General features: G+C 56.5%; 108 protein-coding genes and 3 tRNA genes (1 of these 111 running past the window's edge). 64 read left to right on the top strand and 47 right to left on the bottom strand.

Features of this window, described 5'->3' with window-relative positions:
• Window positions 1–1,771 carry the 3' portion of an ATP-binding protein gene (locus FHS21_RS20165; RefSeq protein ID WP_183663787.1) on the top strand. The gene continues 911 nt to the left of window position 1, outside the view, so 1,771 of the gene's 2,682 nt are visible here — the last part of the coding sequence; the start codon falls outside the window, past its left edge; its stop codon occupies window positions 1,769–1,771.
• Window positions 1,768–2,454, top strand: coding sequence for a response regulator (locus tag FHS21_RS20160; RefSeq protein WP_112529670.1), 687 nt, complete (start codon window positions 1,768–1,770; stop codon window positions 2,452–2,454). Before FHS21_RS20165 ends, FHS21_RS20160 begins: the two co-directional genes overlap by 4 nt.
• Window positions 2,455–2,465: 11 nt before the next feature.
• On the opposite strand, the gene FHS21_RS20155 is transcribed toward FHS21_RS20160, so the two are convergent.
• On the bottom strand, window positions 2,466–3,248 hold the full coding sequence (locus FHS21_RS20155) for an SDR family oxidoreductase (protein WP_112529759.1): 783 nt from the start codon (window positions 3,246–3,248) through the stop codon (window positions 2,466–2,468).
• A gap of 103 nt (window positions 3,249–3,351) precedes the next feature.
• Between FHS21_RS20155 and FHS21_RS20150 the strand changes: the two genes are divergently transcribed.
• The 4 genes from FHS21_RS20150 to FHS21_RS20135 are packed head-to-tail and all read left to right on the top strand — an operon-like array spanning window position 3,352 to window position 4,887.
• On the top strand, window positions 3,352–3,813 hold the full coding sequence (locus FHS21_RS20150) for an OsmC family protein (protein ID WP_112529668.1): 462 nt from the start codon (window positions 3,352–3,354) through the stop codon (window positions 3,811–3,813).
• Between the two features lie 19 nt (window positions 3,814–3,832).
• Window positions 3,833–4,027, top strand: a complete 195-nt coding sequence (locus tag FHS21_RS20145; RefSeq protein ID WP_112529666.1) for an eL24 family ribosomal protein — start codon at window positions 3,833–3,835, stop codon at window positions 4,025–4,027.
• Between the two features lie 49 nt (window positions 4,028–4,076).
• The gene (locus FHS21_RS20140) at window positions 4,077–4,409 is read left to right on the top strand and encodes an ArsR/SmtB family transcription factor (protein WP_112529664.1); all 333 of its coding nucleotides are present in this window, start codon (window positions 4,077–4,079) and stop codon (window positions 4,407–4,409) included.
• Between the two features lie 4 nt (window positions 4,410–4,413).
• The gene (locus FHS21_RS20135; RefSeq protein WP_112529662.1) at window positions 4,414–4,887 is read left to right on the top strand and encodes an SRPBCC family protein; all 474 of its coding nucleotides are present in this window, start codon (window positions 4,414–4,416) and stop codon (window positions 4,885–4,887) included.
• 9 nt (window positions 4,888–4,896) lie between these two features.
• Here FHS21_RS20135 and FHS21_RS20130 read toward each other — a convergent pair whose 3' ends face one another.
• Together FHS21_RS20130 and FHS21_RS20125 are read right to left on the bottom strand one after the other, a co-directional pair.
• The gene (locus FHS21_RS20130; RefSeq protein WP_183663785.1) at window positions 4,897–5,847 is read right to left on the bottom strand and encodes a DMT family transporter; all 951 of its coding nucleotides are present in this window, start codon (window positions 5,845–5,847) and stop codon (window positions 4,897–4,899) included.
• A 90-nt stretch (window positions 5,848–5,937) separates the two neighbouring features.
• Window positions 5,938–6,546 carry a TetR/AcrR family transcriptional regulator gene (locus tag FHS21_RS20125; RefSeq protein ID WP_112529658.1) on the bottom strand — a complete coding sequence of 203 codons (609 nt, stop codon included), beginning with the start codon at window positions 6,544–6,546 and terminating at the stop codon, window positions 5,938–5,940.
• Between the two features lie 96 nt (window positions 6,547–6,642).
• On the opposite strand from FHS21_RS20125, the gene FHS21_RS20120 reads away from it, so the two are divergent.
• The 3 genes from FHS21_RS20120 (at window position 6,643) to FHS21_RS20110 (ending at window position 9,182) form a co-directional block, all read left to right on the top strand.
• On the top strand, window positions 6,643–7,398 hold the full coding sequence (locus FHS21_RS20120; protein WP_183663783.1) for an NIPSNAP family protein: 756 nt from the start codon (window positions 6,643–6,645) through the stop codon (window positions 7,396–7,398).
• Between the two features lie 98 nt (window positions 7,399–7,496).
• Window positions 7,497–7,570 (top strand) — tRNA-Gln (locus tag FHS21_RS20115).
• 190 nt (window positions 7,571–7,760) lie between these two features.
• Window positions 7,761–9,182 (top strand): phosphomannomutase, encoded by a 1,422-nt coding sequence (locus FHS21_RS20110; protein ID WP_312879905.1) that lies wholly within the window; start codon window positions 7,761–7,763, stop codon window positions 9,180–9,182.
• A 2-nt stretch (window positions 9,183–9,184) separates the two neighbouring features.
• Here FHS21_RS20110 and FHS21_RS20105 read toward each other — a convergent pair whose 3' ends face one another.
• Window positions 9,185–9,994 (bottom strand): glycosyltransferase, encoded by an 810-nt coding sequence (locus FHS21_RS20105; protein WP_112529652.1) that lies wholly within the window; start codon window positions 9,992–9,994, stop codon window positions 9,185–9,187.
• On the bottom strand, window positions 9,987–10,904 hold the full coding sequence (locus FHS21_RS20100) for a glycosyltransferase family 2 protein (protein ID WP_112529755.1): 918 nt from the start codon (window positions 10,902–10,904) through the stop codon (window positions 9,987–9,989). The genes FHS21_RS20105 and FHS21_RS20100 overlap by 8 nt, the downstream gene beginning before the upstream one ends.
• Before the next feature lie 229 nt (window positions 10,905–11,133).
• Between FHS21_RS20100 and rfbA the strand changes: the two genes are divergently transcribed.
• The 5 genes from rfbA to FHS21_RS20075 all read left to right on the top strand — a co-directional run bounded on the left by rfbA (window position 11,134) and on the right by FHS21_RS20075 (window position 17,855).
• A complete protein-coding gene (gene rfbA / locus FHS21_RS20095) occupies window positions 11,134–12,018 on the top strand; it encodes a glucose-1-phosphate thymidylyltransferase RfbA (RefSeq protein WP_112529650.1) in 885 nt (294 codons plus the stop codon).
• On the top strand, window positions 12,011–12,565 hold the full coding sequence (rfbC, locus tag FHS21_RS20090; protein WP_162701917.1) for a dTDP-4-dehydrorhamnose 3,5-epimerase: 555 nt from the start codon (window positions 12,011–12,013) through the stop codon (window positions 12,563–12,565). Before rfbA ends, rfbC begins: the two co-directional genes overlap by 8 nt.
• Window positions 12,566–12,580: 15 nt before the next feature.
• Window positions 12,581–13,651 (top strand): dTDP-glucose 4,6-dehydratase, encoded by a 1,071-nt coding sequence (gene rfbB, locus FHS21_RS20085; protein WP_112529648.1) that lies wholly within the window; start codon window positions 12,581–12,583, stop codon window positions 13,649–13,651.
• Window positions 13,648–14,532 (top strand): dTDP-4-dehydrorhamnose reductase, encoded by an 885-nt coding sequence (rfbD, locus tag FHS21_RS20080; RefSeq protein ID WP_112529646.1) that lies wholly within the window; start codon window positions 13,648–13,650, stop codon window positions 14,530–14,532. The genes rfbB and rfbD overlap by 4 nt, the downstream gene beginning before the upstream one ends.
• A gap of 128 nt (window positions 14,533–14,660) precedes the next feature.
• A complete protein-coding gene (locus FHS21_RS20075; RefSeq protein WP_112529644.1) occupies window positions 14,661–17,855 on the top strand; it encodes an adenylate/guanylate cyclase domain-containing protein in 3,195 nt (1,064 codons plus the stop codon).
• Here the strand turns inward: FHS21_RS20075 and FHS21_RS20070 are convergent.
• The 3 genes from FHS21_RS20070 to FHS21_RS20060 are packed head-to-tail and all read right to left on the bottom strand — an operon-like array spanning window position 17,844 to window position 21,417.
• The gene (locus tag FHS21_RS20070) at window positions 17,844–19,694 is read right to left on the bottom strand and encodes a hypothetical protein (RefSeq protein WP_112529642.1); all 1,851 of its coding nucleotides are present in this window, start codon (window positions 19,692–19,694) and stop codon (window positions 17,844–17,846) included. The genes FHS21_RS20075 and FHS21_RS20070 overlap by 12 nt on opposite strands.
• An 18-nt stretch (window positions 19,695–19,712) precedes the next feature.
• Entirely contained in the window at window positions 19,713–20,363 is a 651-nt protein-coding gene (locus FHS21_RS20065) for a nuclear transport factor 2 family protein (protein WP_183663778.1), read from the bottom strand.
• A 16-nt stretch (window positions 20,364–20,379) separates the two neighbouring features.
• Window positions 20,380–21,417 (bottom strand): gluzincin family metallopeptidase, encoded by a 1,038-nt coding sequence (locus tag FHS21_RS20060; RefSeq protein WP_183663776.1) that lies wholly within the window; start codon window positions 21,415–21,417, stop codon window positions 20,380–20,382.
• A gap of 791 nt (window positions 21,418–22,208) precedes the next feature.
• Between FHS21_RS20060 and FHS21_RS20055 the strand changes: the two genes are divergently transcribed.
• The 5 genes from FHS21_RS20055 (at window position 22,209) to FHS21_RS20035 (ending at window position 27,787) form a co-directional block, all read left to right on the top strand.
• The gene (locus FHS21_RS20055; protein WP_112529636.1) at window positions 22,209–23,291 is read left to right on the top strand and encodes a hypothetical protein; all 1,083 of its coding nucleotides are present in this window, start codon (window positions 22,209–22,211) and stop codon (window positions 23,289–23,291) included.
• A 288-nt stretch (window positions 23,292–23,579) separates the two neighbouring features.
• On the top strand, window positions 23,580–24,149 hold the full coding sequence (locus FHS21_RS20050; RefSeq protein WP_112529634.1) for a PE-PGRS family protein: 570 nt from the start codon (window positions 23,580–23,582) through the stop codon (window positions 24,147–24,149).
• A 91-nt stretch (window positions 24,150–24,240) separates the two neighbouring features.
• Complete coding sequence (locus FHS21_RS20045; RefSeq protein ID WP_112529632.1) at window positions 24,241–25,956, top strand: type I secretion system permease/ATPase; 1,716 nt, start codon at window positions 24,241–24,243, stop codon at window positions 25,954–25,956.
• A gap of 11 nt (window positions 25,957–25,967) precedes the next feature.
• The gene (locus FHS21_RS20040; protein WP_112529750.1) at window positions 25,968–27,404 is read left to right on the top strand and encodes an HlyD family type I secretion periplasmic adaptor subunit; all 1,437 of its coding nucleotides are present in this window, start codon (window positions 25,968–25,970) and stop codon (window positions 27,402–27,404) included.
• Window positions 27,405–27,505: 101 nt separating this feature from the next.
• Window positions 27,506–27,787: a transposase gene (locus FHS21_RS20035; RefSeq protein ID WP_162701916.1), complete on the top strand. Its 282-nt coding sequence runs from the start codon at window positions 27,506–27,508 to the stop codon at window positions 27,785–27,787.
• On the opposite strand, the gene FHS21_RS20030 is transcribed toward FHS21_RS20035, so the two are convergent.
• The gene (locus tag FHS21_RS20030; RefSeq protein ID WP_112529628.1) at window positions 27,784–28,518 is read right to left on the bottom strand and encodes a response regulator transcription factor; all 735 of its coding nucleotides are present in this window, start codon (window positions 28,516–28,518) and stop codon (window positions 27,784–27,786) included. The genes FHS21_RS20035 and FHS21_RS20030 overlap by 4 nt on opposite strands.
• Before the next feature lie 263 nt (window positions 28,519–28,781).
• Between FHS21_RS20030 and FHS21_RS20025 the strand changes: the two genes are divergently transcribed.
• On the top strand, window positions 28,782–29,057 hold the full coding sequence (locus FHS21_RS20025) for a DUF2277 domain-containing protein (RefSeq protein WP_183663774.1): 276 nt from the start codon (window positions 28,782–28,784) through the stop codon (window positions 29,055–29,057).
• Between the two features lie 76 nt (window positions 29,058–29,133).
• Here FHS21_RS20025 and FHS21_RS20020 read toward each other — a convergent pair whose 3' ends face one another.
• The 3 genes from FHS21_RS20020 to FHS21_RS20015 form a co-directional block, all read right to left on the bottom strand.
• Entirely contained in the window at window positions 29,134–29,289 is a 156-nt protein-coding gene (locus FHS21_RS20020) for a hypothetical protein (protein WP_162701915.1), read from the bottom strand.
• Between the two features lie 102 nt (window positions 29,290–29,391).
• A complete protein-coding gene (locus FHS21_RS31825; RefSeq protein WP_465248743.1) occupies window positions 29,392–29,523 on the bottom strand; it encodes a glycine zipper domain-containing protein in 132 nt (43 codons plus the stop codon).
• A gap of 205 nt (window positions 29,524–29,728) precedes the next feature.
• Window positions 29,729–30,736, bottom strand: a complete 1,008-nt coding sequence (locus FHS21_RS20015) for an AraC family transcriptional regulator (RefSeq protein ID WP_183663806.1) — start codon at window positions 30,734–30,736, stop codon at window positions 29,729–29,731.
• A 211-nt stretch (window positions 30,737–30,947) separates the two neighbouring features.
• Between FHS21_RS20015 and FHS21_RS20010 the strand changes: the two genes are divergently transcribed.
• Entirely contained in the window at window positions 30,948–31,718 is a 771-nt protein-coding gene (locus tag FHS21_RS20010; protein WP_183663772.1) for an alpha/beta hydrolase, read from the top strand.
• Window positions 31,719–32,514: 796 nt separating this feature from the next.
• Here the strand turns inward: FHS21_RS20010 and FHS21_RS20005 are convergent.
• Entirely contained in the window at window positions 32,515–32,937 is a 423-nt protein-coding gene (locus FHS21_RS20005; protein WP_183663770.1) for a hypothetical protein, read from the bottom strand.
• Window positions 32,938–33,176: 239 nt separating this feature from the next.
• Between FHS21_RS20005 and FHS21_RS20000 the strand changes: the two genes are divergently transcribed.
• Entirely contained in the window at window positions 33,177–33,722 is a 546-nt protein-coding gene (locus FHS21_RS20000) for a hypothetical protein (RefSeq protein WP_183663768.1), read from the top strand.
• Window positions 33,723–33,791: 69 nt separating this feature from the next.
• The gene (locus FHS21_RS19995; protein ID WP_183663766.1) at window positions 33,792–34,181 is read left to right on the top strand and encodes a hypothetical protein; all 390 of its coding nucleotides are present in this window, start codon (window positions 33,792–33,794) and stop codon (window positions 34,179–34,181) included.
• Between the two features lie 48 nt (window positions 34,182–34,229).
• Here the strand turns inward: FHS21_RS19995 and FHS21_RS19990 are convergent, their stop codons facing one another.
• The 19 genes from FHS21_RS19990 to FHS21_RS19900 all read right to left on the bottom strand — a co-directional run bounded on the left by FHS21_RS19990 (window position 34,230) and on the right by FHS21_RS19900 (window position 56,495).
• On the bottom strand, window positions 34,230–35,192 hold the full coding sequence (locus FHS21_RS19990) for a restriction endonuclease (RefSeq protein ID WP_183663764.1): 963 nt from the start codon (window positions 35,190–35,192) through the stop codon (window positions 34,230–34,232).
• Between the two features lie 448 nt (window positions 35,193–35,640).
• Entirely contained in the window at window positions 35,641–35,913 is a 273-nt protein-coding gene (locus FHS21_RS19985) for a hypothetical protein (protein WP_183663761.1), read from the bottom strand.
• Window positions 35,914–36,154: 241 nt separating this feature from the next.
• The gene (locus FHS21_RS19980; protein ID WP_183663759.1) at window positions 36,155–39,226 is read right to left on the bottom strand and encodes a type I restriction endonuclease subunit R; all 3,072 of its coding nucleotides are present in this window, start codon (window positions 39,224–39,226) and stop codon (window positions 36,155–36,157) included.
• A gap of 1 nt (window position 39,227) precedes the next feature.
• A complete protein-coding gene (locus tag FHS21_RS19975; protein ID WP_210283581.1) occupies window positions 39,228–39,935 on the bottom strand; it encodes a TIR domain-containing protein in 708 nt (235 codons plus the stop codon).
• 11 nt (window positions 39,936–39,946) lie between these two features.
• On the bottom strand, window positions 39,947–40,891 hold the full coding sequence (locus tag FHS21_RS30440; protein ID WP_210283580.1) for a hypothetical protein: 945 nt from the start codon (window positions 40,889–40,891) through the stop codon (window positions 39,947–39,949).
• Window positions 40,888–42,141 (bottom strand): restriction endonuclease subunit S, encoded by a 1,254-nt coding sequence (locus tag FHS21_RS19965; protein ID WP_183663757.1) that lies wholly within the window; start codon window positions 42,139–42,141, stop codon window positions 40,888–40,890. Before FHS21_RS19965 ends, FHS21_RS30440 begins: the two co-directional genes overlap by 4 nt.
• Window positions 42,138–44,315 carry a type I restriction-modification system subunit M gene (locus FHS21_RS30770; RefSeq protein ID WP_183663755.1) on the bottom strand — a complete coding sequence of 726 codons (2,178 nt, stop codon included), beginning with the start codon at window positions 44,313–44,315 and terminating at the stop codon, window positions 42,138–42,140. The genes FHS21_RS19965 and FHS21_RS30770 overlap by 4 nt, the downstream gene beginning before the upstream one ends.
• Window positions 44,316–44,757: 442 nt before the next feature.
• On the bottom strand, window positions 44,758–45,180 hold the full coding sequence (locus FHS21_RS19955) for a hypothetical protein (RefSeq protein WP_183663754.1): 423 nt from the start codon (window positions 45,178–45,180) through the stop codon (window positions 44,758–44,760).
• Window positions 45,170–45,751, bottom strand: coding sequence for a recombinase family protein (locus tag FHS21_RS19950; RefSeq protein WP_183663752.1), 582 nt, complete (start codon window positions 45,749–45,751; stop codon window positions 45,170–45,172). Before FHS21_RS19950 ends, FHS21_RS19955 begins: the two co-directional genes overlap by 11 nt.
• A 184-nt stretch (window positions 45,752–45,935) precedes the next feature.
• Window positions 45,936–47,357 (bottom strand): response regulator, encoded by a 1,422-nt coding sequence (locus FHS21_RS19945; protein ID WP_183663750.1) that lies wholly within the window; start codon window positions 47,355–47,357, stop codon window positions 45,936–45,938.
• Between the two features lie 3 nt (window positions 47,358–47,360).
• A complete protein-coding gene (locus FHS21_RS19940) occupies window positions 47,361–48,260 on the bottom strand; it encodes a sensor histidine kinase (RefSeq protein ID WP_183663748.1) in 900 nt (299 codons plus the stop codon).
• Window positions 48,247–50,100, bottom strand: a complete 1,854-nt coding sequence (locus FHS21_RS19935) for an AAA family ATPase (protein ID WP_183663746.1) — start codon at window positions 50,098–50,100, stop codon at window positions 48,247–48,249. The genes FHS21_RS19940 and FHS21_RS19935 overlap by 14 nt, the downstream gene beginning before the upstream one ends.
• A gap of 373 nt (window positions 50,101–50,473) precedes the next feature.
• Window positions 50,474–50,863, bottom strand: a complete 390-nt coding sequence (locus tag FHS21_RS19930; protein ID WP_183663744.1) for a hypothetical protein — start codon at window positions 50,861–50,863, stop codon at window positions 50,474–50,476.
• 653 nt (window positions 50,864–51,516) lie between these two features.
• Window positions 51,517–51,714 carry a hypothetical protein gene (locus FHS21_RS19925; protein ID WP_183663742.1) on the bottom strand — a complete coding sequence of 66 codons (198 nt, stop codon included), beginning with the start codon at window positions 51,712–51,714 and terminating at the stop codon, window positions 51,517–51,519.
• A gap of 89 nt (window positions 51,715–51,803) precedes the next feature.
• Complete coding sequence (locus FHS21_RS19920) at window positions 51,804–51,962, bottom strand: hypothetical protein (RefSeq protein ID WP_183663740.1); 159 nt, start codon at window positions 51,960–51,962, stop codon at window positions 51,804–51,806.
• Between the two features lie 4 nt (window positions 51,963–51,966).
• Window positions 51,967–53,295, bottom strand: coding sequence for a hypothetical protein (locus tag FHS21_RS19915; RefSeq protein ID WP_183663738.1), 1,329 nt, complete (start codon window positions 53,293–53,295; stop codon window positions 51,967–51,969).
• A 790-nt stretch (window positions 53,296–54,085) separates the two neighbouring features.
• Window positions 54,086–55,771: a DUF6538 domain-containing protein gene (locus tag FHS21_RS19910; RefSeq protein ID WP_312879904.1), complete on the bottom strand. Its 1,686-nt coding sequence runs from the start codon at window positions 55,769–55,771 to the stop codon at window positions 54,086–54,088.
• 101 nt (window positions 55,772–55,872) lie between these two features.
• Window positions 55,873–55,948 (bottom strand) — tRNA-Ala (locus FHS21_RS19905).
• 163 nt (window positions 55,949–56,111) lie between these two features.
• Window positions 56,112–56,495, bottom strand: a complete 384-nt coding sequence (locus FHS21_RS19900; RefSeq protein ID WP_112529620.1) for a TIGR02300 family protein — start codon at window positions 56,493–56,495, stop codon at window positions 56,112–56,114.
• A gap of 243 nt (window positions 56,496–56,738) precedes the next feature.
• Between FHS21_RS19900 and aroA the strand changes: the two genes are divergently transcribed.
• From aroA to rpsA, 4 genes are all read left to right on the top strand, one after another.
• A complete protein-coding gene (gene aroA, locus FHS21_RS19895; RefSeq protein ID WP_112529618.1) occupies window positions 56,739–58,088 on the top strand; it encodes a 3-phosphoshikimate 1-carboxyvinyltransferase in 1,350 nt (449 codons plus the stop codon).
• Between the two features lie 21 nt (window positions 58,089–58,109).
• Window positions 58,110–58,436, top strand: coding sequence for a hypothetical protein (locus tag FHS21_RS19890; RefSeq protein ID WP_112529616.1), 327 nt, complete (start codon window positions 58,110–58,112; stop codon window positions 58,434–58,436).
• A gap of 317 nt (window positions 58,437–58,753) precedes the next feature.
• Window positions 58,754–59,410 carry a (d)CMP kinase gene (gene cmk, locus FHS21_RS19885; RefSeq protein ID WP_246411121.1) on the top strand — a complete coding sequence of 219 codons (657 nt, stop codon included), beginning with the start codon at window positions 58,754–58,756 and terminating at the stop codon, window positions 59,408–59,410.
• Between the two features lie 122 nt (window positions 59,411–59,532).
• On the top strand, window positions 59,533–61,233 hold the full coding sequence (gene rpsA / locus FHS21_RS19880) for a 30S ribosomal protein S1 (protein WP_112529614.1): 1,701 nt from the start codon (window positions 59,533–59,535) through the stop codon (window positions 61,231–61,233).
• Between the two features lie 68 nt (window positions 61,234–61,301).
• Here the strand turns inward: rpsA and FHS21_RS19875 are convergent, their stop codons facing one another.
• A complete protein-coding gene (locus FHS21_RS19875; RefSeq protein ID WP_112529612.1) occupies window positions 61,302–61,889 on the bottom strand; it encodes a hypothetical protein in 588 nt (195 codons plus the stop codon).
• 420 nt (window positions 61,890–62,309) lie between these two features.
• On the opposite strand from FHS21_RS19875, the gene FHS21_RS19870 reads away from it, so the two are divergent.
• Entirely contained in the window at window positions 62,310–63,326 is a 1,017-nt protein-coding gene (locus tag FHS21_RS19870) for a LacI family DNA-binding transcriptional regulator (protein WP_112529745.1), read from the top strand.
• Window positions 63,327–63,416: 90 nt separating this feature from the next.
• Here the strand turns inward: FHS21_RS19870 and pncB are convergent, their stop codons facing one another.
• Window positions 63,417–64,724, bottom strand: coding sequence for a nicotinate phosphoribosyltransferase (pncB, locus tag FHS21_RS19865; protein ID WP_112529610.1), 1,308 nt, complete (start codon window positions 64,722–64,724; stop codon window positions 63,417–63,419).
• Between the two features lie 270 nt (window positions 64,725–64,994).
• Here pncB and FHS21_RS19860 point away from each other — a divergent pair, with 270 nt between their 5' ends.
• The 6 genes from FHS21_RS19860 (at window position 64,995) to FHS21_RS19835 (ending at window position 75,968) form a co-directional block, all read left to right on the top strand.
• Entirely contained in the window at window positions 64,995–66,149 is a 1,155-nt protein-coding gene (locus FHS21_RS19860) for an efflux RND transporter periplasmic adaptor subunit (protein WP_112529608.1), read from the top strand.
• Window positions 66,150–66,221: 72 nt separating this feature from the next.
• Window positions 66,222–69,296 (top strand): efflux RND transporter permease subunit, encoded by a 3,075-nt coding sequence (locus tag FHS21_RS19855; RefSeq protein WP_246411120.1) that lies wholly within the window; start codon window positions 66,222–66,224, stop codon window positions 69,294–69,296.
• A gap of 250 nt (window positions 69,297–69,546) precedes the next feature.
• Window positions 69,547–72,579 carry an alpha-L-rhamnosidase-related protein gene (locus FHS21_RS19850; protein WP_112529604.1) on the top strand — a complete coding sequence of 1,011 codons (3,033 nt, stop codon included), beginning with the start codon at window positions 69,547–69,549 and terminating at the stop codon, window positions 72,577–72,579.
• 215 nt (window positions 72,580–72,794) lie between these two features.
• A complete protein-coding gene (locus FHS21_RS19845) occupies window positions 72,795–74,252 on the top strand; it encodes an NAD(P)-dependent oxidoreductase (protein ID WP_183663734.1) in 1,458 nt (485 codons plus the stop codon).
• An 11-nt stretch (window positions 74,253–74,263) separates the two neighbouring features.
• Window positions 74,264–75,574 (top strand): NAD-dependent dihydropyrimidine dehydrogenase subunit PreA, encoded by a 1,311-nt coding sequence (gene preA, locus FHS21_RS19840; protein WP_112529600.1) that lies wholly within the window; start codon window positions 74,264–74,266, stop codon window positions 75,572–75,574.
• Between the two features lie 100 nt (window positions 75,575–75,674).
• Window positions 75,675–75,968: a Dabb family protein gene (locus FHS21_RS19835; RefSeq protein ID WP_112529598.1), complete on the top strand. Its 294-nt coding sequence runs from the start codon at window positions 75,675–75,677 to the stop codon at window positions 75,966–75,968.
• Here FHS21_RS19835 and cueR read toward each other — a convergent pair.
• The 4 genes from cueR to FHS21_RS19815 all read right to left on the bottom strand — a co-directional run bounded on the left by cueR (window position 75,961) and on the right by FHS21_RS19815 (window position 80,500).
• The gene (gene cueR, locus FHS21_RS19830; protein WP_112529596.1) at window positions 75,961–76,359 is read right to left on the bottom strand and encodes a Cu(I)-responsive transcriptional regulator; all 399 of its coding nucleotides are present in this window, start codon (window positions 76,357–76,359) and stop codon (window positions 75,961–75,963) included. The genes FHS21_RS19835 and cueR overlap by 8 nt on opposite strands.
• Before the next feature lie 6 nt (window positions 76,360–76,365).
• Entirely contained in the window at window positions 76,366–78,867 is a 2,502-nt protein-coding gene (locus FHS21_RS19825) for a heavy metal translocating P-type ATPase (protein ID WP_183663732.1), read from the bottom strand.
• A gap of 161 nt (window positions 78,868–79,028) precedes the next feature.
• Window positions 79,029–79,928, bottom strand: coding sequence for a methylated-DNA--[protein]-cysteine S-methyltransferase (locus FHS21_RS19820; RefSeq protein WP_112529592.1), 900 nt, complete (start codon window positions 79,926–79,928; stop codon window positions 79,029–79,031).
• 77 nt (window positions 79,929–80,005) lie between these two features.
• Window positions 80,006–80,500: a DUF2244 domain-containing protein gene (locus FHS21_RS19815; RefSeq protein WP_162701914.1), complete on the bottom strand. Its 495-nt coding sequence runs from the start codon at window positions 80,498–80,500 to the stop codon at window positions 80,006–80,008.
• 34 nt (window positions 80,501–80,534) lie between these two features.
• Between FHS21_RS19815 and nth the strand changes: the two genes are divergently transcribed.
• Complete coding sequence (nth, locus tag FHS21_RS19810; RefSeq protein WP_376772160.1) at window positions 80,535–81,293, top strand: endonuclease III; 759 nt, start codon at window positions 80,535–80,537, stop codon at window positions 81,291–81,293.
• On the opposite strand, the gene FHS21_RS19805 is transcribed toward nth, so the two are convergent.
• Window positions 81,286–82,005 carry a sulfate transporter family protein gene (locus FHS21_RS19805; protein WP_112529588.1) on the bottom strand — a complete coding sequence of 240 codons (720 nt, stop codon included), beginning with the start codon at window positions 82,003–82,005 and terminating at the stop codon, window positions 81,286–81,288. The genes nth and FHS21_RS19805 overlap by 8 nt on opposite strands.
• Before the next feature lie 164 nt (window positions 82,006–82,169).
• Between FHS21_RS19805 and FHS21_RS19800 the strand changes: the two genes are divergently transcribed.
• The gene (locus FHS21_RS19800) at window positions 82,170–83,162 is read left to right on the top strand and encodes an adenosine kinase (protein ID WP_112529586.1); all 993 of its coding nucleotides are present in this window, start codon (window positions 82,170–82,172) and stop codon (window positions 83,160–83,162) included.
• On the opposite strand, the gene FHS21_RS19795 is transcribed toward FHS21_RS19800, so the two are convergent.
• From FHS21_RS19795 to hrcA, 3 genes are all read right to left on the bottom strand, one after another.
• Window positions 83,154–83,807 carry a trimeric intracellular cation channel family protein gene (locus FHS21_RS19795; RefSeq protein WP_112529584.1) on the bottom strand — a complete coding sequence of 218 codons (654 nt, stop codon included), beginning with the start codon at window positions 83,805–83,807 and terminating at the stop codon, window positions 83,154–83,156. The two genes, FHS21_RS19800 and FHS21_RS19795, sit on opposite strands and share 9 nt — an antisense overlap.
• A 113-nt stretch (window positions 83,808–83,920) precedes the next feature.
• Window positions 83,921–84,634, bottom strand: a complete 714-nt coding sequence (gene grpE, locus FHS21_RS19790) for a nucleotide exchange factor GrpE (RefSeq protein ID WP_112529582.1) — start codon at window positions 84,632–84,634, stop codon at window positions 83,921–83,923.
• A 74-nt stretch (window positions 84,635–84,708) separates the two neighbouring features.
• Window positions 84,709–85,776, bottom strand: a complete 1,068-nt coding sequence (gene hrcA, locus FHS21_RS19785; RefSeq protein WP_112529580.1) for a heat-inducible transcriptional repressor HrcA — start codon at window positions 85,774–85,776, stop codon at window positions 84,709–84,711.
• 135 nt (window positions 85,777–85,911) lie between these two features.
• Here hrcA and rph point away from each other — a divergent pair, with 135 nt between their 5' ends.
• From rph to FHS21_RS19750, 7 genes are read left to right on the top strand one after another with little or no spacing between them, the layout of a single operon-like run.
• Window positions 85,912–86,628 (top strand): ribonuclease PH, encoded by a 717-nt coding sequence (gene rph, locus FHS21_RS19780; protein WP_112529578.1) that lies wholly within the window; start codon window positions 85,912–85,914, stop codon window positions 86,626–86,628.
• A 12-nt stretch (window positions 86,629–86,640) separates the two neighbouring features.
• On the top strand, window positions 86,641–87,048 hold the full coding sequence (locus FHS21_RS19775) for a VOC family protein (RefSeq protein ID WP_183663730.1): 408 nt from the start codon (window positions 86,641–86,643) through the stop codon (window positions 87,046–87,048).
• Window positions 87,045–87,692 (top strand): RdgB/HAM1 family non-canonical purine NTP pyrophosphatase, encoded by a 648-nt coding sequence (gene rdgB / locus FHS21_RS19770; RefSeq protein ID WP_112529574.1) that lies wholly within the window; start codon window positions 87,045–87,047, stop codon window positions 87,690–87,692. The genes FHS21_RS19775 and rdgB overlap by 4 nt, the downstream gene beginning before the upstream one ends.
• Window positions 87,689–88,852, top strand: coding sequence for a radical SAM family heme chaperone HemW (gene hemW / locus FHS21_RS19765; protein ID WP_112529572.1), 1,164 nt, complete (start codon window positions 87,689–87,691; stop codon window positions 88,850–88,852). Before rdgB ends, hemW begins: the two co-directional genes overlap by 4 nt.
• A 9-nt stretch (window positions 88,853–88,861) precedes the next feature.
• Complete coding sequence (gene rsmI / locus FHS21_RS19760) at window positions 88,862–89,761, top strand: 16S rRNA (cytidine(1402)-2'-O)-methyltransferase (RefSeq protein WP_183663728.1); 900 nt, start codon at window positions 88,862–88,864, stop codon at window positions 89,759–89,761.
• Window positions 89,758–90,123: a YraN family protein gene (locus FHS21_RS19755; protein ID WP_112529568.1), complete on the top strand. Its 366-nt coding sequence runs from the start codon at window positions 89,758–89,760 to the stop codon at window positions 90,121–90,123. The genes rsmI and FHS21_RS19755 overlap by 4 nt, the downstream gene beginning before the upstream one ends.
• Window positions 90,124–90,134: 11 nt before the next feature.
• Complete coding sequence (locus tag FHS21_RS19750) at window positions 90,135–90,833, top strand: methyltransferase family protein (RefSeq protein WP_312879903.1); 699 nt, start codon at window positions 90,135–90,137, stop codon at window positions 90,831–90,833.
• Window positions 90,834–90,884: 51 nt separating this feature from the next.
• Here the strand turns inward: FHS21_RS19750 and FHS21_RS19745 are convergent, their stop codons facing one another.
• Complete coding sequence (locus FHS21_RS19745) at window positions 90,885–91,280, bottom strand: VOC family protein (RefSeq protein ID WP_112529564.1); 396 nt, start codon at window positions 91,278–91,280, stop codon at window positions 90,885–90,887.
• A 347-nt stretch (window positions 91,281–91,627) separates the two neighbouring features.
• On the opposite strand from FHS21_RS19745, the gene cysG reads away from it, so the two are divergent.
• The 7 genes from cysG to FHS21_RS19710 are packed head-to-tail and all read left to right on the top strand — an operon-like array spanning window position 91,628 to window position 97,804.
• Window positions 91,628–93,079: a siroheme synthase CysG gene (gene cysG / locus FHS21_RS19740; RefSeq protein WP_183663726.1), complete on the top strand. Its 1,452-nt coding sequence runs from the start codon at window positions 91,628–91,630 to the stop codon at window positions 93,077–93,079.
• A gap of 18 nt (window positions 93,080–93,097) precedes the next feature.
• Window positions 93,098–93,406 (top strand): DUF2849 domain-containing protein, encoded by a 309-nt coding sequence (locus FHS21_RS19735; protein WP_112529739.1) that lies wholly within the window; start codon window positions 93,098–93,100, stop codon window positions 93,404–93,406.
• 23 nt (window positions 93,407–93,429) lie between these two features.
• Window positions 93,430–95,100 (top strand): nitrite/sulfite reductase, encoded by a 1,671-nt coding sequence (locus FHS21_RS19730; protein WP_112529560.1) that lies wholly within the window; start codon window positions 93,430–93,432, stop codon window positions 95,098–95,100.
• Window positions 95,090–95,845 carry a phosphoadenylyl-sulfate reductase gene (locus FHS21_RS19725; protein WP_112529558.1) on the top strand — a complete coding sequence of 252 codons (756 nt, stop codon included), beginning with the start codon at window positions 95,090–95,092 and terminating at the stop codon, window positions 95,843–95,845. Before FHS21_RS19730 ends, FHS21_RS19725 begins: the two co-directional genes overlap by 11 nt.
• A complete protein-coding gene (locus FHS21_RS19720) occupies window positions 95,842–96,375 on the top strand; it encodes a DUF934 domain-containing protein (RefSeq protein ID WP_112529556.1) in 534 nt (177 codons plus the stop codon). Before FHS21_RS19725 ends, FHS21_RS19720 begins: the two co-directional genes overlap by 4 nt.
• 43 nt (window positions 96,376–96,418) lie before the next feature.
• Complete coding sequence (locus FHS21_RS19715; protein WP_112529554.1) at window positions 96,419–97,444, top strand: NAD(P)/FAD-dependent oxidoreductase; 1,026 nt, start codon at window positions 96,419–96,421, stop codon at window positions 97,442–97,444.
• Window positions 97,445–97,456: 12 nt separating this feature from the next.
• Entirely contained in the window at window positions 97,457–97,804 is a 348-nt protein-coding gene (locus FHS21_RS19710; protein ID WP_112551609.1) for a 2Fe-2S iron-sulfur cluster-binding protein, read from the top strand.
• Here the strand turns inward: FHS21_RS19710 and FHS21_RS19705 are convergent.
• Window positions 97,801–98,367, bottom strand: coding sequence for a L,D-transpeptidase (locus tag FHS21_RS19705; protein ID WP_112529550.1), 567 nt, complete (start codon window positions 98,365–98,367; stop codon window positions 97,801–97,803). The two genes, FHS21_RS19710 and FHS21_RS19705, sit on opposite strands and share 4 nt — an antisense overlap.
• 143 nt (window positions 98,368–98,510) lie before the next feature.
• Window positions 98,511–99,449 carry a nucleoside hydrolase gene (locus FHS21_RS19700; RefSeq protein ID WP_183663724.1) on the bottom strand — a complete coding sequence of 313 codons (939 nt, stop codon included), beginning with the start codon at window positions 99,447–99,449 and terminating at the stop codon, window positions 98,511–98,513.
• Window positions 99,450–99,583: 134 nt separating this feature from the next.
• Between FHS21_RS19700 and FHS21_RS19695 the strand changes: the two genes are divergently transcribed.
• The 3 genes from FHS21_RS19695 (at window position 99,584) to FHS21_RS19685 (ending at window position 101,445) form a co-directional block, all read left to right on the top strand.
• A complete protein-coding gene (locus FHS21_RS19695) occupies window positions 99,584–100,006 on the top strand; it encodes an Hsp20 family protein (protein ID WP_112529546.1) in 423 nt (140 codons plus the stop codon).
• Between the two features lie 56 nt (window positions 100,007–100,062).
• Complete coding sequence (locus FHS21_RS19690) at window positions 100,063–100,320, top strand: BQ00720 family protein (protein ID WP_112529544.1); 258 nt, start codon at window positions 100,063–100,065, stop codon at window positions 100,318–100,320.
• Between the two features lie 156 nt (window positions 100,321–100,476).
• Window positions 100,477–101,445 carry a complex I NDUFA9 subunit family protein gene (locus FHS21_RS19685; RefSeq protein WP_112529542.1) on the top strand — a complete coding sequence of 323 codons (969 nt, stop codon included), beginning with the start codon at window positions 100,477–100,479 and terminating at the stop codon, window positions 101,443–101,445.
• 182 nt (window positions 101,446–101,627) lie between these two features.
• Here the strand turns inward: FHS21_RS19685 and FHS21_RS19680 are convergent, their stop codons facing one another.
• Window positions 101,628–102,434, bottom strand: coding sequence for an undecaprenyl-diphosphate phosphatase (locus FHS21_RS19680; protein ID WP_112529540.1), 807 nt, complete (start codon window positions 102,432–102,434; stop codon window positions 101,628–101,630).
• A gap of 171 nt (window positions 102,435–102,605) precedes the next feature.
• On the opposite strand from FHS21_RS19680, the gene FHS21_RS19675 reads away from it, so the two are divergent.
• The 3 genes from FHS21_RS19675 (at window position 102,606) to FHS21_RS19665 (ending at window position 105,377) form a co-directional block, all read left to right on the top strand.
• The gene (locus tag FHS21_RS19675; protein WP_112529538.1) at window positions 102,606–103,298 is read left to right on the top strand and encodes a glutathione S-transferase family protein; all 693 of its coding nucleotides are present in this window, start codon (window positions 102,606–102,608) and stop codon (window positions 103,296–103,298) included.
• A gap of 67 nt (window positions 103,299–103,365) precedes the next feature.
• Window positions 103,366–104,508, top strand: coding sequence for a tRNA epoxyqueuosine(34) reductase QueG (gene queG, locus FHS21_RS19670; protein ID WP_183663722.1), 1,143 nt, complete (start codon window positions 103,366–103,368; stop codon window positions 104,506–104,508).
• Window positions 104,508–105,377, top strand: coding sequence for an SDR family oxidoreductase (locus tag FHS21_RS19665; protein ID WP_183663720.1), 870 nt, complete (start codon window positions 104,508–104,510; stop codon window positions 105,375–105,377). The genes queG and FHS21_RS19665 overlap by 1 nt, the downstream gene beginning before the upstream one ends.
• A gap of 181 nt (window positions 105,378–105,558) precedes the next feature.
• Here the strand turns inward: FHS21_RS19665 and FHS21_RS19660 are convergent, their stop codons facing one another.
• Entirely contained in the window at window positions 105,559–106,599 is a 1,041-nt protein-coding gene (locus tag FHS21_RS19660) for a zinc-dependent alcohol dehydrogenase family protein (protein WP_112529532.1), read from the bottom strand.
• Between the two features lie 124 nt (window positions 106,600–106,723).
• Between FHS21_RS19660 and mepA the strand changes: the two genes are divergently transcribed.
• The 8 genes from mepA (at window position 106,724) to FHS21_RS19620 (ending at window position 115,204) form a co-directional block, all read left to right on the top strand.
• Window positions 106,724–107,740 carry a penicillin-insensitive murein endopeptidase gene (mepA, locus tag FHS21_RS19655; protein ID WP_183663718.1) on the top strand — a complete coding sequence of 339 codons (1,017 nt, stop codon included), beginning with the start codon at window positions 106,724–106,726 and terminating at the stop codon, window positions 107,738–107,740.
• 115 nt (window positions 107,741–107,855) lie between these two features.
• Window positions 107,856–108,275, top strand: a complete 420-nt coding sequence (locus FHS21_RS19650; RefSeq protein WP_112529530.1) for a methylglyoxal synthase — start codon at window positions 107,856–107,858, stop codon at window positions 108,273–108,275.
• Window positions 108,275–109,303 (top strand): glucokinase, encoded by a 1,029-nt coding sequence (locus tag FHS21_RS19645; protein WP_112529528.1) that lies wholly within the window; start codon window positions 108,275–108,277, stop codon window positions 109,301–109,303. The genes FHS21_RS19650 and FHS21_RS19645 overlap by 1 nt, the downstream gene beginning before the upstream one ends.
• 155 nt (window positions 109,304–109,458) lie before the next feature.
• Window positions 109,459–111,291, top strand: coding sequence for an ABC transporter ATP-binding protein (locus tag FHS21_RS19640; protein ID WP_112551611.1), 1,833 nt, complete (start codon window positions 109,459–109,461; stop codon window positions 111,289–111,291).
• Window positions 111,292–111,317: 26 nt separating this feature from the next.
• Window positions 111,318–112,124, top strand: coding sequence for a 4-hydroxy-tetrahydrodipicolinate reductase (gene dapB / locus FHS21_RS19635; protein ID WP_183663803.1), 807 nt, complete (start codon window positions 111,318–111,320; stop codon window positions 112,122–112,124).
• Between the two features lie 24 nt (window positions 112,125–112,148).
• Window positions 112,149–112,769 carry a 2,3-bisphosphoglycerate-dependent phosphoglycerate mutase gene (locus tag FHS21_RS19630; protein ID WP_112529522.1) on the top strand — a complete coding sequence of 207 codons (621 nt, stop codon included), beginning with the start codon at window positions 112,149–112,151 and terminating at the stop codon, window positions 112,767–112,769.
• 178 nt (window positions 112,770–112,947) lie between these two features.
• A tRNA-Leu gene (locus tag FHS21_RS19625) sits at window positions 112,948–113,032 on the top strand.
• 594 nt (window positions 113,033–113,626) lie between these two features.
• Window positions 113,627–115,204: an MFS transporter gene (locus tag FHS21_RS19620; protein ID WP_183663716.1), complete on the top strand. Its 1,578-nt coding sequence runs from the start codon at window positions 113,627–113,629 to the stop codon at window positions 115,202–115,204.
• Window positions 115,205–115,343: the final 139 nt, after the last annotated feature.

Here is a 115,343-nt window from a genome sequence, read left to right as displayed (position 1 = left end):
ACTTCTGGATTTGGCGGAACGGCTCGGTGCGGAAACGCGGCGAGTTATCGCGCAGGATTTTGTCGAAGAAATTTTCCGCATCGCCCGGCGCGAAAACGTCACGCAGATCGTTGTGGGTCGCCCGAAGTCAGCGCGGTTCGCCAATCCTTTCCGGCGTTCGCTGCCCGACGAGATCATTAAGCGTTTCACCGATATTGGCGTGCATATCGTCACTGGCGAGGAACAGGGCACCCCGTACGTGCCGCCGTCAATGCGCAAGCGTACCCGGCTCGAACTTGCCAAGGCAATCGCGCTTCCCGTTGCAGCCACCGGTGTGACCACACTGCTCGGTCTCGCCGCCAGCGACATCGTTCACGCTCAAAATCTGTCGATGCTTTTTCTTGTCGCCGTTATCCTTTCGGCAATGATATGCGGACGGCTTTCGGCGGTGATCGCAGCTGGCCTCGCCTTCGTTTTCTACAACTTCTTCTTCCTTGAACCGTTGCATGATCTGAGCATTGCAAAACCGCACCAACTGTTCTCGCTGATCATCTTTCTCGGCGTTGCCTTGATGATCGGGGATCTTGCCGGTCGCCTGCGCGACCAGGTCGCCCGATCGCGCAACCAGGCGAAGAATACACAGGCTCTCTATGAATTTTCGCGTAAGCTCTCCGGCACGGCACGGCTCGATGATGTTCTGATCTCCACCGCCACGCATCTACATTCGACCTTTGGAACCGGTATTGTCATCCTGATGCCTTATGATGGCGAGCTTTCGTTGCAGACGGCATGGCCGCCGGACCTGACATTGGATGGCACGGATATGACGGCGGTACGCTGGGCTTACGAGAAGAACGAACGCGCGGGTTCCGACACGGCGACGCTGCCGCAGATCGGGTGGCAGTTTTTGCCCATTCTTACTTCGAATGGCGTGGCTGGAGTACTGGGCCTGTCCACGCAGAATCGTGCGGCTCTGGGCGAGAACGACGACCGCATGCTCACCGCGATTCTCGATCAGACTGCCATCGCCATCGATCGCGCGCAGCTCGTACGCGAAAATGCTAAAACAGCCGCATTGCAGGAGAGCGATAAACTGCACACGGCACTGTTCTCATCTCTTTCACATGATCTGAAAACACCGCTTGCCTCGATTACCGGCGCGGTTACCACGCTGCGGCAGTTGGGCAGCCGCATCAAAGCCGATACGCGTGACGACCTCTTGCTTTCCATCGAGGAAGAAGCCGGGCGATTGAACCGCTTCGTAGCCAACCTGTTCGATATGACGCGGATTGAGGCCGGCACCCTCAAAGCCAACAATCTTCCCGTCGATGCGGCTGAAATTATCTTGTCTTCCATTGAGCGCACCAAAAAGCTCAAACCCGGTATTGCCATCGACACGAGCATCGCCCCGGATTTGCCCATGGTGAACGGCGATGCTTCTCTGCTCGGCCAGACCCTGTTCAACCTTTTGGACAATGCGACGAAATATGCCGGGGATGGTCCAATTGCCGTCTATGCAAAGCAGGATGGTCCGGAAGTTGCCATCAGCATCACTGATCAGGGAAGGGGTATCCCACCCAAGGATCTCGATAAGATTTTCGACAAGTTCTACCGGCGCGTCAAAGGTGACGGCCGTGCGCCGGGGACAGGGCTGGGCCTTTCCATCTCTCGCGGTTTTATTGAGTCCATGGGCGGTACGATCAAGGCAGAAAGCCCCGCCATTCGCAAGCGCGGAACGCGGTTCATTATCCGGCTCCCTGTCGCCAATTCTGACGACGAGGCGATGCCATGAACCAGCATCGTATTCTGGTCGTCGATGACGAACCGCAGATCCAGCGGTTTCTAAACCCTGCCCTCACTGCATCGGGCTACGAGGTGATCCTGGCTTCTACCGGCGCCGAGGCCGAGCGGCTGGCTGCGACCAGTGCACCGGACCTGATCATCCTCGACCTTGGCCTCCCTGACAAGGACGGCAAGGAAGTGATCGAGACGGTACGTGCGTTTTCCGAAGTGCCGATCATCGTTCTGTCGGCCCGTGACCGCGAGGCCGAAAAGATCGCGTCCCTCGATCTCGGTGCCAATGATTATGTCGAGAAGCCGTTCGGCATCGGCGAGCTGCTGGCGCGTATACGCACGGCGCTGCGGCAACAGGCGGCCGGCACGAGCGTTCCCTCACGTTTCGAAGCCAATGGACTTGTCGTTGACATGGTCAAGCGGATTGTCAGCCGTAACGGTGAGGAAGTGCACCTGACGCGCAAAGAATACCAATTGCTCGTGCATCTGGTATTACATGCGGGCATGGTGGTCACGCACCGTCAACTCCTCGCCTCGGTCTGGGGCGCTGCGCATGTGCACGATCTGCAATATCTGCGCGTCTTCGTTGGCCAGTTGCGTGCCAAGATCGAAGACGATGCCAACAACCCGCAATTCATCCGCACCGAAGCCGGTGTGGGCTATCGGTTCATCGCGGAGTGAAATGAGTCGCTCTATCCCTGCGTCGAATTGTAAGCACCACCGTCGAGCAACAGGTTCTGGCCGACGATAAAACCGGAATACTGGCTGCATAGAAAAGCCGCGGCGGCGCCGAACTCCTCTGCCGTCCCATATCGTCCGGCAGGATTTTCCGCATAGGCTTCGGCGCGCGCCTCTTCGATGGAAATACCCTTGGCTTGCGCCGTGCGCTCCAGAAAGCCCTTGGTCCGATCCGTATCATGCGATCCGGGAAGAATATTGTTGATGATCACACCATGCTTGGCCACTTGCCGCGCCGTGCCGGCAACGAAACCGGTCAGGCCATTGCGTGCAGCGTTGGAAAGCCCAAGCGAAGAGATCGGAGATTTCACCGAGCCCGACGTGATATTGAGCACGCGCCCCCATTCCCGCTCGATCATGCCGGGCAAGATCGCGTTCATTAAAAGGATCGGCGTCAGCATATTGTTGTTGATCGCCTTCAGCCATTCCTCTTCGCCCCACTCGGACCAGTTGCCCGCTGGCGGACCACCAGCATTGTTGACGAGGATATCCGGTTGCGGTTCCGCCTTCAGCAGTGCGTTGCGCCCGGTCTCCGTCGTCACGTCCTCGGCAACGATCTGAACCTTGACGCCATACTTGTCCGCAATCTCATTGGCCGTGGCGCGCAACGTCGCCTCGGTGCGCGCATTCAGCGTCAAGTCGACGCCAGCCTCGGCCAGTTTTTCCGCAACGCCGCGGCCAAGTCCCTTTGAACTTGCGCAGACGATGGCGCGCTTGCCTTTGATACCCAGATCCATGATGTCCTCGCCGGTTGTTCCCGTGTCATCCCTTATCGACAATTCCAGCATGTTTTGACAAGCTTGACCTCAAACAAAATCGTATTCGGGAAACCCAAAAGCCATGACGACATTCGGTGCAACTATTCTATGGACGCGGCCGGAAGGCGCTGCTTTCACAGACAACAAATATAGCCGGGCGCATGTCTGGCTGTTTGACGGCGGTGCCGAGGTGCCGGCTTCGTCTTCACCGCATATTGTCCGCCTGCCCTATTCCACGGCGGAGAATGTCGATCCCGAAGAGGCTTTCGTCGCGTCACTGTCGAGCTGTCACATGCTGTTTTTTCTTAGCGGCGCCGCCAGGAAGGGATTTGTCATCGACGAATACCGTGATGCCGCGGAAGGCGAACTCGCCAAGAACAATCAGGGAAGGCTCTGTGTCAGTCGCGTCACGCTGAAACCACATGTAACCTATGCTGGTGCAACGCCGGACGCAGCAACGGAGCAACACCTGCACCATGAGGCGCACGAGCAATGTTTCATTGCCAATTCCGTGCTCACCCATATCGACGTTCAGCCCGTCTGAACTCACAGGAGGAAATATCATGTCTGAACTCAAGATCGGCGATGCGATCAACACCACCTGCCCTTGGTCGGGAGATCCAATTAAGGCGGATAGCTTGACGCTTTACAACGGCGCAGTCGTCGGATTCTGCAACACGGGCTGCCGTGACAAGTTCGAAAAAGCGATCAATCATTTTGAGGCGGCGCTCCAGCGCCGAGGTTACGAAAGCGTCTAGAACTAAAAAATTCCATTGACAATTTTCCTCGATCGCAATACTTAAGCACATGCTTAACCAACAAGCACCACTCGATCTCATGTTCCAGGCGCTGGCGGATCCCTCACGCCGCATCATGGTTGAACGGTTGAGCCGCGGACCCGCCTCGGTCAGCGAACTCGCCAAACCGTTTGCCATGTCACTGCCAGCGGTGGTTCAGCATTTGCAGGTGCTGGAAGCGAGCGGACTTATCCGCTCGGAAAAGATCGGGCGCGTTCGCACCTGCCATATCGAATGGGCAGCTCTGCAAACCGCGGAAGAGTGGATGCTGGAACGGCGCAAGACCTGGGAACATCGCCTCGACAGACTGGGTGATTTTCTCGCTGATCAGGAAAAAGGATAGATCAATGACAAAACGATCCGTGACACACGACACCTTCGTCCTCGAACGCAGCTATTCGGCCTCTCCAGCGCGCGTATTTTTTGCGCTCAGCGACAAGCAGGCAAAGGCCAAATGGTTTGGCGGCCCCGACGAATGGGGCCAGGGCAAATATGAAATGGATTTCCGTGTTGGCGGGCGGGAGATCAGCAGCGGTGGTCCGAAGGGCGGGCCGGTGCACACCTTCGTAGCCGTCTACCAGGACATCGTGCCGGATGAGCGCATTATATACACCTATGACATGCACCTCGACGACAAACGCATCTCGGTGTCACTTGCGACGATCGAGCTTCGCCCCGAGGGCCACGGCACGAGGCTGGTGCTGACCGAACAAGGTGCCTATCTCGACGGCTTCGACGACCCGTCCGTGCGCATGCAAGGCATGGAAGAACTCCTGGATGCATTGGGCAGATCCCTGGAAAACACGGGCGTCAACGCTTGACCCACTGTATCAAGGCGCTTCACCCGACCCCGTGACTACGGTCTCGACAGGCGCCTTGATCCTGCCCTGGCGCTTCAACTGCTGTTCCCCGAAGAAGATGAACAGTCCCGACGCGATGATGAAGCCTGATCCGACGAGCATCGATATGCGCGGCACATCTCCGAATACCAGCCAGCCGAAGACGATCGCCCAGAAAAGCATCGTGTATTGCAGTGGCGCGACGGTCGCAGCATCGGCAACCTTCAGCGCCCGGTTTACCAGTACGTGCGCGAGCATGGCGACAACGCCAAGCAATGCCAGCAGAACGAGGTCGCGCAGGCTAACCGGCGTCCACGCGAAGCTGACAGCGACCAGACCCGCAAGTCCGGCGCCGACGATCTGCCAGAAGACCAGCGTTGTATCGGGGGTGCCGCGAAGCGAACGTCCAAGCAGCAGCATGAATGCAAAGAACATGCTGCCAAGAATGGAGATGATCGCCTGCGGGGTCAGCGCTTGCGACGAGGGCTCGAGTGCAATCACCACGCCGACAAAGCCGACGATGATGGCGGTCCAGCGTCTCCAGCCCACAGGTTCCTTCAATACGAAAGGGGAGATGGCCGCCACATAGATCGGCGCGGCCAGCCAATAGGTCATGACATCGGCGAGCGGCAGATAAACAACGGCGAAATAGAAGGCGAAGACTTCTGCCGTGGAAAGAATAACGCGTGCCACCTGCAGCCAGGGTCGATCGACCTGCACGATCTTTGCCGGTCCGTTGAACCAAAGAAATGGCGCAAGCACGATGAGTGCTGCGATGCTGCGGATGAAAACCACCTGGCCAACGGAATAGGTCGATACGAGCCATTTGCCCATGACGTCGTTGAGCGAGAACATCAACATACCGAGGAGCATAAGCAGGACGCCGCTGCGTGCTGCCGAGGATATGGACGCGCTAAAAAAGCGCGCCGGAGCGGTGGTCATGGGCCGTTTCCTGGATCGAGATGTTTTTCGATTGCTTTGGGCTATTTTCCGCAGCCAATCCAGCCGAAAAGCACTAAAATCGAAAAACTTTTATGAACCCAAGAGGGTTTCCAGCTGCTTGGCGCATGCTCGCAGCGGCTCGGCGCTCTGGCTCGCCTTGGCCATCGCCATGGCCCCGGAATAACTCGCGACCACCAATGTCGCGAGATCATGTGCCCGCGATGCGTCGAGATCCGGCCTGTCGGCTCGCAATCTGAGTGAGAGGGCCGAGCGCCAGCGGTCGAAGACAGTATTGACCGCTTCGCGAAAATCCGTATCCGCCAGCGATAATTCCAGCGCCAGATTGTTCAACGGGCAGCCAGATACCGCGCGGTTGCGCTCCAGCGTATCGGCCACGCCAGTAAAAACCGCACGAATGCCAGCAGCGGCGGAGGTGGCGGTCATGATGGGCTGGATCGCGGTCTCGTCCACTTCCTTCGCCACACGTTCGGCAATGACAGCGAGGCCGAGGGTCTTTTTCGTCGCGAAATGATGATGTAGCGCGCCACCGGTCGTCGCTGCGCCCCGCACCACATCATGGACGCTGGTCGCGTTATAACCGTTTCGCTGGAAGAGATCGGCAGCAACGTCGAGAATGCGTGTACGCATTGCCTGCGGATTGTTGATGCGTCTGGGCCGTTCAATTGTGTCTTGCGTCATGATGCGCCTTTCAAAACTTAAAATAACAAATTGACAAAACAGGACAACCGGTTTTATTAAAACAGGACAACCTGTTTGTTTTGGGAGGAACATTTCATGGCTACCGCCAAACTTGCGCAAAAACTCGACAGTGAACTCCATAGTCCAATTGTGGAACTGCGCCGCTATACATTGCATCTGGGACGGCGCGACGATTTGATTTCGCTCTTCGATACGCATTTTCTGGAAAGTCAGGAATTATGCGGCATGAAGATCATCGGCCAGTTTCGCGATATCGATGATCCCGACGCCTTTGTCTGGCTACGCGGTTTCGGTGACATGCAGGCTCGCCACCAGGCGCTGACTGCCTTCTATGACGGTCCCATCTGGGCCGCGCATCGCAACGCGGCCAACGATACCATGATCGACTCGGACGACGTTCTTCTGCTGTGCCCCCTCGGCCGCGACGGCGGTTTTGCCCTTCCACACGAACGTCCTGGACGTACTTCAGGAGAAACCTCGCCTGCAATCATAGAAGCTGCTACGTATAAGCTAAAAACGTCGGCCGAGGGCTTTATCGCCTTCTACGACGATGTCCTTTCTCCCATTCTGCGCGCCGCGGGCAACCACGCTATTGCAACCTTCTCTTCCGAACACAGCCCGAACACCTTCACACGCTTGCCCGTGCGCCTCGGTGAGAATGTCGTCGTGGCTTTCTCACGTTTCGATTCAGCCGATGACCAATCGGCATACAGAGATTTGCTCGATGACAATCCGGCATGGCGGGCAGTGCAACAGCGGTTTGCAACCCATCTGATAGCACCGCCGACCATCGCGCGCCTCTCGCCAACCGCAAGATCATTATTGAGATAGGCATACGGGTTGCCAAAAAACTTGAGATCAGGGGTTTGCATATCGGTGGAATTCAACTATATGACGACCCGCACCGGCCAATGCTGCCAGCATTTTTTTGGGGAATAGGTTAACGGTAGACCCACGGACTCTGACTCCGTTAGTCCTGGTTCGAATCCAGGTTCCCCAGCCAGCAAAATTAATCATTTCTCGCAAACGATTTTGGCGCTTCGGTCCGCTCCAGCGGATGTCGCGCATTTATCGCTCCCGGAACATCTGCACACCCGCGTTGTCATGCCCGGTGAAAAGCGTTACACGAGCGATAAAGCCCAACGCCGACGTTTGCGCTCAGCAGTGGTGTCCCGGATCTCAACAACGATGATATTCCCATGACAAGTTTGAAGTTTGGAACAAGCGGGCTTCGCGGCCTGGTAACAGAACTGCCGGATCAGGTTTGCCGCGCCTATACGCTGGCGTTTCTCAAACATATGCAAAGCGCTCACGCAGCTCCTGCCGTTATGCTCGTCGGATATGATCTGCGATCAAGCAGCCCGCAGATCGCCGCTGCCTGCATTTCCGCGGCGCAGGAATTTGGCGTGGCCGTCGAAAACTGCGGCCCGGTACCGACGCCGGCGCTTGCCTTCCGCGCGATGAGCCTGAAGGTGCCGGCCATCATGGTGACAGGCAGCCACATTCCGGCAGATCGCAACGGGCTGAAGTTCTATCGACCCGATGGTGAAATCGACAAGGCCGACGAGGCCGGCATTCTTGCCGCGCTCGACATGGAAACGGCCGCGCTCATATCCTCGCCTGAACCTTTGCCGGTCGCATCGGAAGCGCTGGAAAACTACATCAGGCGCTGCGCTTCTCTTCTCGCACCGAAATCCTTGGCTGGACTACGGATAGGCGTCTATCAGCATAGCTCGGTCGCGCGCGATTTGATGGTGACCATCTTGCAAGACTACGGCGCGGACGCGGTTGCGCTCGCCCGTTCAGAGGTCTTCGTGCCAGTCGATACCGAAGCGTTGCGGCCGGAAGACGTTGAATTTGCCCATGCAGCTGCCAAAAAGTACAAGCTTGACGCCCTGGTTTCCACGGACGGCGATGCCGACCGCCCACTCATCGCCGACGAGCAAGGCGCGTTTTTGCGCGGAGATAGCGTCGGGCTTCTGACCGCGCACTTTCTGCATGCGGATGCGGTCGTCACCCCTGTGACCTCGAATACGGCGATCGAACTTAGCAGCCTGTTTTCAAAGGTTTATCGCACACGCGTCGGCTCGCCATATGTCATTGAGGGCATGGAACAGGCCGGCAAGGACGGCTACCAGCGCGTCGTCGGTTTCGAGGCCAATGGCGGTGTTCTGCTGGGTTCGCAAGTCACCGCGGATGGCGGACGTCTCGACGCCTTACCGACGCGCGACGCGATGCTTCCCATGCTTGCTGTCTTGGGCGCGGCTGCAAAAGAAGGTGTTGCACTGTCGAAGCTGCTCGACAGTTTGCCAGCGCGATTTACACGCAGCGGCCGCCTCGAACATGTCGATGCGAGCCAGAGCGGACCTTTCCTGCAAAATCTGGGTGACGGTAACTACCGGGAAAGTTTTTTTGCGGAGCTCGGAACGATCAAGGAAAACGATACTATCGACGGTGTTCGTATTGTGCTTGTGACCGGCGAGGTGGTCCACTATCGCGCCTCAGGCAACGCACCCGAGTTGCGCTGCTATGCGGAAGCGGCAACGGACGAGCGGGCCGAGGAGCTTTTGCAGTGGGGCTTGAAACGGGCGCGGGAGACACTGGTTTCGGGCTAGGGTCAGAACACTTTCATCGTATGCTGCGTGAAGAAAATCCCGGCTGAGCGTACAAATTGCCAAATATGCCAAAGACCTTTGTCAGCCGCGCGTCCACCTTCGTGGACGATCCTGACTGTTGGAACATAGGCGATGCGCGCAATTTCCGCTGTGCGGAGCGAGACGTCGAAGTCTTCGAAATACAGCAAGTAACGCGGATCGAACCCCTTCAACTTCGTGTAGACGTCGCCCCGGAAAAACATGAAGCAGCCGCTGACGATTGGCGGATCCCATGCGATGGAATTGGCCGGCTGATCATGCATCTCATACCTGTCGAGGCGCTTGTGAAACCAGGATTTGAGCCAGCTCGGCGCAAACCCGCGCAGCAGAAGATCGAACAGCGTGGGATATCGTTTGCACAGGTATTGTTTGCTGCCATCGGGATTGAATGCCTGCGGGGTAAGTAGGCCACATTCCGCGTTGTCACGCATGAATGACAGTGCCTGTTTGATCGCGTCCTGCTCCATCTCGACATCCGGATTGAGCACCAGATGATATTTGCCCGTATGGCCCAATACCAGATTATTGGCTCGACCGAAGCCTACATTGCCCTGGCCTGAAATGATTTCGCAAGGCAGATCGCCACACGCGGCAACGAGCCAGGCATGGTCGGAAGGCCCGGGCGAATTATCGACGATGGTGAGTTTCACTTGCAATGGCGGCAGGCTACCAAGCGCATTCCGCAAGCTTTGCAACGTCCTGAGGACAGTCGGTCGGTCGGGTTTGAAGATGACGATACAGACCGTGAGCTCGATATCCTGCGGTTCAGCCATTGCCGGTCCTCTTTCCCATCTTGCCAAAAAGGCCGTGAAAGATACCGATTGTCATCATTTTGGCATGCTGAAGCCGGGGCACGGTTATAAGGCTGTAGAATATATACTTTCGCAGCAGGCGGGACCCGTCCACGACCTTCCAGTTGAACCGCAACCACGGCTGACGGTAGAGCCAAATCGCATTTCTGAAATGGTAATAGTGCCTCAACGGACTATGAACGGGGATTTGCCTGCCGAGAAACAAGATCGGTTCATCGCCAAGGTCATGCTTCATGAGCGCCGCGCAAACCCCGAAGGAGCGATAACCCTTCTGCTGCGCCCGCAGACCCCACTCGATATCCACATAGTCGATGAACAATTCCTCCCGCATACCACCAACGTCATCGAGCGTTGACATCGGGATGAGACAGCCAGATGCGATCAGATAGTCGACATCCACAACAGCATCGGGTGTCACGCAGGCCTGCCGCTCCAGCCGGAAGCCATTTGTCCGGATAAAAGGCGGCGGGTTGTTCTGGCGGGTGTCTTGATATCGCGGGCCAACACATCCGAGATTCACGCCCTCGGACATCTGCGCTTTTGCAGCCGCCAGCAGCGTCGCCACCATGTCGGGCGCGGGGAGACTATCCTGATCAAGGAGCAGCACAAATCCCGATCCATGCGCACGTGCCTGTTCGATGCCGACGTTCTGCGCTTTGGCGATGCCCAGATTATCGCCGAGCGTTACAAGGTCGACATGGACATCCTGTTCACGCAGCCACGTTCCGATATCGGCTTTCGAGCCGTTGTCGACGATGATCACCGAGCCGAGTTGCGGAACGATTGCATCGAGTAACGATTTCAGGCCTTTGAAGTCAGGATTATAGGTGACGATAATGCCGCTGACTTCTGGCTGGCGTTCAATTTGCATTTCAAACCCATGATTCGCTATCTGGTGCGATCGCGCTACAAAAAATGTTATCTGTTGGAAGCAAAACGAACTGAGCCCTCGGCGCGGTTGACTTGTCCAGGCATTGCCGCGAAATGTCTGCCACATAGATGAGCGAACCGCATTCCGCGCTTGTGCTGAAATCGGTTCTGTTTGTCCAGTACATTATTTTCCGCGTTCTCTTACGCGTCTTATGTAAGGAAGAGGTCTAATGAAGGGAATAATACTCGCAGGTGGAAGCGGTACACGTCTCTATCCATTGACCATCGCCGTCTCGAAGCAAATGCTTCCCATCTACGACAAGCCGATGATCTATTATCCGCTGAGCGTTCTAATGCTGGCGGGAATACGTGACATCCTGGTGATTTCAACACCGCATGATTTGCCGCTGTTCCAGAAGCTTTTGGGGGATGGCCGCGATTTCGGCGTGAATTTTTCCTATGCGGAACAACCAAATCCGAATGGCCTCGCGGAGGCGTTCATCATCGGTCGGGAGTTTATCGGAGACGATAGCGTTGCAATGATCCTTGGCGACAATATCTATTTCGGCGATGGTCTGTCCAACCTCTGCCAGCAGGCGTCGACCGGCGAAAAGGGCGGCACAGTTTTTGCCTATCACGTCGATAACCCGCAACGCTATGGCGTCGTCGAGTTCGACAAGGCCTCAGGGCAGGTGCTTTCCATCGAAGAAAAGCCAATCAAGCCGAAATCGAGCTGGGCTGTCACCGGCCTGTATTTCTATGACAACGAAGTCGTCGATATCGCGCGATCCATCAAGCCTTCCCATCGCGGCGAACTGGAGATTACCAGCGTCAACAATATCTATCTTGAGCGCGGCGAATTGCGGGTCCAGCGATTGGGACGCGGCTATGCCTGGCTCGATACGGGGACGCACGACAGTCTGCATGAGGCCTCTTCGTTCGTGCGCACCATCGAACACCGCCAAGGCATCAAGATTGCCTGCCCGGAAGAGATCGGCTTGGAGTGGGGTTGGCTGAACGCCGAGCAGGTTTTGGAGAGAGCGGCCAAAATGGGCAAGACCGAATATGCCGCGTATTTGCGCCGCCGTGCAGCGGAGGTCGGAAACGATGATTGAAGTCAACCCTCTCGCCCTCTCAGGGGTGTTCGAGATCAAGCCGCCCAAATTCGGCGATGAGAGGGGGTTCTTCTCCGAAACCTATAATGCGCAAGCTCTGGCCAAAGCAGGGATCGATCTTGAATTCGTTCAGGACAATCACTCTCTTTCGGCTGCCAGGGGTGTTCTTCGCGGGTTGCACTACCAATTGCCGCCACGCGCGCAGGATAAACTGGTCCGCGTCGTGAGCGGCTCTATACTCGATGTCGTTGTCGACATCCGGAGATCATCGCCGACCTTCGGGAAATGGCTTGCACTTGAGGTGTCCGCTACGAAATGGAACCAGATCCTTGTTCCAAAAGGCTTCGCACACGGGTTTGTGACCTTGGAGGAAAACACCGAGGTCATCTATAAGGTGACGGATTACTATTCACCCGAACACGATCGCAATATCCGTTTCGATGATCCTTCCATAGGTGTTGATTGGCCCTTCGAGGCCGCTGCTATTCAGCTGTCTGACAAGGACCGGAAGGCGCCCTTGCTCGATGGTGCCGATATCTTTCCCTGAGGAGCAATCAATTTCATGAAGATACTTGTTACTGGCGGCGCCGGCTTCATTGGATCAGCGATCTGCCGTCATCTTGCCGCCAACCCGAAGAACCATGTCGTCAATGTTGACAAGCTCACCTATGCGGGCAATCTCGCTTCATTGCGCCAGCTTGAAAACCATCCGAATTACAGCTTCGCCAAGGCCGATATCTGCGACGATGTGACGATCCTCGGCCTTCTCCGCAAGGAGAAGATCGATGCGATCATGCATCTTGCAGCCGAGAGCCACGTCGATCGCTCTATCGACGGCCCGGCCGCTTTTATCGAAACAAACATCGTTGGTACGTTCCGTATGCTCAATGCGGCGCTGACCTATTGGCGGGAGCTTTCGGAGCCGACGAAATCCGCGTTCAGATTCCATCATATTTCTACTGACGAAGTGTTCGGCGACCTTCCTTTCGACAGCGGTATCTTCACCGAGGAAACACCTTACGCGCCGTCGTCGCCTTACTCCGCTTCCAAGGCTGCTTCGGATCATCTGGTCCGGGCCTGGCATGAGACCTATGGCCTGCCTGTGGTGCTGTCGAATTGCTCGAACAATTACGGTCCCTTCCATTTTCCGGAAAAACTGATCCCTCTGGTCATTCTCAATGCCCTCGATGGCAAGCCCCTGCCCGTCTACGGCGCCGGTGCCAATATACGTGACTGGCTGTATGTGGAAGATCACGCCCGCGCACTCGAACTGGTCGTCACCAAGGGCAAACCCGGCGAAAGCTATAATATCGGTGGTCGGGCGGAACGCACCAATCTCAGCGTCGTCGAAACGATCTGTGATATTCTCGACAAGAAACGTCCCCGGAGCGGTAACCGGCATTATCGCGACCTGATCACTTTCGTCACCGACCGGCCGGGCCATGATCGCCGTTACGCCATAGATGCCTCCAAGATAGAGCGGGAACTCGGATGGACGCCTGCGGAAACGTTCGAGACCGGCCTGGAGCGCACTGTGCAGTGGTATCTCGACAATGAGTGGTGGTGGCAGCCAATTCGTGGTGAGCGTTATGCTGGCGAGCGGCTCGGCGCAGCGGCCAAAGGAACGTCATGAGGATTGTCGTTACGGGACGAGAAGGACAAGTCGTACGCAGCCTCATCGAACGGGCAGCATATCAGCCTTCAATCGAGCTCATTGCTCTCGGACGCCCGGAGTTCGATCTGACGCGCACCGAAACCGTCTCCGAAGCAATCTATGCCGCCAGGCCAAATCTGGTCGTCTCTGCGGCAGCATATACGGCGGTTGATCTTGCCGAGGACGAACCCGAGCTGGCCCATGCCGTTAATGCAGTCGGCGCGGGAATTGTGGCGCAAGCTGCCGCGACGGTAGGAGCCCCTGTAATCCATCTCTCCACGGATTATGTGTTTTCTGGAGAGGGCGATAGGCCTTATACGGAAACCGATCCGACTGGACCGTGCGGCGTTTATGGCCAATCGAAACTCGAGGGTGAAATGACCGTCGCTGCCGCCAACCCTCGCCATCTGATCTTGCGGACAGCGTGGGTCTATAGCCCGTTCGGCAAGAACTTTGTGAAGACGATGCTCAAGCTGGCGGAAAGCCGCGACACCGTGTCGGTGGTTTCGGATCAATGGGGCAATCCCACATCAGCGCTTGATATAGCAGATGCTATTTTGCGAGTTGCCGACCGGCTGCGGACAGACCCGGCATTCGATGCTTTCGGCATCTATCATCTCGCGGGCAGCGGCGATACGAACTGGAGCTCGTTCGCCAGGGAAATCTTTGCGGCAAGCAGCAATAAAGGCGGTCCCCTTGCCGAGGTCAGGGACATTCTTACCGCTGAATATCCTACAAAGGCCGCTCGCCCGCTTAACTCCAGATTGTCGACGGACAAATTCTTTGACGTTTTCGATTGGCGCGCCCCAAAATGGAATATTTCCCTTGCGCAGGTGATAGATAAGTTGGTCTCTTCCTGAAAACTACTTCGGAATGATTAGTACCGCGGCTCGAATGCTTGAGTCAGCAATTGAAAATAATGTTATTCTTGTTGGCATTCGTGATGAGTCAAAGACCATCTTGATCCAAGGCGGTTCACGGGGGTCCTATGCAGGATGTCAGGAAATGGTTGAACAAGCTGAAGCTTGATCACTTTGCCGACGCGTTCGCGGAATCTCAAGTCGACTTTGATAGTCTCCGCCTCCTCTCGGACAGTGACCTGCAGAGCATGCGGATTCCGCTCGGTCCCAGAAAAAAGATTCTCGCGGGTATCGCGCGATTGATCGAAGAAGGCAGTGGCGAGCTATCGCAAATTTCGGGCGAGCGCCGTCCATTGACCATTCTGTTTTGCGATCTGGTGGATTCAACCGAATATGCGGTTCTGCTGGATCCGGAGGATTTCAGCAAACTGACGCGAGACTATCTGCGGCAATGCAACAATGCGGTGAGAAGCCACAACGGCATTGCGGCCAACTATATAGGCGACGCCTTTCAGGCATTATTCGGTTATCCGATTGCTGAAGAAGACGACGCAGAGCATGCACTTGCTCTGGCCTTCGATATTCTGAGGCTCGTACCCGAGATCTCGGTAGCAGCAGGACCGCCTTTACGGGTCCGGATAGGAATAGCAAGTGGCCTCGTGGTGGTGGGGGATTTTCTCGGAGCGCCTGCAGGCGTGTCTACGGTCGCTTTAGGATCTATACCCAACCTTGCACAACGGCTCCAGACAATGGCGCAGCCGCAAACCATTTTGACGGATCAACAGACTCACGACAATGCCGCCGGCGCATTCGAATTCACCGACCTTGGCCAGCAAACATTGAAAGGTTTTTCCAAGCAGATACACGTCTGGCGGGCCGAAAAAGAGCGAATTCTGGAGAACCGCTTCGCCAAACGAACTCAATTGACGGAACTTGTCGGCCGCCGCAACGAAATGTCCCAGGTGCTCGAACTCTGGCGAGAGGTGGTTGCAGAAAACCGCGGTCAGGCATCGCTTGTTTCAGGTGAAGCCGGTATCGGCAAGTCGCGGCTCATTTTCGAAGCTCAGCGCCGTATGCCGCAATGCACGTATTTGACGCTTCAGTGTTCGTCCGCATACTCCAACAGCGCACTGTTCCCATTTCTCACATTGCTCAAACGCTATGCCGGAATTCATGGTGACAATCCCGCGCAGGGTCTGGAAAAACTCGAGGCAATTCTCGCTCTGAGCGATGTCCCCCTCGCTGAATCCCTGCCTATATTTGCGGGTTTGCTTTCCATCGACCAGCACCGTTACCCGCCTTCTGACCTGACGGCGCCGCGGCAGCGCAGTGTTTCGCATCGCATAATCATAGATTGGCTCCATCACGTATCGCGCATCAACCGCGTTCTGCTGTCGATCGAGGATGAACAGTGGATCGACCCTTCTTCGAGCGATGTGCTTGAGGCGCTCTTGGAAGAGGTGGCATCATTCCCGATGCTGATCCTTATCACGACACGTGAGAAGACACTTTGCAGGCCGTTGAAGGGCGAAAACTTGCACAAGATCGCACTCAAGCGGCTAAGCGACTACGAAGCTCGTATGCTCGTCAGCAATGTTAGCGGCGGCAAACCCCTGCCGAGCGAAATTCAAACCTCTGTGCTGAACAGAGCCGAGGGTGTTCCTCTCTACGTCGAAGAATTGGCGCGGACAGCTCTGGAGACAGGCGGCCCACTCTTTCCTTCGGAGTCAGAGGTGCGGGAGCAGTCCGTCGGGGTTCCGAATTCGCTGCAATCTTCGCTGTTGTCGCGTCTCGACAAACTTGGCCCTGGCAAGATGATCGCTCAAACCGCTGCGGTCATTGGACGGGAATTCGACCTCAGGTTGCTAAGCCGACTTAGCGGCTTGTCGGCTCGTTCATTAAATTCCGCGTTACGCCACCTTGTCGAGTCGGGATTATTCGCACCCCAGCCAAACCGGAAGAGCTACATATTCACACACGCGCTGCTCCAGGAGGCCGCACACGACACTTTGTTGCGAGAACGTTGCCGCGAACTTCATGGCAAGGTTGCGGAGGCCATTCAGAAGATCTATCCCAAACTGGCAGCAGAACATCCAGAGCTCTTGGCACAACACTATTCCGAAGCAGACGAGTTGGAACGGGCCGCTGACTGCTGGCTTGCTGCAGGTCTGAATGTTGGCAAGACCTGGGCCAAAGTAGAAGCCGCAAACATGTTTGCACATGGCGTTGAATGCCTGCATAAGCTTCCGGCTACGCTCGAGCGCAAAGAGAAGGAGTTGCGGCTCTGGCTGGAGATCGGCGACGTGCACTACGCGACATTTGGATATGTCACGCGCGAAGGTAGCGATGCTTACCGAAATGCAATGCGATTGAGTGACGAGCTCGGCGATACGGAATCGCCTGTCCGGGCGCTCGACGGTCTCTTCGGTACGGCCTTCAATTCTGCACACTTTGCCGATGCCGAATGGGCTAGTGACCGGTTGCTCGACATCGGCAGGAAACGCGATCATATCAAGGCCCGGGTACTGGGACTGCAGTTCAAGGGTATGAGCCTGTTTTCTCAGGGTAATCTCAAAGGTGCCCGCGACTATCTCGAACGTTCGCTTGGGTACGAAGCACATAAGGCCACAATCGGCAGCGACTTTCCGAGCATGCCGATGCTTTACCTCGCCTGGACATTGCATTTGCTCGGTGAACATCAAAGGTCAATTGACCTCTATGACGCTGCGGAACTCGATGCACGTCAGCAGTCGGCTTACAGACTTGCCGCCTGCCTTGGCAATGGCTGCATTCTGTTGGCACTGCGCAACGATGTCATCAAACTACGCGAGCTAACCAACGAGCTCATTCCTTTGGCAACGGAGAACGGATTTCAGCTGTGGCTGAATATGGGCTCGTTCTTCGAGGGCTGGGCCATGGTCCGCGCTGACCGCAACTTTGACGGCTTGGAAAAGATGCGTAAGACCTGCGATAACCTCGGCGATCAGGAGATCGACAAATCTTGCTATCTGGGGCTGCTGGCGGAATGCTATCTTCAGGCTCAGGCAATCGAAAAGGCATCTGACGCCGTTGACGAAGCGCTGGATCTCGTGAGCAACACCAATGAAAACTATTTCACCGCGGAGCTGCTCCGGCTGAAAGGCGAAGTGCTGCGCAAGAAAAATGCGACCGGCTTTGCCGAAGCATTGTTTAAAAAAGCCATTGCTTTTGCGCGCAAACAAGGAGCGCGCTCGTGGGAGCAGAAGGCCAGCCAAAGCCTGACGGAACTGAGGCGTTCGTTCGATGGAAAGATCAAGAATGATCGGCCTTCTTCAATCGCATGAGACGTCAGCATAGAGAAGATGATCGGCCTGCCCATAGGTGACGTTGCTTTGGTCGAAGCAAAATCTCTTGGGCATTATGCGAACGAGGTAACGGCGATTGCATTGGGCAGGCAAATCCAGCTTGAAGGCCCGCATATCCTTCGACGGAACGGGATCGGTGAATTTCGAGTGGCCGAAGTAGGAAACGTTGCGGATCAGCGTGGCCGAACCAGATGTCCCCGTCTCGCCGTCTACGGCGACAAAATTGTTATCCGTCGCCTCCTCCAAACCAGGATAGTCCAGTGGCGACGGCGTTGCACCTGATGTCGGGATTTCCGTCGACTTGACCGCCACATTGAATCGCACATCGTCTCTTTGCGGAACATTGCCGTAACTGTTCAGATAGCGCCAGCTCAGCCTAACTACCCGGTCGGCAATCGCTTCTGTGCCCAGTGGGCGTACAACGTCAATGGACAGGCCCTCGGGCTTCGAGTTATCGCCCTGCGCCGGTGCTTCTGGTGCGGGACAGGACGTATAAAGCGGTGCGTAAGCGCACTCGTTGCCCCCTGCTCCCCACAGACAATTACTCAACACGCTCCAGTCTGAGGCACTGATTTCGGGCGGTAGAGCCGACAATTCATTTCCATCGATCGGAACCATCCAGGGATGGATTTTCCCGGCGCCGGATCGGGACGCCCACTTCGTCCTGTGAGAGTTTATTTCCCGCAACTTCCGCTGCTCCGCCCTGAGCCGAAGAGACTGAGACCTTTTCGGATGTGCAATGACGGGGTCTCGTGCCACTGCATCGGCTGCAAAGCGCTGCCCCGTCGTTTGCGTCGTCAAGGTATGACACTCGGTGCAGTTTCCCGTCGGATCCCGGACTGTCATGGCGCGCTCGAGATCGACGCCATAGGTGGCAGTGTAACCGGATCCTATAACGCGGAACGGTGTTGACCTGCTCCGCGGCGCGGCGGGGAGCAAATTGCCCAGACTGAAGGCGGGCGCTCTCGGATCATGATTTCCGGCAAGATAGCCTACTCTCGCTTGCTGAATATTGGGGTTGATGACATAGGCACTTTTGTTGTCGTGGCAAGCGGAGCATTGCACCTGGAATGTCGGGTCGTAAAGGACTTCTGCCTCCGCCCGGCCTTCGCTGTCGTGATAAGAACGGCCACCAGGCGGGACGAATTTCTCCGACCAGTCGAATTCACCCCAGTCTTTTCTGCCGTCAAAGAACACAATCTCGCCCGAGCGCCTGTTGAACCCGATAACGCCGAACAGCGCAAACTTCGGATTTGAGCGCTGCCAATAGGGGATGGGTTCTACCTCAAGGCTGTGGCTCGACTTGCGGCAAAGGAAAAGCCATTCCACATCGCCATTTTCGACACGGTTCAGTCTTGAGTTCAGGCCGCAATAGGTTGCGCTTCCAGTCAGTGAAGGCTTGTCACATCGCGCAACACCGCTTGTCCATTTGACCACCTTCCCCTCGCTATCGCGATGCTCGAATTCCAGCGGATGCCCGGCCTTTCCCGGATTCGGTTTAAGATCGACAATATTGCCGTCGATTTGCAGGGGTATTGTTTTGGCCGCACCGTCCGTGCAGTCCCCGTCGGGAATCGGACCGAACACAGCGCGTGTCTCATCCCCGAACCGGGTGATCGTGTCGCCGCTCGCCGACGCCGGCTCCCAAAGGAAATGCCCATTCCAGCGCTGCACCGCCTTAGCAAACGAAACCTCATCCCCCCCCCGAGCACCGTTGCTGACGGGCCTCATGTCGCTGCCTTGGGAATTTCTCGCCAAACCCTGAGTGAGGGCGACGACCGCGGCTCCGACAATGAAGATTTGGCTGATGTGCCTCACTAGCGCTTCCGATGAGATTCAACGCGCCCGGAATTGGATTTTGCGCCCGTCGGTGATGAGCGTGATCCTCGAAAATTTCCAGACACCGCCTTCCCGCTTGAACACGGTTCTGAATGCAGCGGTGTAGTCGAGCACCGGCGTTTCGATATCCGGGTGCTGAAGCGTCACCGCCAAACTCGTTTTCCCCTGGATGGTGTTTGTGTCCACGGAATTGAGCAGTATGTTGCTTTCGATATGCCGTGTCTGCGTATCCTGCGCCGTAAGTTCGTTGAAAACGCCGTTGAGATATATCTCCAGCGTGTCCTTGTCGGTCCTCTTGAGAATTTGTTCTCCAGCCGCATTGCACAATTCATAGAATACATCGTCAGTAAAAAGCCCGTCCAGTTGACCGAAGTCGTGATCGTCCAGAGCCCAGTTATAGCGATGAATCAATTTAAAAATTGCCCTGGCATCCACGGGTCCGGGGTCGCTGGGATTTATCAGCCAGTCTGACTGCGGATGGTTATCACAGGCTGGTCCAGGGGCAGGCCCTCCCGTTGAAGGCGCACTTCCAGCCGCCTTTGTTTGTGCTATGGCCGCTCCGGCAAAGGCGAGGCAGAAGCTGAAACCGATCACCGAAGCTACCATTCTAGCGCGGTGGGTAAAAAGCGTCCTGTATGTGTCTGACATCCCAACCTCCTGTCGATCATGACTTTGAGCAGACGTGCCTTGGTCCGCAGTTGAATCTGATTCTGATCAAGTGAAGTTCTTTACCTTCACGCTGAAGACGGTGCGTGGTATGCGCCAGACCAGGATCCTTGCTTTCCTTGTCACCGTTGTCACCCTTGTTGTAGTTGTCGCTAACATCACCGTAGTTGACGAGGCCCTTCATAAACAATTGATCGACAAACGCTGTGGCAGCGGCTTCGGGGCTGGTCGGCTCCATTGATCGTCCGTCCGGGGTTGCGCTTCGGGCAATAGACTTTGCCGCGTCTGCTGGCATTTGAACGAACAAAGGCTCCTTCAGGCCATAACGGGATGATTCCAGCCGAGCGAGTTTCGGCAAGGCTTCGTCACCTACCCTTTCGGAATTCGTGTCAACTGCACCATTCAGCACCGACATGATGCGGGACGCCGATTCAAGTGAGAGGATGCAGCGCCGGACAAAAGCATCACGAAAAATTGCCAGATATGCAGGATTTTTCAGGGCACTTTTCTGCACCATCTCGGCGGCCACTTCCGCATAATAGCTCGGCACAATCCGGGCAGATTTGACGGCATCGACCATTATGTCTCGCATGTCCTCCGTGACCTTGAGCAATTGAGCAGACGTTGGTGCAGGATAAAGGGCCAGCATACCTGCCATTGCTTCGAACAAGGCACCGGTGAAAATCCGCGAGAACGAATGACGATCCGAAGAAAGCTGTGTTGTGTGAGCACTCAGTGGCAGGGGGGTGGGGTCACAGTAGCAGAAAGGGTTCACCGCATTGCGCAGGCAATCCGGCTCGGCGTCGTTGGGAGAGATTAGGTAAAGGGCTGTACCGAATTGCTGAGCAATTCGCGACAACCTTGAGCTGACGTAAAGACTCCCGCCCGTCACTGCCAGAGACGCCAGAACGGAATCTCGCATCGACGGAATTTGGAGTGAACACAATATTGCACTCATATCACCGAACGATTCATGAAACGCTTCGATTTCCAGGGCAAGCGTGTTCCAAAGAAGTTCCTCGATCGCATCAAGCATGGCATGACCCAGTTCATGGCAAAGCATATCCGGGCTGGCGACAGCGTATATGGTTGCTGCGGATGATACCCCGTAATAGAAATTCAACGCTTGCCGGTCGTAGCCGGCGTTCCATCCCGGACCTACCTCCAGTCTCACGGTAAGGGCAGGACCGCGAAACCATTGCCCCCTCACGACGTTCGGACCCCAAAAATCCGCGCCTCGCCGCAAAGCTGCGGCAGCGTTCCAATACCTGAATTGCGGCGTGTTTGAATGTTGGCTGGTGGCAAGAGCCGGTGGCGGAAACGTATATTTGAAAGGGATCTGCCCAATGTTCGGTTTGGCAGCCATAATCAATACACCGGGAGAAGCAGGATCGTCCTCCCAAATCAGAATTTGCTGAGCAGCCATAACACATCCCCAATGACCAAGACTGCGCTAGCTGGCGCAGTGTTTTGTTCGGAGCTCTGACAGTCATTCACACTTGCAAATGCGGAGACAGCTTATAAATGTTGTTATAGTATCGAAAATGTAGAGTTATAAATGCGACCATCGGGGCAAATATCATTGTATTGCTTGCCCGCTTGCACAATCACAGCTCTCCCAGAAGGTAAGTCGATTGATTGTTCACTTACCCTGTATGATATAGCAATCTTGAACAACTATGAATACATAGAAGGGTTTAGTCTGATTACCACCCATCTCCCACCCAAATGGATATAGCCGAATTACAGGCTCTTCTTTTTCTTCATCTGACTTCACAATACGTCGAAGAATGGACGCAAGTTTTGCGGACTGAATGGAGAGACGCAATGCCGGAAACTCGCCCTATGTCGGAAGAAGCACCTAACCCGAACGTGAGCCAAAGTGCGATCTCTGGTTCCGCATCCGGTCACCTGGCTTTGGTGCCAACATGGTTGCCCCTCGAGGTCGTCCCGAGTCCCGCATATTCCGCAGGCAGTGGTGGCGATGGCATTGCCATTGGTCTTATCAGCAGCATGCCTATGGCGATCTTCCAACCCTCCAATGCCGCCATTGCTGGTCCCAACACCGCGGTAGAAGCGCATCAGGGTAATAACGCCCTGATCAATCAGCATTCCACAGCAATGGCTGGCATGGGCGGAGACGGTGGAAACGGCAATGCCGTTGTCGGCGGCGGAGACGGCAGTTACAATTCCGGAAGCGGTGGCAACGGGCTCTTCTTCGGCGGCATGGTGAGTTCCGATGTCGGTGTATTTGCGCCTGTCAATACTGCTATCTCATGGGGCAGCGGTTCATCCGCACTTGCCAATCAGTCCAACAATTCCGTCATGCAGCAAGGCGCCACACAAATTGGCGGTGTCGGCGGTTCCGGCGGAGACCACAACGGGACATTCGACAGTACGCCCGGAGGCGTCGGAACACATACCTACACCGGTGACATGTTCGCCGGCCATGGCGGCAACGGCTATTTCATGGGCAGTATGGTCGACGTGAATGTTGCCATCTTTTCGCCGATCAATATCGCCGTCGGTGCGGCAGGCGGCTCCGCCGAGGCACACCAGACCAACAACGCGATTTTCGATCAGGGTGGTATCCAGATAGCGGGTATCGGCGGCGATGGCGGCGGATTCAATTTGAGTTCGGATACGATTTTCACCGGCAACCACAGCGGTGGCAGTGGTGGCTCAGGTTTCTCGAACGGCAATTTCGTCGACCTCAATGTCGGTGTTTATCATCCGATCAACATTGCTGTGCCCGCGGGCGGCACAGCGGATGCCCAGCAGATCGATAATGTGCTTTTCGATCAGCACTCATTGCAAATGGGGGGCGTTGGAGGCCACGGTGGCGATGGCAGCCTTGCTGATAATCACTCCGCCCTTGTGGATGATATTCTTTCGTTCCTGCACACCTAGCGCAAACTCGTCCCGGACTTCTCGCGGCCTTCGAAACCACGCTTGTCGTGGAAGATTTCGATGCACCGCCAATCGGCGCGCCGCGCCGATGTAACATTTCGGGCTGTCTCAATTGATTACACCCATCTGCCGGATACATACCCCACCCAAACGAACGGCCCCGAATATCCAGCTAGTTCACGAGCAAAATCGCGAGCACTCTTTCAGGGCGGTTAATCTGCCTGACGATGACGTCGCGGGTATCTGGCCGTGGGAGAAACACGGAAAACTTAAGTAAGGAGTAAGATTATGCCTATTCCACAATTGTCTGACACGATCCAGTTAAACCATTCCGATGCTGGCGATGCCAATGCCGGTAACGGCGGTGACGGCTACAACAAGGGAGATATCAGCTTCAGCCCTAGCGCATATTTCAGCGCCTCACAAACCGTAGAGGGGGCTCATACCAAATTGTACAATGGCGACGACGTCTGGCAAAAAGCCAGTTGGGAAGCCAAAGACGCCGGCAATGGCGGCGATGCCTCGGCACATCACGGTCTCATTGCTGCCATCACCAACAATGGTGACGGCGGTGACGGCGGTGATGCATCGTCCAATGGCAGCCAGTCTAACTCCAGCGGCGGCAATACGGCAACGGTTGCTGCAGCCACGACGGCTACCCAGGTGAATGAGCTCATGGCCCATCAGGATGCCGTTATCCTCGCCGGCGTCGGCGGCAATGGCGGCAATGGCAACCTGGCACTAGGTGGCAACATCGAGTCGACAGCGGTTCATATCGATCCCACGACCGTCAATAATACTCTCGACCATTTCGTCAACGTTCTCGGAACGATCGATCAGCACGATCTCGGCTCATAAAATCAATTCGCCAGGATCGCCGGTTGTGACCGGCGATCCTTAAATCCGGACAGCGAGACCAGATGGCTGTCCTTTCAGTGAGCACCTGACCATGACAACGAGTCTCGTACAATCGCAGCGTCAACCGACGCATCTGGTCGTAGCCCTTCGCGCCTGTGCCGGAGCATTCGGCCTGGTTTTCATCTATAGCTGCGGTTACAACCTCTTTCTGCTCGCACCGTCCATCTATCTTCTGCAGATATATGATCGCGTCTTGTCGAGCCGCAGCACCGATACGCTGCTGATGTTGACGCTCATCATAGCGGTGGCCGTCATAGTTGGATCCGTACTTGATATTGTGCGGCGCGCAGCTCTTTCTCGCATTGGAAGCTGGTTCGACCATCGCTTGCGGCCTTGCGTCCTTACTGCATCATTCGAATACGCGGCAAGAGCCGATACGGGTGTGGCTACCGATTGCTACCGGGACCTCGCCTCTCTGCGCCAATTTCTCGATTCGCCCGCAAGCGCACTGCTTTTCGACGTGCCTTGGGCGCCAGTTTTTCTGCTGCTGCTTTTCCTCGTCCACCCCTTGCTCGGAGCAATCGGCGTCTTGAGCGCGATCGCACTGCTGTTGCTCGCGCTGCTTACCGAACTTGCCACGCGCGAACCACTCACCCATGCGAATGTTGCGCTGGCAAGGAGTTACACCCGGTTTGCAACAGCGCTCAAATATATCCAGGTCATCCGGGCGATGGGTATGCAGGATGGTGCAGCGCAGATCGTCTATCGCGATGCGGAAGTTGCAAGAAAAGCGCAAGATAGTGCCATGCACCGGACCGAGATAATTCTTGGTTTCTCGAAGTCCATTCGCACCTTGACCCAAATACTCGTGATGGGCGCTGCGACATGGCTGGTCCTGGCCGAAAACAGCAGCCCCGGCATCATTTTCGTCGCCAGCCTTTTGCTCGGCCGCGGCCTCGCTCCAGTCGAAGGCGCAATCGGTGCCTGGCGTTCCTTTGCCTATGCCCGCAACGCCTTCAATCGTCTCAACAGAATGCTCATCGCTGTTGCTTCGGACACCGATGCTCGCATGGTGCCGGTCCCCGAGCCTAGCGGGCTTATCCTTGACAATGTCGGTTATGCATTGCCCTTTTCCGGCCGGCCACTATTGGGCGGAGTCAAGCTTCGGCTCGCCCCCGGGGACTGCGTGGCGCTGATTGGCGCTTCTGGATCGGGCAAGTCGACACTTGGCCGCATTATCGCGGGCGTCCTTCAACCCACGAGCGGATGCGCGCTCCTTGGCGGCGTCGACATATCGGCCTTGCGTCTTTGCGGAGGAACGCACCACATCGGATATCTGCCGCAGGACATCGAGCTCTTCGGCGGCGCCATCAAGGATGTGATCGGTCGGCTTGATGGCTCAGGTCCCGGCAAGGCAATCGAAGCGGCGAAACTCGTTGGTCTGCACGATGCGATCATGCGGCTGCCGCAAGGCTACGAGACCGACGTCGGCGAAGGCGGCAACTTGCTGCTGCGGGCTCAGCGCCAGCAGCTCGGTCTCGCCAGAGCGGTTTACGGCTACCCATCGCTGGTTGTGCTCGACGATCCAAATTCGAGCCTCGACTATGACGGCGAGCGGGTATTGTTCAATGCGATCGAACGTATGAAAGCAAGGGGAATGACGGTGGTAGTCATCACCCACCGGATGGGGATTCTGCCGGTCACCAACAAGATTGCAATCATGCGCAACGGGACCGTCGATGCCTTTGGAGATAGCGACGAAATTTACGACACCTATCTTCAACCGCCGTCACAGACAGGGACATAAGGATGCTCGCCATGGCCCTCGTTCAATTCGGCATTCCGGAGAAATTTACAGGCGCTTTGACCACAATTCGGCACGCCGTCGAAACGTCAGGAATCAGAAAACGATTTTTGACCTATGCCCCGACACCAAACACCTCGACAGCCTTGGCACCAGTGTCCCCCATGCCAAGGCTCCGCAAGGTCGCCTTGGTTGGCAACCTTTTGATTTGCACCTTCATCGTTGGTTTCGGCACCTGGTCTGTCTTTGCGCCTTTGAAGAGCGCTGCTATCGCCTCGGGTGTGGTTGAACCCGAATCGAGCCGTAAAACGATCCAGCATTTTGAAGGTGGTATTGTCCGGCAAATTCTCGTCAAGAATGGCGATGCAGTCAAAGCCGGACAGACCCTGATTCAGCTTGAAGATACAAAATCTCGTTCCGAGCGTGACGCCTTGCAGGGGCAGCTCTGGGATGCCGAGGCAAATCATGCGCGCCTGACTGCCGAGCGAACAAGCAGCAGTAACGTTGTTTATCCCGCGGATCTCGAGTCCATCAGGGCAGCGAATCCCGCAGTTGATAGCATCCTGATAGGCCAGCAGCGCATTTTCGCGACGCGCAGGCTGGTTATGCGATCCGAGATCGCAATCACCCAGAGCAAAATGGAGCAAGTACAACAGGAGATCGCAGGCCTTACGGCGCAAAAGGCTGGACTGACACAAAGGGCGGAGATCGCCCGGCAGGAGCTTGCCGCTGTTACGCCGCTTGTCGCAAAGGGCATCGAGAAAAAGAGCCGGCTTCTCAATCTTGGGCGCGAAAAAGCCGACATAGATGGTCAGCTCGGCGAAGTGATTGCACAGATTTCGCGAGCCTATCAGGTGATAGGCGAAAGTCAGGCATACCTTGTCAAAATTGAGAACGACCGATTGAACGAGGTGGCGCAGGGTTTGCGCGACGCGGAAAGCCAGATAATGCAGCTGAGTGAAAGACTTCGGGCGATCGATGATCAACTCTCAAGGACACAAATCAAGGCCCCGGAAGATGGCGTGATCATGGATCTGCGCATCCATACGGCGGGCGGTGTCATCGGCGCTGGCGAACCCATTGTCGATCTGGTCCCTCGCGAAGGACGGCTTATCATCACCGCACATGTCCGTCCTGAAGATATCAACCTCGTGCACTCCGGGCTGTCCGCACAGGTTCACCTCCTCCCATATAATCAACGTCGGGTCCCGCTTCTCAAAGGCCTCGTCGAATATGTTTCCGCCGACCGCCTTGTCGACAAGGCGACCGGTCTACCCTACTACGCGGCGACGATCCGAGTGACGGATGAGCGGCTGCCAAAGATGAAGAATGTTGGTTTGGTCCCCGGAATGCCGGCCCAGACCTTGATCGAAACCGGGGAAAGCACTGTGGCCTTCTATGCGGTCCGTCCGCTCATAGACAGTTTCAACAGGGCGTTCCGCGAGGATTGAGCAGGAATTTGATCAGTCGATGGTCGACGAAACCAGTCCGGCATTCCATCAAGCTCCGCGCGTCTAGGTGTGAACTTATGCAGTCGGAGGGAGACGATGCGATGAGCAAAAGAAAATTCAATGACGATGAGGTTATGGACATTCTCAAGGCACATCGCAGCGGAATGAGCGTGGCGCAGTTATGCCGCGAACATGGCATCAGCGAGCCGACGTTCTACCGGTGGCAATCCTTGCAACTCAGAAATGCCGGCTTTGACGTGAAGAGGCTCAAGGCCCTGGAAGACGAGAACCAAAAGCTCAAAAAGCTGCTGGCCGAAGCCATGCTGGCGGCAGCGACACTCAGTGAGATGCTTGCCAATACTCCATCGAGGGGAAATGCCTAAGCGGTATACTCATGATCCGTGGATGGCGCCTGACCTAACCGCGCGACCACCTCAGTCCGGTTCTGAACGTTGAGTTTGCGCATGATGTGCTGCAGATGCATCTTCACGGTGTTGCCCGACAGATTGAGCTTTCCCGCAATCACCTTGTTCGGGTGACCACGCTGCAACTCCGCAAGGACGTCCGCCTCGCGGGGCGTAAAGTCCGCAACGCTTAAGTAACGCGCATGTCCATTACCGTTTGTCCGGTTCTCGCGGGGAGGTCTGTCGCTCTTTGGCATCTCGGTAGCAAACGTGCCGAGCGGATTTGGACAAAATATGCCGCCTGCAAGAACCAGCCGTATCCCGGCAATCGCTATTTCAATGGGCAGCGTCGTCGTGAAATACCCGCGAACTCCCATCGCCAGCGCATGTGAGGCCATCGCCGAATCGTCCGTGCTGGACAAAAGTGCGATCGCAGCTTCGGGAAAGAGCTCGGATATTGCCGCAAGGTCATTGTGCAAGCTGGAGCTTTCGACGTTTCTTCCCGCCACATCCAGTGCAACCAGACGCACATCCATACCAATGGCGCTATCGAGGTTCTCGATGCCCATCATGTCGATAAAATCCCAGCCCGCAAGTTCGTGCGCAAGGAGTCTTACGATAGTCGTCCGTGCAAGCGTGTGTTGATCTATGATGATAACGGCAGGAACTTGACGCACCCGACGGCGTTTTGTTTCATAATTATTGGACACTGCTCCCCCATTCTCCCCGTCTCTGCAGAGTTTGAATGCAAATGCCACATTTACATATTATATCTCTTTACCCGTCCTGTCGTGATAAAATTGGAAAAGTACTACCAATTAGTTAGGGGCTCCTGAGGAATGAGCCTGATCGTACTACCGAAGGATTTAACTCATTGGCCGCCGATATGATGGAGTAAGACTCGACCAGCGGACAGGAGGAACGACATCAGTGGCCTTGCCACGTCGCAGTAATCGACATTGAGGAGACCATTATGTGCCGCAATATAAAAACACTGTTTAACTTCGACCCGCCTGCAACCAAGGATGAGATCGACGCTTCCGCTTTGCAATTCGTGCGCAAGCTGTCTGGTTTCAACAAACCTTCGCAAGCTAACGCCGAAGCTTTCGATCGCGCCGTCAAGGAAGTTTCGGATGCGGCACACCGGCTGCTGACCTCCCTCAATACGCAAGCGCCGGCACGTGACCGCACGGTCGAGGCCGAGAAGGCACACGAGCGTTCAAGAGCGCGGTTCGCCCAGGCTGGGTAGGGCAATGTCCCACCCACCCTGCAACCAGGCAGCACTGTCTCAGTATGGCAGTTGGCGGCCTGCATGATTTGGCCGGTCAGTGCTTGCTGTGGCCCGAGCTTACGCCGTTTGAGCCTGTCCAATCGGGATGATAGGATTGCCACTGAGCGGCGCCGCTGCTGTCCAGACATCCCGCAAGCGTCGAGCTTGAAAATGCCATCACGGCCAGTACAAATATGGTTTTGATCGACATCGCATTTCTCCTCCACGATGTTCTTCGGCACAATTGTGCGCCTTAATAGACATGGGTTCGATATTGCGTGTTACGAATCAGATCGTCGTGAGCCGTATGTGATCATCTGGACACCGTGTGCCCCACCGCGGCACCTATTGCGGTGCCGACAACAATCCCCATCGAGATGCTGTCAAACATCGCATTTCCAAGCATTGCGCCGATGCCAATACCAAGAGCTATTCCGAGAGCCATACCCAAGGCTCGCCTGGCGTTGTGACGACAATTGGGCAACTGCCCGTAAGGAGGAATTGGCGCGCAGGTCGCCGACGGCTCCACGCTGGTCAATAACGGTCTCATGCAGGGCGGGGGCGGCCAAGGCGTACGTGGAGGCAGTCTTCTTGATCGCCAGCCCTGCGACGGTTGCCAGCACATTGATCAATACGGGCACTATTCGACTTTACGCCGATGATGGCAAAACTTCATGGATATTAGCTTGGCTGAGGTCAATCGGGGAGTTCTCCTTCGAGTACATCCCTTGCCTTCGGCCACCGTCAGACCGGAGAACTGCTCTGTAACGGCCAGGCGATAGGCCATGATGTCGATGAAAGAGCTTGGAAAACGCAGTCGCGGTCTCGTAGCCGACACGGGTCGCAATCCGTGCAATCCCCTCGTCACTTGTTTCGAGTAGAAACGCAGCCTCCGACATTCGGCGTGCGATCAAATAACGGTACATGGACTCGCCAACAAGCTTGGTGAAGCGAGCCGAAAACGCCGAACGACCAAGCCCCACGCTGTGTCCGAGGTCGCCAAGGGTCCAGGGCCGATCCGGGCGATCGTGAATCAACTGAAGGGCTGGTCCTATGTGCGGGTCCGCCATCGCTCCCAACCACCCGCCTTCTCCTGGACCGAGAGATTTGATCCAGCTCCGCAACACCTCGACGAAGAGTACTTCTGTCAGTCGTGAGAGCGCGACGCCTTGGCCGGGACGCTCAAGCGCCGCCTCGCTCACCATGCGTTGTAGAATCGCCTCGAGCCATCCACCGTCCGCCATGGGTTTCAGGAGAAGCACGGGCGGAAGTAATTCCAACACGCTACCGCGGGAGGGCCGCGCCACAGTGAAATTGCCACAGATCATCGTCGAGAGCGGCTGCGCGCTGCCTCCGTGACGAACGACGCCAAGACGTCCGGCCAATCTATCGAGGTCCAGAACCGGTAGCGGCTTCGTCCGGCGGTCTGAATAAATCACATGGGGCTCGCCGCGTGTCACTACAACAAAGTCGCCCTCGGTCAAGCGGAGCTCTCGCCCCTGTTCAAGCGCGAGGGTAGCTGAGCCACGACTGAGATAATGGAAAAGGGCGTAGGGGCGCGCTGGTAATGCCAGGTTCCATGGATGGCCGAGCTCGAAGTGGAAGAGCAGAGACCCGCTAAGGCGGACGCGATCGAGCACTTGGGCGAGGATGTCCATCATCCCGACATTACACGAACGGACGTTCGGACACAATATTCGGACGATCGGGGCCTAACGTCCGAGAACTCCATGACCTATTTCATCTAAAGGCGAGCCAATAGGCCGCGGCAAACCATTTTTGCAAACGGCAGATGGAAAAACCTCGACCTTGCCGGCGCCTGCCCTTCCCCCGGACCCGCGTCGTCCATCATCTTTACAGGAGCAATGAATGCGAAATCTTCTACTCTCAGTCGCCACCATCCTCATGGCCGGAGTAACATTTGCCGCCCCCGCCAAATCGGCTCAATTGCCCAAGGGGGCGGCACATAATATCGTGCTCGTCCATGGCGCATTCGTCGACCAGACGAGCTGGAAGCCGGTTGCCGATATTCTCACGAAAAAGGGCTACAACGTAACGCTCGTCGAAAACCCGCTCACCTCCCTCGCAGCGGATGTCGACGCAACCAAACAGGCGCTTGCGAAACAGAACGGCAAGACCGTTCTCGTTGGCCACTCCTGGGGCGGCGTCGTCATCACGCAAGCAGGTGACGATCCCAAAGTCTCGGCCCTAGTCTACGTCTCCGCATTCGCGCCCGACGTTGGACAATCCTTGGCGATGTTAGCCACGAGCGGTCCGGCAACCGAAGGCGGCGCGGCTATTCATCCCGACGAAAAGGGCGACCTCTACATCGATCCCAAAGTATTTCCTTCGGCAGTCGCGGCTGACCTTCCTTCGGAGATCGCCGTATCCTTGGCAAACCATCAGCTCCCGTTGAACCACACAGCGTTCGAGGCTCCTATCGATACGGCAGCCTGGCACGACAAGCCGACGTTCTACGTGATCAGCACGAAGGACAAGGTAATCGCGGCGGAGACCCAGAAAATGTTTGCAGCCAGAATGCATGCTCACACGACGGAAGTCGCAGGCAGCCATGCCTCCCTCGTAGTCCATGCGGAGGATGTCGCCGCGGTAATTGAAAGGGCCGCGCTCGTGCAGTAACACGGACGAAAACCAGAAGCAGGCGTATATGAAGGCGCTGAACGAAGCGTTGGATAGAGTCGAAGATCGTTACAAGAAGAAGATTCGACTCAAGAAAAACGAACTGAGCAAAGCCCTTCGCGCCTGCTGCTTGGATTGCGCGTCGTCTAGCGGCGCGCCTGGAAACCATTCTGCCGGCGGTCGAGATGGTCGCGGATCACTTGAACGACATTTCGCAGGAATTGCGGGATCGAGCCCGACATCGTTCCGCCTTTGGGCAGAAAGCAAGAAGTCCTGTCAGAGGTGCGTTTCACCGAGAGACCTGCGGGATTTCGTCGCTGATCATCCCGAGATCATTAGTCTTTCGAAGGAATTGAAATCTAAGAGCGGAGCTCGACGTCGAGTAGTACACTTTCTAAGGCGGTCCACGGTTCGCAGGTAGGCACTGAGGTCGCCTGGCGTTTCCCCTGTGTTTCCCCAGATGCCGGTTTTTTAACAGCGCGTTGGAGATTCAAAGGGATATGCAATTCTGTAAGTGACTGAAAAGGTTATGGTGGAGCCAAGCGGGGACTAACTACAGCGAAATTTATGTAGTAAAAACAACCGCTTCTTCAATATTTTGTTGCTCTTGTGTACCATTGATATGTACCACGGTGGCGGCGTTACTACGTCTCTAAAATTTGCAACCGGTTTCATATGCGGGTGATGACTGCTTTGGCGCAAGGCGGACGCGCCAGAGCCCTGTCATACCGTCATTAGCACTGGATCAACGGGAAAGGGCGGCCAGAACGACCGCCCCCGTTAGTCGAAAACCGGCTCAGTTAGTATGTGGCAGTGGCGCAAGGATAACTGTGTACTTGCAAATTGCCCAGCCACGTCCAGACCAATGCCCCTTCGGCGAGCGCGAGTGTGCACGGACTTTCAGCGTCTTGGGTTGCGTGACGTTAGGGATGACTTCAACAAAATTCGTCCAACTTACATGGCACTCCTGTTCCGAGCCGTTGCCACTCGTCAGGCCGCCGGAGAGGCTGTTCTGAGCAAGGACGTAGCCATCAGGGGACGTCACCGTCTGAACTTCGGAGTCGCATGCGTGACGTACGCCGTCGCCGCCTGTTCCGTCTGTCGTACACTGGCTGACCGCCGACAAGGTGGCCACGTCGGGGGAGGCCCAGACGAAGGTTCCCCAAATAGGAATAAAGATGGTAGCAGCAGCAACGCTTGTAATTATTGATCTGATCATTTTCATCTTACGCTCCAATACTTCTGGCCAAAATGAGTTTTTCATGTTGTCGCCATTGCAGGTAATGATGTCTGGTCACTTATAGTTATCAATATGGTCACAAAAGTTATTAATCGTGACTTTCTCCATATTTTTGCTTTTTACGTTCCAATTTGTCACAGAAAGTTACTTTTCTCGACGACCTTGAAAACTTAGGAAACTTGTCTAGTATCAAATGCATCTGGTTTAGGAGGTGCGTCATGGGAGCGAACTTTGACGGAGCAAGAGGGCTCGACGATGGATGGGTTAAGATCTACACCTATCTTCTCGCAAAGTACGGCGCGTGGGAATCTTTCGAAAACAAGGCACCTGCTGGTTCTCACCGCCGTATCATCCAGAATGGAACTGCTGCACAGTTCATAACGGCGGCTAAAAGAGCTTTGGAAAATAGCGGCGTATTCAATGCTACTGATTTAGCGAAATTCTGCGCCGAAGTGACTGTTATTCCGCACGGTCTGAATTACAACGGTTTAAGCAAAGCAGCTCGGGAAAGAATCCGCCGGTGTGAATACAAATCGATCCAGGACGATATGGAGGCTCTCGTGGACTTCGGACTTTTCAGAGCTCTTCAACGTGGAAACTATGGAATCACTCAACTAGGAGAGAGATGCTATGTCTATCTTAATCATGACAATGACGAGATGTACGACTTTCGCGATAACCCTACTACTGGCAAGCGAGGTCTTGGCAGCGAGCCTGCCGGGTGGCGTCATACTGCGATGACCTTCCATGCTCCTGAGAAGTGAGCACGCTGGCCGGAGTCCTGTGCCGGCGCCCGCTTTGCGAAATTTATTATCCTTAGAAAGGAGTGTTTCGTGGTCAATTGGTTTCGCCTTATAGCGGCCAGTAGCTTGGCAGTAATCCCCACTACCGCACCTGCGGAGTTGCTGAAGTTTCAATGCAGCTTCTACTCAGAGTTCCCAATTGGCGTCACGGTCGATGATCAAGCAAGGACTGTCTCAGCAGAAGGCAACAGCCACGACCTTGGCGGTGGGGGATTCAAGGTTCTTAAGATCACTAAGGATGGTATATGGCTGATCGCGCATGGGACAGATACCGATGAGGAAAGCTTGAAGATCACTTTGCTTCAGCGTTCCGGCGATCCCAAAAAAGGGGGCGTATTGAGGACAACGGTGATTGGAGACGGAGGAGAGCCCTCTTTAGTAGCCCCACCTGCCGGGGTGTGCTGGGAACCGGGGCCGTAGATGCCAACCGTGAACGCGTATGACCGGCAAGAGTCCTTTTGATGCACTTCATATTTCGAAAAAATCTTCATCGAGTTTCTTAATTTCGATTGTCTGATGAAGTCGCACACCGACACCAAACGAGATCATAAAGCGTGTCAGTTCATCGCCATCAATCAATACTATTTGCTTTTGAATGCCGCCGACAAAGTCTCTGGCTGCCCGTGAGAATTGTGCGGTCGTGATGAATACGCCTCTCGTGGTCTTTTTGTCATCCAACGAACCGGCAAATTCACGAACTTGAGCAGGACTAATCGTGCTTTCGCGGTCATAACATTTTGCTTGCACGTAAACCCGGTCAATTCCCAGAGCATCCAAATGGATCACTCCGTCAACGCCACCATCGCCACGCCCACCTAAAACGGTCGATTTTCCTAATCCTCCACCATAGCCCATCGATATCAGAAGCTGCACAACGAGACGTTCGAAGAAAGCTGCTCGCGCCGCTTGCGGTTGGATAGAGAACAAACGATCAAGCAAATCGTCTCTAAGGCCCGCTTCAATCTCCTGTAACGCGCTCTCAATGCGGTCATCAGGCGACATAATCGTGACGGTGCTCATTGATGAGACCGTATCAAGGTTCGCAGCGGGATTCTCCAACGCTTCGTCGCTTCGAAGTCGCCTCCGACTTTCGACCATGAACAATCGGAACTCCGGATATTCCGACAATGTTTCGTTGTCTATGCGATCAGGATTGCGAACCAGCAACTGTCTTCCTCTATCAGACGCGGTGAAAACTCCTCGTCTTACCATGTCGATTAGTCGCGCTTTCGACATATAGAATTTTGCCCAGTGTATTCGATTAGCGATTATGGTTTGCCGACCGCTAGGTAGAGGCGCTGCTAGTTCCGCCTCGGTTAACGGTATTTCTAAGGCCAATCTTTCAATCGTTTTTGCGACAGTCATCTGTCCCGCTGATGCTGCTTTCAGCACGGGCAGCATCAATGTTTGGTAGTCTGGTATTTTCGCCAAGATCGTGTTCCTCAACCGGCTGCTACTTTGCGCCTAACCTTTTTCTACTATTCCATTTTCTGCAGCACGCAAGCGCGACAGCCGGTAAACCTTATCTGGACGCCTTTTTGATGCATCCCCGGGTTTGCGATGTCGAGAGGGACTCTGACTACTCGTTAATAGTTTGCAACTCGTTTCAAATTCTGCCGAACACTGAGCCCGCTAGAATGGTGAGCCCAGCGGGAACCAATTTGAAAGCAATTTATATAATAAAAACAGTGGTTTCATGATAATAGGATGTCTCTTGCGTACCAGCATAATGTACTAGTGCAGGTTGTGGTTTCTCGTAGAGCCCGTCAAAAATTTGCAACCAGTTTCAAATGCAGGAGATGACTTTTCTGGCGCGAAGCGGACGTTGCCAAAAGGACTGCTTTCGGCCCAAAAACGCGTCCTCTATCTGAGAGAATGCTTATTCCGCAGCAGCATCCCGAGCTTGTTTATAATCGAGCCGTGCAAGTTCGGCCTTCACTGCAAGTCGGAATATCTCGTTGTTCTCACCAAGTAATAAGACGAGCTTTACAGCATCGTCAGCATCTAGGAACACGCGGATATCGACGCCCCGATCTTTGTTTCTGCTCTCGCGGGCGCGGATAACTATTTCACCATTGCTATGGTCTATTCTGAGGCCCTCAACCTCCATACGTCCGTTTGTACTTTTGCGATGTTTCGTGTATCCCCTCATTGGCGTCTCCCGTTGCATTCCTCCGACTAACCCTGGTCGTGTATTGCCCTGATTGCAATGCCCAAGACGCACGCGCCATTTCACAGCTCATAGACGTGCCTCAACTTGTCCTGTCTGGAGCGTAGACAAACAGCGACCTTGCTTTGAGTGGGAAGACTTCACGTGATGCTGAATGCACCAAGTATGCGCACGTCCCTACATTCGATCAACTCAGGCGCGGTACATGTTGGGACCATTGGTATTATTGGGTAGCGTCTGGATTCCTTACTCGCCGGAAGATTTCACCCGCAAGATGCTCGTGGGCCGCAGACCGAAACTCCTTGTCTGTCATCACCCTTGAGAAGATTTCCTCGTTGCCTTCCATGCGGTCGATGAAAAGCTCATCCATCATGCGTTCGAGGTATGACGAGAAGTTGGCGAGGTTGTTCGCCTTGGCAGCCTCAACGATTTTTTCGTCCTCTTCGGCACTGGCCCGTATCTGGTCGAAGAACAGTTGATCGGCTGTTGTAAAGGCCGTACCGAAGCGCTCGTTGAGCTTGTCGACGAGACTAGACAGAGCAATGTCCTCGTCGTGCGCGCGGGCTGTACCGACGTCCGTCGGTCCCTTAAGCGGATCGACCTCGCCTTCTGATAGGTCGATTGAGCCTTCGGTCATCTGCTGGAGGCGAAAGAACCGTAAGGAAACTTCATCATCCAGCGCGAAGGCTTGACCCTCGCCGGGGGGTGGAAGCTTGGCGATCAGGTTCCGAACGAAAGCGTATAGCTTTTCAAGCTCGCTGTCCTGATAAGGGATGATCTGTGAGAGGAACGCGTAAAGATTGCGATATGCAGTCAGTTGGCCACGAAATTCCTCCTGCTGCGGTTCTTCCCGATCAAGGAACCGCTGTACAACGCTATCAAGCACGGCGTTCATGAGACGATGGTCGGTCGCGGAGTGATCGCGCTTGCCCCGATACCACACCTCGGCAAAAGCGTTGACGTCACTTGGGGCAAAGATTGCCCATTCCAATAGCTTGTGCTGCAATTCGGAGAGGCGGTGCGGATCGGCGTTCTCGCCAACGGGCGTGGCCTCGTAATATGGCTTGAAAGCCTTGTAGATGTCGTCTTCCTCGTTGGCGAAATCGAGCACGAAGGTTCGCGCCTTGCCAGGTGCCATGCGGTTAAGCCGGGATAGGGTCTGCACCGCTTGAACCCCGGCGAGCCGCTTGACCACATACATTGTCTGCAAGAGCGGCTGATCGAAGCCTGTCTGGTATTTCTCGGCGACTAGGAGCACGCGGTAGTCGTCGCGCTCGAAAGTCTCGGGCAGTTCGCTTTCGGCCAGCCCGTCATTCATCGCGACTTCGCTGTAGGAGGAGCCGGGGTCTTCCGGGTCTTCCACCGTGCCTGAGAAGGCTACTAGCGAGCGGATGCCCGCATATCCGTGGTCCTTGATATAGCGGTCGAACGCCAGCTTGTATTTGACGGCAGCGAGCCGCGAGCCGGTGACGACCATCGCTTTGGCCCGCCCCCCGAGCTCGTGCATGACATAGAGCCGGAAGTGCTCCACGATAACCGAAACGACCTGGTCGATGTTGACCGGGTGCAGTTCCAGATACCGCGTCAGTGCCTTCGCCGCCTTTTTGCGCGGCACCTCTGGGTCGTTCTCCACCTGCTTGATGAGGCCGAAGAAACGCTTGTAAGTCGTGTAGTTCAGGAGAACATCCATAATGAAGCCTTCGTCGATGGCCTGCCGCATGGTGTACTCGTGAAATGGCGAAGTACCCGAAGGTCCTGGCTCGTCAAATAGAGTCTTGGTTTTGAACTTCGGCGTGGCGGTAAAAGCGAAGAAGCTGAGATTGGGCTGACGCGTGCGTTTCAGCGCATCGCGCAGCACCGCCGCCTTGGCTTCTTCAGAAAGATCGCCATCCTCCTCGTCCGACATCTGTGCCGCAATCGCGGCTTCAATCCCGTCCTTATTGAGCATACCCTTGAGGGCCATCGCAGTCTCGCCACTTTGCGAGGAATGCGCCTCGTCCACAATTACAGCAAACCGCTTACCCGCTGTGTCGATACTTACTGCCCGTCCTTTGCCTTCCAGCGTGGATAGCGCCTGCGAGATGAAGGGAAATTTCTGGATCGTTGTGATGACAATGGGAGTACCATTCGAAAGCGAGCGGGCAAGCTGCTGGGTATCCTCATCGATCTTCTCGACCACGCCAGTCTTGTGCTCGAACTGGTAGATCGTGTTCTGCAATTGCTGGTCAAGTACGCGCCTGTCGGTGACGACCACCACCGAGTGAAACACCTTCTCATCATTGGCGTTGTGCAGGCTCGACAGCCGATGCGCGAGCCATGCGATGGAGTTGGATTTGCCCGATCCCGCCGAGTGCTGGATAAGGTAGTTGCACCCGGAGCCATTCGCGCGCGCATGGGCTACAAGCCTCCGGACCGCATCAAGCTGGTGATAGCGCGGGAAGACCATAGTTTCTTTGCGGATGGTGCGTACGCCCTTGTCGGTCTTGACCTGCCGCTCCTTCACTTCCAGGTGCATGAAGCGTTGCAGAATGTCCATCAGGCTATCGACCTGTAGCACCTCGTCCCAGAGATAGTGAGTCTTCCAATTGCCTTCGACAGGCGGATTCCCGGCACCGTGATTGTTGCCCCGATTAAAGGGTAGGAACACGGTTTCCTTGCCTTTGAGGCGCGTGGTCATCCACACCTCGTCCGGGTCCACCGCAAAATGCACTAGCGCGCGTTTCTTGAAGGCGAATAGCAAATCACGTTCGTCGCGGGCGTCACAATATTGGCGTACTGCGTCCGCCGCGCGCTGTCCGGTTAGCGGGTTTTTCAGTTCAGCTGTGGCCACGGGCAGGCCATTCAGGCTCAGCGTCACGTCGATGATGCAGCGCCGGTTCTTGCCGTCTGCGTTTTTCATAACCGAGATGAAGGCGACCTGCCGTGTGATGGTTAGCCGGTTGGCGGCATAGTACGCGGCGGCCTCGCGATTCATGCCGGAGTTCGGTCGGAAATAGGCCAACCGGAAGGTTTTCCCGTAGCATTTGAAGCCATGCCGCAGGACGTGCAGCGTGCCCTTGATGTCAAGTTCCTTAGCGAGGCTGTCGAGCGCGCTCGCTTCGGTCTTTGTCCCCAGCAAGGCTTCAAGCTGCGCCCACTTCGCCGCTTGACTGTCCTTCAGGAAGCCGGTGACGTCCTCGGGGAAAAGGGCGAGCGCCTCGTTATAGGCGGTAGGCGAGCGCATGGCATAGCCACCCGCTCCGATCAACCCGGCTTCAATCGCAGTCTCGAAGTCGTTTTCAGTATGCCCCGCCATGTTAGAGCTTTGCCACGTCAATGGTGTAGCCCTGTGCCGCCATTTCTTTGGCTAGCAACGTTCCCGCTTCCTTCTGCAAATTTTCTTTGAAGGGTATGTAGATAAGCCCTTGAATATCGGAGGGGCGTTCCATATCCACTTGATTGCCAAGCAGGATCGCCACTTTCGGGCGGCCAAGTTTCACGAGCAGCATTCCCAACTCAAGCACAACATTCTGCCGAGCTCGGTAGGCTTTCTGATCCTCGTGATCCTTCGGGTATCCAAAATCGTCAGGGGTAGCGAGAATAACGCCGAATCCCACGTCTTCTGTGTAGTCCTCCAATTTCTCGATAATCGTTTGCCCCTTCGAAGGTAGCTGATCGAGAATTACAGGTTCCAAACCCCATCGACGCAACATCGCATCGAGTTGGGTGCGCGCTGCTTCGTCGTGTCCGTAGACGACGAAGACCTTTTTGCTAGGCCCATCGGGCTTGGCTACTGTTGGTGCCGCAACTGGCTGCTCACCGTCGAAAGCCGCTTCGATGTCTTCTTTGCCAGGTGACTTGCCCTGAATTGAAACTGTGCCTGTACCCTGCCAAAATAGAAGTACGCCACCGCGCTGAGAGTCGAACCGGTGGCAGTCGTTCGGCTCCGACCACATCCCTTTCAGCCCTAGTGCCGCGATCATGGCCTTGAGTGCGTCAATTCCGTCATAGTACTTTCTGGCCATACGTCCCCCAATCAAGCCAAAGGCCAATTCTCGCGCGTTTTCAGAAAACTGTCATCTACAGTATAGGTTTGTAAATATTTCCAAACGCCAAAGAAAGCATCGATCTTGTGAGTGTAACAAGTAAAATATGAAAGCGCCGAAAAGACCTCGGAGAGCCACCGGCCTACGGTAAGTGCATAGTATCGACCGTAGCGCTGAACGAGTTGAGTCTGTCCGGTGCGGATCGATAGCGAGAGAACGTCCTGCATCGCGTCTCCGGTTTCGTTGGTGAACCGCACAAGCGCGAACGGCGACATCAGGGCGTCCGAGAACTTCGCACGAGCCTCCACGTTCCGCTGGATTGCCTTCCCATAGTAGTCCTCTTTCAAAATCCGTTCAGCGACCTCGCCCCACCATTTCGGAATCGATTCATCTTGTCCGAGATCGGGATCACCAAGCGCGGCATAGTTAGCGTCCAGATATGCTCCGGGGTTCTCGTTCTCGGCGAAAACGAACTTGCGCAGCCGAATCTTGCGGTTGTCTCCGGTGTAATGCTCGATGGTACGCTTGAGGCTGGTCACCCAACACATCCCAGCTCTGAGCTGCGGGACGATCTTTTCGGCGGTCAAGCTCTTCGACTTGAACTCGATGCAGTCTGCGTGGAAGGAACGACCGTTTACGTAGAACACTACGAAATCGCAGCGTTTTGACCAAGGCTTGGCATTGTCATCGAGGAAATGAAACAGCGGCGGTTTTGACTTATTCTTATGGGTGTCGAAATCGTCATGATCGAGTTTGAACGCCATACCAGTCCCCGGCACCAGGAGTTCAATCCGGCGTTCCTGCGGCTTCACATCTTCCGGACGAAAATACTTTTCCGTCAACACAACCTTACCACCAAAACCGTCGTGTACGACGTATTCGCTGTTCACATACGCCTTCAGATGCTCGAAATACGTGTTGGCTGCCAGCGTCATTGGAGCCCCACGATCTTGCCTGTGACGGCAGCCGTGGTAAGTGCTGAACGGTATTCTTCAAGCTTCTCAAGGCTCCGTGCAACACGGCATTCAACTTCACGCAGACTCTCCAACTGCCGACGCAACTCGATAACAATCTCACGCTGCTCAGCGATAGGCGGAACCATGACAGGGAAGTTGAATACCTCAGGTACCCGTAGATGCCCGACCGTGGTCCCTTTTTTCCGAAGATCGACGAACTCTCGTCCCACATCAGAGTATATGTTTAGCAAGAGAAAATATGGGTGAATTTTGTCCGGGTCTGCTCGTGCCAACATCATACGTTGACCAAGACAAAGCATGTAGCCTTCTGGAAACAGGCAGGCTTCTCCCATCGGAGCTTCTCGGCTAATTAGAACGTCATTCTCTTGTGGCGTCCCTTTCTTTGTCCATTCGGCAAACGACTCTTCGTCCGTCCAGTACCCGCCTGCGGGATTAAACTGGCCACCGCCCAAACAAGATGTCCGGATCACGAAATATTCGCCGTCATCAACATTTGGGGGGGTGCGGTTTTTACAGTCGATGATCTCTTTGCAAACCTCTTTCAATCTTTGGCGCTCCCAATGTAAAGGAATGCCGCCGAGCCAGTCGATGCCGGAGGGCTTCATGGGCGCGTCGGGGTTCAGGCCCTTGGTGACGGCGCGGGTAATGAGCGTCTGACGCTTTTCGGCAAGCCGATCCAGAAGTGCCCGTTTCTTCTCGATCAGCCCGTCGATCCGCGACGTCTTCTCATCCAGAAATCGCGCAATCCGCCGCTGGGTTTCTAGGGGTGGAAACGCCACAGGCACAGCAGCAAGCTCATCGCGAGACAGTTCGACAAATGTTGTACCATTGGCCATCGCGTTGAGCTCAGGAGCAAGAGACTTGAGGAAATAGTAGAGGAACGGCCCATAAACCCGGTCGCCGGGAACGATGCCACGACAACCCTGATTGAATGCCATTGGCGCGTCGTTGATCGCCATGTGACCGATGGGTGCTCGCGTCGAAATGATTATAGAGCCGATCGGGAGGATCGACAGGTTGCTTTCTTCAACAGCCTTCTCGGTGACCATTCGCTTGGTCTCAGTGATCCGGTCTGTAGTCAGCTTGCCAAGGTCCTCTGGGGTGGCCCACTTCACGTCGCCATCCCAGTATTCGGCTTCACCGCTGGCGGGGGTAGTTCCGTTCCGAATGCGAGCAAAATAGCGCAATGCTCCTGAGGTCGGCTTCACGCAACGAGCCCCTTGAGCAGGCCAGCAATCTCGCCTTCCAGAGCACTAATATCCGTCTCGATGGCATCGAGCGGGCGCGGCGGCTTGTAGACGTAGAAATGGCGGTTGATTGGGATTTCATAACCGACTTTGGTCTTGTCGTAATCGACCCAAGCATCGGCCACATGCGGCAGCACCTCGCGCGCCATATAGGTGTCAATCACGTCGCGAAACGTGTCGACGAGCTTGTCATTGGGCTTGTCCGGTCCGAACTGCATGGGCAACGGCAGCGTGGAGCCGTCGGGTAGCGGAACGTTCTCGGTGTCGCGCAATTCGCTATCTGGCTCCGCCTTGGCCTTGCTATCGCGGCAAATCTCCGCATCCGGGTCGCGCTCACCCAGAGCAGCGAAGATCGCCTTCTTGATTGGTGCAGCGAGTTTCAACCCAGCGCGCTTGCAGGCGCGGGTCAAGTCCGCGTCGAAAGCCTCGCGATCCATGTAGCGGCCTTTGGCCTCCAGTGTGGCCAAGGCCGCGCGAATCGCGTCTTGCAGCGTTTCGCCTTCCTCGATCTCCCGCGCGGCCGCCTTCTCATCTTTACGCTTCTTGGAGGTGGCCAGATTAGCGAAGGCGGATTGATCGTCCAGTTGAGCAAGGCGCGCTGGCGTCGCTTCGAAATTCATCCGCAAAGGCTGCTCAACCGTCACCTTTAGGAAGCCGAACTCATGGTTCTTAAAAAAGCGGGAAACGACCCGCGTTTCTGTGTCGCCATTGATGCGGACATCCGCCGTTTCGCCATCACGGAAATTGCCATAGATGCGCGTTAGGTCATTGATCTGATCGTCGCTGATCTCGTTGCGCTTGTTGTTAAGGCTCTTTCTCATGCGCTGGAAAAACCGCGTGCCATCGATCAACTGCACCTTGCCGCGCCGCTCAGGAGCCTTGCGGTTCGTGACAAGCCAGACATACGTGAAGATGCCCGTATTGTAGAAAAGCTGGTCAGGCAGAGCGACGATGGCGTCGAGCCAGTCGTTCTCGATGATCCAGCGGCGGATGTTCGACGGGCCTGATCCCGCATCACCCGAAAAAAGCGGGGAGCCGTTGAAGACCACCGCAATCTTTGAGCCGGTAGCGTTCTCGTCACCTTCCTTGTAAGGGTGCATTTTCTCGATCATATGCTGCAAGAACAGCAGGGAACCATCATTGATCGCAGGAAGGCCCGCGCCGAACCGGCCTGAAAAGCCCATCTCCTTGTGTTCGCGTTCTACTACAGCCTTCTGATCCTTCCACTCCACGCCAAATGGCGGGTTGGCAAGCATGAAATGAAAGCTGCTACCCTCGAACCCGTCGCGGGTCTTGCCATCGCCCAGCGTGTCGCCAAGCACGATGTTTTTCGTGTCCTCGTCCTTGATGAGCATATCTGAGCAACAGATCGCCCAAGACTCGTCATTGTATTCCTGACCGTGCAGAGCAAGATTGGCTTGGCTGTTCTGCCCCAGGATTAACTTCTCAGACTCCGACAGCATTCCGCCTGTACCGCAGGCAGGATCGTAGATGGTACGGAAAATGCCTGGTGTGTAGACGTCCTGTTCACCCGTATAGACGAGGTTAGCCATCAAGCGGATGACCTCACGCGGGGTGAAGTGGTCGCCAGCCTCTTCGTTGGCCTGTTCATTGAAGCGCATGACCAGATGCTCGAACAGATATCCCATCTGCAGATTGTCGATGCGATCCGGGTGCAGGTCGACGTCGGCCATCGCCTTGACGATCGTGAAGAGCCGGTTGCTGGCGTCCAGCTTCTCTATCTGGTCGGTGAACTTGAAACGCTCGAAAATCGTCCGCGCCGTGGACGAAAATCCATTGATGTAGGAAACGAGGTTCGGCGCTATGTTTTCCGGATCGCCAAGCAAACGCTCGAAGGTGTACCGGCTCGTGTTGTAAAGTGGGTGTTTGCGCTTCGGATCAGCAGCCTTGCCGAGTATCCGCTCCATCGCAGCCTCCGGCATGCCCTGTGCTGCCAACTTCTCGAATTGCGCCAGGACAGCGTCCTTACTCGGACCTAGCAAGCAATCGAGACGTCGTAGGACGACGATCGGCAGCATAACCAGACGGTACTGGGGCGGCCGGTAGGGGCCCCGCAAGCGGTTCGCTATTTCCCAGATGTCTGACTTAAGCTGATTATGAAGTTGAACGTTCATTTACAGGCCACTTTCGTATTCCTTTGTCCCACAGTGTGCACCTGATAGAATTAAAGATGGCATGGTCGTCAAGCCAATTGCTACCAGCGACACGATTTCCGCCGCTACCAGGACCGTTGCAACGATTTGCAAGAATTCGGGACTGGATCATGTCCTAGTACAGGAGCCTTGTGCGACGCTGGTGGCACTTGGATGACATCCCAGGGGCCTGTCGTATTTCTGTGGCTGACGCCACACCTCCAACAACAAATCGCTGCTCTCGCCCGGTTCGTTCGCGACCAGAGATTGCAACATGAGTGATGCCGCTTGTGGCAACGGATCATGCCTGGTCGGTTCGTCACGTGTTCTCACCCGAAGCCCGGGCGCTGATCGTATCGCGGCACACCAAGTTTGAGACTGAGTGCCGCGACCGAATTTGCAACCGGTTTCAAAAATTTCGAGGTTATGCCTCGATGCCCGGCAGCCGATCGAGAACATTAGCTACCGCATCGCCATGTAGCGAACGAAGGTGCGCCGCCAAATCAGTCGGCTCCGCCGCAAGCTTCGCAAACCATTCCTCGCCGGTGAGAACGTACCTTTGAACGATTGCTTTCCAGTCTTCCGGTCGAGAAAATCGTTTGTGAAGCGCGAGGTGAAGGGTCCGGCATATCGGATATGGATTCCAGGGCTCATAATAGTTCTCGGAATGATACTGGACGTTTTGTGTTGACCCAGAGACCGAGCAAACCGATGGGGGAACCAGGTAACCAATGTCAATCAAATGCCAATGGAGTTGCCATCCTTTTACTCGCTCCTCATGAGTGAAGCCGTTATAGATGGGAAGACGCTGCCAGCGCCACTGGCGGAAAGCCCCGTCAATTTTCAATGGTCGATTCCCTTCTGCGCGATGTGGCAAGGATGCGATAGACAGACGAGCGTCCAACTTTCAGCTTTCGAGCAATTCGCGAAGGTCCTAGGCCCTGGCTGTGCAGGTCGAGTATCTCTGCCGACTGCGCCTTAGCGGTAGGTACCCTCCCCAGGTACTTTCCTTGAGCCTTGGCCTTCGCAATTCCTTCCCGCTGCCGCTCCAACATCAACTCGCGTTCGAATTGAGCAATACTGCCAAGCAGATTAACCATCAGCTTTCCTGTCGGCGTGGTCGTATCGAGGCTTAGAGAAAGGACACGTAACGATGCGCCCTTTCCTTCTATTACCTTTTGGATTGCGAGCAGATCGGCAATCGACCGGGCCAGGCGATCAAGTTTGGTAACAACGAAAACGTCATTCTCGCGGACGTAATCTAGCGCCCGCTTTAATTCGCTGCGGTCAGCGATTGACGAGGTTTGCTCCGAATAGAGCTTAGTCACTCCGGCCGCTCGAAGATCGCGTTCCTGCGCCTCAAGTCCTGCAACTTGATCTGTTGTTGAAGTTCTCGCGTAACCAACGATGGCGCCCATGCTTCCCTCCTGTGCCACAGCATCTAGGAGAGATTGAGACGGTGCGTTCCAAAACACAAAGGTTATGTCAGTGGCACAACACATTGCCCCAATTTTGATGTATCAATGAACCGAGGCCATATGGGACAACAGATAAAACGTCGCTTGTGCCAGCGTAACTGGGTTCGGGGCGAAGGCGACACATTTACTTAATAAGCGACGATATCGCTGCGCGTATTAGGGCGCGCGCCAATTCCTTTCTCGTGTCTGGATACTTTAGTTGGCGTAAGCCGTACGCATAAGATGTCGCAATCACCTCCTCCGGGGAGCCAGCAACTTCGAGAGCCCATTTCCGGCAGGCGCGAATGAAGTCCGCGAACGCGCAGTCTTGCACATAAGATTCTACATCTGACCAAAGGGCCATCTGATCGGCAGTCGGCCACAAAGTGCCGAGAATGGCATAGTCCTTGTGGAAAATGAGACTCAGCTCCAACGTTATCGGATCGGTTGCCGCGAAAGATGCACCAGCGTCGTTGAAGTCGATGACCATGCCCCTGGCTTGATTATCGAATAGTACGTTCAAGGCATGCATATCGTTATGTTGGCTACATCGTGCTGCATCTACAACGATTGCCTCGACTGCCGTGATGTCTATGCCCTGGAGCTCGGCTTCTATATCGGGGAGTTTTGTATCAGGGAGAAACCGACGTCGAATTTGGCCCACGCTTACTTGCTCGACTGAACTTGCCTCCTGCCAAGGCCGCTGAATTTGCTGAATCGTGGAAGGCACATCACGAACCGCTGGGTCGCCGGACGCAATCTTATCGAATAAGCTCGTCACCTCGGTGCCGACCACCGAGTAATACACGCCGCCCACGGCCCCGGACCCCGCGTCAATCTTGACCGTAAGGGGCGGGTAGCCGCCCGGTTGCAGCTTGGTAATCTCGCCTGCGTATCTCCGATGCTCATCACGAACAGCCGCAAGATCGCCTATTTTGGCGACAGCGGTGTGAACGGGCGCGCCAGCGGCATTTCGGGCGACCACTTTGACTACTCGGGCCTTCGACAGACCTCCGCCCAGTGAGGTCACGTCGAGCGATGTCGCCCCGAACAGACGAGAGAATATGCGCAGATTTTTTATTTCCGCTCTGGAAAGATTAATAGCACCGGGATTAGTGATGGCGATCGCGGAGAGGCGTGCTTGCTCATCGGCGAAATCTTTCGCTCGTTTGAGCGCCTCGTCCAGTTGCCGCTTCCAAAATACCATACGCAGAGGTTCAAGGCTGTTTGCCCCGTGGATGTCTTCGCGGCGTCCGTGATTGTTGTTAATTTCTGTCGGGAAGTCGGCATCTTCCGTTCCCGTAAGAAACCAGATCGGTGTGCCCTCGCAGACTTCGATGGCTACGTGGAAAACTCGCAGTCCATGCTCTGCGTTGTCATCAAGCATGCCGTCAGCTGATGGGATTTTTCGATCGATGATTATAAGATCGAAATCCTCCTCTCGCAACGTCGCCTCGGCGCTGTCTCGGCTTTTGGCCCACCTTACCTCGCAGTCGGGTATTGCGTTGAGCTTGGCCTCGATGATCTTCGCAAAATCGATCTTGTCTTCTACCAGTAGAACGCGCATGGGCTATGCTTCTCGCGCGAGCGGCCAACGTAACTCGAATCGCGTACCGCGCGGATTCGGGATGAGTGCGACACGGCCGGACATTGACTTGATGCTCTGTTGGGTGATTGCCAAGCCCATACCAAGGTGTCCCTCTTTAGTTGTTGTGCCTATGTCGAATGCTCGTTGGAGGTTGCCTCCAAAACCGATCCCTAAATCGACGATGGAAATCCAGGCCTCCTTATTTGTACTTCCCCAGGCGATGGTGAGAGGCGCCTCTTCAATTTCATCAACCAACGCGTTTGTCGCGTCCACAGCGTTTCGTAGTCCGTTGAGGACGCACATGCGTAGCAAAGTCTTATCCCCAACCACGATTAAATGATCCGGACCTGCGCGCTGCACGACGATTGGCGGCAATTGATCGAGTTCAGACAGCACTTCGCCGAGAAACACGCTTAGGTCGAACTCTTCTATTTTCGGGGCGCTTGCTGCGCGCCTTAACCGAGACAGCGCCTCAAGAAGATTGTCCAACCGGTCCACCACCGTTTTCGTCAGAGAGGTTTCGTAATTGGCAACATCACCTTGCGCGGCAAGTTTTAGCGACCCGACAAGCGGCTCCACTTCATGGAGGAGCTGCGCTGTCGTCGTTTCCAACGCCTCCGCATGAACCTGTGCCGCGAAATCGGCTGAAAAGTCATCACGGTCAATTGTGGAGGAAGATGATGCGGCCTGTGCCGGGACACACCTCTCCAAGGCGCGCTGAAGTGCACCTCTTATCCAAACGACGGTTTCCCTCGCAAGAGCTTCTCGGATAGGCGTTGCTTCTGTTGCACGCGCGTTGTTGGCCAAGAACCGCGCTGCCTTGAGCCGTTCGCTAGGATTTTCAGAACGCAAGTAACGCAAAACAGAATCAATCGAAGACATTCGTTACATTCTCAGAATAGAAATTCGCCCGCTTCAAAAAGGCATCTCGTCCGCCTTCCATTATCGTCGAGATGGCTGTCACAACCGAAGGCTGTGAGAGCTCGCCCTTGACGCGAACAAAGCAGTGAGAGCCGTCGGAGTCCAGTTGGTAAACACGATCGGCGTTTCCGATGACCGGAATATTGGGGTTGTGGGTAGCGATAATCGTTTGCGCATTTTCAGATCGACCAACCACGGCCCGCACGAGCGTGTTGACGACGAAAGCGTTGTCCAGGTGGTCCTCCGGTTGATCCAACACTATCATCCGCTCCATGTGCCGAAGTATGATGGGTAATATTGTCGTGCAGCGTTGTCCCATCGAAAGGAAGTCTATTCCTTTGTAGTCGGAGCCATCCATCAACTCGATCAATACGTCGTCCTCCACGACCGTCGAGAAAAGGTCGACTCCTGCCGAACTCCGAAGCGCGTCGCACAAGCGGAGCGCGCGATCTGGACTAATGCTAATGGCGTTGGAAATCTCGCTCAGGTCGCGGCGCTCGGCTAGGACCGCAATCTCGGAGGGGCTGAAGCTCTCGGAAATTCGTTCAGCTAGTTCCATATAGCGAAGGCCGCTCCCCCGTAGGGCTCCGGCGAGCGCGCTCACGTATTCCTTCCGCTGCGCAAATGGCTGTAGGGTCAAACGTACGCTCGGACCAAGCTCTCGATTCAAACGGGAAACGATGTTCTGACGGTTGACGGTGCGCTCCTGACGACCTTTGTCAAGTTGCAATATCAGCGAATTGCGCTGCGCCTCTAAGCTGTTCATCCGCTGCTGTCTCTCAGCCTTCAATTCAACCAACGAAGCCAGCATCGAGACGTGTTGAGTAGTTTCAGCGATGCGCCGCTCCAGTGCACTGGTGCCCTTTTGTTTTTCCTCCATTTTCACACGGATTTCACGAGCGCGATTTTCGAACCCGATCCTCTGACTTGAGGCCAAGCCAAGCCTTTGCTCTAGCGCTTCAGCAACGCTTTTCATCTCTGAAAGGCCCGCATGGATGTGTTCGAACGCTTTCAAATCTCGCGCTCTTAGGTCAACCAGCTCATCAGGGGTGCCGATCTGAGAAGGCCATGATTCAATTTGGGGCTTATGTTCAAGCGCCTGGTCGACCCGTTCGATCCATTCCGCCAATTTTTCGGCGCTTCGCGCTATGGCCTCGAAACGCACATGAGCCGAAGCCAATGAAGGAGTGATCTCCTCGAGGGCGTGCCGGAATAGGTCAATTTCCTGATGCTCCGACGACCTCGCGGCGCGTTCAGCCATTAACTCATCAAGGTGACGTCTAAGCACAGGCAAGTCAGCCACTTTCTCTGTGATGTCATCTATCTCGGCGAGTAAGCCCCGAATTTCCGCCGTAATTGATGCGACACGTGACGAGATTGAGCGGGTTTCAGAGGTTTGTTCGAGTGGATCTACAAAACCATCGATTAGGCGGAGTCTGGAGGGCGCATGAAGGCCAATCGCTTCGATTTCTGATTGCGAGAAGACGAACGGAGGTGTGAACAGCTCGCCATCAATATCCGGTGATTCTTGGATGGCGGTCCGCGTCACGAGAATCCTGTGGGCCCCATCCCGAATGGTTAGCGTTACCCGTCCGTCACCAAGAACGCCCAATGCGTGTTCCGTGGCATCTTTGGTGGCGGCCTTGCTGTGGGTGGCGGCTCCGAGGCAATACCGAATCAACTCTATGACCGAGCTTTTTCCAGTTCCACGGCCACCGATGAGGACATTAAGACGCGGATGGAGGACCTCCTCAAAGCCATCCAAAACGCCTCCTTCGATCGCAATGCGTTCAATCCACACTAAATTCCGTCCTAACCTAACGATGTCCATTAATTTATGCGGCATTCTAGCTGAAACTTCCTGCAACACCAGTGGGGCAAAGTATTGTTTGCACTACGGTTTTGCGGAAGCAAACCCTATTCGTTCCAAATCTCATAGTTATAGTGAGAGGTACAAGAAGATGGACAACCTCGGCCAAAAATTTGATTGCCGCGCTTGCTCCTTAGCAAGCAAGGACCGCTTCTGGTGCTATGTTGACATTTAATCGAAGGTAGAATTGGACCCGGTCGCGACACTTTGCCATGGCAGCCTAACGAACGGGAATGGTTTGCATTTGATCCGGAAAATGGGACGATCTAGCCTATCTATCCTGACAAGACCAACCAGTTCCTGATCAGCGGGAAAGTTCTGCGAACGCGCGGAAGGCCAGTTTCTTGCAGGCTTCTATGTCGTCTGCGACTGCTGGGTGAATCTCGGCGCGCTTTTCGGCAAATCTCACGCCAACGATGCTGTACTGCCTGCCGCTATAGCCGCCAAACCTGTTCTTTGAGTTGGCATAGAGACAGACGAAGCCGCCCTGATCGAACGCCAGCATTTGCGACAGTTCCGCATCACGGATTGAATAGGGGTCGGGGAAGGTATCACGGATTGCCGCTACAATCTGGCTCCTCTCGGTGTCGGTCGGCCAACGCAATTCTTCGGCGAGCGCCGGAGTGGCGAAGCCCACTGCTTGAACCGGGATTAAGAGAAGCGACAGAACAGCCAACGTTCGGCATAAATTCACTACATTTTCCCTTCGGCAATCGTTCGCGGTGCGCCCCCGCTAAAACGTTCCTCCTGATCTTGGTGATCGGGGAGTTGGAAACCGAATGGTTACGGTCCTACGGCCTTTAGTTCGGAGAACCTGTTGCATACGCCGCAGGCTCCCCGACCATAGGTCAAGGAGTTGGTACCATTTCGGCTGGTACCGACCGAACCATTGAGGTTTCCACACCCCAGCGCATTGCGTATTGCGCCAGTTCTTTCTTCAACCAGTGGACCGACGTCTGTCAATGATGACGTTTGTGATCCCGCAAGGATTTCGGAAGACAAGCATTAGGAACATTGAAACTGGTTGCAAAATCCGAACAGGTTTATCGATCCAGCATTTTGCAACCAGTTTCAAGTTCAGGACAGTTAACGCTTATCGACCCCGGAAAAGATGCTCGTAAATCCACGCACCAATGAAGAAAGCAGGCCAAAAGAATAGGAAGAAAGTGAACACCGCCAGTGCGGAAAGACTCCGAGCATCAGGGCGTGGAGAAAGCATGGCATCTAACATGTCGTCTACTCCGTCGTTCGATACGGACCTCCGCATCAAGGTAAAATAGAAAAGGCCGGAAATCAGATATGACGATACCAAAGCGGTTGCGGTCATTTCCGTGACTTCTCCCATTTTTAAACACCTGTTTTGGAATGAGATGCCTTGGCTGCATTGAGCCGGTGCTCTTCGGCGGCAAGTGCATCGGCTAAAAGCTCATTAATCGTCGCGTTGCGGGAGACTGCTCTTCCAGTCTTTTTTCTGCGCAAGAGAACAGCCTCATCGACTCTATGAACTAGGTCTAACGGCACGACGATATGAAGTCTGGATTCCATTGTAGTTGTCCTTTCAGGTTCTAATCGCGAGTTGAGGCAGTTGCGTGCGAAATCGCTGCTCTGCTTCGAGAACATCATTAAGCATCCAGTCAGCGTTTAGTGCTGCGCATCCAGCTGGCGACGTCCTCGCCGGAGGAGGTACTGGCGAGATTACGGTCGAGATAGGCAGCACCAACCCCGGCCTTCAGGAGGCTTTTGCGACGACCTTCGGTGATCTCTTTTTCAATGGCTGCTTGCATATCGGTCATGGTCTTACTCTTCGCGGAAAGGGGTGTTGATCAGTTCTTCTATGGTCGGAAGGGCCTCGTCGGAGACGGGGACAGGCACTTGCCGCATTTGCTGGGCGATCTGCGATGACGGGTGCGGATTGTGCACACCCCAGCGCTGACGCTCGACCAGCTGCTTTTCCAGTATCCGGGCGGCACCGTGGGCTTGACGGGCGGCGGCAACCGACTTGGCATTCTCATCCCGCATTTTTTCCGTGGCACGTTCCTCGGCGATGATGAGCAGGGCCTCTTCGCGGGTTTTGCCTTCGAGGGAAAGCAGGGCGAGACGTTGTTCTTCACGGCTATCGAGACCCTTGATGCGTGCCTTCTGTGCGCGGCGGTCCCAGTAGTCGATCAGGGCGGCGTTCCAGCGGATGATGAACGCAACGTGCGGGCGGGCCGGAGCACCTTCCTTGCCGTTCTTCTCCAGCCACTCGAACAGCGCAATGCGGATTTCAAACCAGTCCCGGACAAGCCACTCGAAGAAATCGTGGCACTCTTCGGCGGGGCGCTTCCATTTGTTGAGTATCGCCGATTTGACCTTGAGTTGTTCCTTCGACGTCCAAGCGATGTGCATCGCGCCGGAGATATTTTCGTTCTCGGTCTCGAAGGCACGGCGGAAGGTTTTCTCGATTGCACCGGGTTTCAAAAGGCTGCGGTGCGGCTCGACCTTGACCGGCTTCGGATCATTCCAGCCATCGGAGGAGGGGGCGCGCGCAATCGGGGAGGAGGTTTCTTTCTTCCGGGAAGAAGGCTCTGCCCTTTCCGGAGTGGTCTCCGGGAAAAGGTCATTCTCCGAAAATATCCTACCTGCCTCCGGCTTGCCGGGGGCGAGGTGTTCTTTCGACTTAGAGAAATCAGCTTGAAGAAAATCATCTTTAATGTCCGGACGTGGATGACCGGGGGGGGAGGACACCGATGTCCGGGGGGAGGCGACATGCGTGTCCGGGGTCATTCCGGTAAAATCGTTATCTGTCAGACCGTTATCGGATTTGTACGTGACACTCTCTTCGGCGTTTTTCAGCCTTTTAGGAACGGACAGCATTAGTTCCTCCGGGTTCCAGTAAACGTTGGGGGTGATCCGCAGACCCTTGGTCATGTCGGAGCGATCCACGATGATGACACCCTTCTCTTCGAGGGCGGCAATGTTGCGTCGGATGGTGCGGTCGGTCATGCCGGTACCGCAATGGGCGTTGTCGCCATGCCCGACAAAGCGGGATGTGAACAGGCGGCTAGCAAAGCCCCAGTTGATCGTTGCGTCCAGAATGAAGGACAGCATACAGAACTCGTGCGGCTGCAAATGCTTGCGCCACACGCGATTGAACTTCCTGATAATAGTCTGTTGTACCCTCGGATTTCCGAGATCGGATAGGTCGCCGCTGCCTGACTCGGAACGCGTTGAAGGGCTTAACAGGACAACTTTCCGTGAGCTAACGGCTGTCATTTTGGTATCTCTTAGCTAAAATGATGCGACTTGTGAAAGTATACATCATGCACGCCCGAAATGCTAGATACCGTCAACCCTGCTATATTCGGTAATACTGTTTATATTTAGATTGCTACAGCATTAAGCAATATACACTCTCTTCGTCAACAGCATTAGCACCATGCAAAAAGTCGGTCTCGGTAAATCTTTGCAACCCGTTGCAAGAGGCGTAGTGACCCGCCCCAGGCTGGAAAATGATCGACACCCCGACTCCCGGCACTGACGCGAACTCTACTGGTATCATTGCCCTCAGTCCTCCACGAGCATCGAACAGCCGCGACTACGTTGACGTCGCGAGTGAAGTGTCGCAGGAGAAAGAGGAGCAGACGCCTGCCCGGTCTGTGAGGCGGTAACACGGCCCAGAACGAGAAGAGCTACAATCCCTCGACAAGCGCTGGTGAGGCGATGATATCGCGCGTATAGCTGCCGCAAGTAACCCGCCATCAATCTGATGTACTCGTGTTTGCGACAGCCCTTCATACAAGTCGGGGCGCTCGCTCAGGTTTGCACCGAGTTGCAAAATCCAAAGTTTAGGAGACTTAGAAGTTGTGTCGGCCCATTTGGCCAGAAAATACACCAACGCGCGGAATGAGATTTTGCAACCCGTTGCAATTTCTCACTAAGAAACGGCTCTAGTATTCGTCTGGTACAAGTGTGAAAGGTCCAATTTGGGGTACCTGATATCCTCGATAGCTTCGGCTAGCGTGCTGGCGCGGAGCCCACTGCCATAGTGATCCTCTGTGTTCTTTCCTGACCATCCGCCGAGCGCGCGCACCTTTTCAATGGATATGTCAGCTTCGCGCAACGCGTCGCGATAGGAATGGCGGAAGGAGTGGAAGACCTTTTTCTTATCCTTGATTTCTATGTGATCTAGGAAGCGAGCGAAATATTTGGAAAAAGGGTCAGAACGGTAGCCGGTGGAGCCGAGCGGCAATTCCGGAAATAGGACATCTGTCGCCAAACCCTTCTTACGGCGTGCGGTCACGTAACGAAGAAGGCCGATACGCCGGAGTTCACTGTGGACGGGAATAAACCGTTGACCGGCGGCGGTCTTGATCCGCTTGGTCTCTCCGTCATCGTCGCCACGAATAAGAATAATGTCCACGCCGTCTTCGACTACGAAATCATCAAGGGTCAGCTGGCAGATTTCATTAAGACGCATTCCTGTATAGAGCGAGATAAGCGGAACCCAAAATCTACCGCGACGGGGAATATTCGGACCCGGCTTGGCATACCCATAGTCATCATCGACGCAACCGGTGTAAATAGGTGCGCCAAATATCTTGATGAGTTCATCCACGGTAAATGGATCGCGCCGATCTTTCGCCCGTACTTTTTCGCCGCGAAATAACAACCCACTTGTAGGGTCCGTCGCGACAAACCCTTCGTCTACGGCGAACCGAAACAATGCACCCAACTGCCGCAAATATCCATTGGCGGTATCTATTGAGAGAACCGGCAACTTCTTATCCGCCCCAAACTCGACGGCTTCAAAAATCGTGGCGTCTGGAAAGTGCTTTGAGGCATTGCTCGGCAATTTTGCAATAAGCGCCATGAACTCCCGCACTCGCAACCGGTCGATGCGATCAAGCGGCGTCTCTTCGGCAAAGAAGGCCTTGATTATCTCCCATTGGGCGTCCCGTTTTTTTGCCGATTTTCCCGCGAGCGGCGTTCTCGTGGCATCGCTCCGGAATTCTTCCATCAATCGCTTCAACGTGAATTTTGCAACCGGTGGCAAAGCCGTCTGGGCCGAGAGCGCTGCAAACTGAGGATCAAGGCTTACCTGCGCTCCGGGTACACTCCGCTGATAGTCACGTTTCGCTATCTCTATGATGGCGGGATGTAGAATTCTTTGAAGGCGCAAGCCGTCATCTGAGGACGGATCAAACTCTAACCCCCGTTCGACCAATATCGCATTCGCCGTCTGATAAACGGCGGGCGCCACGTGCTCCGAAGATGTAGACATAGCGTAGTCATAGTGCGCATCGTCAACTGAGGGGTAGGTATCCGTAGAACTAGTGTTCTTTTTCTCTTCCTCGACGAACCACTTAGACACGAGGTACCAGATTTCCCGATCCGATAGGCTATAGTCACGCTTTAGCCGCAGCCTTCCCCGCAATAACTCCCATTCCGCATCCAGCCTCACGCGCTCGTAGCGCGCGCGAAGCTTGGCTTCTCTCAGGTCACCGGTCTTGAGGGATTTCTTGATTTCTGTTTTGCCGACCAATGGGCGTAGCTCATCGGGAACTCGAAGGCGCAACCAGTAAATGCTGCCCCTCAGTTGAAGGTTCTCGGCTCTAGACAACGCATGCCCGCACTTTGTGTACCACTTTCGTGTACCAAATTGACAAACTATGGCCTTGAAATCAAATACTTTTTAGGAAAATCAACCACATGAGTGGTTAGTGGTGGAGCCAAGCGGGATCGAACCGCTGACCTCTTGCATGCCATGCAAGCGCTCTCCCAGCTGAGCTATGGCCCCATTCAAAATGGCCGTTTAGGCCACCGGATGATCCGGTAAACTGTCGAGCAAGGTCTGGAACCTTGCCTCTTGCTTCCGCAAGGATGGCGGTACTTATCGCCCGCCGTCCGGAAGATCAAGTCCTGTTCACCGGATATTTTCGGTGAACAGGGACAAATCAAAATCAATTCTCGTCGTCGTCGCCGATACCACCGCCAAGAATATCGGTGACATCGTCATCCTCATCTTCTTCGTCGGTTGCAAGGAACGTGTCATCGTCATCGGTGTCCTCGACTTCGACGTCGTCATCCCCGATATCCGGGACGTCGTCGCCTTCGGCGTCGGCCTCTTCAAGTGCGACGAATTCCGGCTTCTCGAGTGCAACGTCGAGTTCTTCCGTCTCGACCTCTTCCTCTTCTTCGCGCGCGGACGAAGCGGTGGAATCGAAATAGCTGAGCGGATAGCTCTTGCCCGTATAGGGCGAAACGATCGGATCGCGATTCAGATCGTAAAATTTCTGCCCGGTCTCCGGGTCAACTCGCTTGGTGCCAAGTTTTGGATTCGCCACGTTTTGCCTCGTCTTGCTGCGCTCGCCTGCGACCGGCTGGTATCAGGACCCTATTTGCCCCAACCGTTCATGCCGATACTCATCAAAAATGAATTTGCGGTCCATAAACGCAATTCGACGCATTTGTCAAAGCGAAAAAAGCTTGTGTCAATCATTGAATTTGCAAGATGACCGTACTGGCAAGCTGTGTTAGTAGGATGCCCGCATCCCAATGACCTTCTTTTATCGCGATTGATCCTCCCCATGTCCCATTCCGCGCCGCCAAAACCCGCCACTGCCCACCGCTCACAGGCTCTCTCCGGCGATATCCGTATTCCCGGCGACAAATCGATTTCGCACCGCTCCTTCATGTTTGGCGGGCTCGCTTCCGGCGAAACACGCATCACCGGCCTGCTCGAAGGCGAGGACGTCATCAATACGGGCCGCGCCATGCAGGCGATGGGCGCGAAAATCGCCAAGGAAGGCGATGTCTGGGTCATTCAGGGAACCGGCAATGGCTGCCTGCTTGCGCCGGAAGCGCCGCTCGATTTCGGTAATGCGGGCACCGGTGCGCGCCTGACCATGGGTTTGGTTGGCACATATGCCATGGAGACCACCTTCGTGGGCGATGCTTCATTGTCGAAGCGGCCGATGGGTCGCGTGCTCAATCCCTTGCGTGAAATGGGAGTCCAGGTGTCCGCCGCGGAAGGCGACCGTATGCCGCTGACGCTACGCGGTCCGAAGGTCGCAGCGCCGATTACCTATCGCGTGCCGATGGCCTCAGCGCAGGTGAAATCCGCCGTGCTACTCGCCGGGCTCAATACGCCTGGCATTACAACGGTCGTCGAACCGGTCATGACGCGCGATCACACGGAAAAGATGCTGCAAGGGTTCGGCGCCAACCTTTCCGTAGATACCGACAGGGATAACGTGCGCCATATCCGCATCGAGGGTCAGGGCAAGCTGACCGGCCAGACCATCGACGTACCGGGCGATCCGTCGTCCACGGCTTTTCCGCTGGTTGCGGCCATCATCGTGCCTGGCTCAGATATCACCATTCGCAATGTGTTGATGAACCCGACACGCACCGGCCTTATCCTGACGCTGCAGGAGATGGGCGCTCACATAGAGATACTCAATGCGCGCCTCGCCGGTGGGGAGGACGTCGCGGATTTGCGTGTTCGCGCCTCTGAACTCAACGGCGTCCACGTGCCCGCGAGCCGCGCCCCATCGATGATCGACGAATATCCCGTACTTGCGGTCGCGGCCTGCTTTGCCACCGGCGAGACTGTAATGAACGGGCTCGAAGAGCTGCGCGTCAAGGAATCCGATCGGCTTTCGGCTGTTGCCAACGGCCTCAAGGCCAATGGTGCCGATTGCACCGAGGGTCATGACACGTTGACCGTTCGTGGCCGCCCGGATGGCAAGGGGCTTGGCGGCGGCAGCGTCGAAACCCATCTCGATCATCGCATCGCAATGAGCTTTCTTGTCCTCGGCCTCGCCGCCGAAAAGCCCGTCACGATAGACGATTCGACCATGATCGTTACCAGCTTCCCGGAATTTATGGACATGATGACGGGAATGGGTGCGGAGATTTCCGAACTCGAAATCTGAAAACGAGCTAGAAAATCAGCGATGACCGAGCTCATATCGCGTCTCACCGTATATTTCCTGTATGCCATGTCCAGCGTGCCCTTCCTTGTCTGGGCAGGACGCAGCGCCTATTGCGGCACGGTCGCGAGCACGGCGCCCGCACCATGGCCGGGTATAACCAGCACGATATTTCGCGTCCTTCTTCCTTTGACGGTCATCTTCCTCTATGCGTGGAATGTCTCGGCCGGTGCTGAGGCGGCGAATACAAGCGAATGGATACCATTCCAGTTTCTGCTGCTGCCGCCGGCACTTGGATCGATCGCCGGATACGGTATTGGTTATTTCATGGGCAAGAGAAGGATCATCTGATGTTTTTCCTGCTGACGTCATTTACCGTCGTTGCCATTCCCTATGTGATCGAACGGTTCGGTCTGCGGGTTCGCTTTGGCCTGTTTGCGCTGCTGTTCTGGCTGTTCGTCTTTCAGTTCGTGCTGATCTTCAGCATCGACGCGCTGCTGCAGAATTTTGCAACTTCCATGCCCGACTGGCTGGAATCCATGTTAACGACGCTCGGTGGCTTTGCCTTCGTCACAATCGGGATCACGCCTATCATCACCCTCGTGTTGGCTGCGGCGTACCTCCTCTTCGCGCTCGGACAATGGCTGTTCGACAAGGACGAAAAGGATCTGCCAACACCGCAGACGCACTTTACGGTCGCCATCGACGGTCCTGCGGCTTCCGGCAAGGGAACGCTCGCCCGCAGGATTGCGGAGGCTTATGGTTTTCATCACCTGGATACGGGCCTCACCTATCGCGCCGTCGCCAAGGCTTTGATGGATCAGAACATGCCGCTGGACGATGAATTTCTCGCTGAAAAGGCGGCGCGTAGCGTCGATCTGACGAAGCTTGATCGCGCAGTCCTGTCCGCACACGCTGTTGGCGAGGCGGCATCAAAGGTTGCTGTCATGCCGGCAGTGCGCCGTGCACTTGTTGCCATGCAACACAGTTTCGCCGAGCGCTCGCCCGGTGCTGTGCTCGACGGACGCGATATCGGTACGGTGGTCTGCCCCGATGCGCCGGTGAAACTCTACATTACAGCGTCACCCGAGGCACGCGCCAGAAGACGCTATGATGAAATCAGGTCCAATGGCGGCGGTGCCAATTATGAGGCGATTCTCGAAGATCTCACGCGCCGCGATGCCCGCGATATGGGGCGCACCGATTCGCCGTTAAAGCCCGCTGCCGACGCGCACTTGCTAGATACGACGGAAATGGATATAGAGACCGCGTTTCTTAGCGCTAAAACCCTGATTGATCAGGCGCTCGCGAAGAACACGCATTAGACCATCTGCAACCGACCCACGCACCGGATTGCCCTTCAATGGGCGGGTTGGCATGCAGGTGAACCGAAACACGAACCACCGGTGCTGTGTCCGACGAGTTTTCCGGACACTCAGGAGTATTTATGTCTGAAGCCAATCCAACGCGCGAAGATTTCGAAGCTCTTCTCGCCGAGTCCTTTGCCACCAATGACCTTGCTGAAGGTTATGTCGTCAAGGGCCGTATCGTCGCCATCGAAAAAGACATGGCGATCATCGACGCCGGCCTCAAGGTCGAGGGCCGCGTTCCGCTGAAGGAATTCGGCGCGAAAGCCAAGGACGGTTCGCTCAAGCCTGGCGATATCGTTGAAGTTTATGTCGAGCGCATCGAAAATGCCCTCGGCGAAGCGGTTCTGTCGCGTGAAAAAGCACGCCGCGAAGAAAGCTGGGTCCGTCTCGAAGAGAAGTTCAACCGCGGCGAACGCGTCGATGGTGTGATTTTCAATCAGGTCAAGGGTGGTTTCACCGTCGATCTCGACGGTGCCGTAGCCTTCCTGCCGCGCTCGCAGGTCGACATCCGTCCGATCCGCGACGTTACCCCGCTGATGCACAACCCGCAGCCCTTCGAAATCCTCAAGATGGACAAGCGCCGCGGCAACATCGTTGTATCGCGCCGTACCGTTCTTGAAGAGAGCCGTGCTGAACAGCGCTCCGAGATCGTCCAGAACCTCGAAGAGGGTCAGGTCGTTGAAGGCGTCGTCAAGAACATCACCGATTACGGTGCGTTCGTTGACCTCGGCGGCATTGATGGTCTTCTGCATGTGACCGACATGGCATGGCGCCGCGTCAACCATCCGTCGGAAATCCTGTCCATCGGCCAGACGGTCAAGGTACAGATCATCCGTATCAACCAGGAAACCCATCGTATTTCGCTCGGTATGAAGCAGCTCGAAAGCGATCCTTGGGATGGTATCGGAGCGAAGTACCCGATCGGCAAAAAGATCACTGGTACCGTTACGAACATCACCGACTACGGTGCGTTCGTCGAGATCGAGCCGGGCATCGAAGGCCTTATCCACGTTTCCGAAATGTCCTGGACAAAGAAGAACGTGCATCCGGGCAAGTTGCTCTCGACAACACAGGAAGTCGAAGTCGTTGTTCTCGAAGTGGATCCGGTCAAGCGCCGCATCTCCCTCGGCCTCAAGCAGACACTCGACAACCCGTGGACGACCTTCGCAGACAAGTTCCCTGTCGGCACGATCGTCGAAGGCGAAGTCAAGAACAAGACTGAGTTCGGCCTGTTCATTGGCCTCGACGGCGATGTGGACGGCATGGTTCACCTCTCCGACCTCGACTGGAACCGTCCAGGCGAGCAGGTCATCGAAGAGTACAATAAGGGTGACGTTGTGAAGGCGCAGGTTCTCGATGTTGACGTCGAGAAGGAACGCATCTCGCTCGGCATCAAGCAGCTGACCGGTGACAAGGTCGGTGAAGCCGCAACGTCGGGTGAACTGCGCAAAAACGCGGTTGTTACTGTTGAAGTCACGGGCATCACCGATGGTGGTCTTGAAGTGCGTCTGGTCGATCATGACCTCGACTCGTTCATCCGCCGCGCTGATCTGTCCCGCGATCGCGACGAACAGCGTCCGGAACGCTTCACGGTTGGTCAGAAGGTTGACGCCCGCGTCATCGCCTTCGACAAGAAGACTCGCAAGCTGCAGGTCTCGATCAAGGCGTTGGAAATCGCCGAAGAGAAGGAAGCTGTTGCCCAGTACGGTTCGACCGATAGCGGTGCTTCACTCGGCGACATCCTCGGTGCCGCTTTGAAGAGCCGCGACAAGAACTAAGTTCTTTTTCCTGATCTCGAAACAAATGAAACCCGCCGGTGCGAGCCGGCGGGTTTTTCTTGTTCAATTCAAATCGTATCGAACTGGACGAGGATAAACGCCACCTGCGTAACAAGTGCCAAAGCCAGTACGACCAGCTGGATTTTTTGCCGGCGAACATAAATTCCCAATCCGAAAAGCGCGATCAGGAAGAGGTTGCGGAAGGGATATTCTGCTCCGAGTGTTCGAAAATGAGCCATGCCTTTCATGGCGGTGTCGAGAAAATCGCAAATGAATATGGATACCAGTATTCCGAAGAACCAGGCTCTTCGCGACATGAAATAATCTTCATAGCCAGAATAGCCCTCCATGCTGTCGGGGAAAAGCATGCTGCACGCAAGAAAGTGCAGGCTGGCAAAGAAAATGACAAAGAGATATGCCTCGAATTTCCACAAAACCAGCGCATGTAGATAGAACTCGAACCACCAGAAATGGACGACCGTGAGGAAAGCGAACAACACCCAGCCAAGGTGCACCACATAGATATTCTTGCGCTGTGGGTGCTGGATGATACGAGCGATGCCGGTCAGCAAACGCGAGACGCTCAGGCCAAGTACGATACCGATAATTACGCGTACGTGCGTGAAGACTTCCGGATTCGGAATACCGCCCTCCATTGCATCCTCCCGTTGCCGCTTGTCGATGTTTGCAATCAGAGGTCACATGCTACTGGAGTAGCAACCCAATGCAACCTCGCATGCCATTTCAGCGACGTCAGCTTGGCGCAAGTTATCATACGTAAACTTTAATGATTGAACGAGAAAACTTTTTGGTGTGGTGCGTTGAGGAGGACGAGCGAACCGCAAATAGCTCTATCTAATTGATGCGGTTTAAATAAAATCTTGACGCATGTCACTCATGCTGTAAATTTTCAACCATTAAGAGTGGCCCTATATCAATCATGAGATGTATTGCGTCGGCGTAGTTTTCAGCAATGATTGCAAATGTCCTTCGCAATTTCTTCGCCGGCATACGGTTTTTGGAATGAGCAAGGGATTGTAAAAAGGAATGCCGCGGTGAATCAGCCGATCAAGACAATGGAAGACTTCTCTGCATTTGTAGGATTGTCGCGCCCCACTGTGTCTAAATATTTCAACGACCCCACTTCGGTGCGCAAGAAAACCCGCGACATCATCGAAGCGGCCATCAAGAAGTCCGGCTTCCGGCCAAACATATTCGCCGTCAATCTCAACCGCCGCCGCACCAATATCCTTGGTATCATCGTTCCGAATTCGACCGACCCATTCTACATGGCGCTAACGCGGCGCATCGAAGGCATCGCCGAACAGACCGGTTATCTGGCTTTCGTTTTGAGTTCTGACGGCAAGCCGGAGCTTGAAGAACGTGCCATCGAGACCTTCAAGTCCATGAACGTCGCGGGTGCCATTATTGGACCGCTCGGCGTAAAGTCGCATCACGACAAGCTGGCCAAGCTCGGCGAATCAATTCCACTCATCTACGTCGATTCACCGCTTGATGCGACGTCGCCGTTCGTCGGCACCGACAACCGGCAAAGTTTCAAACTGATCGTAGACTATCTGACGCGGTCCGGAGACCAGCCCTGCTATTTCGGCATGTCTCCGGTTAACAGCAACGCTTATGAGCGGCGGGACGCCTATAACGAGGCAATGAAGAACCTGAACCTCGAACCCCGCTTCGTGAAGGTCGATCCGGGTTTGACCTGGGAGTTCGAAAAATTTGCCTTCGATGCGACGACTCGCATCCTCAGGGAGGGCGGTTTTCCGACAAAGACCGTGCTTTGCGCCACCGACCGTATCGCTTTCGGCGTAGTGGCTGCCGCCTACCAAGCGGGCCTCAAGGTAGGGCGTGGCGCGGATTGCGACCTGCGCGTTGCCGGCCATGACGACCAGCCGCTGTCGCGTTATATGTGCCCCCCACTGACGACCGTCGCGCAGAACTACAATGAAATCGGCAGGTTGGCCATCAAGCTATTGTTCGACAAGCTCGGCGAAAACGACGAAGCGAAGATCGAGATTCCCGCCGACCAGCGTATCCTTCTAAACGCCGAAATCATGTTGCGCATGTCGGCTTGACGTCAAATCTGCTCCAAGGTCTGTTGAATGAGCCCGGATTGCACAAAAAGCGCCATTTGCAGGCCGTCATGGCGTGAATGTAAACAGATCCTAGACTTTCACGACCTGTTCCACACGGTCCTCTGCCCCGAACAATTTTAGATAACGTTTGATCTCCGCCGGATCGCCAGTTGCCTTCTTCGGGTTATCCGACAGCTTCACGGCCGGTCGCCCATTGGCGTCACTGACTTTGCACACCAGTGAAATCGCATTCAGCTGATCGTTATAGCGTGGCGCGCAATCCTCGAAATCGTTTGTAAGGTTGGTGCCCCAACCAAAACTCATGCGCACCTTGCCGTCGAAGTGGCGATAGGTTTCCTCAATCGTATCGACATCGAGCCCGTCGGAAAACACCAGCAGCTTTTCCCGTGGGTCTTTGCCCTTTGATCGCCACCAGGCAAGAATTTTCTCTCCTCCCTCGATCGGAGGCGCACTGTCCGGGCGAAAACCTGTCCAGTCCGCCACCCAGTCCGGCGCGTCACGAAGAAACGCTGCCGTTCCGAACGCATCCGGCAAGACGATCAGCAGGTTACCGCCATAATAGCGGTTCCAGTCTTGCAAAACTTTGTAGGGTGATTTCAGCAACTCTGCGTCGGTGGTACTCAATGCAGCAAGTACCATAGGCAGTTCGTGTGCGTTGGTGCCGAGCGCTTCCAGATCGTTATCCATTGCCATCAACACATTGCTGGTACCGGTAAAGGCTTCGCCGATACCTTCTTTCAGGGCTTCGACGCACCAGCGTTGCCAAAGGAAGGAATGGCGACGACGCGTGCCGAAATCGGAAATTTTGATGTCGGGGAGTGCACGCAACCGTTCCACCTTCGACCACATCTTGGCCTTGGCGCGGGCATAGAGAACATCGAGTTCGAACCGGCCCATCTTCTTCATGGCAGCACGCGAACGCAGCTCATTGATGATGGTCAGCGCCGGTATCTCCCACATCGTCGTGTACATCCACGGCCCGTAGAAATTCAGTTCGTATTGTCCGTCCCGCTTCGTCAGCTCGTATTCCGGCAATTGGAAGTTCGACAGCCATTCGAGAAAGTCCGGTTCGAATATCTGGCGCTTGCCATAGAAGGTGTTACCCCCGAGCCAGATCATTTCTTTTTTGGAAAAGCGGATTGTCCGCGCGTGATCGAGCTGCTCTCGCAATTCCTGTTCGTCAATCTCCTCGGCAAGCCGTACCTTGTTCGTGCGGTTGATCAGCGTAAATGTCGCATCCACTTCGGGATAGACGCCCCAGATCATCTGTAGCATCAGCAGCTTGTAGAAATCCGTGTCGAGCAGGCTGCGGACGATCGGATCGAGCTTGAACGTGTGGTTGAACACGCGCCGTGCGATATCGGTCTTCGTCGCCATTGACTGCTTTCCTTGCGAATTTTCCGCCCGTCATGTTGCACGCCCGAACCGGGCCTTCAAGGAGTGACAAGCAAATCCGGCTAATTTCGGCGGATCGAGTGGCCGTGCTTACTCCATTAAATATTTGTAACATAACGGAATTGTCATTAACGGTTAGGTAAAACCCCCTTATTCTGCATTACAAACAACCGTTCGCGCTGACTTGCGCGTTGGGATATGATCATTTTGTGCTGGCTCTGCTTGTGCGGGACCGGCCTTTTGGAGTGATATATGCGGCTTTCGAAGCAACTGATTTTTGCCGTGCTGATTCTGGTTCTTGCTGGAGCTGGCTGGCTGTATTTCTATCCAAGCTCGAAGGCTGGCATTGATCGCAACTCGACCGCAGCAACCGAACCCGTGGGTGGTCAGGGACAGCGTCGCGGTGGACAGGCTTTGCCGCTCGTCGTCGTCCGTGCTGCGGCTGAAGCGAAAATCAACGACAAATTGTCGGCCATTGGCACTGGGAAGGCCAAGAGTTCCGTTGCAGTTACTCCATTCACCGCCGGGCGCCTGACCGAAATTCTCGTCACGTCAGGGACCAAAGTAAAAGGCGGCGATGTGATTGCCCGTCTTGATTCAGAAGCCGAAAGCATCCTTGTCGACAAAGCGCGGGTAGCACTGAGGGACGCACAGACGAAGCTCAAGCGCGCGGAAAGCCTGCGTTCAAGCAACACGGTATCCGCTGTTCAGCTTTCCGAAGCAGCTTTGGCGGTCGATAATGCCGCCCTCAACGTTCGCGAGGCGGAACTCGCCCTTGACCGCCGGGCAATCAAGGCCCCGATTGGTGGCATTGTCGGCATCCTGCCTATCAATGCGGGCAACTACATCACTATATCGACCACCGTCGCAATGATCGATGACCGCTCCGATCTTCTGGTTGATTTCTGGGTGCCTGAACGCTTTGCGCCGGCCATATCAATCGACTTGCCGGTGACAGCAACATCGATCGCCCGCCCCGGTGAAACCTTCAAAGGTGCCATCAGCGCTATCGATAACCGTGTCGATCCGACGAGCCGTACGCTGCATGTTCAAGCGAAAATCACCAATCCAAATGACGCCTTGCGCGAAGGCATGGCCTTCCAGATGGCAGTCGGCTTTCCGGGGGACACTTACCCGACTGTTGATCCCCTCGCCGTTCAGTGGGGTACGGAGGGCGCCTATGTCTGGAGGATTAACGATAACAAGGCGACACGCGTTCCGGTGCGGGTTGTCCAGCGCAACACCGCCTATGTGCTGGTCGATGCCGACATAAAGCCCGGCGATCAGATTGTGGCCGAAGGCGTGCAGTCAGTCCGTCAGGACGGTCTTGTCCAAATTCAGGGACAGCCGGCTCCAGAGGCCAATACCAGCGCGGAGCCAACTGCTTCCGTCGGCGAACGGGGCTGAGGTCCAGCGGTGAGCACGTCAAACGGACAGAACGATTCCAGTTTTACCGCACTTTTCATTCGTCGACCCGTCATGGCCCTGGTGCTCAATGCCCTGATCGTCGTCGCGGGTCTTGCCGCCTGGTATGGCGTCGATGTCCGCGAATTGCCCGATGTCGACCGCCCGGTGGTCACGGTCTCGACGGACTTCGAGTCTGCCGCCGCCGAGACTGTGGACCGGGAGCTGACTTCGGCGATCGAGGGCGCTGTATCGCGCGTTTCCGGCGTCAAGTCGATTTCGTCCAGTTCGTCGTTCGGCAGCAGCCGCGTAACCGTCGAGTTCAATGATGGCGTCGACCTCAACGTTGCCGCGGCCGACATGCGCGATGCCATCAGCCGCATAACCAACACATTGCCCGATGAGGCCGACCCGCCGCGTATTGTCAAAGCCGATGCCAATTCCGATGCGGTGATGCGCCTTGCCGTCACCTCGGACACCATGGCGGTCGAGGACATGACAGTCCTCGTCGAAGACCAGATCGAGGATGTACTCGCTTCGGTTCCGGGCGTCGCCGACGTTCAGGTCAATGGCAACCGCAGCAAGATATTCCGCATCGACATCGATCAGGGCAAGGTCGCCAGCCTCGGCATGAACATCGCGGACATTCGCAACGCGCTGACGACGATGGCCTTCGATACCCCTGCCGGCCAGCTCAACAGCAATGACCAGAGCATCGTCGTTCGTGCAACGGCTCCCGTATCAACGCCGGAAGACTTCGAAAACATCATCATCAAAGGTCAAACGAAGATCCGCGACGTGGCCACGGTGACGATGGGCCCCGACATCGGCACCTCGATTCTGCGTGCCAATGGCAAGACAGGCATTGGTCTGGGCATTATCCGCCAGGCTCAATCCAACACGCTCGATATTTCAAAAGGCGTTCGCGCCGCGGTCGCGCAATTGCAGCAAACGCTACCCGAGGGTGTCGACATCCGCGTGACAAGCGACGATGCCGACTTCGTCAATGGCGCGGTACATGAGGTGGAAATTGCGCTCGGCGTATCTGTCGTCATTATCATCCTGATCATCTACCTCTTCCTATGGGACATTCGCGCGACCCTTATCCCGGCTGTCAGTCTGCCGGTAGCGCTGATTGGCACCATTTCTGCTATCTATCTTGCCGGTTTCTCAATCAACATCCTCACGCTGCTCGCCCTGGTGCTGGCGACCGGTCTGGTGGTGGACGATGCGATCGTGGTGCTGGAAAACATCGTGCGCCGCCGCAATCAGGGCATGGGGCCACGCGCTGCCGCAGTTCTCGGCACGGAGGAAGTGTTCTTTGCAGTCATCGCGACGACGGTGACGCTCGCGGCTGTTTTCGTGCCGCTATCCTTCCTTCCTGGCCAGACCGGAGGGCTCTTCCGCGAGTTTGGTTTCGTTCTGGCTATCTGCGTACTTCTGTCCGCTGTGGTGGCGTTGACGCTATGCCCGATGCTAGCTTCCCGCTTGCTCAGTGCAAGTGAGGCCAAGCATCAGGATGTCACCCACACACCGGGACGGGTGGCTCGTGTCGGAAGCTGGTTTGGTAATCTTTACAAACGCATGTTGCATGTTTGCCTTGCCGCCCCGTGGATCGTTGTCGTGGTCTCGGTGCTGTTTGCCGGCGCGGCGTTTGGCGCGTTTTCCCTTCTCAAGCAGGAACTGACACCAGTCGAAGACCGAGCTTCCGCTTTCCTGCGCATTACCGCGCCGCAGGGCGTCAGTCTGGAATATCTCGGTGACGAGATGCGTCAGATCGAGCAATTGATCCAGCCGCTACGCGATAATGGCGAAATCCAGAATACGTTCTCGATCGCCGGCCAGAATGGCAATACCAACCGTGGCTTCATGGTCCTCAGTCTCGCCACCTGGAAAGAGCGGACGCGGAGTCAGCAGGAGATCCTTGCCGACGTCTCAAAACGGGTCCGCAACATTCCAGGCATCCAGGTTTTTGCCGCGCAGCCAAACTCGCTTGGTATCCGCGGTGCCGGTAATGGCCTGCAATTTGCTGTCGTCGGCACCAGTTATGCCGAGCTCGGAACCACCGCCGCCAAGATCGTGGCGGAGCTTGAAAAGGACAGCCGCTTCGATCGTCCGCGTCTGACCAATGAGCCGACCCAGCCGCAACTGGCCGTGTCGATCGATCGCGAGCGCGCTTCGGATCTCAATATCAATATTACTGGCCTGGCCGAAGCGCTGCAATCGGTACTCGACGGCTATAAAGTCGGCTCGGTCTATATCGAAGATCGTTCCTACGATGTGAAACTCGTATCGAGCACAAATCCCATAAATGATCCGACAGACCTTGAAAACGTGTTCCTGCGCACCGGCGATGGCCGGTTCGTCCCGATGTCCACGATTGCCAAACTCACCGAAGTCGCAGTTCCACCGGCATTGACGCGCGAACAGCAGATGCGTTCGGTCGCCATCACCTCGAGCCTCAGACCGGATTTTGCACTCGGCGATGCTTACAAGACCGTGCAGGAGGTCGCCGCGCCCTTGCTGCCCTCCGGCTATCGCATCATTCCGCTGGCTGAAGCGGCGACGCTGGGGGAAAATTCATCCAGCATGGTCACGACTTTCGGCTTTGCCATCCTGATCATTCTACTGGTTCTCGCAGCGCAGTTTGAAAGCTTTATCAGTGCAGCCGTTGTGATGGCTACGGTTCCATTGGGCCTTGCCTGCGCTGTCTTTGCCATGGTCATGACCGGCACGAGCATGAACGTCTACAGTCAAATTGGACTGGTATTGCTCGTCGGCATCATGGCGAAAAACGGTATCCTGATCGTCGAATTTGCCAATCATTTGCGTGATCAGGGCAGGAATGTACGAGAAGCCATCGAAGAGGCCTCGAACATCCGCCTGCGCCCTGTCGTGATGACCATGCTCTGCGCCATTCTTGGCGGCGTGCCGCTTGTCCTCGCCAGCGGTGCAGGCGCCGAGGCCCGCATCGCCCTAGGCTGGGTCATCGTCGGCGGTCTAGGCATGGCAACAGCCTCGACGCTCTTCCTGACGCCAGTCGCCTATCTGCTGCTGGCCGGCTTCTCCAAGCCGAAAGCCGAGGAAGAAGCGCGGCTCAACCGCGAACTTCTGGAAGTCGCTTCGCAACCGCCCTTGGCCGCTGAATAGTCGCGATCCGAGTTTTCGGACGTCAAGTTGCGCTAATCGGCTCGATTTCCGAATTTCTTTGACTATCGTATTATTGACGGCGTTCCGTTGCACCTATAGCCAAAATCGCGCGGTTTCCTCGGGAGGAACCTCCAAAACTCTTTTCTACAGTCTGTGCCATCGTGCGGGTAACATGCATGTCGATGGCCGGTCGTTACTGCATGCGCACTATTTCTAAGAGAAGCATTTTTTATTCATATTGGGAGGAATCATGGCTTCGTTTCGAATGCTGTTGGGAGCCTTGGCATGTTGTTTCATGCTGGCCGGCTGCAATGACTCAAACAAAACAGCGGGTACGGACGATGGGTCCGGAACCTTTGTCTCGTGCGCAGGCACCCTTGTTGATGGCAAGTGCGTCATCACGCCGGAAGTGGTTACGACCCCATGTGAGAAGGGCACATTGATCGACGGAAAATGCGTTGTGACGCCTGTCGCCATCACGGTATGCCAGACGGGAACGCTCGTTGACGGCCAATGCGTCGTCACGCCTGCTGTAACTCAGGTATGTCAGACCGGCACCCTTGAAGGCGACAAATGCGTCGTCAAGCCAGCTGTGAACTTGGTATGCCAGACGGGAACCCTCGAAGGCGAACAATGCGTCGTCAAACCCGAAGTGGTCACCGGCAGATGTGCGACTGGAACCTTTGAAGACGGCAAATGCGTCGTCAAGCCAGCTGTGACCTTCGTATGCCAGACGGGAACCCTCGAAGGCGACAAATGCGTCGTTTTAAAGATTCCGCCCGCTACCGATCCCGTCAATCGGGATGATGGCATCAAGCGTGTGGATTGGAATGGCAGCAGTGCCGGGATCACCACTGCCGAGCCGGTTTCGGGTCTGCGCACCTATCAGTTGACGACCACCCAAGACCAACGAAAGGCGAACAAAGGTAAACAACTAACAATTACGGAACGGGCAGACGCCCCGATGATCCGCACGGGCAGTCAGATGTTTGACGGGCTGTTTGCCCTGGCAATACAGGAAGCCAGGGAACTGACCGCGACCTCCATCAAGGATGGCTCGTACAATAACGGCAATCCCGTACCCTGTGGCGGCGCTATTGGCTGCTACCAGACAGGTGACGAGTGGACCTATGTGTGGACACGGGACACTGCCTATGCGGTTGATCTTGGTCTCGCGCAGATCAACCCGCAGGTTGCCAAAAACAGCTTGCTGTTCAAAATTTCGACGCATCGGAATACAACCGGGCCTGGCGCCGGGACGACCGAGATCGTTCAGGACACCGGCAGTGGCGGCAGCTGGCCGGTCAGCACGGACCGTGTCGTCTGGGCGCGTGCCGCGTGGGAACTGTTGAAATATCTCGATGGCACGGATCGCGCCGATTTCTTGGCCACGGCCTACACGGCCATTAGCAACACCATCGAAAGTGACCGCCTTGCTGCCTATGACGATCGCGACGGGCTCTATCGCGGCGAAACCTCGTTCCTCGATTGGCGCGAGCAGACCTATCCCGATTGGATAAAGGATAGTGTCGTTCATATCGCAATGTCGAAAACCCTGTCGACCAATATCAATCACTGGAAGATCCTGGACGTTGCGGCCAAAATGGCTGCCGAACTGAACAAAACTTCAGACGCCGCCACGTATGCGGGCCGGGCCGATGAGTTGAAAAAAAAGATAAAGAGCGAACTTTGGTTGAAGGACGCCGGCATGTTCAGCATGATGAAGACCACCGAGCTCGATCAGGCCCCAGTGCGACGCTACGAATTGCTGGGCGAGGCGCTGGCTATTCAAGATGGCATTGCCGATAACGCCCAGACTACAAGCATCCTGCAGAATTATCCGCACACAGCTGCCGGTGCTCCGGTCGTCTGGCCCCAGATGCGGGGTGTGAAGGTCTATCATAACAGGGCGATTTGGCCGTTTGCTTCCAGCTATCTGATCAAGGCCGCGGCCAAAGGGCAAAATTCCGACGTGGTCAATCACAACTTCGATACGCTTATCAACGGCGCTGCATTGAACCTGTCCAACATGGAGAATTTCGAATTCACCAAGCTTGCGGTGACAGCAGATAAGGCTGAGGACCGCCCGGACATCGATTCCGATAAGCAATTATGGTCGGTTGGCGGCTATATCGGCTCAGTTCTCGACGTTGTCTTCGGGCGTGACGTCGATATGACGGGCATCCGATTCCAGCCTTTCATCACCAAAAAAATGCACAAGACCATCTTTAATGGTGCCCGTCAGCTGCAGTTGAAGGAGCTCGTTTATCGCGGCAAGAAAATCACGATAAAAGTGAATTTGCCAGCAGTTGGTACAAGTAATGATGGATATTACTCAATCTCAACAGCAGAATTGAACGGCGCCCAGATTGATTTGGATAGATACACACCTTCATCCGATCTGAAGGAGGACAGGGTCAATGTCTTTGTAATCGGCTTGATTGACAACAAGACCGACGGTGGGACAGCACTTATTGCCAAAGCTGACGAATTCTACGGCCCTGAACCGCTCAATCTTGACTTAACCGTAGACGACTGGGCAGCAAAAAAAGACGTGGACGGATTGGTCAAATTGTCTTGGACGGCGAAGCCGTCACTATATCCTACTACAATCAATGTTTACCGCAATGGAGAATTGGTTGCGGCCAAAGTAACTGGTAGCGGATGGAAAGACGATAAAAGCAATCTCGACGCAAACAGTCGGACATTGTGCTATTCGCCGGAGGAGCAAATTACCACTGGATTGAGGAATGTATCGCAACGTACAAATCCCGCTTGCTATTGGGGCAATGGAAGACTGACGTTTATAGGCGCCGATAATGCTACAAACAATTCTGTTGCAGGTTCACGCGCGCAATTGAAGGATGACCATGGTCGCCGTGCATGGTCGGACTGGGGCGTTCCTGGCGAGGAGCTGACCTTCGCCTTCACGCCCTCAGTCAGCGGCAGCTATCATATTCTCTTACGCTACGGTAACGGCTTTGGCCCTGTGAATACCGGGGTAACAGCGGCAGTCAAGCAAATGGAGATAACGGGCGCGAGTCAGGCTCCGAGCAAAGGCGTCGTGGTCATGCCGCATTTGCCAAACTGGGATACCTGGGGCGAATCCACCCCTGCCACGGCAAAACTGACGGCCGGTACATCCTACAAAATCAAGTTTAGTGACTATTACAACATGTCCTATCTCGCCTCAAACTCAACCTATAGCGGCAGCGGTGGTGCGGGGGGCATATCGAACCGGGCCAATATCACTGAGCTGATACTGCGGCGTATGGCCGATTGAGGGATAGGACTTCGTTTCCGAACACAGAGCTGGCCCGACACGTTTGGGCCATCTCTTTTTGCGTTTTGCCGCGACGACCTCATTTATTGACCGTTTGATAAAAAATTTGACCTTCCGAGAAAATCTGCCATTCTTCCGTACAGGTTCGGACATACCGGCCATCGACTGCTGATCCATGGGAACTGGACGCAGTCCAAACGAGGAGATGAGATTTCATGGGATCGATGGATTCTGGAATCCGTGACGTCAGGGCCGGGCGGCTTGCATCCGGCGCCTATACGGAAGTGTTTGCCGATCTTCATCCGCCGTTAAGCCGGCATGAAGCCTTCGTCGAATCGGATCGGTGTTACTTCTGCTATGACGCGCCCTGCATGAATGCCTGCCCGACCGGCATCGATATTCCCCTGTTCATTCGCGAGATCGCTGCAGACAATCCAACCGGTTCTGCCAAGACCATTCTCTCCGAAAACATCCTTGGCGGCATGTGCGCCCGCGTCTGCCCCACCGAGACGTTGTGCGAGCAGGCTTGCGTACGCGAAGTGGCGGAAGGCAAGCCCGTGAAGATCGGTTTGTTGCAGCGTTACGCTACCGATCATTTGATGGCCAATGGCCAGCATCCCTTCAAGCGCGCTGAGCCTACGGGCAAATCCATCGCGGTCGTCGGGGCAGGACCAGCGGGTCTGTCCGCCGCCCACCGTCTGGCTATGCATGGTCACGATGTGACTATTTTCGAAGCGCGACCCAAGGCAGGCGGCCTCAACGAATATGGTATCGCCGCCTATAAGAGCGTCGACGACTTCGCCCAGAAAGAACTCGACTTCATTCTCGAAATCGGCGGCATCACCATTCAGAACGACAAGGCTCTCGGGAGCGATATCAGTCTCGATGCGCTAAGGGCAGGTTTCGATGCAGTGTTTCTCGGCATGGGGCTGCCGGGCGTCAACGACCTTGGCCTCGAGGGCGAAGACGCTGCCGGCTGTATCGATGCGGTGGATTACATTGCGGTGCTTCGCCAGAGCGACAATCTGTCGGAAATTCCTGTCGGTCGGGATGTCATCGTCATCGGCGGCGGCATGACCGCGGTTGACGTCGCGGTGCAGACGAAACTGCTTGGCGCGGAGAATGTCATTATCGCCTATCGGCGTGGCCCGGAAAACATGAATGCCAGTGATTTCGAACAGGAACTCGCGCTGAAGAATGGCGTGATCATTCGCCACTGGCTGCAGCCTCGCGCGCTGACCCGCAACGAACATGGCGAGGTCTGCGGCATAACGCTGGATTACACCGTCATGACCGACGGCCGCCTTGGCGTTTCAGGTGAGAGCATCACGCTTGCCAGCGATCAGATATTCAAGGCGATAGGTCAGACACCCGCTGAAGCAATCCTTGGCGAGGCTGACCTTGCGTTGTCGCGCGGCCGTATCAGCGTTGACGATGAGGGCCGAACCTCGATCCCGGGCATCTGGGCCGGTGGCGATTGTGTTGCAGACGGCGAGGATCTGACCGTCGCGGCCGTACAGGACGGCAAGATAGCGGCTGAATCAATTCACCGTACGCTAATGCAACAACCGGAAAAGGTCAGCGGCTTCGTCGAAGCCATCATGGCTGATAATTCGGACGGCACGTCGGTTCCGGAACAGCAACCCAATCATCCAAGTCATTTAGTCAGCTAAAGGAAACCGCCATGGCTGATCTTTCAACGAATTTCCTCGGCATCAAATCTCCGAACCCTTTCTGGCTCGCCTCTGCTCCACCCACGGACAAGGCCTATAATGTCGAGCGCGCCTTCAAGGCCGGCTGGGGCGGCGTTGTCTGGAAAACCCTGGGCGAAGAAGGCCCTCCTGTCGTCAATGTCAACGGACCCCGCTATGGCGCTATTCACGGTCCGGACCGGCGCCTGCTTGGCTTCAACAATATCGAACTCATCACCGATCGCCCGCTCGAAGTGAACCTGCGGGAAATGACCGAGGTGAAAAAGAAATGGCCAGATCGCGCCCTGATCGCCTCGATCATGGTGCCGTGCGAGGAGGAAGCCTGGAAGGCCATCCTGCCGCTGGTGGAAGCTACTGGCTCGGATGGTATCGAGTTGAATTTCGGCTGCCCGCATGGCATGTCCGAGCGCGGCATGGGCGCCGCCGTCGGCCAGGTGCCGGAATATATCGAAATGGTGGTGCGCTGGTGCAAGCAATATACCCGCATGCCGGTCATCACCAAGCTGACGCCGAACATCACGGACATCCGCAAACCTGCGCGCGCCGCCAAATCCGGGGGTACCGATGCCGTATCGCTCATCAACACCATCAACTCGATTGTTTCAGTCGATCTCGATAACTTTGCCCCGAACCCGACGATCGACGGACGCGGCTCGCATGGCGGCTACTGCGGCCCGGCGGTCAAGCCGATCGCGCTGAACATGGTAGCGGAAATTGCCCGCGATCCTGAAACACGCGGTCTGCCGATTTCCGGCATCGGCGGTATCACCACCTGGCGCGATGCGGCGGAATTCATCGCACTCGGCTGCGGCAATGTACAGGTCTGCACGGCAGCCATGACCTATGGGTTCAAGGTCGTGCAGGAAATGATTTCCGGTCTTTCCGACTGGATGGATTCCCGCGGGTTCCGTACCATCGACGACTTCCAGGGCCTCGCCGTGCCGAATGTCACCGACTGGCAGTACCTCAACCTCAACTACATTACCAAGGCGCAGATCGATCAGGAACTTTGCATCAAATGCGGTCGCTGCCACATCGTCTGCGAGGACACATCGCATCAAGCGATCACATCGATGGTCGATGGCGCACGGCACTTCGAAGTCATCGACGAGGAATGCGTCGGCTGTAACCTCTGCGTCAGTGTTTGCCCCGTTGAAAACTGCATCACCATGGAACCGATGGTTTCAGGCGTTGATCCGCGCACCAAAATGCCGATCCAGCCGGATTACGCCAACTGGACCACGCATCCGAACAATCCGATGGCGAAGCTGGCCGCCGAGTGAGCGCCGGGTTCGATTAGGGGCTGCGACAGCGCATCTATTGACTGACCGGGGCGGAATATGAAAAGTCCGGCGCAGTGAAAATGCAGCAGGTAGCAACATCGTGATCCGCCATATTGTATTCTTCAGCGCCCGTGAAAAGAAAGACGTCGAGACGATCGTGAAGGGCCTCCGGCGTCTTGGTGAAATCCCGCACTCGACCGTTTTCGAAGTGATGCCAAATACCAAGACCGATCCGATTTCAGGCGAGATTGATGTCGTCGTCTATGGGGAATTCGAGAACGCCGAGGCGCTGGCGGCCTACAAGGCGCATCCAATTTACAGCGAAACGACGGCTGTTGTTCGGCCGCTACGTGAACTGCGCATTTCTGCGGATGTGGTGTCGACGCTCAGCTAGACCCAGCCGTGCCGGAAATGCTCTCGAGAATCGGACAATCTGGGCGCTTGTCGCCATGGCAATGCGCAACCAGATGTTTCAGCGTGTGCTGCAATTCGCGCAGTTCGATAATCTTGCGCTCGATTTCCTGAAGCTTTGATTGTGCAATCGACTTGACGTCGGCGCTCGCACGGCTTTTGTCCTCATAGAGCGCCAAGAGCTGGCGGCACTCTTCAACAGAAAACCCCAGTCCGCGAGAGCGCTGCAAGAAGCGCAGCTTGTGCACATCCGACATGGAATAATCGCGATAGCCATTGTCCGCCCGATCCGGCTTCAGGAGGCCGATATCCTCGTAGTAGCGGATCGTTTTGGCGGGCAGGCCGGATTTGTCAGATGCGCTACCGATATTCATGGGACTTCACAATTTTATTGTCCGGAGCCGCAGCGCGTTCGCGATGACCGACACGGATGAAAGGCTCATGGCCGCCGCAGCCAGCATAGGCGACAGCAACAGACCGAATACGGGATACAGCACACCTGCCGCGACCGGCACACCGAGCACATTGTAGACGAAGGCGAAGAACAGGTTCTGCTTGATATTTCGGATCGTGGCGGCGGCAAGATGGCGGGCGCGAACGATGCCGTTGAGATCACCTCCGACCAAAGTTATTCCGGCACTCTGCATTGCAACATCCGCTCCCGTACCCATGGCGATACCGACATCGGCCGCGGCAAGTGCAGGCGCATCATTGACGCCGTCGCCGGCCATCGCGACCTTGGCGCCTTTGGCATGCAGTGCATCGATGAGCTGTTTCTTGCCCTCCGGCAGCATATCGGCCCGAACCTCATCAATGCCGAGCGCGCGCGCAACTGCCTGCGCCGTCACGGCATTATCGCCGGTTGCCATGATGACCTTCAGCCCCGCCTCATGCAGCAAGCGGATTGCCTCTGTTGCCGTCTCCTTGATCGGATCGGCAACCGCAACGATCCCGGCGGCCCTGCCATCGACTGCGATGAAAAGCGCGCTCTTGCCCAGCGCGCGCAATTGGTCGGCTTGCTCGACCAATTGTGAAACGTCGGCACCGATGTCCCGCATCATGGACTTGTTGCCGAGCGTCACGGTTCTCGCGTTGACCGTTCCGGACACCCCCTTGCCCGTCGCTGCTTCGAAATCGATTGCATCGGCAAGTGTGAGATTGCGCGACTTTGCCCCCTCGACAATCGCTTCGGCGAGGGGGTGTTCAGAGCCTTTCTCGAGGCTTGCTGCAAGAGCCAGCAATTCGTCTTCAGCAAAACCCGGTTGCGGAATAATATCAGTAAGTTTTGGCTTACCTTCTGTCAGTGTTCCGGTCTTGTCGACGATCAGCGTATCGACGGCTGCGAACCGTTCGAGAGCTTCCGCATCCTTGATCAGTACGCCCGCGTGCGCCCCGCGCCCGGTGGCGGTCATGATCGACATCGGTGTCGCCAGACCTAGCGCACAGGGGCAGGCGATAATCAGCACGGAAACGGCGGCAACCAGGCCATAGATCATGCTCGGCTCGGGTCCGACGAGTGACCAGATGATGAAGGCCATGATCGCAACCAGCACCACGGCCGGAACAAACCAGGCGGCGACGCGATCGGCCAAGCCCTGGATCGGTGCGCGCGAACGCTGGGCTGAGGCGACCATGCCGACGATCTGCGACAGAACCGTATCAGCGCCGACCTTTTCCGCCTTGATCATCAGAGTGCCATTGCGGTTGAGTGTGCCGCCGGTAACGGTGTCATGTTCTGTCTTTTCGACGGGCAGGGGTTCGCCGGTGAGCATGGATTCATCGATGGAGGAGTGCCCTTCAAGCACGATGCCGTCCACCGGCACGCTTTCCCCGGGGCGCACGCGCAACCGGTCGCCGGCAAGTATCGCATCCAGCGGTACATCCGCTTCTGTCCCGTCTTCGGTAACGCGCCGGGCCGTCTTGGGCGCAAGGTCCAGAAGTGCGCGGATGGCGGAACCTGTGCGTTCACGCGCTCTCAGTTCGAGGATCTGGCCAAGGAAGACGAGCGTTACGATCACGGCCGCTGCTTCGAAATAAACTGGCACCGAGCCACCATGCATACGGAAGGAGTGCGGGAAAATATCCGGTAGGAACGTGGCGACGACACTGAAAGCGTAGGCCGTGCCGACACCGACGGCGATCAACGTCCACATATTCGGGCTGCGATTGATGAAAGAAGCCCAGGCCCGCTCAAAGAAGGGAATAGCCGCCCAGACAACGACCGGCGTTGCCAGCGCGAATTCCAGCCACGTAGCCAAACTTTCACCAATCCAGGCACGTAAGGGCAAGCCGAGCATCGGACCCATGGTAATCAGAAGCAGCGGAACCGAACACACAGCGCTGACCCAGAAGCGGCGTGTGAAATCCACCAGCTCCGGGTTCGGCCCTTCATCTCCAGTCGGGATGCCCGCAGGCTCCAGCGCCATGCCGCAGATCGGGCACGAACCCGGACCATCCCTGACGATTTCCGGATGCATGGGGCAGGTATATTGCGTCCCGGCGGGCATCGGTTTGGGCGCTGGCCGGTCGCCGAGATAATCCTGCGGCGCCTTCTCAAATTTGGCGAGGCAGCCCGCCGAGCAGAAATAGTATTTTTCACCTTCGTGGCGCAGGAAATGTTTCGCGCTCGCCCGGTCTACTTTCATGCCACAGACAGGATCGATCGCCTCGAGATGGGCGTCCGGCTCCGTTATGAACTTGCTCTGGCAGCCTGCTGAGCAGAAATGAAACAGCCGCCCGCCATGTTCGGCTGTCGGTTTGTTTGCCTCCGGGTCAACAGTCATCCCGCACACCGGATCGCGCACAATCACGGATTCTGCGGGTTGCTCCCCGCTGCAGCAAGAATGATCGTGGCCGTGGTGGGCGTGATGGTCATGTTTCATGATGCGAACTTTCGGTTATGAACCAGATAGTGCATCAAAGGTAATCTTTCCAGTAACTGGAAGGTCAAGGGGTTTTCGGAGATGGGCGGGAGTGACGAAAAAGTCGACCGAGGGTGCCGACACTAACCCTCCCCCTTGTGGGGAGGGTCGGGAAATTGAGCTTAACCAGCCTGGGCTTGATCCTCGTCATTGCTGAGCTGGCCGGCTTCCCATCCGAGGATGGCGCGTTTGCGGGTCAGGCCCCAATGATAGCCCGTCAGAGCTCCGGACTTGCCGACTGCCCGGTGACACGGGACGACGAAACTGACCGGGTTGGCGCCAACAGCGGCACCTACGGCGCGCGAAGCCTTGGGAGACCCGATATCGGCGGCGATATCCGAATAGGCGACGCATTTGCCCATCGGGATCTTCAGCAGTGCTTCCCAGACACGCAGCTGGAAATCCGTGCCGATCGTGACGACCTTGAGCGGTCTGTCAGCGCGCCATTCTGCCGGGTTGAAGATACGCGCTGCATAGGGAGCGGTCGCGGCGAAATCTTCGACATAATTGGCATTTGGCCAACGCGATGTCATGTCGGCCAATGCTTCGCGCTCTTTGCCCGGATCGGCGAAAGCCAAACCGGCCAGCCCGCGGTCCGTCACCATCACCAGTGCCAGGCCGAACGGCGAAATCAGAAAGCCGTAGCGGATTGTCAGCCCTGCACCGCGGGTCTTGTAGTCGCCCGGTGACATGCCTTCGTGCGTGACAAACAGATCATGCAGCCGGCTTGGACCCGAAAGTCCCGTCTCATAGGCTGTTTCCAGGAGCGGCATGCCTTCATCCAGCAGACGCCGGGCGTGATCGATGGTCACCGCCTGCAGGAAGCCTTTGGGAGAAAGGCCCGCCCAGCGGGTAAACAGCTTCTGCAGCGCGGTTGGCGACAGCCCGGTATCGCGGGCCAGCGTCTCAAGCGACGGCTGGTCGCGGTAGTCCTTGCTGATACGTTCGATGATATGGCTGACGATCGCATAATCGTCGCCGGTCGGGGTGATGTCTTTCTGAAGTATGGCATGTGGTTTCATGAGTTTTTACCTCTCTATTGAGGCTATATGACCACTCTGGGGCGCTTGTCGCCACCCGATTCTTGCAACGCGTGGATTCACTGTCGTTTGGCTGTCGCAAGCGCCATCTGGAATGCGGAGGCGAAGCTTTCGCGGTCATCGGGATTGAGAAACGAGCCGATCGCCACGACCTTGCCCTGTCCTTCGACCAACATCGACGTGATGCCGATTTCCGCATGGCGGGCGACGCTGAACCGCGTCCAGAAGGGATTGAATTCATGCAATTTGGCCCGGCCTGACGGGGCAACCTGGCGGATTTGCAAGGCAATACGCGAAACGCTCACCTCTTCATGGGCTTTTGCCGAGGTATAATTCATCCGGAACGCGATATAGACCAGCAGAACATCGAGACCGAAGAAGCCAAAAACCGGCCAGGCCCCAAGCGACAGAAAAAACAGGCCGGTGAAGAAGCTGCTGACGCCCATCGTTGCCATAAGAATGAGAAAACCAGTTTGACCCAGCGAACGATGAGGCACGAGAAGCGCACGAAAAATTTCTTCCTCGTTTTGGCCCGCAGCGTCAAATGGGTTCATTGTTTGGCTCATGGGCTTTAAGTATAGATGCACCATGGAAAATCCCAAGCGTAAAATCGATGAAGATTATGTGAAGCCCACTAAATCGGCCAAGGCGCGCAACGTTCCTGGCACGCGCTATACCGCTGCGGAAATCCATGAAATCTTCCGGCGTTTTTCGATCCAGCGCCCGGAGCCCCGGGGCGAGCTTGAGCACATCAATCCCTTCACCCTGCTCGTCGCGGTGGTGCTTTCAGCGCAGGCGACCGACGCCGGTGTGAACAAGGCGACGCGAGCCCTATTCAAGGTTGCGGACACGCCAGAAAAGATGCTGGCCTTGGGCGAAGCAAAGGTCGGCGACTATATCCGGACCATCGGGCTCTGGCGCAACAAGGCGAAGAATGTCATCGCTTTGTCCGAAGCGCTCATCAACCAATATGGCAGCGTGGTTCCGGATGACCGCGACGAGCTGATCAAATTGCCCGGCGTTGGCCGCAAGACGGCTAATGTCGTCCTCAATATGGCCTTCGGCCAGTCGACCATGGCGGTGGACACCCACATCTTCCGTATTGGCAACCGGCTTGGCCTTGCACCCGGCAAAACACCGGAGGAGGTGGAGGCGCGTTTGATGAAGGTTATTCCTTCCGAATATCTCTACCACGCGCACCATTGGCTCATCCTGCATGGCCGCTATATCTGCAAGGCGCGCAAACCGGAATGCTCTTCCTGCGTCATCGCGGATATCTGCAAGGCGGCGGAAAAGACCTCGGAAATACCGGCTCCGCTGGTGCCGCTGCCACCGCAAATTATCTGATCACAGCGGCCGGGGGTTCGGACTGCGCGACCGCCTTGTGCAAATGCACCATCATCGCGGCGGCAAAGAGCGGGGTCAAAAGATTGAGGATAGGGATCGCCATGAAGGCGGCGATAACCAGCCCTCCCAAAAACACTGTCGTTGCATGTTTTGAGCGCAGCGCCTTGGCTTCCATTTCCGGGCGAAAACGCATCGCGGCAAATTCGAAGAACTCCCGGCCGAGCAGATAGCCATTGACGACGAAGAAGGCGATGATGTTGACCCCGGGGATCAGCAGCATCAGCAAGGCAGCAATGTTGCCGAGGATAACGACGCCAAGGAATTTCACGGACAGGATCAATGATCGGACAGCGGGCAATGGCCGGCCTTTTGGATCGAGTGGATAACCTTCTTTTTCCACCACCTCCGCCACATCATCAAGGAAGAGCCCGGCAACGATTGCCGTGACGGGCGCAATGAGCAGCGCCAGTCCAAGCGCAAGCCCAATGCTGGCAAAAATGCCGGCGATGAAGCCGAGCCATCCAGCCCAGGACGGCAATTCCGGCAGCATCTGGTCGAAAAATGGCCAGGCCAGCGCCTCGAACAGTTCCCGCAGACCGAACCATATGCCGATGAGCAGCAAAACAGTCAGTCCGATCGATTTCCACAGGACAGCACGAAACTCCGGGCGAAATAGATGATTGGCCGCAGCGCGGGCGCTTTCAACGATCATTTAGGGCCGCTTTCCAAGGTTTCCGGGTTGCGGACATAGGAGCAGTTCACAGTCAAGACAAGTCAACACGCCAAAGAAGGGGTAGTCAACCGGCTGCCGACGCGCTAGGACAGGCGCCAAAATAACTGCCAACAGGTACCGAACAGTTCAATCCCGGAGTTTTCATGTCCAACTTTGACGTGCTTTGCATCGGCAATGCCATTGTCGATATCATCGCCCGCACCGATGATGATTTCATCATCAAGAACGGCATCATCAAGAACGCCATGAACCTGATCGATGCCGATCGCGCTGAGTTTCTTTATGAGCGCATGGGTCCAGCGATCGAAGCCTCCGGTGGAAGTGCCGGCAACACTGCGGCAGGTGTCGCCAGTCTCGGCGGGCGTGCAGCCTATTTCGGCAAGGTCGCAGACGACCAGCTCGGCCATGTCTTCATCCACGATATCCGCTCCCAGGGCGTCGCTTTCGATACACGCGTATTGAACGCGCCTCCGCCTACAGCGCGTTCGATGATCTTCGTCACGCCCGATGGCGAGCGCTCCATGAACACCTATCTCGGCGCTTGCGTCGAGCTTGGGCCGGAAGATGTTGAAAGCTCCAAGGTATCGGAGGCTAAGGTCACCTATTTCGAGGGCTATCTCTGGGATCCGCCCCGGGCCAAGGAAGCAATCCGCCTGTCGGCGAAGATCGCGCATGAACACGGGCGCGAAGTATCGATGACGCTGTCAGACCCTTTCTGCGTCGATCGCTATCGCGAGGAGTTCCTTGAACTGATGCGCTCCGGCACGGTGGACATCGTCTTTGCCAATGAAGCGGAATTGAAGTCGCTGTATCAGACCGATGATTTCGAAACGGGCCTTGAACTCATCCGCAAGGATTGCAAGCTTGCAGCCGTCACCCGCTCTGAAAAGGGCTCCGTCGTGGTCTCGAAGGATGAGACTGTCGCAGTTCCGGCGATCGAGATTGCGGAACTGGTCGACACGACCGGCGCCGGTGACCTTTATGCCGCCGGCTTTCTGTTTGGCTATACGAATGGCCGGTCCTTGACGGATTGCGCGAAGCTTGGTTCGTTGACCGCCGGTCTGGTCATTCAGCAGATCGGTCCGCGGCCGCAGCAGAACCTGAAAGCGGCTGCCGAGCAAGCCGGACTACTTTGATTTGATATAGCCATCGCGCTTCAGCTCTTCCGAGGTGCGGCCGGGCTTGTGATATGTCGGGAGCGCCCAGCCGAAATAGAGCGCACCGCCGCGTACGACAAATGCGGCGAGCGCTGCGACGAGTGCGGAAACCTCCGGCCCGACGGCAACGCTGTGCAGCACTGTGTATGTGACCGACCCGGCGAGAGCTGCGGTCACATAGATCTCGCGCCGCATCAGCACGGACGGTTCTCCGGATATGATATCGCGCAGAATTCCACCAAAAGTCGCAGTCATGATTCCGGTAACAATCGCAATCGTTGAGTCGAAGCCCAGCGCCAGGCTTTTGGCCGCGCCGATGACACTGTAAGCGGCTAGACCGAGCGCATCGAGCCAAAGCAGAACGCGGTAGCGCGATTCGAGCAGATTGGCCGAAAAGTAGACGAGAATGGCTGCCGCAGCGCAGACCATAAGATTTCCGGGATCCTTGACCCAGAATACCGGTACACCAAGGATCAAGTCGCGCAATGTGCCACCGCCGATGCCGGTGACGGCGGCGAGAAAGACGAAGGCGATAATATCGAGCTGGCGACGCGATGCCGCCAAGGCCCCGGTCGCAGCAAAAACGAATATTCCGGCATAGTTGAAGAGCTGGATCATGGTCATCGGCAGTTCCCCCTGCGCCGTTATTCTCGATACGATAGTGCATGACCCGGCAAAATGAAAAGAGCCACATTCCGCTTGGAAATGTGGCTCCAAAAGCTGATCTGACGATCGGATCAGGCGTCTTTTTCTGCCTGCGGATTGATCGGGCCAGGCTCAGGCTGACCCTCGGCAGATGCCTGTTTCGGACCGCCCTTTGATACGCCGACAAGCGCCGGACGCAGCATGCGGTCACCGATGACGAAGCCGCTCTGCGCAACCTGCAATACTGTGTTGTGCGGCACATCGGCATTTGGAATTTCGAACATCGCCTGATGGAAATTAGGATCGAATTTCTGGCCCAAGGGATCGAGTTTCTTGACGCCATGACGCTCCATGGCCGACATAAGCGAACGCTCGGTGATTTCGACGCCCTCAGCGAGGGTCTTGAACCCGGCATCGCCACTTGCCAGCACATCGGCAGGGATGGCCTCCAAAGCACGCTTCAGATTGTCGGAAACGGAGAGCATGTCGCGTGCGAAATTGGCGACCGAATAGGCACGCGCATCGTGGACATCGCGCGCGGTACGCTTGCGCAGGTTTTCCATATCGGCAGCAAGCCGCAACAGCTGGTCCTTGAGGTCGCCGTTCTCGGCGCGCAATTTATCAAGCTCAGCCCAGTTGTTGGCATTTGCCTCCATCTCGTCGTCCTGAGCGAGGGCATATTCTTCAGCTTTGCGTGATTTGAGAAAATCATCGGCAGCGCGCTTCAGCGCATCGCGATCGCGCGGATTCTTCAGGTCGCGCTGGTCGAGATCGGGAGTGTCGTGATTTTTCTTGTCTTCAGCCATGTATCCTGTCCATTCATTATTCGTAAGTTGCGCTGGATATCGAGGTTTAGGCCATAAAAATCAAGTGCAAATGACTACCGTAGGAGCCGCGAGACGAGCTGGGCGGTGTAGTCTACCATCGGTACGATACGCGCATAATTCAGTCTTGTCGGGCCAATGACACCGAGTGCTCCGATGATTCGCTGTTCGGAATCGCGGTAGGGCGCGATAACCAGCGATGAGCCGGAAAGCGAAAACAGCTTGTTCTCCGAGCCGATGAAGATGCGCACCCCTGGTCCGGCTTCCGCCAGATCAAGCAGTTGCAGCGTGCCCTCCTTGGTTTCGAGATCATCGAAGAGGTGCCGCAAACGATCAAGATCTGCTTCGGCGCTCACCGATTCAAGCAGGTTACCCCGCCCGCGCACGATCAGCCGTGCCGGCTGGCCACCGCCATCGCCGCCCCAGATGGCGAGCCCCTGTTCGACCAGATGTTGCGAGAGGGCGTCAAGCGCCTGCTGGGTTTCTTCCTTCAGCCGGGCGATTTCCTGCCGCGCCTCGGTGATGGTGCGGCCTTGAATGTGTGCATTGAGGAAATTCGAGGCTTCTATCAATTGCGACGGCGTCACGCCAACCGGCAGATCGATGACGCGGTTTTCGACGTCACCGCTTTGCGTGACCAGCACGGCGAGAGCCCTTGTCGGTTCAAGCCTGACGAACTCGATATGCTTGAGCGCACCTTCCGCCTTGGCCGCGAGCACTAGTCCTGCCCCGCGCGACATGCCCGAAAGGATCTGGCTCGCCTGCGTCAGCACGCTTTCAGCCGATTGCGTTTCTCCGGCCCTGACCTGCGCCTCGATGGAATTGCGTTCGGACTTGGAAAGATCGCCAACTTCCATGAAGGCATCAACGAAGAAGCGCAGGCCGATCTGGGTCGGCAAGCGGCCGGCGGATATATGCGGTGCATAGACGAGGCCGAGATGCTCGAGATCGCTCATCACATTGCGGATCGTCGCCGGAGACAACGACACAGGCAGGATGCGCGACAGATTACGCGAACCCACCGGCTCGCCATCGCCGAGGTAACTCTCGACAATGCGCCGGAAAATATCGCGCGATCGCTGGTCGAGCGATTGCAATGTGTCCGGAACCACGGTCCTGTTCATCGTGCCTCAGCTTTTGCTTGTCAGACCTTGATATAAGCGTTCTCTGCGCAATCATCAAAGCCTTTGATCAAAGCCTTTGCTTCATCACCCCATCACGGTTAAAAGGCCCAGAACACATCAACAAGAGGTCTACCAATGCGTCACTCCAAGCGAGCCCCCGACGAAATGCGCGCCATTTCCTTTGAGCGTGGCGTTTCCAAACATGCCGAGGGCTCGTGCCTGGTCAAGTTCGGCGACACGCACGTCTTGTGCACTGCTAGCCTCGAGGAAAAAGTGCCAGGCTGGATGCGCAACACCGGCAAAGGCTGGGTGACGGCGGAATATGGCATGCTGCCGCGCTCGACTGGTGACCGCATGCGCCGTGAAGCTTCTTCGGGCAAGCAGGGCGGCCGCACACTGGAAATTCAGCGGTTGATCGCCCGTTCGCTGCGCGCGGTCGTTGACCTGCAGACGCTCGGCGAAGTGCAGATCACCGTGGATTGCGATGTCATTCAGGCTGACGGGGGCACCCGTACCGCAGCGATTACCGGCGGCTGGGTTGCGTTGCACGAATGCCTGCGCTGGATGGAAACACGCCAGATGCTCAAGGTGGAAAAGGTGCTGAAGGATCATGTCGCGGCCATTTCCTGCGGCATTTCCAATGGCACACCTGTAATCGATCTCGATTATCTTGAGGACTCGACCGCGCAGACCGACGCCAATTTCGTCATGACCGGCAAGGGTGGCATCGTCGAAGTACAGGGAACCGCCGAAGGCGAACCCTTCTCCGAAGAGGAATTGCTGTCGCTGATGGGCCTTGCCCGCAACGGCATCACCCGCTTGGTCTCCTTGCAGAAAATGGCCGTTAGCTAACGGGGTTTCACCATGCAGCCCTCGGGAATATTGGAAACAGCGCTCTATGTGACCGATGTCGAGACGGCTGCACGATTCTACGGCGATGTGCTCGGGCTTGAATGCATCCTGCGTGCGGGCGAAGAATCCGTGTTCTTCCGTTGCGGGCCGGGCGTGTTGATCCTGTTTAATGCCGAAAAACTCAAAGAACGCCCAAAAGATGGTTTGCCGATACCCTCCCATGGTGCCACCGGTCCGGGTCATGTCTGCTTTCGCGCGACACGGGATGAAATTACCGAATGGAAATCCCATCTTGAAGCGCATGGCGTTGCCATCGAAAGTGAATTCGACTGGCCGAATGGCGCGCATTCGCTGTATTTCCGCGATCCGTCGGGTAACTCGATCGAATTTGCTGAACCGAAATTATGGAATTTGAAATGAAGACACTCGAAAAGGGCAAGCTGCTTGTCGCCAGTCACAACCAGGGCAAGATCAAGGAAATGATCGACCTGCTCGGTCCGTTCGGCTTCGAAGTGGTCTCGGCCGGCGATCTGGGCCTGCCGGAGCCGGATGAAACCGGCACGACCTTTGAAGAGAACGCCTATATCAAGGCTTTCGCCGCTGCCAAGGCGACCGGTCTTGTGGCGCTTTCCGATGATTCCGGCCTCTGCGTCGATGCGCTTGGCGGCAATCCGGGTGTCCACACGGCCAATTGGGCGGAATTGCCCGATGGCAAGCGTGACTTTTCCCATGGCATGCAAAAGGTTGAAGCCGAACTCCAGCAAGCTGGTGCCAATGCGCCTGAAAATCGTAGCGGCCGCTTCGTTTCTGTCATTTGCCTTGCGTGGCCGGATGGCGAAGCCAATTATTATCGCGGCGAGGTGGAAGGTGAACTTGTCTGGCCGCCGCGCGGTACCGCCGGTTTCGGCTTCGACCCGGTGTTCAAGCCGGAAGGCCACGACGTGACGTTCGGCGAAATGACGGCAGAACAAAAGCATGGCTGGAAGCCTGGCGACAAGGACGCGCTGTCGCATCGCGCGCGCGCCTTCCAGCATTTTGCCAAAGATTGTCTGGACGCCGGATGAACCGGTCCGACAGAGGCGAGTCCGGATTCGGCGTCTATGTCCATTGGCCATTCTGCATGGCCAAATGCCCGTACTGCGACTTCAATTCGCATGTCAGGCACCAAACTGTTGATCAACCGCGCTTTGCCGCAGCCTTCGCACGTGAAATGGCAACGATGCGGACCCGTACCGGCCAACGCACTGTTTCAAGTATTTTTCTCGGCGGCGGGACGCCATCGCTGATGCAGCCGGAAACTGTGGCATCCGTTCTCAACGAGATTTCGCGCAATTGGCATGTGCCGGATGATATCGAGATCACGCTCGAAGCCAACCCGACGAGCGTTGAAGCCGACCGTTTCCGGGGTTACCGCGCCGCTGGTGTGAACCGCGTTTCGCTTGGCGTGCAGGCACTCAACGATGCCGATTTGCGTCGCCTCGGCCGGATGCACAATGTCAAGGAGGCGCTTGCCGCGATCAAATTGGCGCGGGAGATTTTTCCCCGGCTCTCGTTCGACCTGATCTACGCCCGGCCCGACCAGACGATTGCCGCATGGCGCGACGAGCTGGCGAAGGCCATCTCCTATGCCGCAGACCATCTGTCGCTCTATCAATTGACCATTGAAGAGGGGACGCCGTTCTATAACCTCTGGAAAGCCGGCAAACTGGTGACGCCCGATGGTGATCATGCAGCAATGCTTTATCAGGAGACGCAAGAGGTCACGGCACGGCATGGCCTGCCCGCCTACGAGATTTCCAATCATGCCGCGCCGGGCGCGGAGTCGCAGCATAATCTCGTCTATTGGCGCTACGGCGAATATGTCGGGATTGGGCCGGGGGCGCATGGGCGCTTCATTGAGAACGGCACGCGAGCCGTGACGATCACGGAGCGTCATCCGGAAACCTGGATGCAAAAGGTAGAAACCACAGGTCATGGGGTCGTCGAAGAAGAGTTTCTGACGCATGAGCAGGAGGGCGATGAATTCCTGCTCATGGGATTGCGTCTCGTCGAAGGTATCGACCTTTCCCGGTACGAGCGTCTGACCGGACACGGCGTCAAGGAGAGCCGCGTGATTTCCTTGGCCGAACAGGGTCTTATCGAATATATCGGCAACAGCCGCATCCGCACGACACCTGAAGGTGCAATCGTGCTCAATGCGGTCATCGCTGATCTCGCAGCTTAGGGAAGAGACTTGTCTGAAGGGGAAGCAAAGGAGCGGGACTACCAGATTGGCAGCGCGTCGTTCCGCGCCCGGCCGCTGGAGCCGGCGCTTTATATCGTGGCGACACCGATCGGCAATCTCGGCGACATGACCATTCGCGGGATCGAAACCTTGGCCGCTGCGGATATCATCGCTTGCGAGGACACGCGCGTCAGCCGCGTTTTACTCGATAGATATGGCATTTCGCGGCGTCCCTATGCCTATCACGAACACAATGCGGATATGGCAGGACCGAAGCTGATCGCAGCGCTGCTCGCGGGCAAAAGCGTGGCATTGATTTCCGATGCGGGCACTCCGCTGGTATCCGATCCGGGCGGACGTCTGGTGCCTGAAGCCAAGGCGGCAGGCGTTCGCGTCGTACCGATCCCCGGTGCATCGTCGGTTCTCGCTGCGCTCACGGCCTCTGGCCTGTTCAAGGATGCATTTTATTTTGCCGGCTTTCTTTCATCGAAACAGGGCCAGCGGCGCGCCAAGCTTGAACAATTGAAGTCGCTCGATGCCACATTGGTGTTCTTTGAATCGCCTAACCGGGCAGCAACGACACTAGCGGATATGGTCGAAGTATTCGGGCCGGAACGCCAGGCATCGCTGTGCCGCGAACTGACCAAGACCTATGAGACAATCGTCACCCTGCCACTCAGGGAGCTGGCTGCGGAATTCGACGGCGAAGATCGCATAAGGGGCGAGGTAGTGCTGGTCATCGCTTCTCCTCCGGAGGATGAGCACGTGCCACGAACCGATGATGACATCGATACGCTGCTGCGTGCACTCAGCCTTGAAATGTCGCCCGCCAAGGCCGCTGGCGAGGCCTCGCGCATGACCGGACGACCCAAAGGCGAGCTGTATCAACGGCTCTTGGCGATGAAATGACAGAGCTTGGCAAGCGCCACAAGGCCTACCGTCGCGGTCACTCCGCCGAACGCCTTGCTGCTCTTGCCCTGATGCTGAAAGGTTATCGCATCATCGGCCGCCGTTATCGCACGAAACTCGGAGAGATCGACCTGATCGCGCGGCGCAAAGATGTCGTGCTCATCGTCGAGGTCAAGGCTCGGACAACACTCGAGCAGGCGATGGATTCGGTCAACGTTCTGACCATGCGCCGTATCGAAGCCGCCGCTGACCTGTGGCTTGCCCGCCAACCAGACCATTCCCGCCTCTCCCTTCGCTTCGATCTTGTTGCTATCCTGCCATGGCGCTGGCCTGTGCACGTGCCCGCGGTGTTCACGAGCTGAGGAGGAATAGCGTGACGGCGCAACAACTTGACCTTGATAAGCTACGCAGAACGGCAATCGGGGGATGCATCAAGGCCTTGGTGGTATTGGTGCTCCTGGTGCATGTTCCCGCATGGACATTCCGCTTCTGGCAGGGGTGGCTTTATCTGGTTGTCTTCACGCTTTGCATGTTCTGGCTGACATTCTATTTTCTCAAGCACGATCCGGCGCTTGTTGCCAGCCGGCAGAAAGCCGGTGCGGGCGCCGAGCGCGAAACCTCGCAGAAATGGATTCAGGGCGCGGCCAGCGTGGTCGGCCTCCTGATGTACATCGTACCGGGCATAGAGCGGCATTTCACCGGACTGCCCTTGCCGGTTTGGCTCGTCGTCTTGGCTAACATCCTTGTTGTCGTCGGATTCTGGATCATGTTTCTGGCCTTACGTGAGAATGGACACGCGTCGAGCATCATCGAGGTGAAATCCGGCCAGAACGTTATCTCCAGCGGCCCATACGCCTTGGTGCGTCATCCCATGTACTCGGGCGCAGTGGTGCTTTTTCTGGCAACGCCTTTGGCGCTCGGCTCGCTATGGGCACTTCCCGTTGCAATCGCCTTGAGCGTGGTCATCGCCATACGGCTGCTCGATGAGGAGCGCTATCTGAAAACCAATCTCTCGGGGTATGACGCCTATTGTCGAAAGGTAAAGTCGCACCTCATCCCCGGTATCTGGTAAAATGCAACTGGCCGCCCTCGCATGAGGACAGCCAGTTGGATGTAGAGTTTTCTACTGTGCGGACATGTCCATGTACGCGACTTCCCAGACATGACCGTCGATGTCCTGGAAGCTGCATCCATACATGAAACCAAGATCCTGAATTGGCTTCCACGCATTGCCGCCTGCGCTAAGCGCCTTGGCCAGCATGTCGTCCACTTCCGCACGACTCCCGGCAGAAAGCGCGATCAGTACCTCCTGCGCCTTGGTGGCATCGCTGATATCGTTGTTGATGAAATCCCGAAACCGATCCTCCTCCATAAGCATCGCAAAGATGTTTTCCTCGATCACCATGCAGGCGGTCTTGTCGTCAGAAAAATCGGGATTGAAACTGAATCCCAAAGCGGCAAAAAAGGCCCGTGTAGCCTCAATGTTCTTGACTGGCAGGTTCACGAAAATCATGCGCATGGAAAATTATCTCCTCTTCGTTCAATGGCGTTCCTATAAAGGACGAACCGGAGTTCCGCGATCCGACATTCGTAGCAAGAAAAAAAATTACTTGCATTTGCTCGCTAACACGATAAATCTAGTCGTGTATCGATGCCTCGCGGATACGGACGATCAAGCATGTCGTGCTTTGCCTTCAGGAGGCGATGGCCGGGCGTGTGTCCCTTTGAGCGCATAGAATGCGAATCCGCTTGTTCCGGCATTTTCAGAAATTCCATGCTCACCCGCGACAATTGGCGCACTTCTGTTCCTTATAAAACGAAGGCGGATCAGGGATAATCCTCGGAACCATCGGGATACCCCTGTTTATGTCCATGCATTCCAGCCAGCTTTCGGTCTTTCCTGCCTTCTTCCGCGTGCGGAATGAAGTGCTTGTTGTGATTGGTAATGGCGAGGAAGCCTTGAACAAGGCGCGGCTTTTAGGCCAGACCAACGCTACCGTTCGGATAATCGCAGCGGAGCCTGAGCCTGAACTTGCCGCTTTCCTGCGTGACGGCAGCCACGAACACGTCGCAGAAAAATTTGCTCCCAAGCAACTGACCGGCGCAAAGCTGGTCTTCGTCGCCACTGGCGATGAAGACCAGGATGCGGAGATCGCTGATGAAGCGCGCCGCCAGCACATTCCAGTCAACGTCGTTGACCGCCCCGACCTTTGCGATTTCTACACGCCCGCCATCGTCAATCGCGCGCCGCTAGCCATTGCCATCGGTTCGGAAGGCACCGGCCCTGTGCTGACGCAGATGATCCGTGCCCGCATCGATGCCGCTTTCTCACCGCGGCTCGGCGATCTTGCGCGTCTTGCCAATGCCTATCGCCCTGTGGTGGAGAAGCTAGTCAAAAAAGGTCTGCCGCGCCGCCTGTTCTGGCGCTCGTTCTTTTCGGGCGATGTCGCCGGCAAGATTTACAACAATGACTTGACTGGCGCCCACCAGGCAGCAGCAGGTCTCCTCGATGACCAGGCGGCCCCGAAGGGCTACGTCTGGCTGGTCGGCGCGGGGCCCGGCGCCGAGGATCTTCTGACATTGCGCGCACACCGCGTCCTCATGGAGGCCGACGTCATCGTCTATGATGCGCTGGTGCCCGAAGCTGTGGTTGCCATGGGCCGCCGCGATGCAACCCGGCTCTCCGTGGGCAAGCGCAAGGGCTGCCACACCAAGAGCCAGAGCGAGATCAATGATCTGCTTGTCGCACTTGGACGTGAAGGCAAGCGTGTCGTTCGCCTGAAGTCAGGTGATCCTTTGATCTACGGCCGTGCAGGTGAAGAAATGGCCGCCTTGCGCGACGCCGGCATTGCCTTCGAAATCGTACCCGGCATCACCTCGGCCTTTGCCGCTGCAGCGGATATGCAGCTGCCTCTGACCCTGCGTGGTGTCGCATCCTCCCTCGTCTTCACCACGGGTCACGATATGGCGGGCGAAGTGCTGCCCGACTGGGCGCGCCTCGCTATTTCCGGCGCAACCATCGCCGTCTATATGGGCCGTAGCGTTGCTGCTTCTGTCGCCGGGCGGCTGATGCAGGCGGGACTGCACGCGGATACCGGCGTTGCCGTAATCGAAAATGCCGGCCGTGCAGACAGGCGCATGTTCCATGGCACGCTCAATGATTTGCCCGCGCTGGAACAGCGCGACGATCTTGACGGCCCGGTTATGGTGATTATCGGCGATGCGGTTGCAGGCTCTGCCATCGACAAGGCCGAACCTCTTTCCGCCAATGCAAAGAATTCCGTGGAGCAGCACCACCTTGAACCCAATGTTGCGTAACTGCGAAGGATGAAGATCATGAGCGTTAAAGTGTTGACTGCAAACCGCCTGACCGATGGCGAAGTTGTGTGGCTCGGCGCCAATGGCGAGTGGCTGGAACATATCGATGGAGCGCTGATCGCGCGACACGCGGAGGCGGTCAATGCGCTCGAGGAAGCTGGCAAGTCCGCGATCAAGTCCAACCTTGTCATCGACGTGAATGTCATCGACGTCGAAGAACGCGGTACAGATCTTTATCCAGTCCGTCTGCGCGAGCGCATCCGTCAGCTCGGACCCACCATTCGTCTTGACCTCGGCAAACAGGCTGAAAAGCCCAAAGCTGCCTGACCTGAAAATCGAAAGACCGCAGTATGTATCGTTATGATGAGTTTGATCACGCGTTCGTCTCTGCTCGCGTTGAACAGTTCAAAGATCAGGTGGAGCGCCGTCTCGCTGGCGAACTGACTGAAGAGCAGTTCCGGCCGCTGCGGCTGATGAATGGCGTCTATCTGCAGTTGCACGCTTATATGCTTCGTGTTGCGGTGCCTTACGGCACGCTGTCCAGCCGCCAGATGCACAAGCTCGCTCATATCGCCCGCCGCTACGATCGCGGCTATGGCCACTTCACCACGCGCCAGAACATCCAGTACAATTGGCCTGCGCTCAAGGATATTCCTGCAGTTCTCGACGAACTCGCCTCGGTGGAAATGCACGCGCTGCAGACCTCGGGCAATTGCATTCGTAACGTGACCGCCGATCATTTTGCCGGTGCCGCTGCGGATGAGGTCGGGGATCCACGCCCTTATGCCGAGATCCTTCGCCAGTGGTCCTCGATGCATCCGGAATTCTCCTATCTGCCGCGGAAGTTCAAGATCGCCGTGACAGGCGCTGACCGCGATCGTGCCGCGATCCAGGTTCATGACATCGGTCTGCATCTGAAGAAGAACGAAGCCGGTGAACTCGGCTTTGCTGTCTATGTCGGCGGTGGCCAGGGCCGCACGCCGATGGTCGCCAAGAAAATCCGCGATTTTCTGCCCGTCGAGGATTTGCTGACCTACACGACAGCCATCGTGCGTGTTTACAATCTTAATGGACGCAGGGATAACAAGTACAAGGCGCGTATCAAGATCCTCGTGCATGAGACCGGTACCGAAGAAATCACCCGCCAGATCGAGGCCGAATGGCAGGCGATCAAGGAGACCGATCTCAAACTGCCACAGCAGGACGTCGATGCCATCGATACCTACTTCGCGCCGCCAAATCTGGTCCAGCGTCCCGAAGGCTGGTCTGGGCTCGCGGCCGCGCGCAAGGCCGATCATGCATTCTCCGCCTGGGTCGACCAGAACGTAACGCCGCACAAGAATCCCGACTACGGCGTCGTGACCATTTCGCTGAAGCCAATCGGCGGTATTCCGGGCGATGCCACCGACGCACAGATGGATCTGGTTGCTGATATCGCCGAGAAATTCTCCTATGACGAGATTCGCGTTAGCCATGAGCAGAACCTCGTTCTGCCGCACGTGGCCATCGCCGATCTGCGCATTGTTTACGATCTACTTTTGACGGATGGTTTGGCAACGGCCAATGCCGGCTTGATCACCGATATTATCTCCTGCCCCGGTCTCGACTATTGTGCTCTGGCGACAGCGCGTTCGATCCCCGTTGCGCAGCGCATTTCCGAACGCTTCGGCGATCCAGAGCGTCAGGCAGATATCGGCGAACTCAAGCTGAAGATTTCCGGGTGCATCAACGCCTGCGGCCACCACCATGTCGGCCACATCGGCATCCTCGGCGTCGAGAAGAAGGGTGAAGAGCTCTATCAGATCTCTCTCGGTGGATCGGGTGACGAGATTTGCACGATCGGTGACATCACCGGCCGCGGCTTTTCCTCGGAAGAAATCGTCGATGCAATCGAGACGATCGTCGATCGTTATCTCGAAATCAGAACCGACAAGGAAGAGACCTTCCTTGCCACCTACCGGCGCGTGGGCGCAGCACCGTTCAAGGATGCGCTCTATAGCGAGGTTGCAAATGCTGCTTGAAATCAATGATCAGACCGTGGCGGATGAGGCGCGCGCGCTTCAGGCCCGCTACGGCAATCTCGAGCCGATGGATGTCATCGAGCTTGCGGTCGATCACCTCTTCAACGAGGAGATCGCCGTTGTTTCCTCTTTCGGCGCTGACAGCGCAGTGATGCTGCACATGATCGCGCAGATCGACCGCGCAACGCCGGTGCTTTTCCTTGAGACCGGCAAGCATTTTCCGGCAACGCTGCGCTACCGCGACCAGCTCATCACCGAGCTCGGCATGACGGATGTGCATGATATCCATCCGTTGAAGCAGAGCCTCAAGGATGAGGACCCGTTCGGCGCACTGTCGATGACCAACAAGGATCGCTGCTGCTATATCCGCAAGGTCGAGCCGATGGCCCGTGCCGTCGCGCCCTACCGCGCATGGATGACCGGCCGCAAGCAATTCCAGGCATCGACACGTACGGCACTGCCCGTGTTTGAGTCTGTGGGCGCGCGCGTCCGCATCAACCCGCTTGCGCACTGGACCTCGTCCGACCTTAAGTCGTATATGGCCGCGCATGATCTGCCGCCGCACCCGCTGGTCGCCGAAGGCTACCGCTCGATCGGCTGCATGCCCTGCACCGCGCCGGTCAAGGACGGCGAAGACGATCGCGCTGGCCGCTGGGCTGGCTCCGACAAGACAGAGTGCGGCATTCACCTGACCGGACTTACCGACGAACTGAGCAACATCTCGCTGACGGATTCGAGTTTATGAGTGACATTGAACAACCTGCGGGTGAGCTTTGGGGCCGCGAAGGGTTCCGTGAGGATCCCTACGTTACAGCCCAAACGCTGGAGGAAGCCGGTGATGCACCTGCTGTGATCCTGCCGCTGGGCGCATGGCTCGGTCTCACCGAAGAGACCCGCAATGCCTCCAATCGCAAGATCGGCGTTCTGGTCGCGCCGGGTGAAAGCATTGAGCCGCTATTGCCAATACTGGATTCAATCCCGGTGATTGCGCTGCAGTTTCCGGCATTCAACGATGGGCGGTCCTATTCGAAGGCCGAACTGATCAAGAACCAGCATCATTTCAAGGGTGAGTTACGCGCCGTTGGGGATGTTTTGATCGATCAGGTCGCCTATATGCTGCGCACCGGCTTCGACACGATGAAGGTCAACCACGCGGTGACACTGAACCGTCTTGCCGGTCATAATCTTCACGATGTTCCCGGTTACTACCAGCCGGGACGAGGCTCACACACAGTGTCCGGCACTTATAGCTGGCGCCGCGTTCCCGGGGCGTGAAACTCCACAAAGAACTCGAATTCGTTATCCAGAAGGCACTTTTATGTCCGAATTGATTGAAACAGACGTGGTTATTGTTGGCGCCGGCCCGGTCGGCCTCTTTGCCGTGTTCGAGCTTGGTTTGCTCGATCTGCGCGCCCATGTGATCGATATTCTCGATCGTCCCGGCGGCCAGTGCGCCGAGCTTTATCCGGAAAAGCCGATCTATGATATTCCCGGTTTGCCCGAAGTCACCGGACAGGATCTCACCACCAATCTCTTGAAGCAGATCGCACCTTTCGATCCGCAGTTCCATTTTTCTACCATGGTCACCGCACTTCAAAAGCTGGAAGACGGACGTTTCCGCGTCGAGACCGATGCGGACGAGGTTTTCATCACCAAGGTCATCGTCGTCGCGGCTGGTGGCGGTTCCTTCCAGCCCAAGCGCCCGCCCGTGCCGGAAATCGAGCTCTATGAGGGCGTCAGCGTTCACTATGCTGTGCGCAAGATCGAGGCTTTCCGCGGCCACGACGTGGTTATCGTCGGCGGCGGCGATAGCGCCCTCGACTGGACGCTCAACCTCGAACCGGTTGCCAAATCGGTGACCCTCGTGCATCGCCGGCCCGAGTTTCGCGCCGCGCCCGACAGCGTCAACAAGATGTGGGCACTGGAGAAGGACGGACGCGTCAAGTTCCGCATGGGACAGGTCAGCGGTCTGGAAGGCGCAGACGGCCAATTGTCCAAGGTCATCCTCAAGGGCGCCGAGGGCGAAGAAATCCTCGATGCCGGGCGTCTGCTGCCATTCTTCGGCCTGACGATGAAGCTCGGTCCGATTGCCGATTGGGGCCTCAATCTCGATCAGAACCTGATCGCCGTCGATACGGAGAAATTCGAGACTTCCGAGCCAGGTATCTTCGCGATTGGCGATATCAATACCTACCCCGGCAAGTTGAAGCTGATCCTCTCCGGTTTCCATGAAGCCGCGCTGATGAGCCAGGCGGCCAAACGCATTGTTTCGCCAGGCGAACGGATCATCTTCCAGTACACAACGTCATCCACCTCCCTGCAGAAGAAACTGAAGGCGGCATAGGTAACAACCCTGATGAGCTCAGAGTCCCTCTATATCCACGTCACCGATCAGCACGGCAAGCGCCATACGCTGGAGGCCCTTGAGGGCTTCCGCGTCATGGAAGTCATTCGCGATTGGGGGCTCGACATCAAGGCGGAATGCGGCGGCGCCTGCGCCTGCGGTACATGCCATGTCTATGTCGATCAGGATTGGTCAGAAAAGCTCTTTGAGCCGCTTGACGAGGAAGTCGACCAGCTCGACGTGACCTTTCACGTCGAGGACAATTCTCGTCTTTCCTGCCAGCTCATAATGACTGCAGAGCTCAATGGTCTCGAAATCACCCTGGCTCCCGACACCCAGCGGGAGAGCGTCGCAGCCTAGATTACAACGACGCGGGCGCCAACCGGCACCCGCGCATACAGGTCCATGACGTGTTCGTTGACCATGCGGATGCAGCCATTCGATACGGCGCGTCCTATCGTCCACGGCTCGGTCGTTCCGTGGATGCGATAATGCGTGTCGCGTCCATTGCGATAAAGATAAAGCGCGCGAGCACCTAGCGGATTGTGTGGACCGCCTGCGACACCCCCGGCGTAGCGCGCATATTTTTCCGGTTGACGCCTGATCATACCGTTCGTCGGGATCCACCGTGGCCATTTCGCCTTGCGGCCGACTTTCGCGACGCCATGGAAGACCCGGCCAGCGCGTCCGACCCCAACGCCATAACGCCGCGCGGTGAAGCTGTCTTCGATCAGGTAAAGGAACCGGCCACGAGGGTCGATCACCACTGTGCCCGGCGCATAGGATGAATCGTACGATACATATTGTGGGCTGAATACCGGATTGATGACAACGATTTTCTTCTTCTTTGGCGCCGCCAGTGCAGCCTGCGGCGCCAGCGCAGCTGCAAGTATACCGGTAAGAACACCGCGCCGTGTCAGCATATCAAACCCCAAGTTTTCTGCTGTCCATCCTTTGGACACTACTCGCTCAAGGGGATTTTGTCCGAGAATTACTTATTGATGGTTTACGCGATTTCAACTTTCCGTGAATAAACAACAGGATAGGCTTGGCAATCTAGAGAACCTCACGGCAGGCGCGCGACGCGTTCGGTCAAAAGATCGAAGAAGCCTTCATCGTCGACATGGCGGATATAAAGCGCGTTCTTGGGGCGATCGGTCACGCCCCACCAATCGACAACGGTCATGCCGAGCGTCAAGTCGTTTGTGGCGTCGACGACGACGTTGCAATGCCTGCCTCGGTAGAGCTCCGGTTTCATCACGTAGGCGATGACATTCGGATCATGCAGCGGACCGCCATCCCGGCCGTACTTTTCCTCGTCAAACCGTTCGAAGAATTCCAGAAGCGCAACGGAGGCGTCACCGGCCTTTGTCCCCATTGCCCGAAAACGCTCGATACGCTTGGCGGTAGTCAGCGTCTTGTGGGTTACGTCGAGTGGCAGGATGACCACGGGAACGCCCGACCGGAGCACGATCTGCGCCGCGTGCGGATCCACATAGATATTGAACTCCGCCGTCGGTGTAATGTTGCCGCCTTCGAAGAACCCGCCGCCCATGAGCACGATTTCCTGGATACGGGGTGCAAGCTCCGGGGCGCGAATCAAGACTTGTGCAATGTTCGTGAGGGGTCCAAGTGCGCATAGCGTAACACTTCCCGTTTCCTCCTTGCGTAAAGTCTCGATGATGAAATCAACCGCGTGCTTATCTTGCAGCAGCATCGCCGGTTCCGGCAGATCAGGGCCGTCGAGCCCCGTCTTTCCGTGCACGTGTTCAGCCGTGACCAGCGGGCGCATCAAAGGGCGATCGGCGCCGGCGAAGACTCGCGCGTCAGGACGGCCGGCAAGCTCGCAGATCTTCCGTGCGTTCAATTCGGTCAAAGCCAGTGACACATTGCCGGCTACAACCGTCACTCCGAGGACTTCCAGTTCCGGGCTGGCAAATGCTAGAAGGATTGCGAGAGCGTCGTCTTGGCCGGGATCCGTATCGATTATGATTTTACGCGTCATTTCTTACTTTCTTTAGGCCTTAAATCGGCACTCTCTTGAAGTCTGCAGTTCAATCGCCATATCAATGAACAGAAGTGAAATGCCTTAACATCACGGGTTTTGCTTTTAGGTCGCTTTTCTCAAGGACTGCACAAATGACACGAATGACACCGTTTTCAAGCCCCTTGTTGCTTGGTTTCGATTCGATGGAAAAGACGCTGGAGCGTATCGCCAAGTCCGGCGACGGCTATCCGCCTTATAATATCGAGCGTATCCGCGGCAACAATGACCGTGAACAGCTTCGAATTATTCTCGCCGTTGCGGGTTTTTCCAATGACGATCTCGAAGTGACCACGGAAGACAATCAGTTGATCATTCGCGGCAGGCAGGCCGAAGAAGAGACCCGCGAATATCTGCATCGTGGTATTGCCGCACGTCAGTTCCAGCGCATCTTCGTTCTTGCCGATGGAATGCGCGTCAGCGCCGCCACTTTGAAGAATGGGCTTCTGTCGATCGATCTCGACCGGCCGGAACCCGAACGATTGGTCAAACGCATTAACATTGCGGTTCAGGACTAGTCGTAGCTCTAACTGGACAGGGCCTAAGAAAGGACTGTCCGAACATGGAGGCTATTATGCAAACTACCGATCACAAGAATCTCCTGACCGAGCTTGAATTTGCGCGCCTTGGCGCTGGCCAGGTGGCTTACATGCGCAAGGTCAAAACCGATGACCTCGCCACCAGCTTTCCGGCACTCCCGCCGATGACGCCGGGCGTCGAGCTTTGGGCGCTTTTTGCGGCCAATGGCGAGCCGATCGTGCTTTCCGATGAACGCGACAATGTGCTTGTCGGCGCGCAGGAACACGAATTGCGCACCGTGATGCTGCAGTAGTCAATCAAAGCGCGTGGTTCGGCGGCTTGCCGAGCCACGCATCTGCATACGCTAGCGCGGCAACGCGCCGCGAACTTTGAGCTCCATTCCCCTTTGCGCCGGCGACAAAAGGCATTAAACAGCATCTGTTGCCCGCTTGCATTTTAGGAGAGCTCGATGACAATCATCAAGCCAAAACTCGTCACCGTTTTCGGAGGCTCCGGCTTTATCGGTCGTCATGTCGTGCGTGCGCTGACCAAGCGTGGCTACCGCGTTCGCGTTGCCGTCAGACGCCCTGATCTCGCATTCGATCTGCAGCCGCTTGGCGGCGTTGGCCAGATCCAGGCCGTACAGGCAAATCTGCGTAACCGCGCTTCGGTCGATCGTGCGGTTGCCGGTTGCGACCATGTGATCAATCTCGTCGGGCTGCTGTTCGAAGGCGGCAAGCAGAAGTTCAGCGTGGTGCATGATTTCGGTGCCCGCGCGGTCGCGGAATCGGCCCGTGCGGCGGGCGTCCCCCTGACACATATGTCGGCGATTGGCGCCGATGCCCGTTCTCATTCCGCCTATGCCAGCACCAAAGGCCGCGCCGAGGCAGCCGTGCACGATACGCTACCGGACGCCATCATCATTCGCCCGTCCATCGTCTTCGGGCCTGAAGACGATTTCTTCAACAAATTTGCCGGCATGGCGCGCATTTCGCCTTTCCTGCCGCTGATTGGCGGCGGCCACACCAGGTTCCAGCCGGTCTATGTCGGTGATGTCGCCGAAGTCTTTGCACGTTCGGTCGATGGCACTCTCAAGCCAGGCGAAATCTACGAACTTGGCGGCGCAGAAGTCCTGACGTTCAAGCAATGCCTCGAGGAAGTGCTGCGTGTCACTGGCCGCAAGCGCATGTTCGTATCGATCCCGTTCTGGATCGCCAGAATTCAGGGCTCTATCCTTGGCTATCTGCCAAAGCCACCACTGACAAAGGATCAAGTCTTGCTCCTGCAGCACGATAATGTGGTGTCGCGCGCAGCAAAAGAAGAGGGCCGCACCCTCGAAGGGCTTGGAATCCGGCCGCAGACGATCGAGACCATCCTGCCGTCATATCTCTGGCGTTTCCGGAGCCACGGACAATATTCCAGCCAGACACCCGCTTAATTTAGGGATGAAAGTTGCCGCCTGCACCCTCCCCCTTGTGGGGAGGGAGGCTGCGCAGCAGCAGGGAGGGGTCCTTTTACGCCACTAACATCCTGCCGACCCGCTCTGGCATTTAAGAATCCCCTCCCCGGACCTGCGGTCCGTCCCTCCCCACAAGGGGGAGGGTAAAGAGCAGTGCTTCCTTACCGCATCAAAATCAGCGCGACCAATCCGAGCGTCCCAACGACCAGCCGCCACCATGCGAACAATGCAAAACCGTGACGCGAGACATAGTCCAGCAAATACCGGACGACGAAGACGCCTGATATGAATGCCGCGATAAAGCCGATAATGATCAACGACGCATCGTTCAAGGTCAGTATGTGGCGGTTCTTGAAGAGATCGTAGGCGAAGGCGCCGGCCATTGTCGGCATTGCCAGGAAAAATGAAAATTCGGCTGCCGAGCGCTTGTCAGTTCCGAGCAGCAGCGCTCCGACGATCGTCGCACCAGAACGCGACGTACCGGGAATCATGGCAAAGCACTGGATCAGGCCGATCTTGAAGCAGAGACCCAGCGGAAAATCCATGACATTGGTATAGCGCGGCTTCAGTTCGACCCGGTCGACCCAAAGCAAGATCAGCCCGCCGATGATGAGCATCACGCAGATCAGCATGGGCGATTCGAACAGTACGGTCTTGATGATGTCATGGGCGAGCGCCCCGATAACCGCAGCAGGGAGGAACGCGATAAGGACGCCTGTAACGAAACGGCGCGCTTTCGGATCGGTTGGAAGATCGCGCGCAATATTCACGAGTCGGCCGAAATAGACGCTCAGGATCGCCAGAATCGCGCCGAGCTGTATCAACACCTCGAACGTCTTGCCATTGGATTCGAAGCCGAGGAAATGCCCCGCGAGCAACAGATGCCCCGTTGACGACACCGGCAGGAATTCGGTTATTCCCTCCAGCAAGCCAAGAAAGGCCGCTTCGACAATCGTCTGTGTTTCCATAATTACCGCTTTCTTGATGGATGCCGGCTGGGAGATAACCGGCTGTTGGTGAAATCCTGTTTACTTGTCTCGTGCTAAGGTTGCGCCTATAGGTTTGGCGCAGGTCCGACGCGGCTGTCGCGAGACGACGGTGCGGATAAAATACCAGTTTGAAAGATTTACCAATCTGCCATGTTGACGCTCTTCCATCATCCCATGTCCACCGGCTCGCGCTACACCCGGCTTATCCTCAATGAATATGACATTGAAGTGGAGCTGATCGAAGAAAACAGCTGGGCACGGCGCAAGGAGTTTCTGGCGCTCAACCCGGCGGGGACCCTGCCGGTGCTTCTGGCCGAAGGCGATGTTCCGGTTTCAGGGGCTTCCGTAATCGCCGAATATATCGACGAAACACGCGGCGCGCTAAAGCGCAGCCGCCGGTTGTTTCCTGAAGATTCGCTCAACCGCGCCGAAGTGCGACGGCTGGTCGACTGGTTCCTTACGAAGCTGGAAAATGAAGTGACCCGGCATATGGCTCGCGAACGCATTTTCAAACTGCACATGACCGCCGAACAGGGTGGCGGAGCGCCGGATTCAGGCGCTATCCGTGCGGCCCGGACAAATATCACCCAGCATATGAAATATATCGACTGGCTGACGGCAACGCGCAACTGGCTGGCCGGACCGGCGCCGAGCTATGCAGACATGTCAGCCGCCGCTTCGATCTCGATTCTCGACTATCTTGGCGAAATCAAATGGGGCGAATATAAAGCGGCGCGCGACTGGTACACGCGGATGAAATCGCGTCCTTCGTTCCGGCCATTGCTGTCGGATCGGGTGCGCGGCTTGCCGCCATCGTCGCATTATGGCGATCTGGATTTTTGATAGCACCTACTTATCTCCCCCCTTGTGGGGGAGAGATATATCGGCGCATGCACAAGGTTCATGCAGGATGAACTCAAACCAACAACAGCGGCTGAAGCAGTTCATCCTTGAGGAATCGCGTGCGGCCGGCTTCGATCTGGTCGCCATCACCGGGCCGGATGCTATCCCACGCGCCGAAGAGCGCTTGCGCCAATATCTGGCGCTCGGACGCCACGCCAGCATGGACTGGATGCAGGAAACGGAAAAGCGCCGCGCCAGTCCGCACAATCTGTGGCCGGAGGTGCGTTCGATCATCGTGCTTGCCATGAATTACGGGCCGGACAGTGATCCCATGGCAATCATCAAGCACAAGGACAGGGCCGCGATTTCAGTCTATGCACAGAACCGCGACTATCATGACATCATCAAGGGCAAGCTCAAAGGCGTCGCCAGCCGTTTCGCCTCCCGCGCTGCGGGCGAAGATTTGAAAGTCTTCGTGGATACTGCACCGGTCATGGAAAAGCCGCTAGCCGAAGCCGCCGGCCTCGGCTGGCAGGGCAAGCACACCAATCTCGTCAGCCGCAGTCATGGCTCGTGGCTGTTTCTCGGTACGATCTTCACCACGGCGGAATTACCGCCCGATGAACGTGAGGCAGATCATTGTGGCTCGTGCCACGCCTGCCTCGACGTGTGCCCGACCAATGCGTTCCCGGCGCCCTATCAGCTCGATGCAGGACGCTGCATCTCGTATCTCACCATCGAGCACAAGGAGCCCATCCCGTTCGAATTTCGCAAGGCGATGGGCAACCGCATTTATGGCTGCGACGATTGTCTCGCCGTCTGCCCGTGGAACAAATTTGCCGAGACCGCTCGTGAGACCAAGCTTCAGGCGCGCGACGACCTGAAATCGCCGTCGCTCGCGTCGCTTCTGATGTTGGACGACGCGGCATTTCGCACGATGTTCTCGGGGTCACCGATCAAGCGCATCGGCCGGGACCGTTTCATACGCAATGTGCTTATCGCCAGCGGCAATTCCGGCGACCCGGGCCTGATCGAAACGGTCAAAACGCATCTCGCCGATTCCTCGCCACTTGTGCGCGGTGCCGCCGTGTGGGCCTTGAGTGAACTGATGGATGAAGACCGGTTCGCAGCCCTGCCCATGCACGGAGCCGCGCAGGAAAATGACGCGAGCGTCTTGACCGAGTGGCACAAAGCCGCGAAAAATCAATAATGAACATTTTTCTCTTCGGTGCCGGATATTCGGCGCGTGCCTTTGCCAAAGTCATTGATGGTCAAGCGGATTTCATCGGCGGGACGACGCGCGATAGCGCCAAATTTTCTGACCTCAAGAAGGATGGCATCACGCCGTTCCTGTTTCATGGCACCCACGCCTCGCAGGAGATTGTCGATGTCCTCGCCGGTGTCACGCATCTCGTCATCTCGACGTCACCCGGGCAGAGCGGCGATCCGGTGCTGGCACAATTTGGCAAGACCATTCGGCACGCCATGCCCAAGCTGCAATGGATCGGCTATCTTTCCACCGTCGGCGTCTATGGTAATCATGGCGGTGCATGGGTCGACGAGAATACGCCATGCCACCCGCTTTCTGCCCGTTCCACCGAACGTGTCGCTGCCGAGCAGGGCTGGCAGCAACTGGCGGATGAGCGCGGCGTTCCGCTCGCTATCCTGAGACTTGCCGGCATTTATGGGCCGGGCCGCAACGCTTTCGTCAATCTCGCCAACGGCAGCGCGCGCCGTCTGAACAAGACAGGGCAGGTGTTCAACCGTATCCACGTCGATGATATTGCCGGCGCTCTGGTTTTTCTCAGCCTGCGCAATGAGGCCGGCATTTTCAACATAACCGATGACGAACCGGCACCGCCGCAGGATGTCGTCGCCTATGCGGCGGAACTGATGGGCCTCGAACCCCCGGAAGAGACTGATTTCGATACAGCGCCGCTGACGCCGATGGCGCGCTCGTTCTACGGCGAGAACAAACGCGTTTCCAATAAACGCATCAAGGCGCTCGGCTTTTCATTCCGCTATCCCGACTACGGCACCGCCTTCGCGACCATGTGGCGCGATGGAACTTGGAAATAGTGCGGCCCGCTACCCTCCCCCTTGTGGGGAGGGACGGAGCGCAGCGACGGGGAGGGGTCTTTCTTTCGCAACAGCCGAAGTCTCAAAACCCCTCCCGGCTGCTTTGCAGCCACCCTCCCCACAAGGGGGAGGGTAAAGGACTGCGCATTGGAAGTCCGTCAGGGTGGATTGGCAAAGGTCTCTAGAACCGCGTTATCACGTTGATCCCCAATCCCTCGAAGCGATCCATCGCCATCAGCGCGGCGGGGGCATCATCCAGCGTGATCTCCTTGCCGATCAGCTTTTGCGGCTGCAGTTTCTCCGTTTCAAGCATGTCCATCAGCGCCTTGTAGCGGAATGCCTGCATGCCGTGACTGCCATAGATCTCGAGCTCATGCGCGATGACCTTGTCCATCGGGATCGGCGGATGCGCGTGGTCGCCAAGCATCAGCCCCACCTGCACGTGGCGGCCGCGGCGGCGCAGATTGGCAATGGAGTTGAAACAGGTCGAAGGATGGCCGAGCGCATCTATAGAGACATGCGCACCGCCCTTGGTGATTTCCCGCACCGCACCGATCACATCCTGCCTCTCGCGGCCATTTATCGTCGCAACGGCGCCAAGCTCACGGGCGAAGGCAAGTTTCTCTTCGGTCAGGTCGATGGCGATAACATTGGCACCCATCGCCGTCGCGATCATGATCGCCGAAAGACCAATGCCGCCGCAGCCATGCACCGCTACCCATTCACCCGGCTTGACCCTTGCCTGATCGACGACAGCGCGAAACGAGGTAACGAAGCGGCAGCCGAGGCTTGCCGCCGTGGCAAAATCCAGCGTATCGGGCAGCGCGACAAGATTGGTATCGGCAAAATCCACCGCAACATATTCCGCGAAGGAACCCCAGGCAGTGAACCCAGGCTGGAACTGGTTTTCACACACCTGATGGTTGCCGGAATTGCACTCGAAACAATGGCCGCAGCCGCCGACGAAGGGCACGGTGACGCGCTGACCGATCTTCCATTGCGTCACGTGCTTGCCGACAGCCTGCACGGTCCCGGCCAGTTCGTGTCCCGGCACATGCGGCAGGACGATATCGGCATCGTGCCCCATCCAGCCATGCCAGTCGCTGCGGCACAGGCCAGTCGCCTCGACCTTGATGACCACGCCCCTTGCCGCTGGCGAGGGGTCATCTACTGTCCGCACATCGGGCGTCTCGCCGAATTGCTCGAAAATGACAGCTCTCATGGGACGCTCCGTTCGATTCGCAGTTGTTCACCGCGCCATATTGCGACTTTGCAGCGAATCTGGCCATCATAAAGCCCGGATCGGCGACTCAATTTATCGCGGTCACTTGTGGGAATGGCAAATCATGAAATCGAAACCCTTGTTGCGTCTCGCGCTCGGCTTGCTCATTTCGTTCACCAGCGCCGTCGATGCCGTGGCGGTCGACGGTCCCGCCAAGCAATTGTTCGGGGCGCAGACCTTGCCCACCGTCGGCAAGGCGCAATCCGTGGGTTTCTATGCCAAGGGCTGCCTGGCCGGTGGCGTCGCCCTTCCGACGGACGGTCCGACCTGGCAGGTCATGCGCCTGTCGCGCAATCGCCGCTGGGGCAATCCCTACATGATCAGCCTGATCGAAAGACTGTCTCGCGACGCCGCCGTCAAGGCGAATTGGAATGGATTGCTGATCGGCGATATCTCGCAGCCGCGCGGTGGACCGATGATCACCGGCCATGCGTCGCACCAGATTGGCCTCGATGCCGATATCTGGCTGACGCCGATGCCGAAGAGACGCTTCACCGACCAAGAGCGGGAGACGGTTTCTGCAACCTCGATGCTCAAGGGCGATACACTCTACGTCGATCCGCAAAAATGGACCGCCTCGCGCACGGCCCTGTTGAAGACAGCCGCAACCTATCCGGAAGTCGAGCGTATATTCGTCCATCCCGGCATCAAGAAGCAACTCTGCGATACGGTACAGGGTGATCGCAGCTGGCTCGCCAAAGTTAGACCCTATTGGGGCCACTTCTACCACTTCCATATCCGAATAAAATGCCAGCCGGGTTCACCCAATTGCACGCCGCAACAACCGACGGGCAGTGACGATGGATGCGGCAAGCCCCTCGCATGGTGGTTTACCGATGAACCGTGGAGAAAGGCGCCGCCACCGAAGAAGCCGGTCAAGCCAAAGGTCATGATGCTGTCTGCTCTGCCGAAGCAGTGCGCGCAGGTGCTGGAGGCGCCCGGCCCGAAATCTGTCGAGGAAGTGACCTACGGCGTCCGTGGCAAGGCGGCCCAGCCCGCGTCCGTCGGAAATCCGCCTGCGTCGGTCGCAGAACCTGACGACGAAGAGGCGCCCGACAACCTACCGGTTCAGGGCCAATAGGCGCTGCAACCGCTGTTTGCAGCCAAGGTCTTTTTTCGTCCCGGTCTTTTCATGCCGTCATGAATTGAGTATAGGGTTTCAATCGATTTAGGGTTGGACCCGATACAGAGTTTTCATGACACAGCCATTTCGCCTCGCGCTGATAGCGCATGATCAGAAAAAGGACGACATGGTGGATTTTGCTCGCACCTATGAAAGGTTGCTTGCACCTTGCACGATCGTTGCCACGGGCACGACAGGCGGGCTCGTTCAGGAAGCTTGTCCTTCACTGACCATCACGCGAGTCAAGAGCGGACCGCTCGGCGGCGACCAGCAGATCGGTGCGTTGATTGCCGAGGGAAAGATCGACGGATTGATTTTCTTTGTCGACCCGCTGTCTCCCATGCCGCATGATGTCGACGTCAAGGCGCTGATGCGGCTCGCAAGCGTCTACGATATTCCGATGGCCTTGAACCGGGCGACTGCCGAGGTTCTGGTGCAAAAGCGAGGTTTGCTGCGCGATGACGCAGCGGAAAATACATTAGGGAAGCGATAATGGTTACACAGGCAGATACCGACCACATCATGAAGTTTCCGATCCTGGTTGGTGACATCGGTGGTACCAATGCGCGATTTGCCATTCTGGTCGACGCCTATGCGGATCCGAAGGAATTTCCGGTTCTGCAGACAGCCGATTATCCGACCATCGACGAGGCGATCCAGAACGCCATTCTAGACCACACCTCGATCCAGCCGCGTTCGGCGGTCCTGGCCATCGCAGGACCGGTGGAAGGCGACGAAATCGATCTCACCAATTGCGCCTGGGTGGTCAAGCCGCACCAGATGATGGAGACGCTCGGCCTGCGCGACATTACCGTGCTCAACGATTTCGAGGCGCAGGCGCTCGCTGTGGTCTCGCTAGAACCCAAGCATCTGGAAAAACTTGGCGGTGGTGCAGGCGATCCGCATGGCAGCCGCGCCGTGCTCGGACCCGGCACCGGCCTTGGGGTGGCAGGCATGGTCCGCGCACGCTCAAGCTGGGTTCCGGTTCCGGGAGAAGGCGGCCACGTGGATATGGGGCCCCGCACGCCGCGCGATCTCGAAATCTTTCCGCATCTCGAGCATATCGAGGGGCGCATCTCTGGCGAACAGCTGCTCTGCGGCCGTGGCCTGCAGAATATCTATCGCGCGATCTGCAAGGTTGCAGGCACCGATGCGACACTGCAGACGCCCGCCGACATCACTTCGGCCGGCCTTTCCGGAGAATCTGCGGAAGCCAAGGAAACGCTGGCGTTGTTCGTGACCTATCTCGGCCGGCTTGCCGGTGATTTCGCCCTGACATTCATGGCCCGCGGCGGCGTTTACCTTGCCGGCGGCATCGTCCAGAAGATCATCGAGCCATTGAAGGATCCGGCGTTCCGCAAGGCTTTCGAGGACAAGGCGCCGCACGGGGATATCCTGCGTGAGACGCCGGTTTATGTCATTACGCATCCGCTCGCGGCGCTCAGCGGCCTATCCGCGTTCGCGCGCACACCGACCCGGTTCGGTGTTTCCATTGAAGGACGGCGCTGGCGGCGCGACTAAATCCAGGGTCGGCACAAGAGCAACACTCGTCTACTCCCTGCGAAACCGCGGCCAAAACCGATAGGCAAGCCGGATCAATAACGCTATAGGGACTGAATAAGCGGCAAGAGCAATGCCTTGCCGGATTTTTCAGTACCAGCGAGTTGCCGCCTGTAATGAGCGAACAGACCAGGAAAAAGAAAATCGATCCATCCGAGGCGAAGCGCGTCATCGGCCGGGTTCTTGGCGAAAATGTCCGCGATCACCGCTCTTCCTATGCCATTGCCATCGTCGCCATGCTTGCGGTTGCCTGCACGACGGCTTTCGTCGCCTATATCTTCAAGGACGTGATCAACAAGATCTATTACGAACGCCGCGAAGACCTCATTCTTCCGATCAGTCTCGGCATTCTCGGTGCTTTCGTCATTCGCGGCATTGCAACGTATGTCCAGTCCGTGACGATGGCGAGAATCGGCAATAACATCGTCGCGCGTTATCAAGCCCGTGTCTTCGATCACCTGATGAAGCTCGGCCTCGACTTCTACCATGACACACGCTCCGGCCAGCTTGCCGCCCGTATCAACCAGAACGTTGGCGGCGTGCGCGAGCTTTTGGATATTGTCGTTACGACCATTGCCAAGGACGTGCCTACGCTGATCGCCCTCATCGTGAGCATGGTTCTGCTCGACCCATTCCTGTCGCTGATCGCGCTGCTCGTCGGGCCGCCGCTGATCCTTGTTGTCCGCTATCTGGCGAGACGCCTGCGCAGCATCCACCGCGAATCCGTGACACTGAACTCGCACCTGCTCGGCGCCATGCAGGAAGCGACGCAGGGCATCGCCATCGTCAAGGCGTTCACCATGGAAGACCAGCTGCGCATCAAGATCAGCGCGTTGATCAAGCGGGCTGAGGAGCGCGCCAACAAGATCGCCCGCGTTTCGGAGCGCATGACACCAATAACCGAGCTCATCGCCGGCATCGCAATCGCCTCGATGATCATCTACACAGGCTACCGCGCTGTCTACAATGCCGAGCCGCCCGGCGCCATGTTCGGCTTCATGACGGCTGTGCTCCTCGCCTATGATCCCGTGCGCCGTCTGGCGCGGGTCCAGGTTGGGCTCGAACGTTCGCTGGTCAATGCCCGCATGATCTACGAGATTCTCGACATCGAGCCGCGTCAGGCGGACAGCATCGGCGCCGTGCCAATCACCGTACAGAGCGGCGAGGTGCAATTCGACAATGTCACCTTCAGCTATGGCAATGGCGTGCCGGTGCTGCATGGCATCAGCTTTACGGCGGAAGCCGGCAAGACCACAGCCATCATCGGCGCTTCCGGCGCCGGCAAATCGACGCTGATTGGCCTGGTCCAGCGCTTTTACGATATCAATGGCGGACGTATCCTCGTCGATGGGCAGGATATTGCCTATGTCAGCAAGCGCTCGCTGCGCCAGTCGATCGCCTATGTCTCGCAGCAGCCCTATCTCTTCGAAGGAACGATCGCCGACAATATCCGCTATGGCCGCCCGGACGCGACCGATGAGGACATCATCGAGGCGGCAAAGCTCGCCAACGCCGATGAGTTCATCCGCCAGCAGCCTCAGAGTTATGGCACGGAAGTCGGCGAGAACGGCGTGACCCTTTCCGGCGGCCAGCGCCAGCGGCTTTCCATCGCCCGCGCCATCGTCCGCAATGCATCCATCCTGCTTCTCGACGAGGCGACGTCCGCACTCGACAATGAATCGGAAAAGCGCGTGCAGCAGGCACTGGAGCGCGTCATGCAAGGGCGTACCACGATCGTCATCGCCCACCGCCTGTCGACTATCGTCAACGCCGACCATATCGTCGTCATGGAGGCCGGACGCGTTGTGGAGGAAGGCGTGCACGAGACGTTGCTCGCCCGTCCCAACGGGGTCTATGCCCGCTTCTATCAATTGCAGGGCAAGGAAGAGTCGCCCATCATCGATGACAGCGAAGAAATACTACATCGAATAGCGAGACCAGCCGAATGAGCCCAGCGGAACAGCCCACGACGCCAATGAAACTTGCCGTTGTCGGCGCAGCAGGGCGCATGGGCCAGACGCTGATCCGCGTGATCCACGCCACCCCCGGCGCGATACTTGCCGGAGCCATTGAACGGCCCGGCTCACCCCATATCGGCAGTGATGCGGGTGATCTTGCCGGCGTCGGCAATCTTGGCGTCTCGATCACGGATGACGCGGCAGCAGCGTTTGCCGGCGTCGAGGGCGTGCTCGATTTCACGACGCCTGCCGCGAGTGTGGCGTTTGCCGAGCTGGCGGCACAGGCACGTATCGTCCACGTCATCGGCACGACCGGCTGCACAAGCGAGGACGAGGTCAAGATTGCCGCAGCCGCCCGTCATGCGGTCGTCATCAAATCCGGCAATATGAGCCTTGGCGTCAATCTGCTCGCCGTCCTCGTCAAACAGGCGGCGCGCGCGCTCGGCGCGGATGATTTCGATATCGAGATTCTTGAAATGCACCACAAGCACAAGGTTGATGCGCCCTCGGGCACCGCGTTGCTGCTGGGCGAAGCCGCCGCCGAAGGCCGCGACATAGGGCTCGGCCAGCACAGCGTCCTGGTGCGCGACGGTCATACCGGCGCACGCGAGAATGGCACGATCGGTTTTGCCGCGCTGCGCGGCGGCTCCGTCGTCGGCGACCACTCCGTCATCCTTGCCGGCCAGGGCGAGCGCATCACCCTTTCGCACCATGCGGAAGATCGCACGATATTCGCGCGCGGCGCCGTCAAGGCAGCGCTTTGGGGCAGAAGCCGCAAACCCGGCCTTTATTCCATGGCCGACGTTCTCGGCCTCAATCAATAGCTTCGATCAACAGGAGAATTTGCAATGTCCGGAACCCTCGTCCTTGTCCGCCATGGCCAGAGCGAATGGAATTTGAAGAACCTCTTCACCGGCTGGCGCGACCCCGCGCTGACCGAGCTCGGTCACGAGGAAGCCAAGGATGCCGGTCAGCGGCTGAAGGCCATGGGCTTGCATTTCGACATCGCCTTTACGTCGGTGCTTTCTCGCGCCGAGGCGACCCTCGATCACATTCTCGAAGAGATCGGCCAGACCGGCCTTGAAACAGTCCGCGACCAGGCCTTGAACGAGCGCGATTATGGCGACCTGTCCGGCCTCAACAAGGACGACGCTCGCGTCAAATGGGGCGAAGAGCAGGTGCATGTCTGGCGCCGGTCTTATGACGTTCCGCCGCCCGGCGGTGAAAGCCTGCGCGATACCGGTGCGCGCGTCTGGCCCTATTACATGCACGACGTGCAGCCGCACGTGCTGCGCGGCGAAAATGTGCTGATTGTCGCGCATGGCAATTCCCTGCGCTCGCTGGTCATGGCGCTGGAGGGCCTGACGGGCGAGGAGATCGTCGAGCAGGAGATCGCGACTGGCGTTCCGATCGTCTACAAGCTCAACGCGGATTCGACAGTCGCTTCCAAGGAAGTTCTCGAGGGCTGACCGGCCTACGCCCAGGCTCTGTCGAGATTCACATCAGGCGAAAACGGTGGTTTTCGAGCACCGGAGCGCAGAAGAACGCTGTTTGCAGGCGGGCATGGCATGAAGCTGACGATCGCTGACGAATTCCCCGGCAAATGGATTGACAGACTCTGAAGCGCCCCTTACATGGAACCCCGCTGCCCAGATGGCGGAATTGGTAGACGCGCACGGTTCAGGTCCGTGTGCCGCAAGGCGTGGAGGTTCGAGTCCTCTTCTGGGCACCAAATTCCCATTTCACACCGTCCAATACGGTACTGAAATCAGACAAAAAAAGCCCGGTTTTCCGGGCTTTTTTGTTTTCTGGCGTCCGCTGCCGTCCTATTGCAACCCTAGCGACGGCTGATGGGACAGACGTTCCTTTGAAAATCCCGATAACGGCACATTTCGGCTTATGCCTAAATCTCCGGAATTCCGAGAGATCAGTTTCACGTCGCGGAACAGCTTCCCACAAGAGTGACGATTTAGTCTAGGCGGCTGATGCGGAAGGCCGCATTGCACCGCATAGATGTGTGCGGTGTTAGCGAGGACATCACAACACTGTTACCACAGTTGCATCATCGGGTTGTCGGATTAACCCCGCGCGGATCGTCGTTCGACTAAGTGCGCTGGTTGCGTGCTTGTGAAAGGAAATGTCATGTCGATGTTGGAAACGCTTAACTTCCTCGTCACCTCGTCGCTATTTCTAACCTTGCCTGTCTGGGAGGGAAATCTGTGTAGCTACCCAGCACTGAATAGCGGTGGAAAAACGCGCCACACGGCCCCTTAAGCGCTGTATCCGGCTGATGAGAACGTCAACTCTGTCTGTCAAAAGGATCGTCATGACAGCCACTCGACCCCCAAAAGCAACGCGGCGCGAATGGTTCGGGCTTGCCGTGATCGCGCTGCCCTGCCTGCTCTATTCTATGGACTTAACGGTCCTCAACCTCGCAACGCCGCATCTCAGCGCCGATCTTGAACCAACGAGCTCGCAACTGCTGTGGATCGTGGATATTTATGGCTTTCTGCTCGCCGGCTGCCTTGTCACGATGGGGAGCTTGGGCGACCGTATCGGCCGTCGCAAACTGCTGCTGATTGGAGCCATGGCATTTGGTGCGGCCTCAGTGCTGGCCGCCTTTTCTACCAGCGCAGCAATGCTCATAGCCGCCCGGGCCGTGCTGGGCATTGCAGCCGCCACACTCGCCCCGTCGACACTTTCCCTTATTCGTAACATGTTCTTGGACGAGCGCGAGCGGACCTTTGCGATCGGCGTCTGGATCGCCAGCTTTTCGGCCGGCGGCGCAATCGGTCCGCTAGTCGGCGGCGTTCTACTCACCTATTTCTGGTGGGGATCGGTGTTCCTCATCGCGGTTCCAATCATGGCGCTGCTGCTCGTGCTTGGCCCAATTTACCTACCCGAATATCGTGATCCTGAAGCCGGACGGCTGGATATCATAAGCGCAGCCCTATCGCTCGTTTCCGTTCTTGCCGTGATCTACGGGATCAAGCAGGCGGCCGAAATCGGCTTTAATTGGGTTACGCTTTTGAGCGTGGCAACGGGCGTGGTCTTCGGTGCCATGTTTGTCCGGCGCCAAAAGGTACTGCGCGAACCCCTGATTGATCTAGAGCTGTTCCGTCAGCCGGCCTTCAGCGCCGCCCTCGCCGTCAATGTGATCGGTTTCTTCGTTGCCTTCAGCGCTTTTTTGTTCATCGCACAGTTTCTTCAACTGGTGTTGGGTCTCACGCCTTTCGAGGCGGGCCTCTGGAGCGTACCCTCAGGGCTCGCCTTCGTTGCCGGCTCGATGCTGACGCCGCTCCTCGTCAAAGGACGCCGGCCGACATCCGTGATGGCAACAGGCTTTTTACTTGCGGCGGCGGGTTTCTTAGTTCTTACCCGCGCCGGCGAGCTGGCCACGCTCCCGACAATTATCATCGGCTACACCGTCTTCTCTCTGGGGCTCGCACCGGTTTTCACCTTGGCCACCGACATGATGGTTGGCTCCGTTCCACCCGAGAAGGCCGGTATGGCCTCCGGCATCGCCGAAACCAGTAGCGAGTTCGGGGGCGCGCTCGGCATTGCCCTCCTCGGCAGCCTTGTTACGGCGATTTATCGGAGCCGGGTAAACAATGCTCAGCTGGATGGGATGCCGGTGGAGGCGGTCGAGATGGCTCGCAACACACTCGGAAGTGCGGTCACCGCGGCGCGGCAAATCCCCAAGGAAAATGGCGACGTCTTGCTTATGATAGCCCAAGATGCGTTTGCGGGAGCCGTCACGTGGGTTTTCGCGGTGAGCGCCGCGTTCGCCCTCCTCGGGGCGCTCCTCACTGTTCTGGCGATTGGTCGGCGGCATCCCGGTTCGAGGTCTTCCCGAGCTCGGGGCCACAGGACCAAATGGGGGAAATCTGGAAGAAATGCCTAACATCGAAGGAGCGAAATGATCCGATCCTCGAATGGCCGCTTTGCGCCGATATCGTTGAAAAACTCGGAGTTTGAGCATCCTCGACGCTCTGCGCGAGGTTTTTCAGGACGTTTGCAAGGCGGCCCTGACTCTGACGCGG

This window comes from Phyllobacterium trifolii (assembly GCF_014192095.1).
Classification (GTDB): Bacteria; Pseudomonadota; Alphaproteobacteria; order Rhizobiales; family Rhizobiaceae; genus Phyllobacterium; species Phyllobacterium trifolii.
Note: the sequence above shows the minus strand (reverse complement) of the source record. Positions and strands in the feature narration are given on the sequence as shown.

Excerpts from the sequence above, each read along its gene's own strand:
- cysG (WP_183663726.1), top strand. The coding sequence starts at position 91,628 with ATGTCCATGCATTCCAGCCAGCTTTCGGTCTTTCCTGCCTTCTTCCGC.
- hemW (WP_112529572.1), top strand. The coding sequence starts at position 87,689 with ATGAACCGGTCCGACAGAGGCGAGTCCGGATTCGGCGTCTATGTCCAT.
- rfbD (WP_112529646.1), top strand. The coding sequence starts at position 13,648 with ATGAGGATTGTCGTTACGGGACGAGAAGGACAAGTCGTACGCAGCCTC.
- FHS21_RS19950 (WP_183663752.1), bottom strand. The coding sequence starts at position 45,751 with ATGGGCGCCATCGTTGGTTACGCGAGAACTTCAACAACAGATCAAGTT.
- grpE (WP_112529582.1), bottom strand. The coding sequence starts at position 84,634 with ATGGCTGAAGACAAGAAAAATCACGACACTCCCGATCTCGACCAGCGC.
- FHS21_RS19685 (WP_112529542.1), top strand. The coding sequence starts at position 100,477 with ATGACAATCATCAAGCCAAAACTCGTCACCGTTTTCGGAGGCTCCGGC.
- rdgB (WP_112529574.1), top strand. The coding sequence starts at position 87,045 with ATGAAGACACTCGAAAAGGGCAAGCTGCTTGTCGCCAGTCACAACCAG.
- FHS21_RS20100 (WP_112529755.1), bottom strand. The coding sequence starts at position 10,904 with ATGCAAATTGAACGCCAGCCAGAAGTCAGCGGCATTATCGTCACCTAT.
- FHS21_RS19975 (WP_210283581.1), bottom strand. The coding sequence starts at position 39,935 with ATGGCCAGAAAGTACTATGACGGAATTGACGCACTCAAGGCCATGATC.
- FHS21_RS20135 (WP_112529662.1), top strand. The coding sequence starts at position 4,414 with ATGACAAAACGATCCGTGACACACGACACCTTCGTCCTCGAACGCAGC.
- FHS21_RS20010 (WP_183663772.1), top strand. The coding sequence starts at position 30,948 with ATGCGAAATCTTCTACTCTCAGTCGCCACCATCCTCATGGCCGGAGTA.
- rfbB (WP_112529648.1), top strand. The coding sequence starts at position 12,581 with ATGAAGATACTTGTTACTGGCGGCGCCGGCTTCATTGGATCAGCGATC.
- FHS21_RS19925 (WP_183663742.1), bottom strand. The coding sequence starts at position 51,714 with ATGGAATCCAGACTTCATATCGTCGTGCCGTTAGACCTAGTTCATAGA.
- FHS21_RS20040 (WP_112529750.1), top strand. The coding sequence starts at position 25,968 with ATGGCCCTCGTTCAATTCGGCATTCCGGAGAAATTTACAGGCGCTTTG.
- FHS21_RS19700 (WP_183663724.1), bottom strand. The coding sequence starts at position 99,449 with ATGACGCGTAAAATCATAATCGATACGGATCCCGGCCAAGACGACGCT.
- FHS21_RS20055 (WP_112529636.1), top strand. The coding sequence starts at position 22,209 with ATGCCGGAAACTCGCCCTATGTCGGAAGAAGCACCTAACCCGAACGTG.
- FHS21_RS20045 (WP_112529632.1), top strand. The coding sequence starts at position 24,241 with ATGACAACGAGTCTCGTACAATCGCAGCGTCAACCGACGCATCTGGTC.
- rfbC (WP_162701917.1), top strand. The coding sequence starts at position 12,011 with ATGATTGAAGTCAACCCTCTCGCCCTCTCAGGGGTGTTCGAGATCAAG.
- rfbA (WP_112529650.1), top strand. The coding sequence starts at position 11,134 with ATGAAGGGAATAATACTCGCAGGTGGAAGCGGTACACGTCTCTATCCA.
- FHS21_RS19845 (WP_183663734.1), top strand. The coding sequence starts at position 72,795 with ATGGGATCGATGGATTCTGGAATCCGTGACGTCAGGGCCGGGCGGCTT.
- FHS21_RS20025 (WP_183663774.1), top strand. The coding sequence starts at position 28,782 with ATGTGCCGCAATATAAAAACACTGTTTAACTTCGACCCGCCTGCAACC.
- FHS21_RS20020 (WP_162701915.1), bottom strand. The coding sequence starts at position 29,289 with ATGTCGATCAAAACCATATTTGTACTGGCCGTGATGGCATTTTCAAGC.
- FHS21_RS19870 (WP_112529745.1), top strand. The coding sequence starts at position 62,310 with ATGGAAGACTTCTCTGCATTTGTAGGATTGTCGCGCCCCACTGTGTCT.
- FHS21_RS19805 (WP_112529588.1), bottom strand. The coding sequence starts at position 82,005 with ATGATCGTTGAAAGCGCCCGCGCTGCGGCCAATCATCTATTTCGCCCG.
- FHS21_RS19640 (WP_112551611.1), top strand. The coding sequence starts at position 109,459 with ATGAGCGAACAGACCAGGAAAAAGAAAATCGATCCATCCGAGGCGAAG.
- FHS21_RS19725 (WP_112529558.1), top strand. The coding sequence starts at position 95,090 with ATGCTGCTTGAAATCAATGATCAGACCGTGGCGGATGAGGCGCGCGCG.
- FHS21_RS20105 (WP_112529652.1), bottom strand. The coding sequence starts at position 9,994 with ATGGCTGAACCGCAGGATATCGAGCTCACGGTCTGTATCGTCATCTTC.
- cueR (WP_112529596.1), bottom strand. The coding sequence starts at position 76,359 with ATGAATATCGGTAGCGCATCTGACAAATCCGGCCTGCCCGCCAAAACG.
- FHS21_RS19735 (WP_112529739.1), top strand. The coding sequence starts at position 93,098 with ATGAGCGTTAAAGTGTTGACTGCAAACCGCCTGACCGATGGCGAAGTT.
- FHS21_RS20145 (WP_112529666.1), top strand. The coding sequence starts at position 3,833 with ATGTCTGAACTCAAGATCGGCGATGCGATCAACACCACCTGCCCTTGG.
- FHS21_RS19985 (WP_183663761.1), bottom strand. The coding sequence starts at position 35,913 with ATGAGGGGATACACGAAACATCGCAAAAGTACAAACGGACGTATGGAG.
- FHS21_RS20150 (WP_112529668.1), top strand. The coding sequence starts at position 3,352 with ATGACGACATTCGGTGCAACTATTCTATGGACGCGGCCGGAAGGCGCT.
- FHS21_RS19650 (WP_112529530.1), top strand. The coding sequence starts at position 107,856 with ATGACACAGCCATTTCGCCTCGCGCTGATAGCGCATGATCAGAAAAAG.
- FHS21_RS19710 (WP_112551609.1), top strand. The coding sequence starts at position 97,457 with ATGAGCTCAGAGTCCCTCTATATCCACGTCACCGATCAGCACGGCAAG.
- FHS21_RS19825 (WP_183663732.1), bottom strand. The coding sequence starts at position 78,867 with ATGAAACATGACCATCACGCCCACCACGGCCACGATCATTCTTGCTGC.
- preA (WP_112529600.1), top strand. The coding sequence starts at position 74,264 with ATGGCTGATCTTTCAACGAATTTCCTCGGCATCAAATCTCCGAACCCT.
- FHS21_RS20130 (WP_183663785.1), bottom strand. The coding sequence starts at position 5,847 with ATGACCACCGCTCCGGCGCGCTTTTTTAGCGCGTCCATATCCTCGGCA.
- FHS21_RS19800 (WP_112529586.1), top strand. The coding sequence starts at position 82,170 with ATGTCCAACTTTGACGTGCTTTGCATCGGCAATGCCATTGTCGATATC.
- FHS21_RS19690 (WP_112529544.1), top strand. The coding sequence starts at position 100,063 with ATGCAAACTACCGATCACAAGAATCTCCTGACCGAGCTTGAATTTGCG.
- FHS21_RS20015 (WP_183663806.1), bottom strand. The coding sequence starts at position 30,736 with ATGGACATCCTCGCCCAAGTGCTCGATCGCGTCCGCCTTAGCGGGTCT.
- FHS21_RS20155 (WP_112529759.1), bottom strand. The coding sequence starts at position 3,248 with ATGGATCTGGGTATCAAAGGCAAGCGCGCCATCGTCTGCGCAAGTTCA.
- FHS21_RS19875 (WP_112529612.1), bottom strand. The coding sequence starts at position 61,889 with ATGGAGGGCGGTATTCCGAATCCGGAAGTCTTCACGCACGTACGCGTA.
- FHS21_RS31825 (WP_465248743.1), bottom strand. The coding sequence starts at position 29,523 with ATGGCTCTCGGAATAGCTCTTGGTATTGGCATCGGCGCAATGCTTGGA.
- FHS21_RS19630 (WP_112529522.1), top strand. The coding sequence starts at position 112,149 with ATGTCCGGAACCCTCGTCCTTGTCCGCCATGGCCAGAGCGAATGGAAT.
- mepA (WP_183663718.1), top strand. The coding sequence starts at position 106,724 with ATGAAATCGAAACCCTTGTTGCGTCTCGCGCTCGGCTTGCTCATTTCG.
- FHS21_RS20035 (WP_162701916.1), top strand. The coding sequence starts at position 27,506 with ATGAGCAAAAGAAAATTCAATGACGATGAGGTTATGGACATTCTCAAG.
- FHS21_RS20060 (WP_183663776.1), bottom strand. The coding sequence starts at position 21,417 with ATGCTTGATGCGATCGAGGAACTTCTTTGGAACACGCTTGCCCTGGAA.
- FHS21_RS30770 (WP_183663755.1), bottom strand. The coding sequence starts at position 44,315 with ATGAACGTTCAACTTCATAATCAGCTTAAGTCAGACATCTGGGAAATA.
- FHS21_RS19620 (WP_183663716.1), top strand. The coding sequence starts at position 113,627 with ATGACAGCCACTCGACCCCCAAAAGCAACGCGGCGCGAATGGTTCGGG.
- queG (WP_183663722.1), top strand. The coding sequence starts at position 103,366 with ATGAACTCAAACCAACAACAGCGGCTGAAGCAGTTCATCCTTGAGGAA.
- FHS21_RS19850 (WP_112529604.1), top strand. The coding sequence starts at position 69,547 with ATGGCTTCGTTTCGAATGCTGTTGGGAGCCTTGGCATGTTGTTTCATG.
- FHS21_RS19815 (WP_162701914.1), bottom strand. The coding sequence starts at position 80,500 with ATGAACCCATTTGACGCTGCGGGCCAAAACGAGGAAGAAATTTTTCGT.
- FHS21_RS19940 (WP_183663748.1), bottom strand. The coding sequence starts at position 48,260 with ATGTCTTCGATTGATTCTGTTTTGCGTTACTTGCGTTCTGAAAATCCT.
- FHS21_RS19920 (WP_183663740.1), bottom strand. The coding sequence starts at position 51,962 with ATGACCGATATGCAAGCAGCCATTGAAAAAGAGATCACCGAAGGTCGT.
- FHS21_RS20005 (WP_183663770.1), bottom strand. The coding sequence starts at position 32,937 with ATGATCAGATCAATAATTACAAGCGTTGCTGCTGCTACCATCTTTATT.
- FHS21_RS30440 (WP_210283580.1), bottom strand. The coding sequence starts at position 40,891 with ATGACGCTGGCAGCCAACACGTATTTCGAGCATCTGAAGGCGTATGTG.
- FHS21_RS19665 (WP_183663720.1), top strand. The coding sequence starts at position 104,508 with ATGAACATTTTTCTCTTCGGTGCCGGATATTCGGCGCGTGCCTTTGCC.
- nth (WP_376772160.1), top strand. The coding sequence starts at position 80,535 with ATGGAAAATCCCAAGCGTAAAATCGATGAAGATTATGTGAAGCCCACT.
- FHS21_RS19680 (WP_112529540.1), bottom strand. The coding sequence starts at position 102,434 with ATGGAAACACAGACGATTGTCGAAGCGGCCTTTCTTGGCTTGCTGGAG.
- hrcA (WP_112529580.1), bottom strand. The coding sequence starts at position 85,776 with ATGAACAGGACCGTGGTTCCGGACACATTGCAATCGCTCGACCAGCGA.
- FHS21_RS19675 (WP_112529538.1), top strand. The coding sequence starts at position 102,606 with ATGTTGACGCTCTTCCATCATCCCATGTCCACCGGCTCGCGCTACACC.
- FHS21_RS19775 (WP_183663730.1), top strand. The coding sequence starts at position 86,641 with ATGCAGCCCTCGGGAATATTGGAAACAGCGCTCTATGTGACCGATGTC.
- FHS21_RS19720 (WP_112529556.1), top strand. The coding sequence starts at position 95,842 with ATGAGTGACATTGAACAACCTGCGGGTGAGCTTTGGGGCCGCGAAGGG.
- rph (WP_112529578.1), top strand. The coding sequence starts at position 85,912 with ATGCGTCACTCCAAGCGAGCCCCCGACGAAATGCGCGCCATTTCCTTT.
- FHS21_RS19695 (WP_112529546.1), top strand. The coding sequence starts at position 99,584 with ATGACACGAATGACACCGTTTTCAAGCCCCTTGTTGCTTGGTTTCGAT.
- FHS21_RS19660 (WP_112529532.1), bottom strand. The coding sequence starts at position 106,599 with ATGAGAGCTGTCATTTTCGAGCAATTCGGCGAGACGCCCGATGTGCGG.
- FHS21_RS19645 (WP_112529528.1), top strand. The coding sequence starts at position 108,275 with ATGGTTACACAGGCAGATACCGACCACATCATGAAGTTTCCGATCCTG.
- FHS21_RS20140 (WP_112529664.1), top strand. The coding sequence starts at position 4,077 with ATGCTTAACCAACAAGCACCACTCGATCTCATGTTCCAGGCGCTGGCG.
- FHS21_RS19945 (WP_183663750.1), bottom strand. The coding sequence starts at position 47,357 with ATGCGCGTTCTACTGGTAGAAGACAAGATCGATTTTGCGAAGATCATC.
- FHS21_RS20125 (WP_112529658.1), bottom strand. The coding sequence starts at position 6,546 with ATGACGCAAGACACAATTGAACGGCCCAGACGCATCAACAATCCGCAG.
- FHS21_RS19755 (WP_112529568.1), top strand. The coding sequence starts at position 89,758 with ATGACAGAGCTTGGCAAGCGCCACAAGGCCTACCGTCGCGGTCACTCC.
- FHS21_RS19730 (WP_112529560.1), top strand. The coding sequence starts at position 93,430 with ATGTATCGTTATGATGAGTTTGATCACGCGTTCGTCTCTGCTCGCGTT.
- FHS21_RS19860 (WP_112529608.1), top strand. The coding sequence starts at position 64,995 with ATGCGGCTTTCGAAGCAACTGATTTTTGCCGTGCTGATTCTGGTTCTT.
- FHS21_RS19795 (WP_112529584.1), bottom strand. The coding sequence starts at position 83,807 with ATGACCATGATCCAGCTCTTCAACTATGCCGGAATATTCGTTTTTGCT.
- FHS21_RS19980 (WP_183663759.1), bottom strand. The coding sequence starts at position 39,226 with ATGGCGGGGCATACTGAAAACGACTTCGAGACTGCGATTGAAGCCGGG.
- FHS21_RS19855 (WP_246411120.1), top strand. The coding sequence starts at position 66,222 with ATGGCCCTGGTGCTCAATGCCCTGATCGTCGTCGCGGGTCTTGCCGCC.
- rpsA (WP_112529614.1), top strand. The coding sequence starts at position 59,533 with ATGTCTGAAGCCAATCCAACGCGCGAAGATTTCGAAGCTCTTCTCGCC.
- FHS21_RS19745 (WP_112529564.1), bottom strand. The coding sequence starts at position 91,280 with ATGCGCATGATTTTCGTGAACCTGCCAGTCAAGAACATTGAGGCTACA.
- FHS21_RS19715 (WP_112529554.1), top strand. The coding sequence starts at position 96,419 with ATGTCCGAATTGATTGAAACAGACGTGGTTATTGTTGGCGCCGGCCCG.
- FHS21_RS19890 (WP_112529616.1), top strand. The coding sequence starts at position 58,110 with ATGACCGAGCTCATATCGCGTCTCACCGTATATTTCCTGTATGCCATG.
- FHS21_RS20120 (WP_183663783.1), top strand. The coding sequence starts at position 6,643 with ATGGCTACCGCCAAACTTGCGCAAAAACTCGACAGTGAACTCCATAGT.
- dapB (WP_183663803.1), top strand. The coding sequence starts at position 111,318 with ATGAAACTTGCCGTTGTCGGCGCAGCAGGGCGCATGGGCCAGACGCTG.
- FHS21_RS20050 (WP_112529634.1), top strand. The coding sequence starts at position 23,580 with ATGCCTATTCCACAATTGTCTGACACGATCCAGTTAAACCATTCCGAT.
- FHS21_RS20065 (WP_183663778.1), bottom strand. The coding sequence starts at position 20,363 with ATGTCAGACACATACAGGACGCTTTTTACCCACCGCGCTAGAATGGTA.
- pncB (WP_112529610.1), bottom strand. The coding sequence starts at position 64,724 with ATGGCGACGAAGACCGATATCGCACGGCGCGTGTTCAACCACACGTTC.
- aroA (WP_112529618.1), top strand. The coding sequence starts at position 56,739 with ATGTCCCATTCCGCGCCGCCAAAACCCGCCACTGCCCACCGCTCACAG.
- FHS21_RS20160 (WP_112529670.1), top strand. The coding sequence starts at position 1,768 with ATGAACCAGCATCGTATTCTGGTCGTCGATGACGAACCGCAGATCCAG.
- FHS21_RS19820 (WP_112529592.1), bottom strand. The coding sequence starts at position 79,928 with ATGAAACCACATGCCATACTTCAGAAAGACATCACCCCGACCGGCGAC.
- FHS21_RS19705 (WP_112529550.1), bottom strand. The coding sequence starts at position 98,367 with ATGCTGACACGGCGCGGTGTTCTTACCGGTATACTTGCAGCTGCGCTG.
- FHS21_RS20075 (WP_112529644.1), top strand. The coding sequence starts at position 14,661 with ATGCAGGATGTCAGGAAATGGTTGAACAAGCTGAAGCTTGATCACTTT.
- FHS21_RS20000 (WP_183663768.1), top strand. The coding sequence starts at position 33,177 with ATGGGAGCGAACTTTGACGGAGCAAGAGGGCTCGACGATGGATGGGTT.